At 44.6% G+C, this 115,343-nt stretch carries 111 protein-coding genes and 6 pseudogenes (2 of these 117 cut by a window edge); 65 read left to right on the forward strand and 52 right to left on the reverse strand.

All coding sequences use genetic code 11. From position 1 onward, the window contains the following. The 3 genes in view from FH974_RS25445 to FH974_RS25455 are tightly spaced (at most 13 nt apart) and all read left to right on the forward strand, a layout consistent with a single transcriptional unit that may run on beyond the window. Positions 1-974: the 3' portion of an Lcl domain-containing protein gene (locus FH974_RS25445; protein ID WP_207104410.1), read on the forward strand. Its footprint begins 634 nt before the window's first position; 974 of the gene's 1,608 nt are visible here — the last part of the coding sequence; the start codon falls outside the window, past its left edge; it ends in the stop codon at positions 972-974. Then, positions 971-1,501, forward strand: a complete 531-nt coding sequence (locus FH974_RS25450) for an Lcl C-terminal domain-containing protein (protein WP_207104411.1) — start codon at positions 971-973, stop codon at positions 1,499-1,501. Before FH974_RS25445 ends, FH974_RS25450 begins: the two co-directional genes overlap by 4 nt. 13 nt (positions 1,502-1,514) lie before the next feature. Continuing rightward, a complete protein-coding gene (locus FH974_RS25455) occupies positions 1,515-2,048 on the forward strand; it encodes a hypothetical protein (protein ID WP_207104412.1) in 534 nt (177 codons plus the stop codon). 55 nt (positions 2,049-2,103) lie between these two features. Here FH974_RS25455 and FH974_RS25460 read toward each other — a convergent pair whose 3' ends face one another. Genes FH974_RS25460 through FH974_RS25470 form a run of 3 tightly spaced genes read right to left on the reverse strand, consistent with a single transcriptional unit; the run spans position 2,104 to position 4,845 of the window. Beyond that, positions 2,104-2,625 (reverse strand): hypothetical protein, encoded by a 522-nt coding sequence (locus FH974_RS25460; protein ID WP_207104413.1) that lies wholly within the window; start codon positions 2,623-2,625, stop codon positions 2,104-2,106. Between the two features lie 17 nt (positions 2,626-2,642). After that, the gene (locus FH974_RS25465; RefSeq protein WP_207104414.1) at positions 2,643-3,704 is read right to left on the reverse strand and encodes a tyrosine-type recombinase/integrase; all 1,062 of its coding nucleotides are present in this window, start codon (positions 3,702-3,704) and stop codon (positions 2,643-2,645) included. A 19-nt stretch (positions 3,705-3,723) separates the two neighbouring features. Beyond that, positions 3,724-4,845: a DNA-binding protein gene (locus tag FH974_RS25470; protein ID WP_207104415.1), complete on the reverse strand. Its 1,122-nt coding sequence runs from the start codon at positions 4,843-4,845 to the stop codon at positions 3,724-3,726. Positions 4,846-5,238: 393 nt separating this feature from the next. Between FH974_RS25470 and FH974_RS25475 the strand changes: the two genes are divergently transcribed. Further along, a complete protein-coding gene (locus FH974_RS25475) occupies positions 5,239-5,511 on the forward strand; it encodes a hypothetical protein (RefSeq protein ID WP_207104416.1) in 273 nt (90 codons plus the stop codon). 332 nt (positions 5,512-5,843) lie between these two features. Here FH974_RS25475 and FH974_RS25480 read toward each other — a convergent pair whose 3' ends face one another. Then, positions 5,844-6,329 (reverse strand): hypothetical protein, encoded by a 486-nt coding sequence (locus FH974_RS25480; protein WP_242551994.1) that lies wholly within the window; start codon positions 6,327-6,329, stop codon positions 5,844-5,846. 117 nt (positions 6,330-6,446) lie between these two features. Between FH974_RS25480 and FH974_RS25485 the strand changes: the two genes are divergently transcribed. Continuing rightward, a complete protein-coding gene (locus FH974_RS25485; protein ID WP_207104417.1) occupies positions 6,447-7,460 on the forward strand; it encodes an IS110 family RNA-guided transposase in 1,014 nt (337 codons plus the stop codon). Positions 7,461-7,746: 286 nt separating this feature from the next. Here the strand turns inward: FH974_RS25485 and FH974_RS25490 are convergent, their stop codons facing one another. The 3 genes from FH974_RS25490 to FH974_RS25500 all read right to left on the reverse strand — a co-directional run bounded on the left by FH974_RS25490 (position 7,747) and on the right by FH974_RS25500 (position 11,586). Further along, on the reverse strand, positions 7,747-8,406 hold the full coding sequence (locus FH974_RS25490) for a hypothetical protein (RefSeq protein ID WP_207104418.1): 660 nt from the start codon (positions 8,404-8,406) through the stop codon (positions 7,747-7,749). Between the two features lie 740 nt (positions 8,407-9,146). Then, positions 9,147-10,276, reverse strand: a protein-coding gene (locus tag FH974_RS25495; RefSeq protein ID WP_242551828.1) for an IS3 family transposase whose coding sequence is annotated in 2 segments (ribosomal slippage) — positions 9,147-10,024 and positions 10,024-10,276 — 1,131 coding nt in all. Because the reading frame shifts where the segments join, the coding sequence is not laid out codon by codon here. A gap of 47 nt (positions 10,277-10,323) precedes the next feature. Then, positions 10,324-11,586 carry a phosphoadenosine phosphosulfate reductase domain-containing protein gene (locus FH974_RS25500; protein WP_207104419.1) on the reverse strand — a complete coding sequence of 421 codons (1,263 nt, stop codon included), beginning with the start codon at positions 11,584-11,586 and terminating at the stop codon, positions 10,324-10,326. Between the two features lie 450 nt (positions 11,587-12,036). Here FH974_RS25500 and FH974_RS25505 point away from each other — a divergent pair, with 450 nt between their 5' ends. Continuing rightward, positions 12,037-12,429: an H-NS family histone-like protein gene (locus FH974_RS25505; protein ID WP_207104420.1), complete on the forward strand. Its 393-nt coding sequence runs from the start codon at positions 12,037-12,039 to the stop codon at positions 12,427-12,429. 199 nt (positions 12,430-12,628) lie between these two features. Here FH974_RS25505 and tnpC read toward each other — a convergent pair. Both tnpC and FH974_RS26500 read right to left on the reverse strand, forming a co-directional pair. Further along, positions 12,629-13,798 (reverse strand): annotated as a pseudogene (tnpC, locus tag FH974_RS25510) (IS66 family transposase); the annotation flags it as partial. A 20-nt stretch (positions 13,799-13,818) separates the two neighbouring features. After that, on the reverse strand, positions 13,819-14,085 hold the full coding sequence (locus FH974_RS26500) for a DUF6444 domain-containing protein (protein WP_422894373.1): 267 nt from the start codon (positions 14,083-14,085) through the stop codon (positions 13,819-13,821). A 187-nt stretch (positions 14,086-14,272) separates the two neighbouring features. Here FH974_RS26500 and FH974_RS26305 point away from each other — a divergent pair, with 187 nt between their 5' ends. From FH974_RS26305 to FH974_RS25535, 4 genes are read left to right on the forward strand one after another with little or no spacing between them, the layout of a single operon-like run. After that, on the forward strand, positions 14,273-15,106 hold the full coding sequence (locus FH974_RS26305) for a phage antirepressor KilAC domain-containing protein (protein ID WP_242551995.1): 834 nt from the start codon (positions 14,273-14,275) through the stop codon (positions 15,104-15,106). Beyond that, positions 15,099-15,290: a hypothetical protein gene (locus tag FH974_RS25525; protein WP_207104421.1), complete on the forward strand. Its 192-nt coding sequence runs from the start codon at positions 15,099-15,101 to the stop codon at positions 15,288-15,290. Before FH974_RS26305 ends, FH974_RS25525 begins: the two co-directional genes overlap by 8 nt. Positions 15,291-15,302: 12 nt before the next feature. Then, positions 15,303-15,563 carry a hypothetical protein gene (locus FH974_RS25530; RefSeq protein WP_207104422.1) on the forward strand — a complete coding sequence of 87 codons (261 nt, stop codon included), beginning with the start codon at positions 15,303-15,305 and terminating at the stop codon, positions 15,561-15,563. Continuing rightward, positions 15,538-15,738: a hypothetical protein gene (locus FH974_RS25535; RefSeq protein ID WP_207104423.1), complete on the forward strand. Its 201-nt coding sequence runs from the start codon at positions 15,538-15,540 to the stop codon at positions 15,736-15,738. The genes FH974_RS25530 and FH974_RS25535 overlap by 26 nt, the downstream gene beginning before the upstream one ends. Before the next feature lie 3 nt (positions 15,739-15,741). Here the strand turns inward: FH974_RS25535 and FH974_RS26505 are convergent, their stop codons facing one another. Continuing rightward, positions 15,742-16,008, reverse strand: coding sequence for an SOS response-associated peptidase family protein (locus FH974_RS26505; RefSeq protein WP_207104424.1), 267 nt, complete (start codon positions 16,006-16,008; stop codon positions 15,742-15,744). On the opposite strand from FH974_RS26505, the gene FH974_RS25545 reads away from it, so the two are divergent. From FH974_RS25545 to FH974_RS25575, 7 genes are all read left to right on the forward strand, one after another. Further along, on the forward strand, positions 15,952-16,203 hold the full coding sequence (locus tag FH974_RS25545) for a hypothetical protein (protein ID WP_207104446.1): 252 nt from the start codon (positions 15,952-15,954) through the stop codon (positions 16,201-16,203). The genes FH974_RS26505 and FH974_RS25545 overlap by 57 nt on opposite strands. Before the next feature lie 271 nt (positions 16,204-16,474). After that, complete coding sequence (locus tag FH974_RS25550; RefSeq protein WP_242551996.1) at positions 16,475-17,230, forward strand: CsgG/HfaB family protein; 756 nt, start codon at positions 16,475-16,477, stop codon at positions 17,228-17,230. After that, entirely contained in the window at positions 17,227-17,958 is a 732-nt protein-coding gene (locus tag FH974_RS25555; RefSeq protein WP_207104426.1) for a hypothetical protein, read from the forward strand. Before FH974_RS25550 ends, FH974_RS25555 begins: the two co-directional genes overlap by 4 nt. Before the next feature lie 65 nt (positions 17,959-18,023). Beyond that, a complete protein-coding gene (locus FH974_RS25560; RefSeq protein ID WP_207104427.1) occupies positions 18,024-18,488 on the forward strand; it encodes a hypothetical protein in 465 nt (154 codons plus the stop codon). Between the two features lie 252 nt (positions 18,489-18,740). Beyond that, positions 18,741-19,007: a DUF6444 domain-containing protein gene (locus FH974_RS25565; RefSeq protein WP_422894373.1), complete on the forward strand. Its 267-nt coding sequence runs from the start codon at positions 18,741-18,743 to the stop codon at positions 19,005-19,007. A gap of 15 nt (positions 19,008-19,022) precedes the next feature. Beyond that, positions 19,023-19,478 carry a hypothetical protein gene (locus FH974_RS25570; protein ID WP_207104428.1) on the forward strand — a complete coding sequence of 152 codons (456 nt, stop codon included), beginning with the start codon at positions 19,023-19,025 and terminating at the stop codon, positions 19,476-19,478. 79 nt (positions 19,479-19,557) lie between these two features. After that, positions 19,558-20,052, forward strand: a complete 495-nt coding sequence (locus tag FH974_RS25575) for a hypothetical protein (protein ID WP_207104429.1) — start codon at positions 19,558-19,560, stop codon at positions 20,050-20,052. Between the two features lie 434 nt (positions 20,053-20,486). Here the strand turns inward: FH974_RS25575 and FH974_RS25580 are convergent, their stop codons facing one another. Together FH974_RS25580 and FH974_RS25585 are read right to left on the reverse strand one after the other, a co-directional pair. Beyond that, a complete protein-coding gene (locus tag FH974_RS25580; RefSeq protein ID WP_207104430.1) occupies positions 20,487-21,551 on the reverse strand; it encodes a hypothetical protein in 1,065 nt (354 codons plus the stop codon). Positions 21,552-22,304: 753 nt separating this feature from the next. Then, entirely contained in the window at positions 22,305-23,183 is an 879-nt protein-coding gene (locus FH974_RS25585) for a hypothetical protein (protein ID WP_207104431.1), read from the reverse strand. Positions 23,184-23,551: 368 nt separating this feature from the next. Here FH974_RS25585 and traA (FH974_RS25590) point away from each other — a divergent pair, with 368 nt between their 5' ends. Continuing rightward, positions 23,552-23,941: a TraA family conjugative transfer protein gene (gene traA / locus FH974_RS25590; protein ID WP_207104432.1), complete on the forward strand. Its 390-nt coding sequence runs from the start codon at positions 23,552-23,554 to the stop codon at positions 23,939-23,941. 73 nt (positions 23,942-24,014) lie between these two features. Beyond that, positions 24,015-24,302, forward strand: a complete 288-nt coding sequence (traA, locus tag FH974_RS25595; RefSeq protein WP_207104433.1) for a TraA family conjugative transfer protein — start codon at positions 24,015-24,017, stop codon at positions 24,300-24,302. A gap of 844 nt (positions 24,303-25,146) precedes the next feature. Here traA (FH974_RS25595) and FH974_RS25600 read toward each other — a convergent pair. After that, a pseudogene (locus FH974_RS25600) lies at positions 25,147-26,132 on the reverse strand (IS3 family transposase); the annotation flags it as partial. A 685-nt stretch (positions 26,133-26,817) separates the two neighbouring features. On the opposite strand from FH974_RS25600, the gene FH974_RS25605 reads away from it, so the two are divergent. After that, positions 26,818-28,491: an amidohydrolase gene (locus tag FH974_RS25605; RefSeq protein ID WP_088729811.1), complete on the forward strand. Its 1,674-nt coding sequence runs from the start codon at positions 26,818-26,820 to the stop codon at positions 28,489-28,491. Between the two features lie 49 nt (positions 28,492-28,540). Further along, the gene (locus FH974_RS25610) at positions 28,541-29,053 is read left to right on the forward strand and encodes a hypothetical protein (RefSeq protein ID WP_207104434.1); all 513 of its coding nucleotides are present in this window, start codon (positions 28,541-28,543) and stop codon (positions 29,051-29,053) included. Here the strand turns inward: FH974_RS25610 and FH974_RS25615 are convergent. Both FH974_RS25615 and FH974_RS25620 read right to left on the reverse strand, forming a co-directional pair. Continuing rightward, positions 29,043-29,948 carry a LysR family transcriptional regulator gene (locus FH974_RS25615; protein ID WP_115339918.1) on the reverse strand — a complete coding sequence of 302 codons (906 nt, stop codon included), beginning with the start codon at positions 29,946-29,948 and terminating at the stop codon, positions 29,043-29,045. The two genes, FH974_RS25610 and FH974_RS25615, sit on opposite strands and share 11 nt — an antisense overlap. 546 nt (positions 29,949-30,494) lie before the next feature. Continuing rightward, positions 30,495-30,992 (reverse strand): annotated as a pseudogene (locus tag FH974_RS25620) (DUF4150 domain-containing protein); the annotation flags it as partial. A gap of 267 nt (positions 30,993-31,259) precedes the next feature. Here FH974_RS25620 and FH974_RS25625 point away from each other — a divergent pair. Together FH974_RS25625 and FH974_RS25630 are read left to right on the forward strand one after the other, a co-directional pair. Then, on the forward strand, positions 31,260-32,423 hold the full coding sequence (locus tag FH974_RS25625) for an AAA family ATPase (protein ID WP_207104435.1): 1,164 nt from the start codon (positions 31,260-31,262) through the stop codon (positions 32,421-32,423). 135 nt (positions 32,424-32,558) lie between these two features. After that, positions 32,559-33,023, forward strand: a complete 465-nt coding sequence (locus FH974_RS25630; RefSeq protein ID WP_242551997.1) for an MBL fold metallo-hydrolase — start codon at positions 32,559-32,561, stop codon at positions 33,021-33,023. A gap of 211 nt (positions 33,024-33,234) precedes the next feature. Here the strand turns inward: FH974_RS25630 and FH974_RS25635 are convergent, their stop codons facing one another. The 3 genes from FH974_RS25635 to FH974_RS25645 all read right to left on the reverse strand — a co-directional run bounded on the left by FH974_RS25635 (position 33,235) and on the right by FH974_RS25645 (position 35,530). After that, the gene (locus FH974_RS25635; RefSeq protein WP_069496657.1) at positions 33,235-33,723 is read right to left on the reverse strand and encodes a hypothetical protein; all 489 of its coding nucleotides are present in this window, start codon (positions 33,721-33,723) and stop codon (positions 33,235-33,237) included. Positions 33,724-33,764: 41 nt separating this feature from the next. Beyond that, complete coding sequence (locus tag FH974_RS25640) at positions 33,765-34,553, reverse strand: hypothetical protein (RefSeq protein WP_207104436.1); 789 nt, start codon at positions 34,551-34,553, stop codon at positions 33,765-33,767. Between the two features lie 425 nt (positions 34,554-34,978). Next, a complete protein-coding gene (locus FH974_RS25645; protein ID WP_207104280.1) occupies positions 34,979-35,530 on the reverse strand; it encodes a DUF4019 domain-containing protein in 552 nt (183 codons plus the stop codon). Positions 35,531-35,837: 307 nt separating this feature from the next. Between FH974_RS25645 and FH974_RS25650 the strand changes: the two genes are divergently transcribed. Both FH974_RS25650 and FH974_RS25655 read left to right on the forward strand, forming a co-directional pair. Next, positions 35,838-36,764 (forward strand): universal stress protein, encoded by a 927-nt coding sequence (locus FH974_RS25650; protein ID WP_207104281.1) that lies wholly within the window; start codon positions 35,838-35,840, stop codon positions 36,762-36,764. A gap of 80 nt (positions 36,765-36,844) precedes the next feature. Continuing rightward, positions 36,845-37,974, forward strand: a protein-coding gene (locus tag FH974_RS25655; protein ID WP_242551828.1) for an IS3 family transposase whose coding sequence is annotated in 2 segments (ribosomal slippage) — positions 36,845-37,097 and positions 37,097-37,974 — 1,131 coding nt in all. Because the reading frame shifts where the segments join, the coding sequence is not laid out codon by codon here. 342 nt (positions 37,975-38,316) lie between these two features. Here FH974_RS25655 and FH974_RS25660 read toward each other — a convergent pair. The 4 genes and pseudogenes from FH974_RS25660 to FH974_RS25675 all read right to left on the reverse strand — a co-directional run bounded on the left by FH974_RS25660 (position 38,317) and on the right by FH974_RS25675 (position 42,628). Then, on the reverse strand, positions 38,317-39,258 hold the full coding sequence (locus FH974_RS25660; RefSeq protein WP_207104437.1) for a zinc-binding dehydrogenase: 942 nt from the start codon (positions 39,256-39,258) through the stop codon (positions 38,317-38,319). A gap of 67 nt (positions 39,259-39,325) precedes the next feature. Next, on the reverse strand, positions 39,326-40,414 hold the full coding sequence (locus FH974_RS25665) for an alkene reductase (RefSeq protein ID WP_207104438.1): 1,089 nt from the start codon (positions 40,412-40,414) through the stop codon (positions 39,326-39,328). 9 nt (positions 40,415-40,423) lie between these two features. Then, positions 40,424-41,521 (reverse strand): annotated as a pseudogene (locus FH974_RS25670) (alkene reductase). A gap of 225 nt (positions 41,522-41,746) precedes the next feature. Further along, positions 41,747-42,628, reverse strand: coding sequence for a LysR substrate-binding domain-containing protein (locus FH974_RS25675; RefSeq protein ID WP_207104439.1), 882 nt, complete (start codon positions 42,626-42,628; stop codon positions 41,747-41,749). Positions 42,629-42,817: 189 nt separating this feature from the next. On the opposite strand from FH974_RS25675, the gene FH974_RS25680 reads away from it, so the two are divergent. Further along, positions 42,818-44,014: an MFS transporter gene (locus FH974_RS25680; RefSeq protein WP_207104440.1), complete on the forward strand. Its 1,197-nt coding sequence runs from the start codon at positions 42,818-42,820 to the stop codon at positions 44,012-44,014. Positions 44,015-44,097: 83 nt separating this feature from the next. Next, positions 44,098-44,790: an SDR family oxidoreductase gene (locus tag FH974_RS25685; RefSeq protein WP_207104279.1), complete on the forward strand. Its 693-nt coding sequence runs from the start codon at positions 44,098-44,100 to the stop codon at positions 44,788-44,790. A 399-nt stretch (positions 44,791-45,189) separates the two neighbouring features. On the opposite strand, the gene FH974_RS25690 is transcribed toward FH974_RS25685, so the two are convergent. Next, positions 45,190-45,741, reverse strand: coding sequence for a DUF4019 domain-containing protein (locus FH974_RS25690; protein WP_207104280.1), 552 nt, complete (start codon positions 45,739-45,741; stop codon positions 45,190-45,192). A 307-nt stretch (positions 45,742-46,048) separates the two neighbouring features. On the opposite strand from FH974_RS25690, the gene FH974_RS25695 reads away from it, so the two are divergent. Both FH974_RS25695 and FH974_RS25700 read left to right on the forward strand, forming a co-directional pair. Beyond that, the gene (locus FH974_RS25695) at positions 46,049-46,975 is read left to right on the forward strand and encodes a universal stress protein (protein WP_207104281.1); all 927 of its coding nucleotides are present in this window, start codon (positions 46,049-46,051) and stop codon (positions 46,973-46,975) included. 420 nt (positions 46,976-47,395) lie between these two features. Continuing rightward, positions 47,396-48,673, forward strand: coding sequence for a hypothetical protein (locus FH974_RS25700; protein ID WP_207104282.1), 1,278 nt, complete (start codon positions 47,396-47,398; stop codon positions 48,671-48,673). 203 nt (positions 48,674-48,876) lie between these two features. Here FH974_RS25700 and FH974_RS25705 read toward each other — a convergent pair whose 3' ends face one another. Continuing rightward, the gene (locus tag FH974_RS25705) at positions 48,877-49,575 is read right to left on the reverse strand and encodes a restriction endonuclease (protein ID WP_207104283.1); all 699 of its coding nucleotides are present in this window, start codon (positions 49,573-49,575) and stop codon (positions 48,877-48,879) included. Between the two features lie 261 nt (positions 49,576-49,836). Continuing rightward, the gene (locus FH974_RS25710; RefSeq protein ID WP_207104284.1) at positions 49,837-50,379 is read right to left on the reverse strand and encodes an SOS response-associated peptidase; all 543 of its coding nucleotides are present in this window, start codon (positions 50,377-50,379) and stop codon (positions 49,837-49,839) included. 236 nt (positions 50,380-50,615) lie between these two features. Between FH974_RS25710 and FH974_RS25715 the strand changes: the two genes are divergently transcribed. After that, complete coding sequence (locus tag FH974_RS25715; protein ID WP_207104285.1) at positions 50,616-56,078, forward strand: Ig-like domain-containing protein; 5,463 nt, start codon at positions 50,616-50,618, stop codon at positions 56,076-56,078. 97 nt (positions 56,079-56,175) lie between these two features. Here FH974_RS25715 and FH974_RS25720 read toward each other — a convergent pair whose 3' ends face one another. The 4 genes from FH974_RS25720 to FH974_RS25735 form a co-directional block, all read right to left on the reverse strand. Next, positions 56,176-56,619, reverse strand: a complete 444-nt coding sequence (locus FH974_RS25720; protein ID WP_207104286.1) for a hypothetical protein — start codon at positions 56,617-56,619, stop codon at positions 56,176-56,178. 4 nt (positions 56,620-56,623) lie between these two features. Then, complete coding sequence (locus FH974_RS25725) at positions 56,624-56,836, reverse strand: hypothetical protein (protein WP_207104287.1); 213 nt, start codon at positions 56,834-56,836, stop codon at positions 56,624-56,626. After that, positions 56,836-57,774 carry a DNA replication terminus site-binding protein gene (locus FH974_RS25730; RefSeq protein ID WP_207104288.1) on the reverse strand — a complete coding sequence of 313 codons (939 nt, stop codon included), beginning with the start codon at positions 57,772-57,774 and terminating at the stop codon, positions 56,836-56,838. Before FH974_RS25730 ends, FH974_RS25725 begins: the two co-directional genes overlap by 1 nt. A 474-nt stretch (positions 57,775-58,248) precedes the next feature. Further along, positions 58,249-58,599, reverse strand: a complete 351-nt coding sequence (locus FH974_RS25735) for a hypothetical protein (protein ID WP_207104289.1) — start codon at positions 58,597-58,599, stop codon at positions 58,249-58,251. A 269-nt stretch (positions 58,600-58,868) separates the two neighbouring features. Between FH974_RS25735 and traF the strand changes: the two genes are divergently transcribed. The 3 genes from traF to FH974_RS25750 are packed head-to-tail and all read left to right on the forward strand — an operon-like array spanning position 58,869 to position 64,851. Next, a complete protein-coding gene (traF, locus tag FH974_RS25740) occupies positions 58,869-59,858 on the forward strand; it encodes a conjugal transfer protein TraF (RefSeq protein WP_207104290.1) in 990 nt (329 codons plus the stop codon). Beyond that, a complete protein-coding gene (locus tag FH974_RS25745; RefSeq protein ID WP_207104291.1) occupies positions 59,855-61,261 on the forward strand; it encodes a conjugal transfer protein TraH in 1,407 nt (468 codons plus the stop codon). Before traF ends, FH974_RS25745 begins: the two co-directional genes overlap by 4 nt. After that, positions 61,261-64,851 carry a conjugal transfer protein TraG N-terminal domain-containing protein gene (locus FH974_RS25750; RefSeq protein WP_207104292.1) on the forward strand — a complete coding sequence of 1,197 codons (3,591 nt, stop codon included), beginning with the start codon at positions 61,261-61,263 and terminating at the stop codon, positions 64,849-64,851. Before FH974_RS25745 ends, FH974_RS25750 begins: the two co-directional genes overlap by 1 nt. Before the next feature lie 76 nt (positions 64,852-64,927). On the opposite strand, the gene FH974_RS25755 is transcribed toward FH974_RS25750, so the two are convergent. The 3 genes from FH974_RS25755 to FH974_RS25765 form a co-directional block, all read right to left on the reverse strand. Next, positions 64,928-65,440, reverse strand: a complete 513-nt coding sequence (locus tag FH974_RS25755) for a hypothetical protein (protein WP_207104293.1) — start codon at positions 65,438-65,440, stop codon at positions 64,928-64,930. Positions 65,441-65,612: 172 nt separating this feature from the next. Further along, entirely contained in the window at positions 65,613-66,716 is a 1,104-nt protein-coding gene (locus tag FH974_RS25760) for a hypothetical protein (protein ID WP_207104294.1), read from the reverse strand. Positions 66,717-66,725: 9 nt separating this feature from the next. Beyond that, the gene (locus tag FH974_RS25765; RefSeq protein ID WP_207104295.1) at positions 66,726-67,637 is read right to left on the reverse strand and encodes a type 1 periplasmic-binding domain-containing protein; all 912 of its coding nucleotides are present in this window, start codon (positions 67,635-67,637) and stop codon (positions 66,726-66,728) included. 529 nt (positions 67,638-68,166) lie between these two features. On the opposite strand from FH974_RS25765, the gene FH974_RS25770 reads away from it, so the two are divergent. Genes FH974_RS25770 through FH974_RS25785 form a run of 4 tightly spaced genes read left to right on the forward strand, consistent with a single transcriptional unit; the run spans position 68,167 to position 70,166 of the window. Beyond that, positions 68,167-68,427, forward strand: coding sequence for a helix-turn-helix domain-containing protein (locus tag FH974_RS25770; protein WP_207104296.1), 261 nt, complete (start codon positions 68,167-68,169; stop codon positions 68,425-68,427). Next, positions 68,424-68,951, forward strand: a complete 528-nt coding sequence (locus FH974_RS25775; protein WP_207104297.1) for a lytic transglycosylase domain-containing protein — start codon at positions 68,424-68,426, stop codon at positions 68,949-68,951. Before FH974_RS25770 ends, FH974_RS25775 begins: the two co-directional genes overlap by 4 nt. Positions 68,952-68,973: 22 nt before the next feature. Then, complete coding sequence (locus tag FH974_RS25780; protein WP_207104298.1) at positions 68,974-69,591, forward strand: hypothetical protein; 618 nt, start codon at positions 68,974-68,976, stop codon at positions 69,589-69,591. After that, positions 69,588-70,166, forward strand: a complete 579-nt coding sequence (locus tag FH974_RS25785; protein ID WP_207104299.1) for a FlhC family transcriptional regulator — start codon at positions 69,588-69,590, stop codon at positions 70,164-70,166. The genes FH974_RS25780 and FH974_RS25785 overlap by 4 nt, the downstream gene beginning before the upstream one ends. Before the next feature lie 150 nt (positions 70,167-70,316). Here the strand turns inward: FH974_RS25785 and FH974_RS25790 are convergent, their stop codons facing one another. The 3 genes from FH974_RS25790 to FH974_RS25800 are packed head-to-tail and all read right to left on the reverse strand — an operon-like array spanning position 70,317 to position 72,133. Beyond that, on the reverse strand, positions 70,317-70,736 hold the full coding sequence (locus tag FH974_RS25790; protein ID WP_207104300.1) for an H-NS family histone-like protein: 420 nt from the start codon (positions 70,734-70,736) through the stop codon (positions 70,317-70,319). Positions 70,737-70,781: 45 nt separating this feature from the next. Continuing rightward, entirely contained in the window at positions 70,782-71,060 is a 279-nt protein-coding gene (locus FH974_RS25795; RefSeq protein WP_207104301.1) for a hypothetical protein, read from the reverse strand. Beyond that, a complete protein-coding gene (locus tag FH974_RS25800; protein WP_207104302.1) occupies positions 71,057-72,133 on the reverse strand; it encodes a ParM/StbA family protein in 1,077 nt (358 codons plus the stop codon). The genes FH974_RS25795 and FH974_RS25800 overlap by 4 nt, the downstream gene beginning before the upstream one ends. Before the next feature lie 871 nt (positions 72,134-73,004). Here FH974_RS25800 and mobI point away from each other — a divergent pair. From mobI to FH974_RS25820, 4 genes are all read left to right on the forward strand, one after another. Further along, a complete protein-coding gene (mobI, locus tag FH974_RS25805; RefSeq protein WP_207104303.1) occupies positions 73,005-73,556 on the forward strand; it encodes a conjugative transfer protein MobI(A/C) in 552 nt (183 codons plus the stop codon). Positions 73,557-73,862: 306 nt separating this feature from the next. Then, on the forward strand, positions 73,863-74,159 hold the full coding sequence (locus FH974_RS25810; protein ID WP_207104304.1) for a hypothetical protein: 297 nt from the start codon (positions 73,863-73,865) through the stop codon (positions 74,157-74,159). 785 nt (positions 74,160-74,944) lie between these two features. Continuing rightward, a complete protein-coding gene (locus tag FH974_RS25815) occupies positions 74,945-76,438 on the forward strand; it encodes a hypothetical protein (RefSeq protein WP_207104305.1) in 1,494 nt (497 codons plus the stop codon). A gap of 18 nt (positions 76,439-76,456) precedes the next feature. Continuing rightward, complete coding sequence (locus tag FH974_RS25820; RefSeq protein WP_207104306.1) at positions 76,457-77,869, forward strand: hypothetical protein; 1,413 nt, start codon at positions 76,457-76,459, stop codon at positions 77,867-77,869. A 104-nt stretch (positions 77,870-77,973) separates the two neighbouring features. Here the strand turns inward: FH974_RS25820 and FH974_RS25825 are convergent, their stop codons facing one another. The 5 genes from FH974_RS25825 to FH974_RS25845 form a co-directional block, all read right to left on the reverse strand. Then, positions 77,974-78,690, reverse strand: a complete 717-nt coding sequence (locus FH974_RS25825) for an RES domain-containing protein (RefSeq protein ID WP_207104307.1) — start codon at positions 78,688-78,690, stop codon at positions 77,974-77,976. Next, the gene (locus FH974_RS25830; protein ID WP_207104308.1) at positions 78,680-79,669 is read right to left on the reverse strand and encodes a hypothetical protein; all 990 of its coding nucleotides are present in this window, start codon (positions 79,667-79,669) and stop codon (positions 78,680-78,682) included. Before FH974_RS25830 ends, FH974_RS25825 begins: the two co-directional genes overlap by 11 nt. Positions 79,670-79,904: 235 nt before the next feature. After that, complete coding sequence (locus FH974_RS25835; RefSeq protein WP_207104309.1) at positions 79,905-81,785, reverse strand: DUF4942 domain-containing protein; 1,881 nt, start codon at positions 81,783-81,785, stop codon at positions 79,905-79,907. Between the two features lie 120 nt (positions 81,786-81,905). Further along, complete coding sequence (locus tag FH974_RS25840; protein WP_207104310.1) at positions 81,906-82,337, reverse strand: hypothetical protein; 432 nt, start codon at positions 82,335-82,337, stop codon at positions 81,906-81,908. 17 nt (positions 82,338-82,354) lie between these two features. Continuing rightward, positions 82,355-82,831, reverse strand: a complete 477-nt coding sequence (locus FH974_RS25845; protein WP_207104311.1) for a hypothetical protein — start codon at positions 82,829-82,831, stop codon at positions 82,355-82,357. A gap of 361 nt (positions 82,832-83,192) precedes the next feature. On the opposite strand from FH974_RS25845, the gene FH974_RS26545 reads away from it, so the two are divergent. From FH974_RS26545 to FH974_RS25900, 12 genes are all read left to right on the forward strand, one after another. Then, complete coding sequence (locus FH974_RS26545) at positions 83,193-83,627, forward strand: hypothetical protein (protein WP_479724825.1); 435 nt, start codon at positions 83,193-83,195, stop codon at positions 83,625-83,627. Positions 83,628-84,108: 481 nt separating this feature from the next. Then, complete coding sequence (locus FH974_RS25850; protein WP_207104312.1) at positions 84,109-85,806, forward strand: ParB/RepB/Spo0J family partition protein; 1,698 nt, start codon at positions 84,109-84,111, stop codon at positions 85,804-85,806. 62 nt (positions 85,807-85,868) lie between these two features. Then, a complete protein-coding gene (locus FH974_RS25855) occupies positions 85,869-86,237 on the forward strand; it encodes a hypothetical protein (protein ID WP_207104313.1) in 369 nt (122 codons plus the stop codon). Positions 86,238-86,518: 281 nt separating this feature from the next. Continuing rightward, complete coding sequence (locus tag FH974_RS25860; protein WP_207104314.1) at positions 86,519-87,751, forward strand: hypothetical protein; 1,233 nt, start codon at positions 86,519-86,521, stop codon at positions 87,749-87,751. Next, positions 87,744-88,415, forward strand: coding sequence for a hypothetical protein (locus FH974_RS25865; RefSeq protein ID WP_207104315.1), 672 nt, complete (start codon positions 87,744-87,746; stop codon positions 88,413-88,415). Before FH974_RS25860 ends, FH974_RS25865 begins: the two co-directional genes overlap by 8 nt. After that, a complete protein-coding gene (locus tag FH974_RS25870; protein ID WP_207104316.1) occupies positions 88,415-89,173 on the forward strand; it encodes a PRTRC system ThiF family protein in 759 nt (252 codons plus the stop codon). Before FH974_RS25865 ends, FH974_RS25870 begins: the two co-directional genes overlap by 1 nt. Before the next feature lie 44 nt (positions 89,174-89,217). Then, entirely contained in the window at positions 89,218-89,643 is a 426-nt protein-coding gene (locus tag FH974_RS25875; protein ID WP_207104317.1) for a hypothetical protein, read from the forward strand. 21 nt (positions 89,644-89,664) lie between these two features. Continuing rightward, positions 89,665-89,832, forward strand: a complete 168-nt coding sequence (locus tag FH974_RS25880) for a hypothetical protein (RefSeq protein ID WP_207104318.1) — start codon at positions 89,665-89,667, stop codon at positions 89,830-89,832. A 577-nt stretch (positions 89,833-90,409) separates the two neighbouring features. Beyond that, complete coding sequence (locus FH974_RS25885) at positions 90,410-90,706, forward strand: hypothetical protein (RefSeq protein ID WP_207104319.1); 297 nt, start codon at positions 90,410-90,412, stop codon at positions 90,704-90,706. Between the two features lie 41 nt (positions 90,707-90,747). After that, a complete protein-coding gene (locus tag FH974_RS25890) occupies positions 90,748-90,963 on the forward strand; it encodes a hypothetical protein (RefSeq protein WP_207104320.1) in 216 nt (71 codons plus the stop codon). A gap of 57 nt (positions 90,964-91,020) precedes the next feature. Beyond that, on the forward strand, positions 91,021-91,503 hold the full coding sequence (locus FH974_RS25895) for a hypothetical protein (protein WP_207104321.1): 483 nt from the start codon (positions 91,021-91,023) through the stop codon (positions 91,501-91,503). A 103-nt stretch (positions 91,504-91,606) separates the two neighbouring features. Then, a complete protein-coding gene (locus tag FH974_RS25900) occupies positions 91,607-93,241 on the forward strand; it encodes a DNA cytosine methyltransferase (RefSeq protein WP_207104322.1) in 1,635 nt (544 codons plus the stop codon). Between the two features lie 164 nt (positions 93,242-93,405). On the opposite strand, the gene FH974_RS25905 is transcribed toward FH974_RS25900, so the two are convergent. The 3 genes from FH974_RS25905 to FH974_RS25915 form a co-directional block, all read right to left on the reverse strand. Then, a complete protein-coding gene (locus FH974_RS25905) occupies positions 93,406-94,743 on the reverse strand; it encodes an IS4 family transposase (RefSeq protein ID WP_207104444.1) in 1,338 nt (445 codons plus the stop codon). Positions 94,744-95,193: 450 nt separating this feature from the next. Continuing rightward, a complete protein-coding gene (locus tag FH974_RS25910; protein ID WP_207104323.1) occupies positions 95,194-96,246 on the reverse strand; it encodes an IS91 family transposase in 1,053 nt (350 codons plus the stop codon). Next, a complete protein-coding gene (locus tag FH974_RS25915; protein ID WP_207104324.1) occupies positions 96,243-97,133 on the reverse strand; it encodes a tyrosine-type recombinase/integrase in 891 nt (296 codons plus the stop codon). Before FH974_RS25915 ends, FH974_RS25910 begins: the two co-directional genes overlap by 4 nt. A gap of 576 nt (positions 97,134-97,709) precedes the next feature. On the opposite strand from FH974_RS25915, the gene FH974_RS25920 reads away from it, so the two are divergent. Continuing rightward, entirely contained in the window at positions 97,710-97,919 is a 210-nt protein-coding gene (locus FH974_RS25920) for a hypothetical protein (RefSeq protein ID WP_005378991.1), read from the forward strand. A 225-nt stretch (positions 97,920-98,144) separates the two neighbouring features. Here FH974_RS25920 and FH974_RS25925 read toward each other — a convergent pair whose 3' ends face one another. Then, positions 98,145-98,309: a hypothetical protein gene (locus FH974_RS25925; RefSeq protein ID WP_207104325.1), complete on the reverse strand. Its 165-nt coding sequence runs from the start codon at positions 98,307-98,309 to the stop codon at positions 98,145-98,147. Between the two features lie 459 nt (positions 98,310-98,768). Between FH974_RS25925 and FH974_RS25930 the strand changes: the two genes are divergently transcribed. Next, positions 98,769-98,981, forward strand: coding sequence for a cold-shock protein (locus FH974_RS25930; RefSeq protein WP_005378997.1), 213 nt, complete (start codon positions 98,769-98,771; stop codon positions 98,979-98,981). Between the two features lie 244 nt (positions 98,982-99,225). Further along, complete coding sequence (gene acnA / locus FH974_RS25935) at positions 99,226-101,949, forward strand: aconitate hydratase AcnA (protein ID WP_207104326.1); 2,724 nt, start codon at positions 99,226-99,228, stop codon at positions 101,947-101,949. A gap of 88 nt (positions 101,950-102,037) precedes the next feature. On the opposite strand, the pseudogene FH974_RS25940 reads toward acnA, so the two are convergent. The 5 genes and pseudogenes from FH974_RS25940 to hflK all read right to left on the reverse strand — a co-directional run. Beyond that, positions 102,038-102,343: pseudogene (locus FH974_RS25940) on the reverse strand (Na+/H+ antiporter NhaA); the annotation flags it as partial. A 15-nt stretch (positions 102,344-102,358) separates the two neighbouring features. Next, positions 102,359-103,470 (reverse strand): IS3 family transposase gene (locus tag FH974_RS25945; RefSeq protein WP_207104327.1). Its coding sequence is split into 2 segments (ribosomal slippage): positions 102,359-103,209 and positions 103,209-103,470, totalling 1,113 coding nucleotides; the frame shifts between segments, so codons are not numbered across the junction. 76 nt (positions 103,471-103,546) lie between these two features. Beyond that, positions 103,547-104,591: pseudogene (gene nhaA / locus FH974_RS25950) on the reverse strand (Na+/H+ antiporter NhaA); the annotation flags it as partial. Next, entirely contained in the window at positions 104,584-105,576 is a 993-nt protein-coding gene (gene hflC / locus FH974_RS25955; RefSeq protein ID WP_207104328.1) for a protease modulator HflC, read from the reverse strand. The pseudogene nhaA and the gene hflC, both read right to left, overlap by 8 nt. Further along, on the reverse strand, positions 105,573-106,631 hold the full coding sequence (gene hflK, locus FH974_RS25960) for an FtsH protease activity modulator HflK (protein ID WP_005379004.1): 1,059 nt from the start codon (positions 106,629-106,631) through the stop codon (positions 105,573-105,575). Before hflK ends, hflC begins: the two co-directional genes overlap by 4 nt. A gap of 1,509 nt (positions 106,632-108,140) precedes the next feature. On the opposite strand from hflK, the gene FH974_RS25965 reads away from it, so the two are divergent. The 4 genes from FH974_RS25965 to FH974_RS25980 are packed head-to-tail and all read left to right on the forward strand — an operon-like array spanning position 108,141 to position 109,573. Next, on the forward strand, positions 108,141-108,356 hold the full coding sequence (locus FH974_RS25965) for a hypothetical protein (RefSeq protein ID WP_207104329.1): 216 nt from the start codon (positions 108,141-108,143) through the stop codon (positions 108,354-108,356). Beyond that, positions 108,356-108,853, forward strand: coding sequence for an MmcB family DNA repair protein (locus tag FH974_RS25970; protein ID WP_207104330.1), 498 nt, complete (start codon positions 108,356-108,358; stop codon positions 108,851-108,853). The genes FH974_RS25965 and FH974_RS25970 overlap by 1 nt, the downstream gene beginning before the upstream one ends. A gap of 2 nt (positions 108,854-108,855) precedes the next feature. Beyond that, positions 108,856-109,227, forward strand: a complete 372-nt coding sequence (locus FH974_RS25975; RefSeq protein ID WP_207104331.1) for a hypothetical protein — start codon at positions 108,856-108,858, stop codon at positions 109,225-109,227. A gap of 34 nt (positions 109,228-109,261) precedes the next feature. Next, positions 109,262-109,573 (forward strand): hypothetical protein, encoded by a 312-nt coding sequence (locus tag FH974_RS25980; RefSeq protein ID WP_207104332.1) that lies wholly within the window; start codon positions 109,262-109,264, stop codon positions 109,571-109,573. Between the two features lie 81 nt (positions 109,574-109,654). On the opposite strand, the gene FH974_RS25985 is transcribed toward FH974_RS25980, so the two are convergent. The 3 genes from FH974_RS25985 to FH974_RS25995 form a co-directional block, all read right to left on the reverse strand. Continuing rightward, positions 109,655-109,909, reverse strand: coding sequence for a DUF6471 domain-containing protein (locus FH974_RS25985; protein WP_207104333.1), 255 nt, complete (start codon positions 109,907-109,909; stop codon positions 109,655-109,657). 352 nt (positions 109,910-110,261) lie between these two features. Next, positions 110,262-110,717 carry a hypothetical protein gene (locus tag FH974_RS25990; RefSeq protein WP_207104334.1) on the reverse strand — a complete coding sequence of 152 codons (456 nt, stop codon included), beginning with the start codon at positions 110,715-110,717 and terminating at the stop codon, positions 110,262-110,264. A 23-nt stretch (positions 110,718-110,740) separates the two neighbouring features. Beyond that, positions 110,741-110,956, reverse strand: a complete 216-nt coding sequence (locus FH974_RS25995; protein ID WP_207104335.1) for a hypothetical protein — start codon at positions 110,954-110,956, stop codon at positions 110,741-110,743. A gap of 368 nt (positions 110,957-111,324) precedes the next feature. Here FH974_RS25995 and FH974_RS26000 point away from each other — a divergent pair, with 368 nt between their 5' ends. The 5 genes from FH974_RS26000 to FH974_RS26020 all read left to right on the forward strand — a co-directional run. Beyond that, positions 111,325-111,711 carry a hypothetical protein gene (locus FH974_RS26000; RefSeq protein WP_207104336.1) on the forward strand — a complete coding sequence of 129 codons (387 nt, stop codon included), beginning with the start codon at positions 111,325-111,327 and terminating at the stop codon, positions 111,709-111,711. Positions 111,712-112,262: 551 nt separating this feature from the next. Then, positions 112,263-112,559 carry a hypothetical protein gene (locus tag FH974_RS26005; protein ID WP_207104337.1) on the forward strand — a complete coding sequence of 99 codons (297 nt, stop codon included), beginning with the start codon at positions 112,263-112,265 and terminating at the stop codon, positions 112,557-112,559. Further along, a complete protein-coding gene (gene sppA / locus FH974_RS26010) occupies positions 112,556-113,512 on the forward strand; it encodes a signal peptide peptidase SppA (RefSeq protein ID WP_207104338.1) in 957 nt (318 codons plus the stop codon). Before FH974_RS26005 ends, sppA begins: the two co-directional genes overlap by 4 nt. 13 nt (positions 113,513-113,525) lie before the next feature. Beyond that, positions 113,526-114,386: a DsbA family protein gene (locus tag FH974_RS26015; RefSeq protein WP_207104339.1), complete on the forward strand. Its 861-nt coding sequence runs from the start codon at positions 113,526-113,528 to the stop codon at positions 114,384-114,386. Then, positions 114,379-115,343, forward strand: partial view of a hypothetical protein gene (locus FH974_RS26020; RefSeq protein ID WP_207104340.1) — the 5' portion only. Its footprint extends 655 nt past the window's final position; only the first 965 of its 1,620 coding nucleotides appear in the window; its start codon is at positions 114,379-114,381; its stop codon lies beyond the right edge, outside the window. Before FH974_RS26015 ends, FH974_RS26020 begins: the two co-directional genes overlap by 8 nt.

The raw sequence follows: 115,343 nt of genomic DNA on the forward strand, positions 1-115,343 counted from the left end.
CCCTGGCTTTTTCCCCATCGACAACAGTTGCAACGATTGACTTAGACATTTTGCCATCACTTGTTCCAGAAGGTGGCGAAAATATCCTAGTCTCTCTTCAGCAAGGTACTTTGACTGAATTTGGTCAATACAAGAAGTTCAACTTGACCATACCAGGTGACATTACCCTCAATGATACGGGCATGACCACCCACTATGATGGTAACCAGTTCTATAATGTCGCTCTGTCAGAGTTCCCTGGCCAGGATGCACTTTATGGCCGTGATGTCAGTGCGACCGAACATCATGATGGCCATGCAGGCTTTAGCCGCACTAAACTGGATGAAAGTGGAAATGGCCTACCTGATAATGCCACAAACTTCGAGTGTATCAGGGACAACGTTACAGGTCTTGTTTGGGAAAAGAAAGGCCCTGCCATGCCACTTCCTCAATTAGATCGGGATGCTCTGAAAAATCTGATAACGGAATCTGTGAGGGATGACTATTACCCATTTGAAGCAGAGAACGCTAACTGGCGAGGGGCAAATTATCAATACTACTGGTATTCCTCGAATGACAAAGAAAATGGTGGTAGCCGCGGAGCTCAGGGGCTTTCATTTGTAAACACCGCATACCCGATTTCAGAACACTGTGCGTTTCAAAACAAAGATCTCCCTGGATATATCAACTCATCCAGATTCTGTAATACCGAAACGTATGTCATGGTGGCAAATAAGCTAAATCTGTGCGGTTATGACGATTGGCGTTTACCGACGGTGACTGAGCTACGTTCAAAATTCAATTATCAGATAGATCAAGATTTATCTGCCACAGAATTTTTCCCTAACGACCAGCCAACCATGTACATGACCAGCACGCCTGTAGCAGATGCGCAAGGTGCAGTGTGGTGCATGGAGGGGGCAACTGGGGAACTGAAGCAGTGCAATAAATCGCTACCTAATTCGTTACGTCTTGTGCGGGGAGAGAAATTATGAAGTACCAGAATGTCTTGATCGGGCTAGTTGCATGTTTTGCGCCTTTGTCGCTATCCATGGCACAAACTTGTAATGACGCTATTACTCCCACGACAACCCCTGAGCAATTCGTCCTGAATACCGATGGTACAATTACCGGTGTGAAGTATGGCCTGCAATGGCAAATATGTTCTGTAGGGCAAAGCTTTGACCCAGCCTTAAATAAATGCCAAGGATCACCAACATCTTTTACGACTTGGAAAGATGCTCTTGCAGCTGCTCAAGAACAGTCTGAATTCGCGGGGAAAGATGACTGGCGCTTACCTAATATCAAAGAACTCAGCACAATCGTAGAGTACAGCTGTTATGACCCAGCGATAGACTTAGCGTCTTTTCCGGACACACCATCAGCTGTTTTTTGGTCAAATACCCCGGATAACAAGGTGAACGCAGGGATCAATGGGCGGATCATTAACTTTAAAAATGGTTCTGAATTTCTCACTGTCGCCGACCAATATCGCTTTGTGCGGCTGGTAAGGAAATTGTAATTAGGGGATCTTTATGACTGAACGGAAAGTCATTATCCTGGAAACCGCGGACGACCTTGGAATTGAACTGCCTCCCCGTGCTGCACTAATACGTGTTAAGCCCCCGGGGGGGCCAGATGGTGGCCCCGAATGGAAAAACCTGCTGGATGTTACAATTACTGACGGGACTTACAGTGAGGACACGGTTAAATCATTCAAGGCTGATTTTCGTAACCGTCATGCCACTTTCATCACGCGTGAAAAAGCTGAAACATTGATAACGTTTATCAGTGACAAGCTATTCGAAGGTGTATCTACGTTCTATGTGCTTGGCGACACCGGGCCTGGAGTGAGTGCTGCAATCTCGCGATATTTAGTGGAGTATCATCGTTGCGAATGCGAGCAGGATACATCAATCTATAACCCAACAGTTTTTAGGCTGCTAATCGAACCTGATGCGTTTGAGCCAATGATTCAACAATATGATAATGAGTCAGAACCCACTACGGTTACGGCAAGCGACAAACTCATTGATCTTTTGCTTGTCTTCTTTGGTATCCGAAAATGAAGAAAGGCCAACTGGCCTTTCTTTTTATAGGATAACTACCGGCTGAGAGCCCACATCAGTAATAGATAACCAAAATACTGAGTACCATTGATGCAGCTGCGATGAGGATAAAAATTGCCCATAACAAGCGATAGATAGCTTTTAGCTTCGCTTCTACGTTAACTAATGACTGAGTTTCGTTTTTTGTTATGGTTCTATCGGAAGAATGATCCGCCGCAACATTAGCAATAACACTTCCGCCGGCGCCTAAGAAAGTTGAACCCGCCATCATCACAAGAGCCACTAAGGCAATTCTGGTCTGTTCAGGTACTGCAAACAGTGCTCCATTACTACCTTCAAGCCCTGCCACGGTGCTTGTGAACAAGACAAAAACCACACCATTACATAGGAGCAATAGCCCCTTGTCCAGCTGTTCAATTTCGTAATGAACAAGCCATAAAAATATGATCATGTAACTAAAAAGCAATCCTACAGGTACAACTTGTACGTAATTCAAAATACCGAGAAGGAGCGTAGCGAAGTACACCCCCCAACCAACTACTCCATATCTTTTTTTCTTTGTTGTTAATTTTTTCATTACTTTATTATCACCAACTAAAATGACATCAATTCATCAAACGGGTTATCACTTGAAACGTGGCCACGTGAGTAGCGATACACGATCTCGCCTTTTTGCCAGCGACCAAGCTTCATGATTGTCTCTATTTGCACATTGTTATTCCACAAGTCCTGGGCACCACCAACACGGCAACTATGCGTGCTGAATGCCGGTTCGGATCCATTACCATCGGGATAGCACAGACTGTATGCTCGTTTATAAACATTGGCCAGGGTAGAGGATGCCATTTTACGGCGGGTACGCTGTATCCGGTTTTGATTAGATATACCAGTGAAAATGAAGCCATCACCGAACCGGCGCAGGCCAGCCCGCTCAATGTATACATCCAGCATGTCGGCGGCAAATCGGGTTAACTTTGTGCGATCCGGCACCCCGCTGTGATTGGTTTTGGTTACCGGTATAGTCAAAACCAAATCGTCGAGATGGGATAGCTTTATGTTACGCACTTCTGATGAACGTAATAAGCCTGAGTAGCTAACGGCAATCAATGTCGCGTCCCGACATTGAATAAGACTCTCTGAATCGCCCCAGTGTTTAATGATGGTTTCCAGATGATGACGCCTTAACGGAGTGGCCTGCTTAATGAATTCTTCATTTGCAGCTTTCTGATCGCCAATGCGTTTCAACAAGTTTGTTACTGCTGAATCTGTAGCGGGGTTAGGTAAACCTGCAGCGTTATGGAATGTCGAGATTGCCCATACATCACCAGCCAAGGTGTTTCGGTGCAGTGTAACGGCACGACACTGCAGATAATCCAACACCGTGGTGTAAGCAGCCGGTAGCGAATCCTTCCCATGCTGCAGACAATAGCTGACAAACTGTCCCCATAGTGAAGCCAATCTAGCCCGAGACGTTTCGCGCAAACCGGTGGTGCGGCCAAATTCTTCGAGGTGTTTGGCTACAAGTCCATCGATGAGTGCTCGCTCCATCTGAACGCGGGGATCCGACAATACCGCTTGCAACTGTTCAGGACGTAACTGGTTGCCAGCGTTACCAAAACTACCTATTTGGAGGCTATGGTGTTGATTGCTATCCATAGAGGTACATCACCTTAAATCATTTAACAATTGGGGGCTGGTTGTTGGTGATAACCGCGGTTAGGCTGCGGACTTGCTCATTGAGTTGAACAATTTGATTTTCCAGTAACGAGTTCTGTTTTCCATAAGAGCTGACGGTAGCCTCATGGATACGGATTGATTGTTTTAGTTCATCAACCTGGGCAGCCAACTCTAAGGCCCGTTCTTTCTCATTGGAACATGTATTAAGGGCATGTTCTAGTTCAGACTCCAAGTTCTCCAAATCACTGTCCGCCCGAGCCAAGGCTTGCTCGTGGATTTCAACCTGTTGTTTGTGGTCAGCAGCTAGGGATTCAAGCTCACCGCATTTTGCCGCCGAACGCTGCAGCTGAGAGTGCATGTCCTGGATAGTGGCATCTTGGTTCGATCTAATTTCATTGGCCATCGCCAATTCGGACTCGTATTTGGCGTTCTGAACTTTCAGCCGGTCAATCAAGTCGTTCATGTTGTGTTTCTGCGCTTCAAGCTGAGAAATGGTTTCGTCTTTCTTCTCCAAATCAGCGGTCAGTCGTTCACTTTGCCGATTCAGGAGGTCAATGTTGTTGGCCTGACCAGCATTTCTCTCCGTCAATAGCGAAACCTTATGCTGGAGTTCACTGACCAACGATTTCGCTGCATTAAGCTCTTGCTCCAGATTTCCACGCAAATCAGCAAATTCAATTGCCTGAGAATTGAGCTCTGCCAACTTAAGTTGGTTGTTCTCCTGATCCAGTGACAGTTCATCGATCAGGACTTCATGCTGGCGCATTTCTTCTCTTAGCCGGTCATTTTCACGCAGTAGGGCATCGTTTTCTAACTGAGCCTCTGCTTTTATAGCGGCAATGCGCTCATTGGCCTGGTTATAGATGGTGCGCCATAACTGGTTCCACCATGGAGCAAGGTAGGTGGCCAGTTCTTCCGTCGGCATCGGGGGAATATCCACATTTGACGAAGGCAACGTGCTTGATTTTTGTAACGACTTCCATTTTTTCACTATAGGCGCAATGGACGACATGCTACCACCACCCAGCAGGGTGCGAACAGCCACTACCGTTACGGACTGACCATCCTTTGCCAATGCATGGCAGGTTTCAAACACTTTTTCTTCTGACACTAATGACATTTTTTCGCCTCTGCCTTCGATGTGTAATATTGCGTAATAATGTAATTATTACACAATATTATTACAAGTAATAGCGAATTTGGCCGCTGGTGGAACAATTAACTCAACTCATTCAAATGACATTGATTCGTAATTGGCATTAAGCCCCATTCATTACAATAGAGCGCGACACTGTAACACTTTAAATTTATTAAAATAGAAGGGTCAGAGTTGTGGAAAATGAAAATTATGAGAACGGAAAAAACGATAAAAATCTTATGTATAAACCGTATGACGTACTGAGTTGTGATGCGCTGCATTTCAGTGATGAAGAATAGTGATGGCTATCGGATGAAATCAACTAAGTCACTTGATACCATTGAATAACTGAAGCAAAAAATGAAAGGATACGAAATGCCGTATATTTTGAAGGTTGTTGTTAAGAAGAAGGAGCCAGTGTATATAACACTAGTAGGTAGCCCCGATGGACCCATTTATAGTCTGAGCCCATTGCCAGAAGCTGCTAAAGTGTATGATGCTTTACCGGATATTGGTTCTTATGACTTAACAGTGGGCTCTGAAGTTTTGGCCCAAGAAGTAGAAGTCGATTCAGAAGGGAAAATAACGAAACTAGCAAACAAATTTCATTCATTACCATTACCTGGTATGCAGAAAAATTTTGATTAAAGTGGTAGTTAGCATCTTATCAATTATGGTCACGACAGCATATGTGACAGGTTTTCTATATGATGCTGCCTTTCTAGAGAAGCTTGGTATTGCTCATTATGAGATGGTAGGTGACATCAATCGAACGGCATCAAGTAGGGAGTACGCATTTTCAATATCATTCTGTGTAACCGGTATCATTGACATAATGTATTTCCTCAAACATAGAAAATAAAAAAGGCGAGCCAGAGGCTCACCTTTATTGTTTTTAATCATACATTTATTGGAAGCACCTTATCGTATCGTTATGAAGACAAGATAACCTCCAACCATCATTCGTAAGTTCACAAAAATTAAAGTAAACCTGCGATAAAGCCCATCACGCCAAGTGCAGCACCAGCGAGACCCAGCCTAATAGATAACTGAATACCAAGATCCTGGTGATTCCAGAAGTAACGGTACTTCTCAAACTCCGTAGCTCGACGTATGGTTATCCTCGCTGGATCGGAAGTGAAGAATGGCAATCCCAAACTATCGATTGCATCGTAATCCAATGCTATCGAATTAGTGCCCATACGGATTTGCATCTGTCCGTCAGCAACTCCCATCACGTAGCGAAGTACTGATGCTCCGGTACTTTGGTAGGTCACAATGACAGGCTCACGACGAAACAGTTTCGTGCGGTCCAGTTTTTTGCGATCAATCCACGTATTCGGCACCCTAACAATCTGGTTGTTTATTCCAGAATCTGTTTTGGGTAATGGTAGTACTTTCAGTTCGGTTGGGATTATTGACTTCGTAAGATCAAACGTACTTGTATTAAATAATGTTTCAAACATGGTGTATCTCCTAATTGAAGAAACGCAAACCGTCAGGAATAACGAATGACATGGACTCCCCCTCACCAGACTTTGCCACACTTGGTATGTCTGATAACGAAATCGCCGGAGGCCACCATGTCACCATCTGTCTATGGCATTGATTTAGCCAAACATAGTTTCAGTATCCACGGTGAGGATCACCAAGGCAAGGTGCTGACCCACAAAACAATATCACGCTCGAAAGTTCTCTCGACTTTTGCCAATATCCCGCCGGCCATCATCGGGATGGAAGCCTGCGGTGCCTCCCATTATTGGGCCCGAGAGCTGGCTAAGCTTGGCCATACGCCAAAAATCATGGCTTCAAAATATGTGGCGCCTTTCAGAACGGGTGCCAAAAACGATCTCAACGACGCCGTCGCGATTTGCGTGGCTGTCACCCGTCCTTCAACGCGCTTCGTCCGGATCAAGTCGGCTGAGCAGCAGGCGATTTTGCTCCTGCACCGTGCACGTGATCATTGGGTCCATGAACGGACGGCATTGCTGAATCAGATCCGGGCCATGCTGGCCGAATTCGGGATTATCGCGCCAAAAGGTCGCCATGCTCTCCAACGCGCAATCTCTGATGCTCTTGAAGATGCCGAAAACCAACTTCCGGATCTGGCTAGAGCGATCATTTCTGATTGTTTTGAACATTTACTTCATCTGAATCAGCGGATTGCAGATCAGGAGCAGTGTTTCGATATGTTGGTTTCTCGGAGCCGCCAAGCGAAGAAAATCATGAAAGTGGCAGGCATCGGTCCAATCACCGCCACCGCCGTCATCGCCAGTATTGGTAAAGGTGAGCAGTTCGATAAAGGCCGGGATTTTGCCGCCTGGCTTGGGCTGGTTCCCAGCCAGTATTCAACCGGCGGTAAGCCAAGGCTCGGGCGGATTACCAAGAAAGGCGACCGGTATTTGCGGACACTCTTCGTTCATGGTGCACGGGCTGTGATCGCCAGCCTCGGCGATAAAACTGATAGGCTCAGTTTATGGTGCAAAAATCTGGTCGAGCGCCGGGGCTTTAAACGGGCCATTGTTGCTCTTGCGGCAAAAAATGCCCGAATTATCTGGTCGCTGTTAAGAAACGATACGGAATATCAACTGATATAAAAACTGAGTGTTTTTCGTCAACGGAGTGACTTGCTTCACCGGGTCATTGCAATAGCCAATGATGATGTAAGGTTCAGACCTTTTGCGGGAAAACCTGATAATGCGGCGGGCACATTTGATGCCTTCTAACGAATGAGGAACCGCAACCGCGTAATGTCATCAGGGTCATGGCATCAAAAGCCAATAAACAGACCGAATGTAGAGCGGCAGTCCCAAACCTTCCATCACCTGACGCTGTTGTTGACAACCGGGGGAGTCCATGTAGCTTCGTTGGTTTAATAAAAATCTAACAAACAAGCTGATTGTTAATATCAGGCTGTACTAATGACTCCGTAGTATAAAAAAAGCCTTGGTATGGGCATTCTTCTGTGGGAGGTAAATCGTCGTAATATGCTTCAGCGTTAAAGCTGAATTTCAATGGCCACTTTAGTTGTGGCAGAATGAGTTTATGGAAAATTCCATCAACTACAAACTTATTTAGTGTATTAACAGTACCTTTGTAATTAACTGTGTCCCGGCCTTCAGCAGCAATCAAACCGCATGGGGCTTGCCTTTGGACCGTCAACTGGTCAGTGTCATCATGCAGTAAAATAACATCAGGTAAATAACCCAATGCCGCCGCAGCTATAAGGTGATACTTAGGTCCAATATAAGCATCACATGGAGTCGCATAGAGTCGGAGACCACGAAAGAGGGAAATACCCACATTTCGAAGAACCTCTTCCTGCCCCGAGAACATTGCAAGTGTTGATTTCGGCATATTATTTTTAGCCAGAACCATAAATGCATCACATCCCCCGAATACCCCATAACCACTATATGAAGGTTCACAAATCGAGGCTTGGCCATTTGGTTGAACTAAGTAGACAGGACGACCGGAATGATGGCTTGAGCGCACATTTGCTATACTGGTATCACCGTCAGCGATAAAACTGATAAATCCCATAATGCTGTTCCTTTCGTTAAAGAGACAGCCCCCACCGGGAGGTTGTCCCTTGTGGGTTAATAAATATTGAAAATTGCTGATTATGTTCAGCTAACGATAGTTACCCTAAGGGCAAGCTGACAATAAGACTGAGCTTTACTTGGCAATCGACTTGCCAGCGTGTCCTGGTAGGTATAATAAGGGATTGTAAATGGGATAGAAGAATGCTGTTTGATGGCCAGCTACCTTGATCCATCATATGCACATCTTTTGCTATTGTAAAGGTGTCTGCTTGAGGGACATCGTTCAGTGGAATAATTCCGAATGGCGGAGAGCCACCAGACTATCTAATTGACGAGCTTTGATGGTGATATAAAACCCTTGGTTGATTAAAATCAACCAAGGGTTTGTTAGATCATAAGGAGCAGGCTAAGCATGCCATACCCGTATGAGCCTTTGCTTCATCGTCGTCTTTTTTCCTTATTTCAGCCAATTTAGATGGAAGTTCGGACTCATCAGGAGCATCAAATAAACCCGACCAAGTTACTTGACCTTTCACATCCTGATACTTTGATAACTGCATCTTTAACGACTCAACCCGTTCATATTGCCAAGTTAGTTCGAAATCCAGGTAATGCTCGTACTTACGAAGTTCCTCGACCTCTTGCTCTAAAGCAGCAACATGCAAAACTGCCGAAACTAACTTTGTATGGTGTTCTACTTGCCGGTAACTTTCACTACTCGTGACCTGCCCCCAATAACTAATCCAACATTTCTTTAGTAATGTCAGTTACGTTACTGTTTAGCCCTGAACGTGTTAGTACTGCAAATTCAGAGGGGGTTAGGTATCCAATTGATGAGTGGGGACGATTTTCATTGTAGTCAATGCGCCAGTCACTGATCAGTTTACGAGCATGGCTCAAGTCTCTGAACAGGTGCTCGTTTAAGCACTCGTCTCTGAACTTGCCGTTAAAGCTTTCAATATAAGCATTCTGGGTTGGCTGACCAGCCTGTATCAGCTTCAGAATGACACCATGATCATAAGCCCACTGGTCGAGAGCTTTACCCGTAAACTCAGGCCCCTGATCTGTTCGAACAGCCTCAGGATAACCTCGGAAAGCTGCAATAGCCTCAAGTATGGCAACCACTTCATCCCCAGAAATTCCTGATGCAACAGTAATATCCAGGCACTCCTTCGTGAAGTCGTCAACGATAGTGAGGCACTTTATCCTACGGCCAGAACTGAGTGCATCCATGACGAAGTCCATTGACCAGGTATGGTTGGACTGTGAGGGAAGTAACAGTTGCTCTCGCCCGACACATAATGATTTCCTTCGCTTCCGTTTGCGAACGGCCAGTCCAGCCTCTCGGTAAAGCCGATAAACGCGCTTATGGTTAACCTCTGTCCCTTCCCGTCGGAGAAGACGGTGAATACGGCGATATCCGAACCGTTTTCTCTCGAGTGCCAGTTCTTGTATGCGAGCCAATAACTCCACATCACTCTTTTTAGCTTGAGGTTTGTATCTCATTGATGCGCGATTTATACCGACGAGCAGACAGGCTTTGCGTTCCGAAATCGTGGTGACTTCCTGCATTACATGCACAGCCTTGCGCTTGTCTCCGACGGTCAATACTTTTGGTTAAGAGCCGCTTTCAAAGCATCAACATCAAGCATGGATTCCGCCAATAGCTTCTTGAGCTTGGCATTCTCATCTTCCAATGCTTTCAAGCGACGGGTATCGGAAACATCCATACCCGCGTACTTTTTACGCCAGAGGTAGAATGTGGCATCGGAAATGTTGTGCTTGCGGCATAATTCTTTAACGGGCAATCCCGCTTCTGCTTCCTTGATAATGGCAATGATCTGCTGTTCGTTGAATCGCTTCTTCATATTCACCTTCCTTCTTATAAGATGAACATTACTAAGTTTTGGCTGGATTAGAAAGCGGGGGGCAGGTCACTCGACCAGCAGTACGATCCATCCTTGAGGGCTTTCATCATGGTTGAGCCAACTGGCAACTTTATTTGAAAGAGGCCAATTTTCAAGCGTTCTTTCAACTCACTTTTCGATATGCCGTAAAGTTCAGATGTGCCAAGCTTATGCTCGAAATAATACAGTAACGATTGCTTCAGCCCTTGGAGCGTCGGTGAATAACAAGCCAATTCCTGCCACCAAACCCCTGTACCATCAACCTTACCAAATAAATTTAGCAGGGGATGGACAAAAAATGACACAGCTGCATAAATTTCTTCAACCTCTTCTCCTTCGGTAATCACATCATCAAACAAATCAAGTGTATGTCGGTCCTTCTTGTGACGAACAGGCTTAAGAGGCATTGAATGTCGCAAATGTGCCGACCGTACATCAACAGCTTTTGGTACGAAATAGTGATGATGTTTCAGTGAAACTTTTTCAATTGAATCTCGAATATGAGTAAATTCAAGTTGAGCCTGGGCATCATCAGTAAGCTTTTCATAGCTCGCGGCTTGATTAAATTCTTCTGGTGAGTGTATAAGCAAGCCAATTTTCTCGCTACGTCTTTTAAAGAAGCAACAAAAACAACTTGACCTTGAATTCCACCGGTAGCTACTGCTAATACCTATCGTCTGCGATAAAATTCCGTATACAGCTTCCCGGCCAATTTTCATATCAACGTACGGTAGGACTTGTTGAATTGAATCTGTTTGACCTAGATCTCCCCACCGGTCTTCGTCATGTCGAATACCAACGTGTTGATAGACAACTGTAGTCGTTAGGTCGAACGATTTATTAAACCAATCTTTAATCGGTTTGATCTTCAAATATGGCGTACAGTAACGATTTCTCTGACTTGGGAGGTAACCGTTATGTTTGTCTATATATTGGAACAAACCTAGTGGTGCTTGCGTGCGGTGTATTTCTATCCCAAGGTAGCTCTCCAGGGTGGCCAAGTTAGCATAGACTTCCTTACCATCTGCTAAAGTATCTGCAAATATGTAAATGAAGGGGATGTCAGGAAATAGAACCCTCAAGACCAAAGCCAGACAAGAGCTATCTGAACCTCCACTGATTGGAACAACGTATTTCACGTCTTTATTAGCATCGGGTTTACGAAGCTGATAATTGTTAAGAACCTCTGCATCGACATATTGCTCGATAACAGAACGTGCTTGCAAAAGATTGTTTCTAACATCTGGTTCAATAGTTTGAATTAGCATCATTTTTCTCCAATATAAGCACAAATAGCCCCGCGGGGTTATTTGCGTTAAAAATGCTGAATGTGCTCAGCTGACGGGTGCTTTGATAAACAAAGCAGATAGCCATTTGACAATGGCTATCTGCTCTGGACTTGAATCAGATATGATGCGAATTGCTGTTTTGGGCCAGCTACCATGATAATAGTATATGCACATTGATGACCAGATTGCAAAGCGGTGATAATGGCTCTGTCCGTCATCAAGAGAGGTCAATTTAAATGCTAGCGGCATTTGAACAAAGGAGACAGCCAGCCCTTTGTATGTAATGAAGGTAGTGAAAAAAAGATACTCGGTATTTCATTAATGATTCATGTCAATTAATCATGAATAGGATTCTTCATTATAGACTTACTAGAATTTTGTTTATACTATTAAGATTGTTGACTCTCACCATAAATAACGTAAAAGGTTACTATGTTAGATATTATTAAATCACTTACCAATTTGCGCTCTCTTAGAGCATTAGCAAGAGAGTACACCCTTGAGCAATTGAAAGAAGCTTTAGAAAAGCTAACTCAAGTCGTACAAGAACGTGAATCTGACGAATCAGAACAACGTCAGAAAGAAGAAGAAAAAAATGCCAAGCTCGCTCACTATCGTGAGCTTCTTCTTAAAGATGGCATTGACCCTGAAGAACTTTTAAAAGCGGCTGGAAACCGTCCTAAAGCCCGCGCCCCTCGACCAGCAAAATATCGCTTCACTGATGAAAACGGCGAAGAAAAAACATGGACAGGCCAAGGTAGAACACCTAGTGCCCTTAAAGCGTTAATTGATAACGGAAATAAGCTCGAAGATTTTGAAATCTAAATAAATAAACCGCCGAGTAGTAAAATTACGCATTCGGGTTGACTGCGCTAGTTAAAACTCTTTAACGTTAGGAATTGTAAAGCAAAAGGCTCAGACATATTTGTCTGAGCCTTTTTGTTAAGGCAATGAAACCCAAAGTGTAATATTTAAGGTGCCTTCATAGTCTTTATACTGTAAGCGTTCACCAGCAAGTTATTGACTAAGCGTTTGCGTAAAAACTGGTTTCGTTGAGGCCGAAGACATTGGGGTACGGTTGCTGTGAGATCACAGCAGTTACAATACGAGTTAGAGTCTCGAGCGAAGATATCTGCCTCTTCTTGCAGGTTTCTATGAGCGAGTGCAACCTATCTCGGAACTTATCGCCTGCATCTGAGGTTGTACCGTAGCTGATTTTTCTTTGAATAACGAACCCGCGTAATCGTCGTTCTGCTTCGTTATTAGTAAGAGGTATTTTGGGGTTGGTTAAGAACAGCCATAAGCTTTCGCTGTGCTCTTTGAGTTTTCGACATCGCCCTTGATAACGCTGAATTGGGATTTGGCTTGCGCCCTTATCCAGCCAATGATTAAAGCGACATCGTATGCGATTCAGTCGGTCGAGGTAGAGTGCTTCATCAATATGGTCAGACTCCCAACGGTGACGAGTACGAAAAACTAATTTGCTTAGAAGTACCAGTCGTTGACCAATATTTGCAGTATGACCTCTACCTGCATAATCGGCAATTTGTTGTAGATTTCGAATAACATGCGACCAGCACAGCTGATGTCGGTCTGATGAAAGCCAGTTGTAACCGCTATATTGATCACTAACCACGATTCCACTGTAGTCTGAGTCGAGAACCGTTTTTGCTGAGTGCGTTGAACGAGAGTAGAGGATTTTCTCATACACTAAGTCATCACTCGAAACTAACCAGCACCAACGTAGGCGCTCTTCGTCATTTCTCGAGTGTGACGTTTCATCAACATGCACTAGAGGCGCAGATTGTATGCTGGTTTTGATAGCTTGATGAAGTGGCGTCAGCATGGAAGCAATACGGCTTTGCGCTTCACTTATGGCACCCACTGAGAAGGTCGTACCAAACTGCTCTTGCAGTAATGAGCGTATTTTTCGAACACTAAGGTGATATTGACCAGCCAGTATAGCGATATGACTCATTAGGTTGGGTCCCATAACCCCTTGAGGAGTGTCGCTTGGCTTTTGTGCTTTTACTGCCTCTCCACACTGCGAGCATTTGCCCGAGTAGAGCCGATATTCGGTAATATCTATGCGTGGCGGTGGGATTTCATGAACTTGATGGCGATAAAACGGCTTGTCACTCATTTCGAGGTCGGTGTCACCACAGCAAGAGCATGTGCTTTCAGGGTAACAATCAACAACTGTATCGGATTCTTTTAGTTCTGAGAGTTGTCGTTTATGCCCTTCGTGACCCTGTTTAGCTCCTCTCGGATTGCGACCACTAGGGCTTTGAGCTTTTTTCGTTCAGCCCGCTCTTTCGGCCCATCGGAAGATGGGGATTTCGAAGAATTAGCGCTGCTGGCTTTTAGCCTATCTTCATAGTGGCGTAATTGCTCCCATAGCTCGGATATTAACGCATTAGCTTCGTTGATGTCCGATGCAATGGGTGGTGTTGATGAGAATTTGGATTTTTTCTTAGTCATGCAGTCAGCATGAACGCTAGGAATGATCACTCAATAGGCAAAGTGGGATCCAGTGCGAATGGTCACGTTTTTTGTGTCAATACGCTGCTGGTGAACGGTTACGTTCGTTAAACAAAGAGTTAGTGAAGGTGCTCGAAGAGCGGATGAACAGATCTAAAGGCGCTAGAAGAAATGAATAGAATCAGAAATGAAAAACCCCAGTGTTGCAGCACCGGGGCAGATACCTACAAACCGCAAAGAATGGAGATATACAGTCATGAATTTAGCACACAGTGGATATAATCACCAAGCACCTGTGGTTGCAGGTGAGGAAATTACCTCAGATGAAGAAGGGCGTTTCAATCTGAATGCTTTACACAAGGCAAGTGGAGAAGGTAGCACAAAGCGCCCTTCAATTTGGCTCGCGACTAAATCCGCTCAAGAACTGATTTTAGAGCTAAGCCAGAATTCTGGCTTAGGTCAAAATGTAATCAAGTCAGTTAAGGGTGGTATTAATCCGGGTACCTTTGCCCACGAATTGATCGCAGTTTCATATGCAGGCTGGATTAGCCCGGCTTTCCAGTTGCAGGTAAACCAAACATTCATTGACTATCGTACCGGGAAGTTGCAGGTTTCTGCTATGCCGTCTTGGTACAGCCGACTTTCACCCGAAACTCGGATGGTGATTGAGGATATGGATAGACAGTTGGCTGAGAAAGAGCGTCAACTTCAACTTGTTCAGCCAAAAGTTGATTTTGCCGAGCAAGTATCAATAGCTCCAGATGCAATTACAGTGGGTGAAGCTGCTAAGCTTTGTGGTACTGGACGTACCCGGTTGTTTGCTTTTCTGCGGCAGTTGAAATGGCTTACTCGTCATAATGAACCATATCAGGCCATCATTGAAAGTGGATACATGGACGTGAAGATTAGTCAGTTTGAGCATCCCACGCAGGGGTTGAAAAATTCCATCACACCCTTAGTAACAGGAAAAGGATTGCTGAAGCTTCAAACTAAGTTGAAGGAGGGACGATTGAATGGCTAATCAATCTTTATTTCGTCAGGAGCTTCCCAATCGCCTGAAACTACTGAAGGAAAAATTTGAAGCTGCAGATCCTACAAGAGAACTTAGCCATCAAGAGCAACGTGAGTTAGGGTTCTTGCTGCTCGAATCTTCTCGAAGCAATGCAGCACTGTACTTTTTCAATCAACTTATTGAAGAGTATTGAAGCAATCACCTTATGGTCGGGGGTGCAAAAATAGAAATTACTCCCTGTGTTTTAGAAGTATTTTTCCAAAACCATATTGAAGCAACCCTCTTTCTGGAGTGCGGTGCATCGAATCAACAGTTATATGACATGTATGGTTTTTATCAACGCTTTCTTGATGGTGAACGAGCTATAACCTCAGTGTTTAAAGATGGGTTGGAACTGGCCTTGACTTATGGCTTAGAGAATATTGAAAAAGGATCAGGCAATGATACTGCACGCAGTTTCCAATAACCCTGATTGGGCTGATCTGGAAGATGCAGCTTTGGCCTTCCGGGGAATCTCAGCGCTGATCATCTCCGTGCTCAACGACCTTGAACCTAACACCAACGAGTACCAGGCTCTAGAAGGTATTGCCATTCTTGCCGACTTGAAGGAACGGGAGTTGAGAAGGTTGGTGCAGGTTTAGTTATTATTGCCTCGCAATTGCGAGGCTTATTTGTTTGTTTATAGGGAGGTTACCAGTTCGAAACCAATCAGAAATGTGCACCTTACTTATCACTACAGGCATGCGATGATGATAAGGAGTGCAAACCTCATTCGCTTTCGTGGTCAGCGTGACAAGTAACGGCTGTTCACTTTCAAACCAAATCCCCGCCATGTAGAGTGGCCGTCCTTCTGGATGGTGGCTTCTCGCACCACCTTCATCACGCCATTCGTACCAACCGGAGCAGGGCACAATGCAGTTGACCAGCTTGAAAAGATGGTCGTGTTACTTGAACCAACGAAAGCCATTTTGCACATTATTAACTATGGAAGAAGAGATGAAAATAAGTTTATTTCAGGTAGGCGATTCATTGATAAAACTCAACTCTATATTAATGTTTTGGTGGATGGTAGAGTGAAAAATAAATTTTACATGTGTCATTTTTGAGAAATAATAAATCCCAAAATGCATCGTAAAATGCGTCCAAATATAAGAGCAAACCGAATGGGTTATGGCGTAAAGCACGGGTTGTAATATTTTGTTTTTTGGCATGGTTTTTGGTTATGAAAAATAATTACAAAAAAAATTTAACTTTAAATTTTATGCTTATAATAAAGATTATAAATTTATTGTATTGACGAATTGTAGGGAGGGTTGAATGCGGGTATTGTTAGGTCTGGTTATAACTTGCTCTATATTGATGGGGTGCTCAAATAACATGAGTTATGAAGGTGAAGCTATAGTTCCTTACTTTGGAAGCCCAGTTCTTACGAATGAAACACCCTACTCTCAATGTTTATCTAATTTATCTGAGGTGGAAGCAGATAGATTGCCTGTTTTTACAGTAGGCCAAGTGGCTGATAAAACAGGTCAATTGTCTTATTCAACCTTTAACGATAGTACAGCACTAACTCAAGGGGTATCTGAGATGATTATTAGTGCACTGTACAAAACGAAAAAGGTTATATTAACGGAACGGCTTGATATTCGGGTTCCAATTGCAGAGCAACAATTGTTTGAAAGTGGTGCTCTAGCTTTAAAACCAAGAAAATTTACTGCAATACCTGCAAACTTCGTTGTACTGGGTGCGTTAACAGAACTGAATTATAATATTATGTCAGATGGCGCTAGATTATTTGTTGGATTAATAGGAGGTGGAGTTAGAAGAGCAGTGATAAATGTTGGTATTGATTTACGTTTAGTTGATGTCAGAACTCTTAGAACCATATATGTTAGCAGCTTACAAAAACAGGTCATAGGTTTTGAAGTGGAAGCAGGCGTATATCGATTTTTTGGAAGTCAACTTGTAGAGTTTGATGCAGGTAAAGTGAAGAATGAACCTCTTCAACTTGGTGTTCGGTCAGTAATCGAAATGGCTATATATAACATGCTAGTTGAAGGGCTAAAATTTCCATCACCTGAATCAAATGAAAAATGTAAAGTAATTAATCAATCTACTAAGGAATTAGCATGAAAAACTTAAATATTAAAAAATTGGCGGTATTGATTACTTTCTCTGGTGTTACTAGCTTCAGTGCTCATGCATTTGATAGCGTATACTGGGAGTGGAATGCAAATGTTGATACATCAGTTACACAAACTGTTACAGCTAATACGGACCTTATTCCTACTGGTTTAACAATGGTCGAAAATGAACAATTGATGTTAGGAACAGTGACATCAATCAGTTCAGTGACTGGTGTTGAAAATATCTCACTTGATCCACTTCTTTCTTACTCTCTCGACGACCTGGCAAAAATTGAAAGCACAGCGACAGCGGTTGGAAATAATGCCAGTATCGAGTCTGATGTTAAAACAGATGTGGACTCTTCTCAAACCTTTGGTGGAGTTGATGCAACCCTCGCTACTGGTTTAACTGGTACTCTGGCAGATATCACATTACCTGGAATCGTAAGTGCGACATCGACAGTAATTGGTACAATCAATGCGTCAGTTGATAGCTCTGCAACAGCTGTAGCAAACAACTTGGCAATTGATCTTACAACAACTTCTGGCCAAGATGCATTCCTTGTGGCAAACAACACCCAAACATCAGTTGCCAATGTGAATTCATTGTCCACAGTTGATGTTGCGGTAGTTACTGGTTACTCTGACCTGGGAACATTGGCTGACCCGTTTGTTAGCTCTGTTGCAACATCTGTAGGTAATAACCTGGATGTTAAGGTTGACGGTATCAATTAATAAGTAACAATATACAAATGAGGGAGGGAGGTTTCTCCCTTCCCATTTGATTAAGGAGAACTGTCATGGTGAAGTTGATTCTTATGTTTTTTTCAATAGTTTACTCCCTAATGTTACAAGCTGGTCAATTTGACCCAGTTCGAGGGCCACACCCGTATAGTTTTCCTGCAAGGAATGCTCAATCGTCCCTAGTATTGTACGAAAACAAAAAAAAGCAAGAAAGTGCAAAGTCACAGTTGTCATCTATCTTAGGTGGATCAGGAACAGGTATTTTTATAAATAACACAACCATATCTGCTGGAAATTGGCAACAAATTGAAATGACATTGAGTGAAGGTTCTGAAGGTATGATTATGTCTGAATCCCATCAGGATAGTAATGGTAATGCTCAGTCTAACTCTCAGATTAACAATGATTCTGAATCAACTAAAAACTCTCAATCTGCTGTCGGAGATAAAGATTCGAGTCATAGTCATAATAAAACAAAGGATAAAGAAAAGAATAAAGGAAATGGTGGTAAGCATTATTAAATTTATCCATGATTGTAATAATGAATATTTTGAAATTTTCTATTCATGACAAATATATCCTTTGTGAACTTTTTATGTGTTTCAATTCCCCGACAATATGGCGGGTATTTTTATGAAAGGTGTTGACTGTTCATCTTAAATGAAGCAAAAGTAACCGTTCACCAGCAGCGTATTGACACAAAAAACGTGACCATTCGCACTGGATCCCACTTTGCCTATTGAGTGATCATTCCTAGCGTTCATGCTGACTGCATGACTAAGAAAAAATCCAAATTCTCATCAACACCACCCATTGCATCGGACATCAACGAAGCTAATGCGTTAATATCCGAGCTATGGGAGCAATTACGCCACTATGAAGATAGGCTAAAAGCCAGCAGCGCTAATTCTTCGAAATCCCCATCTTCCGATGGGCCGAAAGAGCGGGCTGAACGAAAAAAGCTCAAAGCCCTAGTGGTCGCAATCCGAGAGGAGCTAAACAGGGTCACGAAGGGCATAAACGACAACTCTCAGAACTAAAAGAATCCGATACAGTTGTTGATTGTTACCCTGAAAGCACTTGAATATCTGTCTATTGGTGGATCATACTTGTTTTTCAATTTTGCTTCTGGCCTTACGGTGTTTATGATTTTAGGTGCAATAATTGGATGTGGCTATGTACCACTTAAGCGCCTCATTACAAGCAAAGCAAACTGGGTCAATTATTATATCGACTTACAAAGTATGCCTTATGTTTTGTTTGGTTTACTTCCAGTATTATTTGTTGCAATCGTACCAGTTATCAATGATGCAAATGAACTTGCAGATCAGAATTTTAATAGTGGACCTAATGCCCGGGTGTGTAAGCTATCAAATCAGCAATGTTTAGAAGGTGTCATTGTAAAGTATAGGGCGGGGAAGCTCATAATTTTATCCAAAGAAAAATCAACATATAATAAAGTCGTTGTAATACCGGAGAAAAACATCTCTAGTGTTGAGCAATTAAGCTAACAAACGACTATGGCGTCAATAGCTAATTTCTGGCTATGTTTTCGTTCCACATGAGGCCATCTCGAACGATTATGAGTACTTGCAAGACCTTTCCTTATCATCGATACCAGATGATGGTCAATATTCTCACTCCCCCGATATTGACGACTACGATGACAGCGTTGCCGGTGATTGGCTTTGCCTTAACTCAGCCAGTTACCGAACTTACCAATGTCAGCCAAGCCCACTAGCCAAACTTTCAACGAGTCAGGTGGTTAATTTTCAACTTAAGCTAGGGGGGGCGGGATTCGAAGCTGTCAGCACTAACTTTGATAATTGGGCAAATCTCGCTTTTGAGGACGCAGCAGGCAAAATTGCCAAGAAGCTTATGAAATTTGAGTCGGTGAAATATTGCCGTGTTCACTACACCCTGGAGCTGCGTTGCAATTTTATCTTTGCGGAGCGGCTGGCTAGATACATAACGAGAATTTACCGCTACGAAAGTGCCATTCTCACTGCACCGTTATGGATAGACCCATTTGTCTTCCGGCAAGGCGCTCAAACCATCCCGCCACAAAGTTACTGTCAGAAATAACTGAAAACTGGGCTGCTCAAAACGTTTGAACCCTGCTAATGCATAGAAAATGTCTGCACCGGCTGCAGAGGGTAAAAACCAGATAATCGGTAGGTGAGCGTTGATTCTTTCATCTGCAGTGCCTGGCCAGCGCTAAGTCAATCTCCATGGTGTCTTACCTTCTAACCGGTCCTGCAGAGCTCGGTTCAATTTAGTCGCGAACCAAATTTGGTCTTCTAAGGATGCAACTATGCGCAAGGCCCGATCCGAATTGAATGAATTCACACATATCGCGATTGACTGTTCATCTCCTTTGAAATGAAAGTCTTTTGTGAGTTTTGGTGTGTTGGGTAAATGATGCATTGTGACAAAAGCGCGTAAAAAGGCGGGTTCAATAAATCCGATTAAGTTCACGTCATAGCCTTCGACCGTCACCGACTTTTCACGCACAACCTTCATTGACAAGCTCTCGGAATTTCAAGCAATTCAGAGGTATGGGACTGGTAATTAACAGCACCCACATAAAAGTAACCCGGGTCACCATGAGGCTCGACAGGGTACACTTCAGAAAATGCATCCCTTAGATACTGAACGGACATATTAACGCCGCCATTAAAGACAAGGAAATGACTGCATATCGAATAAATTGGGTCATCGTCATCGCCGTACAATCCATCTGTAACCTGATCCCTGATGACAACCGCAGAATCCTGAGTAAGAAGTACACTGGCAATGAACGGGATAAGGCTGCGTTTAGCACGTGCCGGGTAATGAACATTCTCATTGATGATCATCAAGCCAGTTTCCATACTGTCATGGAGGTGTACACTGCCTGCCAATGATGCCAATGCAATAAAGATGTGGGTTAATGATGCAGGCAAATCGTCGACGATGAATAGCAGCCCTGTGGTGTCAAAATTGAACTGGCCCTGTCCGAGTAGGGACTCAATGCCGATGTCAGCCTTCGCAGTTGGCACATTGATGTCGAGTGCCGACAATACATCAGAGAAAGAGGAAGGGTTGCTCTCAAGGATGGAGACCAATGATTCACGAGAATAAAGGACACTTGAAGGATCATATTCATCAAGAAGCCAGCATACTGTTTGTCGCAATGTGATGATGGCCAACTCTTTGAGACTATGATCCGAACTGTTAAAAGCCAGCTGAATAACAGGCCAAAAACTTAATTGGTTCTTTCGAATTGATTCGAGGGTAACAGTGGTCATTTCAGGCAGATTGCTAACATGTGTGCTTGAGTTGGCATCTGTAATGATCACCTGGTTGCCGGACGAATTACGCACAAAGTTGGCCACGAGAACTGCCATATCATTGCGGCTGGTACCAGCACAGCAAAATCGTTTGTTGTAATCAGTGAAAAAGAGTTCGCTAAGCGTAGGCTCATCGTCATGCATCCCTCTAACCGCTTTGGCTTCCATTCTGCTTACCGGCAACGGAGCGTTATCAGATGCAACAACCGGCTGTCGGTTTGTGCTTAACGCTTTGATAATCAGTTTCAACATCCTCATTGTTCAGCCCTGCATTGTTCGATGTTAGATTTCATGCGGGTAGTATTGCAAAGTGAATTGACACTGAATTGAATAGGGTTGACGAAATTGGGTAAAAATAGCCACATACGATATTTAAATGAGAAGGCTGGTGGTTAATGATGGGGGCCGAGTATGAGCCTGCGAACTGGTTACTTAGGCTGGTTAATCGATGGTCTGTCATGCTATGAGTTAGTCATTTTATGGAATATTTCGCAAGCGAAACCATTACTGACATTGCCCCAAATCATACCTAATTTGGTTAAGTTCAGTACGTTGGTACAACCCAATTTAAGGTATGTTTTACACACCATAATTAAACTAACAGGCAACCACTGATGCATGAAGATGAGAAGGTAGACCTTGAATTAGACGGCATGCTGAGAGAATACAGAGACCGGAGAAAAAATTGGTTCAAGGGTCCGTACAAAGTAATAGTCTTTATCAGTATTACGATATTGATCATAACCCAAAATGTACTGTTACCCGCTGAAATGCAACTTACACTTTGGCTCGAAGTTCTTGTCACATTGAGCTGTTTTATTATTCCACTCCCGTTTGTCTACCTTACCACCCCAAAACCCCAAAGAAAGGATGCACAACATCGGGTTGAATCGGGTCAGGCAAAACACCTTCCGAAAGCATTCTTCATCGACTAAGCACCAAAACTAAGAAAAAAAAGCACAACACTACCTGGCAGTGTTGTGCTTTTTTCCTTGTACATAAACCTTAACTCTTCTCCACTACGAAAAACATAGGCTTGCCTTTGTGAGAAAGGTAACTCATTGGAATGCTGTTGTTATTCGCATTTTTCCCAGAACGTTTTAAGTTTCCTGTTGTGTAGATGAAATTCCAATCAGGTAAGTTTTCTGACACTTTATTTATAATTACATCATTTGGAGGGGTGGACTTGTCACCACTGGATATGTACAAATAACTTTGTTGACTGTTACCAGTAACAAGCCATACCGGATCCAATGGATTCAATTCACTTAGATTGGCAATGATGGGACTGGTTCGGAAGGATTGAACCCGATTAACTTCGAAATAAACACCACAAAAATCACCTTTTTGAAGTGCCGGTAATGCATTCAGTGGTTTGCAATTCATCTCCGGATCATCAGACCAAAAGAGGTAATACACTGCGTTAGGTGCACCGTTTACTGTGTGCTCAGAGTACTCAAAACCGAGTTCGTTAAGCGAACGAGATATCGACTTCTTGTAAATCTCTAGCAGCTTTTGGCGTGCTTGTTCCTCGTTGGCAGCCATGTGTTTGGGCATCCACGAAAGTACAGAGTTTCGGGCAGCTGGCTTGTCGGGTTCAAACATTGAGAGTACAAGCCCAGCAAGTAGTGCGTTAGACAAGTCCATCGAGAAGAACGGCCCTGAAGCCATTTCCAATCCCCAGTAGGCTGTATTGTATCCATACTCGAATCGGTTAATTCGATTGAAATCTTCAGCTGATAATTCTCTATCCTGAATATCATAGATAGCACCTTCTCTAGCTACGTTCCAAGCCACACTGTGTGATTCATCAAACTCACGTGGTTGGACTGCGCAGCCCGTCAGCGTGGCACAAGCCACAACAGCAAAAATAAAGTTTTTCATCATTAATTCCTAAGATAAATAAAAAAACTGAACTGGAATGCTATTTGTAGGCTAGCTACCTTGCATATCCACTTATTTACAACTTACGTAATAAAGTGGTCAGGCAATACTGTTAAATACTAATAGAATTATCAAACAAGCAAACGCCAATTGTTCCAATTTTGGTTCAAAAACAATACCCGATATTACTTAAGTTGCCAATTTTGGTTAATCAAAAAAAAAGCTTAAAGAACCAAAATAGGCAAATGCACAAAATTATTTTTGGTTCAACTGTTTTTAAATGAATGCATGGTTAGACAACGCATTAAAACATCTGGCCTAACTCAACCTCTTTCATTGTAATAACGCCAATTTGGAGACAGTAGAACATGCAAAATCTTGTCAACGACATTAAAAACGCAGCCAAAAACAAAGATACGCTGAGAAACCTATCTTTCATGTTCGTACTTGCGCTACTAATGTTAGCGAGCCGCGATGCTATGGCTGGTAACGCCGGTACTGAGTTTGATGATGTGTGGACCACACTAAAAGACTGGACCCAAGGTTCACTTGGCCGTATCGTCGCTGGTTCGATGATTCTGGTTGGTCTGGTAGGCGGGATCGCTCGTCAGAACATCATGGCTTTCGCAACTGGTATCGGTGGCGGTATGGGTCTATACAACTCACCAAAAATTGTCGAAACAGTAATGGGTGCGACCCTGGAAACTGCTGAAAAAGTTCTGCCTGTAGTGACTCAAATTACTAACGGCTTGAACTAAGTATCGCTTCAACCCTTTAAACCTCATTATGTGAATATGCCCATTTGAATTTTCATTTGGGCATTTATCAATTATGAAAAAACCTTTTTTTTCTATCCTAATTCTAATATTTGTTTTTTCAGCGAATGCAGCGACGTCCACACGGGCTTTGGATTTTGACCCCATTTGGTCGTATATCATGCCTTTAATGCAAGGTAGCTTAGGAAAAACCATCAGTATATCATTTGGTATCATTGGATTAATGGCCGCTGTTTGTCGGCTAAATATACTGGCCATAGCCCTCATTTTCGCAGTAGCCATGGGTCTCTATGTTTCTCCAATTATCATTGAAAATGTTTTTTCCGCCACACTTCCTCGTTAACGCAAAAATCTAATGAAAAAATTCCATTCTATGACAATGAGCCTTTTTCTTGCGTTGCCTTGGGCTGAGTTGGTGGCCTCATAGCTGAGAATGCGACATTTGAAAAATCAAAATTCTGGAAGGCAAAGCCCTGATCCCAATATAGGACAGGCTGCCCACCGAAGTGATGGCACCGAGGTGAACACATCGGTGCTAAATGAGTTCGGTCCAACAACCGTCGTTGCTACTTTTACAATCACCACGGCCCCGGAGGTGCTGGTGGTCAACGTCCAACCCAGAAAACGGGCTATTGAGGTGGCCACCGACAGCGACCAGATCCGGCAGGGGTAGATCTGGTGACCGCTAGATGTTATGCAGCGCGCAAGGTTCACCCGTCAGGGGCTATCCTTCATTGCAAGCATGTGTAACTAAGGCTAAGGGGTAGGGCAGTTGGTCTTGACGTTGCCGCCGAACGTGTTATCGGACACATCACAGTTGCCGGTTTTCTTGAATATTCAACATTACATCTTCGACTGATCATAAACATCCTGGCTCACAAGGACGCTGTTGTAGCGTGTAGAATAACCACCGTAATCAATCAGGACATCCAAGAGGTTGAGATCGCCAGTCTGAGCCACTGTCACGTAGTTGTGAACCGCATAGCTTCCCAGAATGCTGATGGTTGATTCGTTATAATCTCCGTACTAGCTGACATTGAATATGGTTTCAGATAGAACTCTTCACATTCATAACGCAATGCCGCGTCGACAGTGCGGCCCACCGAGTGACAGGTAGCTGTAGGAGCATTTGTGGACTCTCTTTCCCTTTTCATGGCGAGGCGCGTTATCGGTCGCTTGACCCTCGATTCTCTTACTTCGGTCAGTGATTTGAATACATACATGTTCAGGATTTCATCGCGGTAGGTTCGATTGAAGCGCTCAACATATGAGTTCTGTGTCGGTTTTCCGGGCTGTATAAATTCAAGCTGGATATGGTGTGCTTCAGCCCATTCAGCGAGTACGGTAGAAATAAACTCAGGACCATTGTCCATACGAAGTTTTTTGGGGTAACCCCGCCAGGCGACCACTCGTTCCAATACACGAATAACTCGTTTTGCCGGTAAGCTGAGGTCAATTTCAATCGCTAATGCTTCACGATTAAAGTCATCAAGGAGATTGAATGTCCTGAAGCGTCGGCCGCAGAGCAGGCTATCGCTCATAAAATCCATAGACCAACAGTCATTGGCTGTTGTAGGAACCGCTAACGGTTCTGGACAGCGTGTTGGCAAACGTTTCTTGCCTCGCCGCCGTTTGTTCAAACTCAGCTCGCAATATAGCCGATAAACACGCTTGTGATTCCAGTTGTGTCCCCAACGACGCAGGATTTTGAACAGCTTGTTGAAGCCATAAGCGGGGTATTGTTCAACGGCTTCCTGCAGCGTCAGGATAACGTGATCATCCCTACGGGTATCCGGTTGATACCGATAGACTGAGTCACTGATGCCAACGGCGCGACAGGCTACGCGAAGGCTTGCCCCATGCTCCTTTCGGGCATAATTGACAAGCTCTCGCCTGATCGCTGGCTTCACAGCTTTTTTTCAATGATGTCTTTCAGAATACGATGTTCAAGGCTGAGATCAGCGAACATGGATTTCAGCCGACGATTTTCTTCTTCAAGCTCTTTCATACGTTTGATATCAGAAGATTCCATACCACCGTACTTGGCTTTCCAGTTGTAATAGGTGGCATCCGCGATGCCATACTCGCGACAGACTTCCTTGACAAGTCTGCCAGCTTCTACTTCTTTCAAAATCTTAACGATTTGAGTTTCCGTGTAACGTGATTTTTTCATTGTTAGCTCTCCGTATTGCCCTAGTATAGGCAGGAGAACTCTAATTGCGTATGCCCCTATTTTAGGGGAGGTTTACAAACGCACCAAAGCATTACTGGACGATGTTTCTCAGGGGATTTCAGATGCAGATGCTCAAAGGTTTAGAGAAAAATACCCCTACATTGGGCGAGATATTGCCCAAGATGAGGTTTTCTTATCTTTAGAAGCGAGAGACAAAGCGTGTGCTTGGCTTTTTGAGCAAGGTTACTATCAAGTGAGAACAAGCATTCTTTACGACGGCAGTACTGCAGTATTAAGCAAGTTGTTATTTGATGGCAAGATTCTTTACCAAGGCAGCGCTCGGTGAGATGAAGAAACTATTGGGAGTTTTTCAATCTGATATAGACAAAAGCATTGTCCCTTCGTCATAGTAAAAGTTCATCACCAAGCGGTCATGTAACACGTCTTTGGACAAAAGAGCGTTAGGTAAAAAGATTTACCACATAAGGCTCTGATTAGAAAAATTATCCTTTAATTGTTCATCCATCACCAAGTTAGTTGAGTTGAGACTAAGTATCTAACCTATCCCTGTATTCTTATACTCACTATTTTTCTTTTGTTCTTACTATTCTTTAATCTCTATCCGACGAAATCAAAGCACTCCCTGCATTGAGGATAAATGTGGGGTACGCAAGGAGTATAAATGATGAACCGAACCTCCCCTTTAACACTAATAGCGAGTTTAATCATGAGTTCGAATGCATCGGCTGTTGAAAAAGCCGATATGATCTTAACAAACGCAAAAATCCACGGTCATGAAAATGCCGATGCAATTGCAGTTCATGATGGAAATATTTTGTTCGTTGGCAAAATGTCGGATACCAAGAAATATCGTAGTGAAAACACTGAAGTCATCGATCTCGAACATGGATATGTAATGCCAGGTTTTATTGATAACCACAACCATGTTTTTGAAGCAGCCTCTGAAGCTGGAGGTAACTGTGAACTCAGTATGGATGCATCACTTGAAGCCCAAATACCTTATCTAAAAGCTTGCAGTCGAAATAGTAAGTCCAAAGGGTGGCTGATGGGGTATGGTTTTTCGTTAGATGCCATTCTAAATGAAGATAATATTCAAACACCTCTTGAGGTTATAGATGGAATTTTTCCTGATCGGCCTGTCGTATTCATGGAGCAGACCTCACACTCTATGTGGGTAAATTCTGCTGCACTGGAACTTGCTGGTATTACTAAAGATTCACCTGAGCCTCAAGGAGGAAAGATTCTCAAAGATCCAGTTAGTGGTGAACTTAACGGTATCTTATTTGATAATGCTGGAGATATCGTTATGGAAATGGCATGGAACAGCTTAGAAGGTCAATTTGATCAAAGTTATGATGGATTGATGGTTGGCCTAGAAGAGTCAGCATCATACGGCATTACGACTATTGGTGATGGTCGACTCTATTGGAAACGCGGATGGTATGAAGTGTGGAAACAGGCAGAAAAAGACGGTAATCTGACCGCACGAGTGTCGTTGCGCCCTTGGATTTATCCTGCTGATTCTATGGAACCGCAACTAGCTTTTCTAAAGAAAATCCAATCAAGTGATACATCGAGTTTGCTATTAGTTGATCAAGTAAAAATGTATAGCGATGGTATTACAATAAACGGTACAGCAAAAACGCTGGCACCATATTTAGATACTTACATTCCAGACGAACCTTACGGAATTAATTATATTCCACCCAGCCAAATGAAAACTTGGTTAGATGCTCTGGATAAGGTTGGTTACAGCGCGCATATTCATGCTATTGGTGATGGAGCGGTTCGCGAATCACTTAATGCAGTTGAACATGCACGTAATAATGGCTCAACTAAGCCGTACACACTCACCCACGTTGAACTTGTCGATCCAGAAGATGTAGGTCGGTTCACTAAATTGAATGTTACAGCTGACTTTCAAGTAGGCTCTGAATACGTTGTTGAGCATGACCATTCATGGGCTAAACTCTTCCTAGGAGCAAAGAGAGCACACTCTTTGATGAACCTGAAAGCTATCTTTGATACAGGGGCTAATCTTACACTCAGTAGTGACTGGAATGTCCATGAGTTAAATCCGCTCGTAGGCATAGCTAACAGTATAAGAATGGGGAATACAGGGCTACCCAATGTTGAGGCTGCTATTGATGCATACACCATCAACGCTGCGGTTAGCTTAGGGATACAAGATATTACAGGCTCTGTTGAGGTAGGGAAATCAGCAGATTTTGCTATCTTAGATAGAGATATTACCCGCTTGTCTCCCGACGACATAGCAGATACTGAAATCTTAATGACTGTCTTGCAAGGTGATATCGTATTCGACGCCGAAGAATAGATAACTAGGTACAGGGTTCGCCCTGTACTATTTTTAAGGGGGGTTAACAGTGCAGAAAAAGCGCTTTTATATTGAAGTCGCCGTAAGACAGTTTGCACTTCTGCTATTTATCGTACCATTTTTGTTTCGTTGTACATTTGATAGCATGCGGCAGATGGAGCAGGGAAACCAAAGCGCGATATTGACGGCCATCGGGCTTTTAATGGCCGCTGGTATCATTGGTGTATTTGAAGCGACCTATCAGAAAACTCTACTCTCTAACGTACTGCAGCGTTCACTTGCTCATTTAACCAAGTTGTTATTATTTATTGGTATTTCTGAGATAATCATTTTAGCCATTGCCGCAATTGGAATTACCTCAACAGTATGGGACGACCCATTGCTATGGGCTGTTCTCCCGATTTATGTGTCTCTATATATCTATGATTGGTGGGATACTTCAATTGCCGCTTCGAGGCTTGAACGAGAGTGTAGCTCTCTGGACGAAACAGAAGTCTCATCTGGCTCTGAGCCTCAAGTTCAAGAGTATACGAAACCAGATGATTGTCATTCTAAGCAGTAGGCTTGCTTTGCAATTGGTGACTGGTTTTGAATGCCTCTACAATTTGATTACCGTATCGAGATAACGTTAAACCGTTACGCCAACACAATTCAATTCTTCGGTCGATACCTGTGGGTTCAAAATCGCTGATGAGGGCTATTAATTGACCGTTTTTAATATAGGATTCAACACTTTCAGCGGGTAAAAAGGCAAAGCCTGTGTTGCGTTGTAATACCGCGATAAGTAACTGAATGTCCGAAAAAAGACTATAACTAGGACTAAAACTATCATCGTTTTGATTGTTGAATTTCTCACCACTATCTGTTTCGCCCCAAATTAGCTCGCGATATTGACTTAAGTCACTACTTGCTACTGTTGGCAATTTACCAAGAGGATGCTCTGAGCTGCAGGCTAATACCTCTTTGTAATGGCCTAAACGGCAATATTCAAAATTCTGATGGTGGAGCGTATCGGACTCATGGACAATAATAATATCGGCATCGCCTTCCGTAAGATCCTGCATCAGTTGGTGCCTTTCTTCTCGATAAACTTCGATGCACAAGTGGGACAATTCTAGTGTTAAAGTGAGAGGGGCTGCGAAGGCTAAATCTGGAATGTAGTTTTCAATTCCGATTCTCACAACTGTAGATTCGCCTTGCGAAATGACATCAGCACTTTGCATCAACTTTGTAAATTGGCTCATGCTGTGGGATAGATAAGGCAGTAATCGCTCACCATCTTTACTAAGTGACATTTTATTACCTGTCCTATCAAAAAAAGACACTCCGAGATCAATTTCCAAGTCAGAGATCCATTGGCTGACTTGAGGCTGTTTTTTTCCGAGTTTACGGGCGGCAGCCGATATTGAGCCTGTTTCAACCGCTAGCAAGAGCGCTTTTAAGTGCAGTAAGTTCATATACTTAAACTCTCTCCATGACGTAATGATGATCAAACTTGAATCTTTAAGAGGCACTATACTTGCTTAGTTTAAAATGATCACATAGATAACTGCATCACAACCAATTATCACAGCATTAGATTAGCTCAGGTATGGGAAATGAATACAAGTAAATATCAGTACTAACACGGAAAGGGGCAGAAACGTGCTAGAGCGGTTCGGCCTAGCACGAGTATGGACAATTATTTGCCAGTGCTTTTTCTAAATTAGCAAACCATCAATAACTACAGGTATGGCAGATTTACTTGTGAAGAGCTAGTGCGATGAGTAAGATCGCTCTAGCTAAAGTATTGGTTTAGGTGCGTATTAAAGTGCCGTTATGGTAAATCGACCACCTACGCACAACCAATTAATTTCTTTAAGCCTTTGAATTCATGTTGACATAAAAGATTAAACGGGCATAGATCAACGTATAGAAAGCGCTATATTTAAAGGTGGAAATCAACATGGACGAGCAAGATAGGGTCTCGACAAGCAGGGTTTTATCCGAAATGTCTACTCAACAAATGGTGTATTTGCGTAAGGCTGTCCATTAGGGTATTTGCAATTGAGTTCGAGTGTGTAGGTGCCTTCCTGATCCTCAGTGACAGAAACGGAAGGGTTTTGTACACCACCAAGGCACATGGTGTTGGCCATATTCATGGTCATCTGGTCCGTCAGGCGACAAACACCAATTCCTTCCATTGTGACGGTTGGAGAAGCAGAGATAAATTCAGCTTCAGACTCAATCGTGCCAGATGACACGCCTTTTTTATCACCACCGGCGTCACCAGTACTTGCTGCAAATTTGCTGCCTTTGATGGCAATACTATTACCACCATCCATAGATACCGTTGTGGTCCCGCCGACAAGATCTGCCGACTTCGCATTGTTACCATATGGAATTGGTACAACGGAATTACCTACTGTCGTCAAACAAACGTCGGGGAGAGTCGCATTTGCTTCCCCTCCCGATCCCTTGTGGACCACGCTCAGCCCATTTGCGCAAACTGTGACACCCATGATGTAACCTGAATCAACAAAAAAGATAAGCAATGATATAAAACAAAGCGCACATCAATCTAACCGAAAGGTTAGTTAAAATGAACGGTTTACCGTTCTAAATGACTAAATTGAAAGGTTTTGGCTGAATGTCTCACAAAAAGGTAGGGGCCACACTGTGGAGCTCGTCAATACTGGGGGCCGCATGACATGAAGACGATCGAATGTTAACGTTCGATTAATAGTTTTTTCAATATGTGTTTTATTTAATTTAAACGAGATGTGAATATGATTACAGCGTTGGCGATCAATAATTATCGTTCGATTCTAAATCTGGTTATTCCACTAGGCAGATTGAATGTGATAACGGGAGCCAATGGCACCGGTAAATCCAACTTGTATAAAGCACTTCGTTTGTTGGCGGATACAGCGCAAGGTGGGGTGGTGTCTGCGCTCGCGACTGAAGGTGGCCTAGATTCAACTTTCTGGGCGGGGCCGGAAAAGATAACCAACTCGATGAAGCGAGGTGAACATGCCATTGAGGCCACAGTAAGGCAGAAGGTCAAACGTCTCAAGCTTGGCTTTGCAACTGAAGAGTTCAGCTACGCGATTTCCTTAGGTTTACCAGCGCCGACTATGTCAATGTTTGGGTTTGACCCAGAGATTAAACGTGAATGTATTTGGAATGGTCCTTTATATCGACCTGCCAGTGCACTGATAGACCGAAATGGGCACGCGATTAAAGCGCGTGAAGGACGAAAATGGCAAGTCATTTCAAACCACATCGCCACTTATCATAGCCTGTTTGATCAAATTGCCGACCCAATGGCAACGCCAGAGGCGTTTATGCTGCGGGAAACGATTCGCGGCTGGCGCTTTTACGATCATTTCAGAACTGACAAAGATGCCCCCGCCAGACAACCTCAACTTGGGACTCGTACTCCAGTTTTGCACCATGACGGCCGCGATCTGGCCGCTGCCTTACAGACCATTATCGAAATTGGTGACAAAGAGGTGCTTTATAAAGCAATCGACTATGCGTTTCCCGGCGCCAGCATCCGTATTGTGAATCAGGCTGATGGTCGATTTTCGTTGGAGTTTTCCCAGAACGGCCTTTTAAGGCCATTAAGTGGTGCTGAGTTGTCAGATGGGACTTTACGTTACTTGCTGTGGGTGGCCGCTCTTCTTACGCCTCGACCACCAAGCTTGATGATTCTTAATGAGCCAGAAACCAGTCTTCATCCAGATTTGTTGCCTGCTTTAGCGCGTCTAATTTCTCACGTGGCCGAGAATACTCAGGTCTGGGTGGTGTCTCATGCTCCTCGTTTGATTGCGGCGTTAGCCGAGCATCCAGAATGCAATGCTATTCAGCTAGACAAGGAGTTTGGTCAGACGATTATTCCGGGTTTGGACCCTCTTTCATCTCCAAATTGGTACTGGCCTGATTCTTAAACAGAAAAAATCTCAGTGTATTTTTTCTCCCTAAAAAGGAGATTAAATTATGGTCTATGCACCTCTCGTTAAACGCCAATCGCGACTAAACTCAAAGTTACGTTCAATGAAAAGCGGTCTTTGCGGGAGGACATAATGACAACCCAGAACATTCAGCACTTTTTTCATCCTGAATCCGGTAGCTTGAGTTATGTAGTGGCAGATTCGGACACCAATGAGGCAATAGTTATTGATCCTGTTGCTGATTATGATGAGGAAAACTGTAAGATCGGTTTTGAATCCGCGCAGCAATTCATTGACCACGTTGAACAAAATCAACTTCATGTCACCGCGATTCTTGAAACACATATTCATGCTGATCATTTGTCGGGTTCGTTCTATCTCAGTAAAGTACTACAAGCGCCGATCTACATTTATGATCATGTCAAAGAGGTATACGCTAGCTGCAAGGATGATTTGTCACTTACCGATCTTTATCATTTTGAGCATTTCCTGTTGGAAAATGAACAAAATGTACATAGCTTTATCGCCAGTAGAGCAGTTTTTACGCAATCTTCCATGAATTTATACTTTCACCCCGTATTACATCTCGGGGATTAACAGCCAACAGCACGGGAAGAATTGATAACTTTTAGTATTGCAAAAAACCGTGAACAGGGTGTGAATGAGTAAAAAGTCTAGCCAATAATGGGGCAGAAACGTGCTAGCTGTAGTTTTGCTAGCACGGCTTTGGACAGAAACAATTTAGAATTACGGCACTAAAACATATCTGTCAGATTAGGGAAAGTAAGTTGAAACCTTAGACATTTTGTTATGTTCGTTTTGGCAGTTCACGCTTTGCTGATTTAATTAATTTAGGCAGATATTCTTGAACAGTGTCACGGACTGCCAATGCATGTCTAAATAGGTAAGCTGATTGAGGATTGTCAAAAGCCTCTTGTGCGGCTTCATGCACACTAAAGTTTTCTTTTTGAAGTGCGCTATTGACTGTCACTAGTAGACCATAAAACTCATCATTCATTACCAGTCTACCTGTTACTGCCAACTTCTGAATCTCTCTCATTGACTGTTCTATATTAGAACCAGAGCTACTTGTATATTCACCACAGTGTTCTGACCGAACTTGCTCAGCCCAATACGAGATATCTTCGAGGGCAACAATGACTTTGCTGTAAAGCTCTCTTTTTTCATCCCAGATTTTTTCTTTTTTTGTTCGGGACAAAGCTAAATGAGTCCCCAATACTGCACCGACAAAACCACCCAAAAGCGGTACTACAAGTTTATATACTTCGATATCCATTTAGTCCTCTAAGAACATAACGTTTTATTTGACCACTACAGTTAGGCATCATTGGTATTCATCCCCACCTGCGCAAGATCCCAATCAGACGCCTGATTGCTTTTAGCCTGTTCAAACTTAGCTTTGCACAATGTTAAAAAATCAGGATATATCTTCTGTAATTCTTCTTTTTCAAAAGTCTCTAGGCAGATATGAAATACATATAGAACTGGCCCTATTGTTATCGTTGAGCGGTATGCGTTAAGTTCCTTCGTATTTTTATCATCGTTTACAATCAAGCCACCATGAGCAGCATACTGATCGACCCCAAAATTTGATGATGCATGACTAAAAAATGGATCGACTTTTATCTCTAACCAAATACGGTTGAGAGAATTCCTACTAATAGCAAACTCCGCAAGTGTAGTGGGAATAGGGCCATCCACTTCAGCGATATGGCAGCACAACAACTTGGCAAAATAACGGAATATATTCAGATAAGAATCTCCCCCCTCCAAGTAAAGTTCAGGCGAAAAGACACTCAAAGGATCTTGATTATTCTTGACCCGCTCAGCTACTAACCCATGAAAGCGATCAAACTCTCTATCCGCCTGTTGAGTGCGTGATGTATTGCAGGTTTCACAAATTCTTACTTTGAACTTAAGATGCTTTGATTTAACGCTTTGAGCTAATTTCATAGCCCTATTTGACTCACCAGAAACTCCAACCATCAATGGCTCTTTCCCGAATTCCTTGCGCAGAGCCGCAGCCTTGATTTTATGTTCACCCGTCAAATTTTCGGAGTTACCGCACAAGCAGCACTTTGTGACGGGAAATTGCTGAAAATACACCTCGTGGCCTCCTGATGCCTAACAGTTACTGGACAGATAATCTCTACTAGAAATTGTCCATCAAAAATACTCTGCTTAGTTCTTTCAATCTTTCATACATAACGGATCAAGCCTGACGTAACCTAACGTTAGACAAGTAAGTCTTTTTCAATCGAACCCACAAAATTCAGACATCTTCTATCTAACACACCATAATAAACTGAGTACATATTTAATCATTAGTCTAAGTAGGTCAACTAATGACAAAAGAAACTAGTTAAGCATTTAAGCTAGACAAACTTTGGGGCATAAACGTGCCAGAACAGATCGGCCTAGCACGAGTATGGACAATTACGTTTTAGCAACCTTGCTAATTTAGCAAAGCATGAATTACTAAAAGTATGGAAAAAGTCGCTTACGTGAACATTCAATATCACTTGAGCAGTTCATTTAATGAAATACCCCGCAACTCGCCATTTGTTCGCTACTTTCTGCAATGTCACAGTTTCTATAGCTGAGCTTTTTTGACCAAAACTAGCTGTGAAATGGATAACAAGATACTGACCATCAGCAACGCCAGGAAGAGAACCGTGTTCAGATGTTTTTTTAACTGAGCGGGAGATATTTTGGCCTAACGGAGCACGTACTTGAGTAAGTATTCTTTTCCATTTGGTACTTGAAATTCTTTCTTGAAACACAGGAGCAGCTTCATCCCAACTTAAACTATATTCGCCTAAATCCACGCTCTCTAGCCATGATATAGCAACTTCGTTTCTAATATCATTTATATCTAAAACTATTGATTTTGATTCAACACTTAACTCAGCGACATCGACTTCAAAAGCAGCCGCAATCGCTTTCTTTGATTCTAACGAACACTTACCTTCACTTTCTACTCTTTGAATTGTTCGAAGACTGATTCCAGCTATGATTGCCAATTGCTCCTGAGACCAGAATTTTCCTGAACGAAGTTTTTTGATTAGTTCTTGATTTACCATAGGTTCCAACTTCCCTCAGAAAAAATACGAAAAACAATTATTGCAGGAACGATATAGGTTTTCCACGCCAGTTACCTGACACATACGCAAGAAATCCCACTACACTCTATTCTTAGCAGAAAAATGCCGATTGGTTTTGGCACTACCAAGAATAGGCCAATTTATGACAAAACAAATGAGTCCGAATTCTTGGACTAAAAAGGTTTGGGGCAAACATTGATTTAGTAAACAGTGCAATTCATATACTCTTTTCTATAGTTACTTTATACAAGTTAATACCGTATGAGTAACATAAAGGGAGTGTAAAATGACTTTCGAAAAAATTTTGGTCCCTATAGCTCCAGAGCAGGAGTTAAACGATTCTCTTCAATATGCACTGAGTTTGTCTAACGAGTGCTCATCTCAGGTTACTTTAATATCCGTCATCAATACCTTAGATGAATTCAAAGAAATACATCAATTCTCAGGTTCCGCGCTAGACATCTTGGACGCAGCAACACAGTTTTATCACGATTCACTGAAACAGCACATTCAAACGCTTGCAGAACACTACCCCAAAATAAGCTTTGGTAGCAAAATACGTATAGGAATTCCTTTTATTGAAATTATTAAAGAAGCCAAAGAGAGTAACTCTTCTTTGATTATGATTGATTCTTATCGCGAAAATAAAATTGAACCCTGTCAAAGGGGTAGTAATACACTGAATTTAATGCGTAAATCTGAAATTCCCATTTGGTCCCTAAGCAAAAAGCCCAAAGCTATAACCAATGTAATTGCCGCATTGGATTTGACGAACCCAAGCTATCAAGACTTCAACTCAAAGATAATCTCTTTAGCTGTAGAACTTTGTAATAAGCTTGGTGCTAGCCTGACTTGTTGCCATGTTTGGAAGCTTGAATCTGAGGGTTTTCTCAAAAACTGGAGTGGTTATGCAGATATCGATATTGCTCTACTCTCTCAAAAAATGCGTAACGAAAGAGTAGAAAGACTTAACTCTCTATTAACGCCGTTTGTTAATACTCTTCCAATAAAAGTTATGTTGATTGAAGGAGAACCAAGGGAAGTATTGCCTGAATATGTTATCAGTAATGAAATAGATTTAGTAATTCTAGGCTCAATGTCTAGAACTGGGATATCTGGTTTTGTAATGGGAAATACCGCAGAGTCGATGATTAACCAATTAGAATGTTCAGTAATGACTCTGAAACCAGATTCGTTTAAATCCCCTGTATAAAGTATCACTACTGACCTGCCCCCCGCTTTCTAATCCAGCCAAAACTTAGTAATGTTCATCTTATAAGAAGGAAGGTGAATATGAAGAAGCGATTCAACGAACAGCAGATCATTGCCATTATCAAGGAAGCAGAAGCGGGATTGCCCGTTAAAGAATTATGCCGCAAGCACAACATTTCCGATGCCACATTCTACCTCTGGCGTAAAAAGTACGCGGGTATGGATGTTTCCGATACCCGTCGCTTGAAAGCATTGGAAGATGAGAATGCCAAGCTCAAGAAGCTATTGGCGGAATCCATGCTTGATGTTGATGCTTTGAAAGCGGCTCTTAACCAAAAGTATTGACCGTCGGAGACAAGCGCAAGGCTGTGCATGTAATGCAGGAAGTCACCACGATTTCGGAACGCAAAGCCTGTCTGCTCGTCGGTATAAATCGCGCATCAATGAGATACAAACCTCAAGCTAAAAAGAGTGATGTGGAGTTATTGGCTCGCATACAAGAACTGGCACTCGAGAGAAAACGGTTCGGATATCGCCGTATTCACCGTCTTCTCCGACGGGAAGGGACAGAGGTTAACCATAAGCGCGTTTATCGGCTTTACCGAGAGGCTGGACTGGCCGTTCGCAAACGGAAGCGAAGGAAATCATTATGTGTCGGGCGAGAGCAACTGTTACTTCCCTCACAGTCCAACCATACCTGGTCAATGGACTTCGTCATGGATGCACTCAGTTCTGGCCGTAGGATAAAGTGCCTCACTATCGTTGACGACTTCACGAAGGAGTGCCTGGATATTACTGTTGCATCAGGAATTTCTGGGGATGAAGTGGTTGCCATACTTGAGGCTATTGCAGCTTTCCGAGGTTATCCTGAGGCTGTTCGAACAGATCAGGGGCCTGAGTTTACGGGTAAAGCTCTCGACCAGTGGGCTTATGATCATGGTGTCATTCTGAAGCTGATACAGGCTGGTCAGCCAACCCAGAATGCTTATATTGAAAGCTTTAACGGCAAGTTCAGAGACGAGTGCTTAAACGAGCACCTGTTCAGAGACTTGAGCCATGCTCGTAAACTGATCAGTGACTGGCGCATTGACTACAATGAAAATCGTCCCCACTCATCAATTGGATACCTAACCCCCTCTGAATTTGCAGTACTAACACGTTCAGGGCTAAACAGTAACGTAACTGACATTACTAAAGAAATGTTGGATTAGTTATTGGGGGCAGGTCAACTACCTCCTAATCTTAGATGGACACAATTTGGGGAACGGGCTTTTCAACGGTAGAGGGAAAGCCTGTATAAATAGCATTAGATATTATAAGTCAGAGTGTAGCTTGGTGACGTTAACCATTGAAAATTTGAAACTCATAACGGGGCATAAACGTGCCAGAACAGATCGGCCTAGCACGAGTATGGACAAAAATCATTTAGAGCATGATTTTTGTCCATGTCCTAGAGATAAGTTTTGCTCATCATCTACGATGAGCAAAACTAGCCAAGCCAAGTGTAGGGTGTCAGCTATGGTGGCTCACAGTAAAAATATAAATTGCGCAGTCTAACTCAATGTAATCACGGTTTTTCGTTTTGTGGTTTCACTGTGTTTCAATGCATCAAGCATCTGCTCGAATTTAAAAGTGACAGGAATACTAACTTCAACACTCCCATTTTCAATACGCTCAAGCAGCGCTTCACCATTTTGCATTAATGCATGCCAATCGTCTTTATCACCAAAATCATGTAACGCTCCAAGTGCTATTTCGTGGTAAGAAATAGTGCGAGTAAATGGAGGGTCAATGGGTTTAGGTATACGGTCTTGAATGCAGACAATATGTCCATTCGCTCTTAAAAGAGGCACTAAATGAGCTGCATTTACCCCACTCACCGCATCAAAAATGGCGAAGTATTTCATGTCAATTAGAGATTGTTCTCGATAAACTCGACGAATACCTAGTGATTTTGCACGTTCTTCACTAAGACTAACTGAAACAACATCAACGGTATAACCAGCATTGACAAGTAACTGGGATAGTAGATTATTAACCGCTCCAAAACCAACGATAAGCGCTTCTTTTTGCAGGGTTAATGGGATTTTTTCAAATGCTTGCCATGCGGTAAGCATCGGGCAAGGTAGTGCTGCTGCAAGTTCAAATGATAGGCTCTCAGGCAGCACCATCACTCGCTCAGCATTCAAAACTGTATACTCAGCAAAGCTACCATTGCGTTTTAATGAGGCATGGTACGACACTCGGCGTCCAATTAGACCTGTATCAACATTAGCTCCTACTTGTACTATAAGACCTGCACCATCAACACCTGGAACATGACCATTAGGCCAGTTCAAAGGGTTGGCTTTGATAAATTTCCAATCGACAGGATTAATACCAATGGCTTTGTTTTGAACTAGAATTTGATCGTCAGCTAATTGTGGCGTCTTTGCCTTATCCAAAACAAGACTGTTTGTTTCTGGGTGATATTTCCAAATTTGATATTGTTCCATCTCATTCTCGTTCGCTTAATGAAAAGGTAAGGCACCAAGGAGTGGTTAGCCCTTGATGCCTTATTTACTATGCCTGATAAGTAGGATAATCGATGTAGCCTTCGGCCCCGCCACCATATAGTGTTAGTCGTGCATCAGCATCAAACTCAGCTAGCGGTAGGTCTTGATTAAATCGCTCAACTAGATCTGGGTTCGTTACAAAAGGTGTACCGAAAGCCACAAAATCAGCATATTGTTTATCTAGTAGCTCTTGAGCAGATTGCTTGGTCATTTTTCCCGCAATCATGATAGGGTTTGGATACACTTCTCGAACTTGCTTTCGAAATTCTTCAGGCACTTCAACATAACGAGAAATTCGCTCAGAAAAATGAACATAAGCTAAGTTCATCGGTGCCATTTTCTCAAGTGCTTTTAGCGTAACCTCAATGACTTCAGGATCCTCATCAGCAAAACCTTCAATCACGTGTGGAGATACACGTACGGCTACTTTATCGCTACCGATTTCGTTTACGACCGCTTGTAAGGTTTCGAGCAGAAACCGCATACGGTTTTCTTGACTGCCACCATACTGATCTTGACGCTGATTACTCTCTAAACGCATAAATGTATCAAACAGATAACCGTGCGCAGCGTGGATTTCAACCCCGTCAAAGCCAGCTTCAATCGAATTTTTAGCGGTTTGAACAAAATCAGCAATCGTACTCTCGATGTCTTGAATCGTCATTTCTCGTGGCGTTTCTGTTTCGATCATTCCAAACCCACCCTCTGGTAATGGGCCAAATACTTGATCAGGCACTTTAATTGCTGAAGGTGCAAAAGGCTGCTCACCTGAAATCTCAGAATGACTTCGACGCCCAACATGCCAAAGTTGGATAAAGATCTTCCCACCTTCCTCATGGACAGCCTGAGTCACTTTCTTCCATCCTTCGATGTGTTCTTTGGTATAAATGCCAGGTGTCATAGAATAGCCTCGACCAACGGCAGAAATCGGCGCTCCTTCAGTGACAATCAAACCAGCGCTGGCACGCTGACGGTAGTAGGTTGCCATCATCTTGTTTGGTACATCACCAGGTTGAGACGTGCGTGAACGAGTCATCGGCGCCATAGCGATACGGTTTCTAGTCTCAAGTCTGTGACCTTTAAATGCCTTGAACATACTTCCCCCTTAAGCTTTATACGTTGGATAATCAATCAACCCTTTTTCACCACCACCAAACAAGGTGTTAGGATCGTGCTCTGCAAACGGGTAGCCGTGAAGTAGTCGTTCAGGCAGATCGGGATTCGCCACAAAAGGCCGTCCAAAGCCGATCATATCAGCCAGTCCGTCATCAATAGCTTGTTCCGCTTTTTCCGCATTATAACGACCTGCGTAAATCAAAATGCCTTGATAAGCCTCACGTAAGGCGCGTTTGAAAGAGATTGGCGTATCAGGGGCATCATCCCAATCAACTTCCGCGATATGCAGATAAACGATACCGTGCTTATTCAGTAACGCAGCAGCAGCGGTATAGGTCTCAATAGGGTTCGCATCCACGGTGCCATTTAAGGTAGTCAAGGGCGCAAGACGCACGCCTACGCGATTAGCGCCAATCGCTTCAACTAATGCTGCAACAACTTCATCAAGAAAACGAAGACGATTTTCCAGGCTACCACCGTATTCATCGGTACGACTGTTAGCTTCGGAGTCTATGAATTGGTTGATCAAATAACCATTCGCCGCATGCAGTTCAATACCATCAAAGCCTGCCTCAACGGCATTCAACGCCGCTTGACGATAATCTGCGATGACTTGTTGAATATCCGCTTTTGTCATTGCTCTAGGCTGGACGACGTCAACAAAACCAGGTTCATCACTCCCATTATCAACGAATACTTTTACGTTTTCCGCTTTTAACGCTGATGAAGAAATCGGTTGCTCACCACCAATGTTATCTGAGTGAGTGACTCTACCTACATGCCACAGCTGCGCAAAAATTGTGCAACTTTCTGCATGCACTGCTTGAGTTACTTTACACCAGCCTTCAATCTGTTCAGGCGTGTAAATACCTGGCGTCTACGCATAGCCTTTTGCATTCGGTGAAATTTGTGTGCCTTCGGAGACAATTAAACCTGCACTGGCTCTCTGAGCGTAATACGTCGCCATCATGTCATTAGCGACATCCCCAGGTTGAGTCGCTCTGGAGCGTGTCATCGGTGGCATGACGATGCGGTTTTTGAGAGTCAACGATCCCAATTGGATAGGTTGAAAAAGTGATTTAGACATAATAAGCCCTCTTATTTTTTGAGAGGGATACTAACAAACTCAACGCATTACATTGATAGCAACAAAGACAAATGATATTTGTTAAAATTGCAATAGTCTAAGCATATTCCAGCAATGATCTTGTTGGGTGTCGATGTCTCATCGGCTTTTATTGGTATCTGTTTTGTCCAAGATGCCAGAAGAAATAGCCTAAGCGAGGTTCGGAGTTACCTCGCGTTGAACGATTTACAGATCCAGTTTTGACTGAATAAAATCGATAAAAGCAGAAATCCTCTTGGCAACCGAAGAAGACTTATAGTAGACAGCATTGATTTGCTCTCTGCCAGAGTGACTGATTTTTTCACCTTCTAACAACGTAATTAATCTTCCTTCGGCTATATCCTTTTTCACCATAAAGCCCGATAGACAGGCGATTCCATTTCCCATCAACGCGAGTTGTCTCACCGTTTCACCGTTACTTGAGGTCAGCGTGGGTGTCAGCCCTGAAAATCCTTTCAGAGGCCATTCATTGAGTGTTTTTGGTGTTGAAAATCCGATGATATCGTGATGTTCCAAATCACTACTCTTACTCGGAAAGCCGCGCTTTGATAAATAATCAGGTGAAGCAACAATGTAAAGTAAACTTCGGCCAAGAGGCCTAGCATGTAAGGTTGAATCATTTAATGCACCGATACGAATAGCAATATCGGTTTTCTTTTCTAGTAAATCAACATAACCTTCATTGGAGGTTAACTCCAACTCAATATCAGGATAGGCTTGATTAAATGGCTGAACGAGTGGGACTAACTGGTGAAACACAAACGGACTGGCGGCATCAACACGCAGTCGTCCTTTGGGTAATTCCCCACGGGATATGATCTCGTCTTCCGCTTGCTGCAACTGCATCAGCCCTATTCTTACCGACTCAACGAATTGCCGCCCCTCATCCGTTAATTCAATCCGTCTTGTGGTTCGGTTTAATATCGTCACGCCAAGCTGGCTTTCTACCTTACTCACCGCTCGTGATACGCGTGCCACCTGTATATCGAGACTTTCTGCTGCCGCAGTAAATCCGCCAGCATCAACGACAGTAAGTAGAATTTCTAAATCGTCCGATTTCGTCCGCATGCTTGCCTACCATTTACTCTACAGTTTCGTTTTAATTATTGCATTTATAACAAATATTATTTGTTTAATAACCTATTTTTTGCAACAACATTTCCACGCAAAATCCCTCCATCAAATCAGGGCAGCGCGAAACGTTGATAAGCACATTCGCTGCTGTGTACTAGAACCTAACAAAAGAGAGTAAATGATATGCCATTAGCACTTCTCGCATTGACGCTCAGCGCCTTTGCTATCGGAACGACGGAGTTTGTGATCGTGGGATTGATCCCGACTATGGCTTCTGACTTAAATGTCTCACTACCATCCGCAGGACTGCTGGTGAGCCTTTATGCACTCGGTGTTGCGATTGGCGCACCTGTTTTAACCGCGCTGACGGGAAAGTGGAACCGTAAGCACGTACTCATTACTGTTATGTCACTGTTTGTGATTGGCAACTTATTGGCATGGCAAGCACCTGGTTACAACACCCTTATCGTTGCTCGTATTTTGACTGGTTTAGCCCATGGTGTGTTCTTCTCAATCGGCTCCACAATTGCGACTGGCCTAGTACCTAAAGAAAAAGCAGCCAGCGCGATTGCGATTATGTTCACGGGATTAACCGTGGCATTAGTAACGGGCGTGCCGCTTGGTACTTACATCGGCCAAACCTTTGGTTGGCAATCGACGTTTTTGATTGTAGCGCTATTAGGACTTATTGCCTTGATTGGTAGTGCTTTCTTGGTGCCAAGCAACCTAAAACAGCCTGCTGCCGCTAAACTGTCATCACAACTAAAAGTGTTAACGCAACCAAGACTACTACTGGTTTATGCCATCACAGCACTCGGTTACGGTGGTACCTTTACCGCTTTCACTTTTCTTGCGCCGATTTTGCAACAGGAAACAGGATTCAGCGCCAATGCAATCAGCCTAATTATGTTGGTATACGGCGTATCAGTAGCGATTGGTAATATTTGGGGCGGAAAAATGGCCGATAAGATGGGGCCAATTAAAGCACTGACGATTATTTTTGCAGGACTCGCCACCGTATTAGTTGTATTTAACTTTACGGCCATTAACCCTATCGCAGCGGTAGCGACCATTTTAGTTTGGGGGGCCTTTGCATTCGGTAATGTTCCTGGTTTACAAGTCTATGTGGTTAAACTGGCTGAAAAATACACTCCTGATGCGGTAGACGTCGCTTCTGGTCTCAACATTGCGGCGTTTAACGTGGGTATTGCGCTTGGCTCTTGGGGAGGCGGTATGATTGTGTCAGAAATGGGCTTAATGCATACCCCATGGATTGGAGCCGTGATAGTGATCGTTGCTCTCGCTCTTACTCGAATGAGTGGACGTCTTGATAAACGTACAGAAGTTCATTTGTCGGAAGCAAACGTACTTGTGAAGTAAGTATCACGACAATGGTTACAAGCTGGTCAAGGCTCGGCATTGACCAGCTAATTCTTACTTATAATCAACTTAGGTAGCTCACAATGAAAACGGTTTTTATCACTGGCGCCAATCGAGGTTTAGGCTTAGAGCTTGTTAAACAATACGCTCAGCGTGGATGGCGTGTGATTGCATGCTGCCGTGACATCAACACAGCTCAGGCTTTGTGTCTCTTGGTACAAACTTATCCAACGATTGATATTCATACGCTGGACGTAAGTAATGAATCCCATATTCTCACTTTGACAGAGAAATTTGCGGGCATCGCCATTGATGTACTCATTCACAACGCAGGAGTGAGCGGAGATGAATGTGAAAGCCTAGGTAACATGGGGCAAAAGGAGTGGATAAATGTATTAAACGTCAACACCATTGCGCCCATGTTAATCACGCAGGCTTTGCTTAATAACATTCTTGCTGGTGAAGATAAAACCATCATTGGGATGACTTCAATACTCGCTAGCATCGATGACAACCGCTCTGGTGGTCGATACAGCTATCGCGCATCAAAAGCCGCCCTCAACCAAATAATTAAATCTTTGGCTTGTGAACTAACCGAAGTGGGTGTGAAGACTATGGCAATTCATCCAGGTTGGGTACAAACCGATATGGGCGGAAAGGATGGCAAGGTAACAGTAGAAGAGAGTGTTAAGGGCATGCTTAATGTTATCGACAATTTAAAACTTAAGCATTCAGGTTCATTTTTTGTCTACGATGGAACTCAATTGCCGTGGTAAGCCCTATAGTTAGGTCACATGCAAGCTCTAAGGGTATGATATGCTTTTATTTATAGTTTTAATCCTTTCTATTGTCGGTTTGATCTGGTGGTATTTACACAAAGTCTCCCGTGATATTTCCCAAATTGACTGGGATTGGGATGACGATGAGATCCTATAAATTGATATTGCCTGAATCTATGGCAGGTCACATTACATATTCTAAGGAACAACTACGAGCCTGCTCTGGACTGAGTAAATACTTTAACGTGAAATGGGGCATAAACGTGCCAGAACAGATCGGCCTAGCACGAGTATGGACAAATTACGTTTTAGCAACCTTGCTAATTTAGCAAAGCATGAATTACTAAAAGTATGGAAAAAGTCGCTTACGTGAACATTCAATATCACTTGAGCAGTTCATTTAATGAAATACCCCGCAACTCGCCATTTGTTCGCTACTTTCTGCAATGTCACAGTTTCTATAGCTGAGCTTTTTTGACCAAAACTAGCTGTGAAATGGATAACAAGATACTGACCATCAGCAACGCCAGGAAGAGAACCGTGTTCAGATGTTTTTTTAACTGAGCGGGAGATATTTTGGCCTAACGGAGCACGTACTTGAGTAAGAATTCTTTTCCATTTGGTACTTGAAATTCTTTCTTGAAACACAGGAGCAGCTTCATCCCAACTTAAACTATATTCGCCTAAATCCACGCTCTCTAGCCATGATATAGCAACTTCGTTTCTAATATCATTTATATCTAAAACTATTGATTTTGATTCAACACTTAACTCAGCGACATCGACTTCAAAAGCAGCCGCAATCGCTTTCTTTGATTCTAACGAACACTTACCTTCACTTTCTACTCTTTGAATTGTTCGAAGACTGATTCCAGCTATGATTGCCAATTGCTCCTGAGACCAGAATTTTCCTGAACGAAGTTTTTTGATTAGTTCTTGATTTACCATAGGTTCCAACTTCCCTCAGAAAAAATACGAAAAACAATTATTGCAGGAACGATATAGGTTTTCCACGCCAGTTACCTGACACATACGCAAGAAATCCCACTACACTCTATTCTTAGCAGAAAAATGCCGATTGGTTTTGGCACTACCAAGAATAGGCCAATTTATGACAAAACAAATGAGTCCGAATTCTTGGACTAAAAAGGTTTGGGGCAAACATTGATTTAGTAAACAGTGCAATTCATATACTCTTTTCTATAGTTACTTTATACAAGTTAATACCGTATGAGTAACATAAAGGGAGTGTAAAATGACTTTCGAAAAAATTTTGGTCCCTATAGCTCCAGAGCAGGAGTTAAACGATTCTCTTCAATATGCACTGAGTTTGTCTAACGAGTGCTCATCTCAGGTTACTTTAATATCCGTCATCAATACCTTAGATGAATTCAAAGAAATACATCAATTCTCAGGTTCCGCGCTAGACATCTTGGACGCAGCAACACAGTTTTATCACGATTCACTGAAACAGCACATTCAAACGCTTGCAGAACACTACCCCAAAATAAGCTTTGGTAGCAAAATACGTATAGGAATTCCTTTTATTGAAATTATTAAAGAAGCCAAAGAGAGTAACTCTTCTTTGATTATGATTGATTCTTATCGCGAAAATAAAATTGAACCCTGTCAAAGGGGTAGTAATACACTGAATTTAATGCGTAAATCTGAAATTCCCATTTGGTCCCTAAGCAAAAAGCCCAAAGCTATAACCAATGTAATTGCCGCATTGGATTTGACGAACCCAAGCTATCAAGACTTCAACTCAAAGATAATCTCTTTAGCTGTAGAACTTTGTAATAAGCTTGGTGCTAGCCTGACTTGTTGCCATGTTTGGAAGCTTGAATCTGAGGGTTTTCTCAAAAACTGGAGTGGTTATGCAGATATCGATATTGCTCTACTCTCTCAAAAAATGCGTAACGAAAGAGTAGAAAGACTTAACTCTCTATTAACGCCGTTTGTTAATACTCTTCCAATAAAAGTTATGTTGATTGAAGGAGAACCAAGGGAAGTATTGCCTGAATATGTTATCAGTAATGAAATAGATTTAGTAATTCTAGGCTCAATGTCTAGAACTGGGATATCTGGTTTTGTAATGGGAAATACCGCAGAGTCGATGATTAACCAATTAGAATGTTCAGTAATGACTCTGAAACCAGATTCGTTTAAATCCCCTGTATAAAGTATCACTACCTCCTAATCTTAGATGGACACAATTTGGGGAACGGGCTTTTCAACGGTAGAGGGAAAGCCTGTATAAATAGCATTAGATATTATAAGTCAGAGTGTAGCTTGGTGACGTTAACCATTGAAAATTTGAAACTCATAACGGGGCATAACTGTTTTAGCTGGTAGTTTTGCTCTCTATCTGAACTTTGTGACTAAATCAGTAGTTGCACCTAACGACTAAGTGAATATTCATTCATGAGGAGGGGCTAGATGAAGACGTCAGATTGAACGGATAACATAGCTACTTTCTCGACTAAATAGAAAAAATGACCTACCGTTCCGCTAGCATCTGAAGCGATGCGCTCCACTAACTCGGACAACACTCAAAGCCTCAAATTGACAACATTTATTACTCAAACTTGATATTAGGAAAATGCAAAGAATTAAAGGTGGTGTCGGAACTCCAGCAAATGTAAGGGTTCATGAGATTTTTTCTCAGTGCCCCAAGGTCGGAGTCTGGGGCGATGCTGCGATGGACCAAGAGCAACTAGTCTTTGTTACCAAGGTCGACAATGTTGATCTTGCAAATAGGACAATGAGGAACGTACCGCAAAAGCACATAGGGATCTTTGCAGATGGTTTTGTCTACCACTACTCGAACTTACAAGATCAGGTGGTCAAATGGACGCACCAGAAGTTCCTTAAAGAGTTCGAGAAGATTTATCACGGGAAACTGGGGCTTTTTTTCGGTACTTTCCCTGGTGCAGACCTTGAACTGGCAGTTAAACCGGAAGCTGATTCGGTTCCTCGGGGACTCGGGTTCGATCTGAAGAAAGAAGGTCGTCGGTGGTACGCCTCCACCGGAGGCCGCCCTTCTGAACGCTTTTATGTTGGTCGTGAAACGAAAAACGGCAGCTATGTCGGACTATTCATGAGTCCCAATGAATACTATGGCCCTACCTATCGTGCTGAGGATTATATTGATCGGTATGACCATTGGGCCCAACTAATGGAGCTAACTGGTTATTGCGAAAGCAAAAACCACTTCAACCTGATTAACACTTACGATAGTGCAAAATTCACTTTTGGCTTTTATCAGCTTGCGGCTCATACAGCGCACGACAATCTGATCCTTTTGTTCCGTAAGCTGATGAGTCTTCCGAGCTCTTCAGAGTACTTTCCCGAGCTGGTACTGAGCAACGGGCACCTCCACCGTGTAAACGAAGATGGCGGGATGACAGATCTGGAAGTGGAATCCAACTCTGGGCCCGGGGGGCGGCGGCAGTTGCAGCGGTTTATGGACTTTCTCAACGCAAAACGTCTGGAACATGATATGCAGGAGGTTTTGCAATCGGCCCGTGTTATCCACTGGGCAAATGAAGATAAGCTGATGCATGAGCTACAAGTTGAAGTAGCCTGCGATATCCTTCAGGCCAAAATGGAGCGCTATGCCCGTTGGTACGACCTGGATGGGCAAACCGACACTATTTGTGCTCTGATCGCTGATATACATCACCAGGGCCGTGCTAGCAAGAACAAAGTAAAGGCAGCCTTGCATTCTGCCACCCCCGAAGAGAAGCTAATTACTATTAATCCGGGATATGCAGGGAGGATATCTGATCTTAGGTTTAAGCTTGAGGCCATGAAATCCAAGAAGCAGCTGGGTAAGATGATTTACGATGCTGGATTAAACGAGTTCAGAGCGATTTAGTTCGTTACGTGCGTCTTAACGATAGCGTTCTTTGTTTGGCTGGCGTGAGTGCTGTTGCGGCTTGGCTAGCTACCTCTTAACTGCGTGGTAGCTAGCTAGTCAACGCATCCTTTAGGTAGTGAAGTATATCAGAACGCGAAGGCTATTCATGTTTTTCCATTGAGGTCAAACTCTTAACCGGCAACAACACCAAACTTCAGACTTTATTCATTCTTAAAATGGAATGAGTCGAAAAGTATGCCTTCATCACTTAAATCTCGACGAAAGTCAATCGCGCAATATTTGCACGTGATTAGGTTCTTCATTGCAAAGTTTTTAGACTCGTAAATAAATTGAACGAAGCGAGCATCTTCATAGCCATTACAGTCAGAGTACTCACATACAATTTTTCTTCTTTTAGGGATCAACGCGTTGTAGCATTTAGGGAAGTAGCGGCGCATCAATCTATAATACTTGGGCGTTTCCAGCATTGTTTCTTCAATGACTGCCCCAGTAAAAAGTATTATGGACGCTTCACAGTCTTCATCTATGCTATCAATGTACTCTCTCATATCCTGCGTCACGTCGTTTGAATAGAACAAAATAAAGCTGTCGCACTTATGTCTGTCGAGTTGACCCAGGTAAAACTTATCATCTCTACATGAGATTCGCCTGCTGTAATTTTTGCAGCTAACCAGGAAACGAAGTGGTTTCTTCCTCCTACCCTTATTAGGGTCTTCCACTATCATATCGCAGCCACCGTCTGGGCCAACTGCGGGTCTTCTGACTATGTCAAAACCTTCTAATCTCAGATACTCCGCCGCGAATTTTTCGAACCGGTCGCCAGCTTTTTCGCTTATGTCTGTGTCAATCGGGTTTAGCTCTGCAAAGTCCAAAAGGCTTGTGCCGTATTTTGTCATCATTTCTAACCAAATGTTTCGTTAAGTAAAGCATGATTATCACAACGAGCGTCTGAATAGACAAATAGACTGATGAACAATAGAGGACGAGGCCTTCACAACTGAATGGATCGCATTTTCAGCAGCCCAATTTGTTGCAAAAAAAAGCTAGAATTTCTGAACTAAGGCGGTGAGAGGGGATATTAAAGAGCCATTTCTAACTGCCATATCATTGATAATATATGATTTTTTGCACCTGCAAAGTAATGGCACTCATCTGTTTCATCAGCATGCAGTAATTGCAAACGGTATTGATGCCCTGGGAACTTGCCCAGATAACCACTCAATCGCCTGCGCACGGCCAATCAGCAATGGCATTCGATGGTGATAGGGAAGGCATTGATCATCAGCCTCTGTCGTCAGCATGACAAGTTTCGGTTCGTCAGCAGGAAACCATATGCCAGCAATATACAGTGGCCGCTGTTCTTCGTGGGCAAACAGGTACTTTTGTTTTCTGGGATTGCCTTCATCACGCCATTCATACCATCCCGAACACGGAACCAGACAACGATGGTTCGCCATCGCATCCCGAAAAGATTTCTTCTGAGCCGCCGTTTCTGATTGAGCATTGATGATCAGCTGTTTTGCCCAATCAGGTTGAATCCCCCAACGTGTCAATAGTGGTTGGTAGCATGCCTGCTGGTGGAGCAGTACCGTGACCTCATTGGTCGGCCTTAAATCCATGTTTTCCTGCGGAGAATACTCGCACTTCATTTCGTCCCTAACCATTTCTGACAGCCAGCTGTCGATGCTGATTCGTCCGCACATAACGCTTACCTTTTCATCTGTTAATCCATTGAAGTAATGGAGCGTTTGCCCAAGGCCTTCACAATATTTTCACCTGCTTTCTTTTTATTTTTGATGATTGTCGTAGGCCTTGGCAAATCGGGCGTGTTTCGGGTACGCGATTTACTGCTGGTAACCAAAATCGGCAGCATTAGAAGAACTCTCTGTGGATTGTATTGATACGTTTAACGATGGTTAAACCATGGAGACCTACATCAATGAGACTACACGCGATAGCGATTACGTTATGTGGTTGTGTGGTACTTCCCGTACAAGCTGAACTCTTGTCGACAGAGTTTCTTGATACCAATGGGAAACAACGTACCATCAGCCCTAATCAACGTTATGCCAACCCTACAGGACAAATGAGTTTTGCTTTGAGCGCTGGGATAGACCGAAGAGTACGAGTGACATTACTGGATCATGCCGGTCAACTCGTTGAACAATCTACCAGTGACTTGCTCGGCTCATCAAACCGTATTTCGGTGAACGGCAAATCATTTTACGGCGCTTATCTAAGCCTGGGCTCACCTAGCGATGGTGAGTATCAAATTAAAGCCGAAATCCTTTCAGCCGCAGGCACATCGGTACAAACCGATGTGTACCCATTAATTATCGATACCCAAAAACCTGGCTACAACAGCGTCAGAAACAACGCATCAGGATACCGGATGACCACAACGGGTGATGTCTGGAAACTGGGGAACGGTGGCAGTGGCGATTCCGTTTTCATTGTTGACGGCATACACTCAGCCACACCAATCAAGTCGGTTAAAATTCACAGCTATCGTGAAGACGGCACCTTGTATACGACCCGTGAAGCCAGTTTTGACGCAACAATATTCGAGGCGCAGGTATCATTCGAACGCTTCATCTTTCCCGATTCAGATCTGGATGAGGCATTCACCTTCACATTTGAAATTGAAGATGAAGCCGGAAACCGGATTATCACGGCCCCACAAAAGGTTTTTTACGACAATATAACGAATGCACCCAAAACGCCATTTGCGGTATTCAACCCTGATGCAACAACGGCGATTTTGCCGGGTCTGACCGGATTCGTACCATACAAAGCTGGAATGGAAGTCAGGAGCAACCCAATAGAGCTAATTTGGCAGGTGCCCCGTACCAACTGGCACCGCTACCGGGAGGGTGGTTTAACGATCACCAATGCCTTAGGCAAAAATGAAGTCGTGTATGAAGATGCTGACTACGTTTACATCTTAAACACAGCGCCATATGGCAATCTGAATGGCAACTATTGGCGGTTTAATAACTTTGGCCAGTGGGGTGGCTCATATATCAGTTACAACCTAAAACTGTCTGATAGCGCACCAGTCACGCCAAGACTAATGTCGGTCGAATACAATTTCAGCGATGTGGGATGGCGGGACTTCTACCGTTATGAAGTCGATAACAGTGTGCTTCCTGTGACAATCAATGGGGTCAAAGTTGTGGTTGAACCTCGGCCATATCCACAAGTCGCGGTACACAACGGTGAATGTACAATTCCTGTTGGAAAATCTGAATGTTTCATCGACTGGCAGTACACAATGAAAACTGGAGAAAATGGCTATTTACATGACAACGCCTCAGTTTTCGATGCGAATAGAACGCTCAGGTCCCCGCCAATGTGGGCAGAAACCCACTTTAACGATGCTTTCTATCCGGAAATAACAACAAAGTTTGAGGAATCGACCAACAAGCTAAGCGCTTTCATTCGTCAAAAAGGGAGGGGGGCATACTTCGACCGTTTGCGGTTAAAAGAATCTTGGCTTGAAGATGGCAACGGTAGAGTACTCGATGTGGCGAAGGCTAAAACAGCTGAAAATGGTGAGTACTACACCTATGAATTCGACTTGAACACTTTGCCTGAAGGGCAATTCAACCTACACGTTGTTGCACAGGAACGGCATGGTCCAAAAACACGTCAGCCGTTGTTTGAATTTACCAGTGATAACACCCCGCCGTCACTAACAGTGCATGCCCCGAGTACGATCAGTTCACTCGATGATATCACCATCACCCTGAGTGACGGGGTTGACCCAGCCCCACAACTTACGGCGATCCGTCTTGCTGGTGGCCCCTCACTGGATGATGTCCAGTTGTCCTGGCGTAGTACCGGTACCAACACTTACATGCTGGAGTATCCGGTACTTTTCCCCAGCCTCAAAACGGGCCAGGAATATCAGCTGACGGCACTGGCCAGTGATGCCCAGGGGAACATCGCCGAGCAGAAGGTGACGTTCGATTATTCCCCGCCACGGGTTGAGCTGAGTTACGGGGTCGATGGCAAAGTCCTGATCCCTGCTGTAGCGCAGGCGGTCCGGCGGAATGACGGCACCAAGGTGATCACGTCGGAGCCATACCAAATCGGGTCAACCACCATCGGTGGTACCTACCCGATCACCGCGACCCTCTCCAGCGACACGGAAATCCCGCTGACCATCAACGGTGTCACTCTCTATCCGGGCGATACCCACACGGTTGACCCGGCCTACAACTTCGGCCGCAATGCTGGACGGCTGTCATTGGATGTCGCCCCGGTTGAGGGCGAACAGATGCTGGGACAAGCCAATATATTGTTCACCACCACGGCCCCGAACGCGCCGGTACTGGTGGCTAACGTCCAGACTTGGAAACCGGCCATTGAGGTGGCCACCAACAGCGACCAGATCCGGCAGGGAATAGATCCGGTGACCCTCACAGCTCGCGCCCTGCCAGCCAGCCAGTGTCGGGTGACCGGTGATCCGGCGGTGGCCATGAAGAGTGATGTCCTGCTCAGGCCTGTGTGTCTGGTGAAGTGGGTGAACCTGCCGCACGGCATGGCAGCCGACGCCAGCAAGGCCGAAGCCCACGGCAAGCTGGTACGTGCCGACGCCCATGACCTGATGCACGAGGTGTACCTGCTGTCGGGCAACGGCGATGAAATCCTGCTGGACAGCCAGCTGCACACTCTGCAGGCGCAGCCTGCCGACAACAGCGTAGTGATGGCTCCGGCCAGCCCCGAGCAGCTGGAGAAAGTGAACATGGTGATTCAGGATATTCTGTTTACCAACAAGGTCACCAGCGACGGGGCACGCTGCCGGATCACCTTCGATCAAACTGAAGCGGTCAGTGCGGCCCCGAACAGCCACACCGACAACCGCATCTGCCTGTTTGAATGGACCGCGATCCCCGATGGGCTGACCCAGGTTGATGACGTGCCGAGGCCTGAGCTGGAAGGCCGGATTACCGAGGCCGGCGTGTATCCGGTGTCGTGGCAGCTGACCCTGTTTGCCGACGCGCAGACCCCGGTGATGGTTGCCAAGCAGACGTTTGACCTGACGGTGGTCGAGCCGCCACTACCCAACATCGGCGTTAAAGGGGTTTTTCCGCCGGTAAACGAGGAAGAAGGGATATACCTGATGGAGATGGCCGGCGGCAAGTTTGCTGATGTGCTGATCGACATTGTGGGCAGTGCTTTTGACCTGTCCGTGCAGGTTGGCAACGAGCCGGCAGTGGTCGAGTCGTTCCCGCCGTCAACGGGTACCCGGGCCGTGTCCCGCCGGATAGACCTGCCGGAAGGCAAGCTGTGGCAGGCAGTGCCGGTGACGGTGACGGTGAACTACAGTGAGATCCCGTCGTTGAAGAATACCCGTGTCCTTCACGCCTATTACCAGTCGCCGGGCAACATTAAGCCGGTGATCATGACGGAGACCGACACGGCGGTGGACAACGCGCCGCTGACACTGCAGGTGGGTATCCGTGACAACTACCGCCAGCAAGACCCGTACAATCCCGACACCATGGGGGTATGGGACGTCAAACTGGTGCGTGAAATGAACTACAACCAGACCGAGGATGTCACGGACTGGACACCAGCGCCGAGCGGTGATGTCAGTTTTGATGTTGATACCTCCCGTTTCGGGGACTCCGCCAGTGTCCGCCTGGTGGCGATGGCCAAGCTACGTTCACCTCTGGAAGATGAAGGGTTCGAGCGTATCGAGCGAGGTCACCGTACTGCGTTTTTCAGTGTGCTCAAAGGCACCGCGGTAAACGGCGAGGTACAGGTAGTGCGTGAGTCCGGGGTGGCCCCGTTTACCGGAATTTTCAAGATCAAGCTGGAAAACTACAGCGATAACCGCGCCGCCGGTACGGTGGTCTGGGAGGTGTCGTCAGACGGCGGCAACCGCTGGGAGACATACGAGCCGGCCGACCGCTATAAGATGCAGTACCGGCGGGTCTTCGAGCGGGGCAGTTATCTGGTCAGGGCGAAAATCGTCAACGCCAACAGCGGCATCGAGCAGTACACGAACACCGTCAACGTGGTGGCGTATAACGGGTACGAGCTGGATGTTGAGGGGCCGCGTTCGTTGTTTGCCACCGCCACGGGCAAGTTCACGGCAGTCGCCAAGCTGGACGGGGTGGCAGTGGAGCCGTCCGAAGTGAAGATCGAATGGTCGCACGACGGCGGGAAGACCTACACATACAGCGGCCCGACCCATAGCATCACGAGCAATGAGCTTGGGCGCCTGAAATTGTGGGCGCGGGTGAGGGACATCAACGCGCCGGACGATGACCGGGGGGCCTGGCAGGAGTGGCGCAGCTCGGTGGAGTTCAACAAGTTCAAGTCACCACGGGTGCGCCTGAGCGGCGAGCGGGTGGTTGAGGTCGGCAAGACGTATACGTTCACGGCCCAGACCAGCCTGCCATACAACTACATGAGCGAAACGCTAGTCGGGCGGTTCACCCTGCCGGATGGGCGGACTGTTGTTGGGGAAAGTGTGGAGTACACGGTGCGGGAAGAAGACCTGCAAGACCGGTACCTGCAAATTGGGTATGAGGCGGAAATCGTCGGGTACGAGGCGCAAACCGCCACCACCGTGACGCACCGAGCCCGAGCCTGGCAATACGTCTGGCCCAACTTCAGCCTGAGCCTGCGCAGCAGCGCCGCGGTGTACCCGGCCACGGTGACCGCGAGCATCCGGCCGATCGGCTTCAGCGGCAAACTGGAAGATCCGAGCTATCGCTGGCAGTTGCCGGAAGGGGTGAAGATCATCGACCAGCGTCGTCCGGAAACGGTGGTGTTTGAGGTGAGCGAGGCGGTAGACGGAGAAATCAGCGTCCAAGTGGGGGATAGCCGCCTGCATGAGACGGTGAAGACCGAGCCGCTGGTAATCGGTGAGCCGGAGCCGTATCAGGTTGCCCTGAGCCTGCATGCTGACAACCCGTACATGCGAGCCCCGCTGGGGATCCGGCTGCGTAGCCAGATTGACGGTGGCCATCCGCGGGACCGCATCGCGCAGTATGTGTTTGCGGTGAACGGGGAGGAAGAAGTGGGCAACAGTGGCTGGAAGAGCCTGACGCTGCCCGCCGGTACGCACGACATCAGCCTGACGGTGCATAGTCAGATGGGCAAGGCCGTGACAGAAACGGTTCGGGTCGAGGTGGTGCCGAACCAGCCACCGGAGTGCCGTTTGGAAAGCCGGGAGTCGTTTGGCTCGGTGATCTCCACGGCGGTATGTGATGATCCGGATGGACGGGTCCGAAACTACGCATGGGAGGTCGATGGGATACCATCGGTGGTTAAGTCGAGCCGGCTGTCGGTGTCGCTGCGTAACCACGGCGGGGTAGTGCCGCCAATCTGTGTGGTGGCCACGGACGACGGCGGGGCCGCATCAGCAACCACCTGCCTGTAAGAGAAGCAAAGAATGGAAAAGGGGCCGAAATGGCTCCTTTTTTATTAAAGGAGTACCCTGTTCGGGCAAGGACATTCAACAGTACACAAAACGGTTATCAGTAGGATTTAACGAGCAAAATGGTATCACCAATAGATTGGCCGAGCTTGATTGCTAACGTGCTGACAAAAATATCAACCACTTCTACACGTTGGAATTCAGGGACAGTTAAATAGCGGTAGTTTTGTTTGCCCAAGGAGATAGCAAAACCAATTCCACCATTATCAGCATTCGCGACACGTAAACTTTTATTTTTCTTAGTACCGTGATAACGGAAATCTATGGACTGCGTCTGTTTCACGAGAACCCGAGTGATCTCTGCTAACTCTTCCGGTTTGCATTGGAAACTCATCTTGTTTGAAAAATCAGTTTTACCGTCGACCATTGGGGCAAGTTCCAAGCCGATAGTTAGCGTACCGCGTTCGTTGAACTGCTGATTCATCTGCAGGCAGTAGGCACTATTGAAAAAGCGCAGCAACTTAAAGTTCGATTGAGTCACCACAAACTCAGTCCTTATGATGGAACGTTTTCAGCAACGCGTCGGCCTGAGACTCGCTGCATTCCTGACAGTAGGTAATATGCCCGAATAGCTCAATGAATTTCGTCGATGAACCACTAACTACCTGGCCAACGCCGTAATTGAGTGTGAACACCTGCTCTCCGACCTGAATAGGGCGTTTGCATTTGGTGCAGCAACAATAGTGCGTTTTTGAATTCATTAAGCACTCCTTACTTCACGTTGGTAGATTGAATAGTGGGGCAGGATAGGGTGGTACACGGTACGACGTTTCTTGTTTTGGCGCTGTTCGACCGGCCTCCCGCCAAAAACAAAATCGGAAGGGGGGCGGCAGACAAACTTTGGATTGTTGGTGATAACCAAAGGGCTGTGGCACTTCACTGGCCGGACTCGGCGTGCCCCTTCCTCATCACGGTATACGATACCTTGTACCGGATGTACCCGTATATCAGCAATCTGCACCAAGGAAAACCGGCCCGGATCACTCAAACGCCGTGCAAGCTGATTACAAGCGCCCTCGTAATCGAAATCTGGATCGTGCTTATGCTGGCTATCCAATAGGTCCTTTACGTACTCGACATTAATTGGGGTTGCCCGATATTGGGCGCTGGTCCAGGCAAAGTGGCAGCGGTAATCCATCTCGTTAGTCAGTTCGATGCGGCGGTGCACGGAACGCATGATGATTCCGGGATACTGCCGGCGTAAATAGCGCGTGCGCACCGCCGTGTCACTCAATAGTGTCCGGTTATAAAGGGCAAACTTCTCTTTGTAATGGTTCACTTGCGTGACAGAGTCGCGTAGCGCGGCAATGGCTGCTTCGTCCCCCACCAGGTTTAACCAGCCCAACAGTCTATCGGCACTTTTGCCAGCGGTTTCACGCTGCTGAGGCAGCCAATGGTCACGCACTAACCGGCGAAGCGCCGTTGCATTCCGCCAATGTTGTCTAACAACGGGAATATGGCAGATGGAGGTTTTGCCATCTGTCGCCAAAGCAGGTACATGCCATAACGCACTGTTAGTGGTATCGACCTCAGCGAGCAGACGGTACAAATGGTGAACTTCCTCCGTGATTAACTGATACATCTCGGCGGCATCATCTTCACGAATAAGGGTGCCATCAGGTAATTCGGCGACCAGCATCCCTTCCCCCTAAAAAGTATATATACATACTATATTGGTGATCATATAAACAGTATATGCCCGGGGACATAATCAACACAAGCGAATGACGTAACTCCCCTAAATTAAACATTAACCTTTGTGCTAAACCCCGAAAACACGAGAAAAAAGAAGAAAAAAAGAAAAAGAAAAAATAAAAAGAAGAAAAGGCGGCCTGGGTACGGGCACTGCGGCCAATGGCGGAGTGAGGTCGTAATAGCCTGACAAGGCTGGTATGTATATATACTGTTTGGGGTGTTTCCATCCTCAGGAAAAACAGGGGAAGTGTTGGCTTCCTATACAAGATTCAATTTGAGAACGTCTGGACTCTGCAGCTTATCGCTTGGCATGTAGGGGATTGGAAAGTGCCAAAACTCAATTGCTTTTTCCTTTTTTGTTCAGGTAATGGCCAAGGTAGAAATCACGCGAATTCCACCTAAAGCCAAACACTGAATATTACTGGCCAAACACTTTTGCTGCTTCCTTAGCCCATGCGTTGAGGTCATCACATACCGGTTGCTGCGCGGCGGAGCTCAGAAACCTATCATACGCACCGGGCTCACTTTCATAAGCGGTATAACCCAGAAAGAATAAATGCGAGGCCAGCAATGTCTTGTACCCGGCGACTGAAGGTGACACTGAACACTGCCTCTGCTGGATAGCCATAATGTCCCGACCTACCAGAACGCAGTTTTCACACTGTTTACTAAGTGCCGCAAGAAATCTTTCTGAAGATTGATCAGACGCAGCCGCAACCGGTATCGAGACCACAACAAACAACAAACAACTAACAACTTGATTCTTCATGAACACACTTCCTGATCATACTTACAAACGGCTTCCCAAGCCCCAGAACAGGATCGGGTTTACCGGACTACCGCAAGCTTATTGAATTCGAGCCACTGCCAGGCTGCCCGCTTTACCAAAAGTGGGCATGTTGGATTAAATTGCAACAGCATGAAGTTTCCTTTCGGTGGCCAGGATCACTGCCTTTAACCACTTTCGTCATGACTAGCGACCTGCAGCATTTTTCTACTGGGTATATTCCACTGTAATAACCGAAGAAGGATGCAGAAATGGGCATAAAATGGACTTTATTGGCAACGTCGCTGCTTACACTCATGCCTATCACAGTTGCGGTTGCCAATAATGACTTTTATCAAAATAAAGCTGAAGGCTGGTTCTGGTATGAAGTAGAACCCGAAGAAGTTGAAGAAAAAGAGCCGGAACTAACGGCCCCCCCAGCGCCTGCCCCTCAACCACTAAAAATGCCTGAGCCGAGTGAAATGAAGGCGCCACCTCCTGCTGCATTCTCTGCAGCCTGGATTCGAGAAAACTTGCCCAAGTATCTTGATTTAGCCCAGACGTCACCAACTCGTGAAAATGTGGAGCTATATCTCTACATGCAAAAGCTGGCCATCGATAACGCGACCAATTTCCAAGAAATGGCTTCTTTGCTGACCGCCGGCGACCCTTATCTTGATGAGAATACACGCTCAGCACAGTCAGAAGGGTTAATCGGTCTCCAGAAGAAAAAAGCTGAAGCCAATGCCCAACAAGTCATCACAGAACTGGCCAACCGTGTTGGTTTCTTTTTCTTTTTTTCCGGACAGAACTGTGATTTTTGCGAAGACCAAGCGCAAATCCTTGAATACCTCGAAGGCCTGCATGGCATTACCGTAATTCCAATTTCCATTGACCACCAACCTCTTGCCAACGGTTTGTATCCGTCATACCGGCTGGATGACGGACATGCGGAGAAAATGGCGGTGATGGCCCTGCCTGCTGTTTTTATGGTGACCCCGCAAGGGCAATACTATCCCGTTTCACAGGGTCCAATTTCAGTTAACCAAGCGCATCAGCGCATTATCCAGGTTGCCTACCGTGAACGTTTGATCACGGACACAGAATACTATTCGACCCAACCAGCAATAAACCACCAGTTCAACGTCAGCTCAAAGCTGCGTGAAGCTAACCTTGAACACCTCATGGATACGGAAGGTTTCATTGCACCAGACAAATTAATGCCTGCGTTACGCGATGCACTCTATGGAGACAACCAATGATAAAGAAAACACGCCTTGCAACCATCGTCTCCGCGGCAATTTGCCTGGGAGGTATGGGAACAGCCCAGGCCGGCCTACAAGAAGAAATGAACAGCGTGTTCGGTGCGATGACCAACTATACCGAGCCTGGCGTATATGAGACCCAACGGAGGGGGGTACTGGCAGGGGGCAACTTCACGATGAAGACCAAGATAGCCCGTACCAACCTGATGAATATACAGATGCCCAACTTTGAAGCTGGCTGTGGCGGCATTGAGCTTAACGGTGGTAGCTTTTCATTCATTAACCTCAGTGAAATTGTCGACACCCTTCGCCGGGTAGGTTCGAACTCAGCCGGTGTTTTCTTTCAGGTGGCCATGCATAACATTGCCCCCAACTTGGCGTCTAACATTGAAGCGTTCCAAAAGAAACTGCAGGCGCTTAACCAAATGTTTCTTGATAGCTGCCAGCTCTCCCAAGGTATTGTCAACGATACAGCAGAGGCATTTAACTTTAACACTATCAATGACACCCGCTTATCGACAGTCGCGGCAGGTATCTTCTCCGATTCCTATGAAGCTTTGAAAAGTATCGGGCAGGATCATGAAGATGCCGCGACAACCGCAGCTCCATCAAACCCCCGCGCAGCGGAAAGCCTTAAGCTACTGGTTGGTAACATGCTGTGGGATGCCTTACAAAGTACGCAAGTCCAGTCTTGGTATTCCTCGGGCAATACCGCACTTTTAGAAACCATTATGAGTATCACAGGATCCATCATCCACCATGAAAAAGACTCAGCTGGCGAAAAGGAAGAAACTTATTTGTCATCGAAGCTGGAACTTCAGGATCTCATTTTCGGGGGGGTTAAAGAAATTTTTGACTGTTCAGCCTCAACAAAGGCCGGAAAATGCCTCATCAACGACACCGACACCAAACCACACACAATCAAGGGCTACGATACCATGCTGCGCGAGGCACTTATGGGCAGTGCGCATTCAATAGGGATCATCCGCAAGTTCCAATTGAATGATGATTCACTGACACCAGAAGAAAAGAATTTATTGGTGGCGTTGCCACATGGATTGGGGGGCCTGATTCAACGGATTAGCATACTCAGTCCTGACGCCGCGTACACCCTGGTCGGTACGGCTAGCAAAGCAATTGCGCTGGATATGAGTCACATGATGTTGACCGATATGGTCAGGTCAGCCAAAACCGCGATCTATACCAGTAAAAATCCTAAAAAAACTGTGCTCATAGAGCGAATTCAGGACGTAGAGACTGGAATCAATAACCAGTTCAATGCTCTCTCCCAGGCGTATGGCACTACGTTTGACTTTATCGAACGCTACCAAATCGTCCTGAATTCCACCAGCAAAAAGCAATACACCAATGCACTCCTGACAACTGGAGGGGTGGAATAATGGCTGAATTTACTATTCACACCATAGGGAATGGAGAATTTCTGGCTGAGATCTTTAATACGGTAGCGATGATCACCGGCACCAACAGCTTTTCACGCGCAGCAGGTATTGGCCTGTTATTTGGTGTCCTGGTCGTATCGTTCCAATCGATCATTCAAGGGGCAAAGCAGTTTAATATCCACATTGCATTAGTATGCTTCCTGATGTTCTCAATGTTTTTTGGCGCACCTGCCACCGTCAAGATTGAAGACCCATTGAGTGGACGGGTGATCCCAGTCGATAACGTCCCCATTGGTGTCGCCGCGGCCGGAGGCATAATCTCATCGATCGGTTATGGCATCACAGAATTATTCGAAACCGGTTATACACTGATTGACGCATCGACAACCAAGCAACCATATAACGATGCGCTTAAGAAGTTGAATGCAGTCCGCAATCTTGGTGAAGACACTCGAGTGTTTGAGCGCATTGACGCGTTTATCGGGGGAAAGAGCTACTTCAAGAAAACCTTATATAACCATGTGCGCGAATGTACCCTTACCCGCGTCGATCTCGGTGATCTCAAAGTCAACGAGATATACACCATGAAAGCGAAAGATGTCTTAGAATTCAACAGCTCGCTCTACTACACTGAAATCCACACCGCTGCCGGCCCAATGACGGTACCTTGTAGTAACGCATCGGTATTCATCTCCAATGTGCTCACGAATGGCATTGAGTCCCCTCAGCTGGATCAGCATTTGCGGGCCTTGTTAGGGGTACCGGCATTTAATTTAGACAGTGGCCTGCAAAATATACATCAGGCAATGCAGTTGCTTGGTAAGAGCTCGACATCCGCACAGGACTATGTTGCCACCTCTATCATTGAGCCAATCTACCATCAGGCGGCACAAGGAAAATACGCCGATATGATGGACATCAGCAGCGCAATGATGGTGAACCAGGCGATTCAGCAACGTAATACCCAGTGGGCCGCTCAACAAAGCGTATTTATGAGTGTGGCACATCCCCTTATGACCTTCTTCGAGGGATTCGTTTATGCCATCACCCCGATGATGGGGATCATCATGTGCATGGGCATGCTTGGCATTCAGCTGGTCGGGAAATATTTCACAATGCTGTTGTGGATACAGCTCTGGGCTCCAGTTCTGTCTGTTACCAACTTGTATATCCACATGGCGGCCTCTGGTCGTCTCTCACAGTTTGTACCCCATGAGTTAGATAGTTTCTATGCCTTGAAATCAACAACAGAGATCATGCAGAACTATATAGCGACTGGCGGCATGCTGGCAGCGGCGACCCCAGTAATCAGCCTATTTATCATTACGGGATCCACTTATGCCTTCGCCAGTCTAGCTGGTCGTCTGGGAGGATCTGAATTCATCAAACCGACAACCACAACACCAAACACTGTTGATAACGGGCCACTCATGCAAACCGATGCCCAGCGCACCAACAATGCGATGACCGGCACCATGATGAACGGTGCAGCCGGGTTACTAGGCTCTATAAATGCTTCCAGTGCAATGAGCAGTATGGTTTCCTCAACCCAGCAGCAAAGCCGGCAAGCGACCCAACAGTTTCAGGAGCAATTCAGTAACGCTTGGAACAATGCGAAAAATAGCTCCAACAGTTTTGCCAAAATGGAATCATTGGGTAGTCAACTGTCGACAATGAATAACGAAACTGCGAGTCACATTTCATCCGCGGCTAAAGATATACAAAAGCGGTTTGGCTTGTCCGACAGACAAACTAACGCCCTTGCAGGAACATGGGCCGCCGGTGTGGCGGCAAAAGCAGATGCCGGTGATGTGCTATCAGCAATTTCTAATTTTATCCCAATAGGACGATTGGCCAACATTGCCGGCAAAGCACAAGCAAAAGTTCCTGCGCTATTGGGCTCGACTGGACTGCCTAACGTTCCAAATTTCGATCAAGCAGACAACATCAAAACAGGTTTAGAGTTGCAAGGTTCAGCCAAAGCATCTGATACTCAGAACCAGACTAAGGACAGTGCTTATACATTAGCTGACGCATTCACTAAGGGTTACCAGTATACCTCCAATCAGTCAGCCAATATGGCTAATGGCATAGCCTACACTGCGGGAACCAATAAAAATTCAGCGTGGACGGAAAATTGGGGCTTCACTGAAGGTTCACAGCTCATGAAATCAGCCTCTGATGTAAAAACCTCAACGGACAGTTATACGGATGCTAAGCAACTGGCTACGCAGGTGGGAAGCGGTGTCAGCTTCCAGGGTAAAGATCTACTTGGTTCGTTCCAAAACTCACCGCAATCTATGGAGCAAATGAATGCCGCGTTTAAAGCACATTCAACAGCGAGCATGCGGGAAGAAGCAAATACCCTCACCAATAAATTTATGCACTCCTACGGAATTCAAGAACCTCAGGCGAAAGCTCTGGCTCAAGCACATAGCCTATTGAACGCCAGAAATTATGAAGGAAAAGATCCTACAGATGGTGCTGAAGCAGCAATGAGAGCCATCAGTACCGCGACTGGTTTCAACTTAAATACCAATTCTGGTAATGAAACGGGCCCTGTATCTCCATTTGCCAACAGCGCCATTGCTGGTAATGGCCATGGTGATGTTCAAGGGAAAGTAGAGAATGGCATGTCGCATGTCGATAGAGCTGAAGTAAAAAGTCAGACCGCACCTGCAGCCAACGTCGCATCAACCCCAGTATCACTTCCAAGCAAAGTCGAAACAGCTGCGGGTGAGCAAATAGTTAAAACTGCATTTAACGACAATAAGGATCAATTGAATAGGGATGCCAGCACAGGGTATAGACAATTTAGCAATGAACGAGAATCAGAGCTGTTGGAGACGATTGCGCGTAAGCCTGCCGAAGTGAATACCGCTGCAGGTTTATTCGGCGCTGTAGACCAAACAGCCGGATACCTTTCAAATGCTGCGGAAGGGTTCATTAAACCAGTTCAAGATCTTATTGAAAATCCCAAAGCAGCTTTAAGCTCAGTGACATCAAATGCCATGGAAGCTGGTTATCGCGCCATTGAAAAAATGAATCCCGTAGCGCAAGCAAAAAATGTAGCTTCGGCAGCTATGGAATTTGTATCTAATGGTTTCGGTTCTAACGGTAGTGGTCCTACGCAGCCGCCACAGGATCTGCAACAGATGAGCTTAAATAATCAAATTGGCTTTTGGGCTGTCGCCAGTCAAACGGCAGCTGAACTAGGTGTTACTGATCAATTTATGGCTCAAAACAGGGACAATATTCGAGAGACCATGACGCGGCAAGGACTTGACCAAAACCTGACTCCGGGGCAGGCTGCTGTCTTTGCCTCAGGCTTCGTTATAGGTGGAGGCCGAGATACTGACAACAAGAACGAAGCTGCTCTTGAAATGTACCGCCAAGAGCTGGCAGCCAATGATCCACATTCCCTGATCCTAAACGGTAAAGCACATCTGTCAAAAGAAGCCCAAAATGAATTCGACACAATTGTGCCTCACCTGCAAGCAGCGTCAGGTGCAGGCAAATATGCTTCAACCTACCTAAATGAAATAAAAGCCCTGAATAATCATCGTGAGGGATTGGATGTAAAAAATTGATTTGCTAAAAATGAACAAAAAAAAGCCACCCGAGAGGTGGCTTTCTATTTTCCAAAGTCACAGAAAAACCCGATATCTAATCTGGAAAATCAGGACTGTATTCAGCTGAAGCCCCGGTTTTTCTTGGCATATAGCAATCATCCTCAAACACATCTGTATTGAGGTCATCTTCGCTAGACCGTGTTCCGGTTGTGGCAAGCCCACTAAACGGTCTGACTTGAATACACCGGATAATCAAGAGGGCTGCAGCAAGCAGTGGGTGCACAAAATAGCCGGCCAAACCCACCAGCAAAATCATACCCGTCGCACTACCTGCGGATAAATTCAAAAGGCCAGCTAAAAACGCATACAAAGCAATCAAGCCACATAAATGAACAAACAAGTATGGAATCACATAAATAATGATACCTGATGTTTTAAGATCAATAAGGCCATGCCAGTATGCTGTAATGACAATATCCGCAATTACACACAATACCAAAGCAAACAATGCTAGATACATGACGCCGCGCATCACACGCTTAAAAACCATTTTAGGGGTTACATCGAAGCCGAAAATGTATACAAAAAGTGAGTATTGACCGTTCATAACCTTTCCCTCGTGTCTTTAATAGTATTTTAACACGGACTTTTATTATGCAACCCCTTTAGCATAGTAGAACTATCCATATTTGAAGTTAATGCAGGATGAAAAATCAAAAAAATAGCCAATAGCGATATAAACCGTAATGACTATTTTTAATCAACAATCAACGATGTGCTTACAAAGCAACCTTACCTTGGTCAACCGCCTGATCTTGGCGCTCAAGTAAGTCACTTATAGTGCCCGGCAACCGAATAGGTAACTGTTCGTTTAATTCTTCTGACTTATGCTTAACTGTGACATTCAGCATCAATGTCTTTTTATCTTCCTGGGTCAGCTGGTGGTTATGAGCATGATTACGAATTGCTTCGAAGTTAATTAATGAGGTCCGATTAGCCTTTTGAAGCAAATCTGGCCAAAATGATTCAGCGACTTGCATCAATGACACCCGGTTGATAATCACGGATTCGTTCTTAAACACCATTCGCACAGACCGCGTGCTACTGTTTCCTTTCTTTATCGAGACAAAAAGCAACTCACCACTTTTATACGGATTAAAATGCCGATTGTGCTTCAAGATCTCATCAATATTCGCCAGCCTGCGTTTCAATGATTCAATGACCGTATTCAGAGAATCAACAACCAGTGTATCCTGCCTTTCCATTTGAAGTGAGTCAGTCGTTACGGATTCGGGATTATCACTACGAGCGATGTAATTACGTTGGTTAAGGAAGTAGGATATGACCACAAAAATGAACAATTCAACAATGACCAGTCCACCGAAAGTGTAGTCTTTGATATCTTGATTATCAGTACCCACCGACTGCCACGAGACACGACCGTAATTCACACCATCAATAAAGATTTGTTTGCTCCCTTCATTAGTGATATTGGCGGTTGTCTTAGTCAGCAATTTAACGGCAGTACTGTCTTGGCCACATGAAGAGAAAGTCTCAATTGTGTCATTCTGGCCAATTAACTTAATGTCCATATTCAGGCAGATAGCAAAGTTCGGAAACTGCTTCTCTACCGAAGTCAAAATGTAGTCGCTGGTGTTTCGGATTTTATCGATATCTGACAGGTAGAGGGCATCATTAAATGAGTCTGAGGCCATCCAGAGCCCAAGCACAAACTCAATGTAGTCTGAATGAGTAGAATGGTTATTCAGCGCACTAATCCGTTGAGATACAAACCATGTTATTTGCACCACCAATAGCAGGAGAACTAACAACCAGATATACGTTAATAACGAAAACTGAATTTCCCATCGTTTATTAATCATGGTCATTCCTTACAATCTGGCACGATTAGCCGGTAAGACATTGCTCACCCTGCGAATGATGATATTCCTGTCAGCAAACCCCCTCTCGTTAAACCGAAGGTGCTCAGAATCAATCAACGATTGATACTCAAGTGGTTTACCTTTCAAGTGGGCGACATTTACGCCAGTTCCGGCCAGTGAGCTTGCTAAATGAATCGCTGAGATAACGGCATCCAGCCGATATACAAAGCGCTCATCAATGGCGACTCTTTTGCAATGAGTTTTGATAAGTGCTTTAAGTCGTGGGTTAGCGATCTGCGCATCATTGAGATAACTGATTTCATAAAGCGGTTGGGAAAGAGTGACCGATCGAGGCAAATCGTTATCACTTGGGTACACCAGAACACGTCCTTTATGGTTTTTGCCCAACGCATTTACAACCCGCGTCTGCAAACTGGATTTTGTGAAGACAAAAACGGCTGTCTCTGGGTTTAGTGCTCGCTCTAAATCCTCACTGGCGTGAACATTGAAACGGTGTATTTCGGCATCCAATCCCGCTTCAAGCATCGTCTGCTTTAGTTTGGTAACCAGAGTCTTGTCATATTGGTCATAAACAATGACTACATGTTTTGCGACGGAGGGAAGGGTGAAATATTGCTGAACGATTTGGCGTGAAATACTGATTTCCGAATTAAATAAGGAGAATCCGTACTCTTTATCAACAACCTTGTACTCGTTCGCCAGGCTCAAGTAGGGTACTTTGCGTTCTGCCAGCACGCCCCCGGCTTCAATTGCCTCTTGGGTGTTAACCATTAACACAACAAAATCAACATTCTTCGCCATCAAACGCTGAACGGCTTTCTTGGTACCCAATACCGAGCCGCCCGTGGATTCAAAGGCGAATTGAACATTTGCATAGTTTTCGTCATCAATCGCGTCCAAAAAACATGAACGTACATCTTCAGATGTAACGCGACTATGTTTCGACGGAGTGAGTATTCCTATCCGGATCAAGTCATTCGACCAACAATCTGTACTGAGTAAGAGAGCACAGAGAATGACTATTAATGACCCTGTTTTTTCTATTTTAGTAGTCATAATTTTATATTAACCAGCCAACGGATTACTTATAGTTTTTTGCGCCCTGCGCACAAAGTATACAAACATAAACCCCAATGTGCACCAAATTTCAGATGCTTTGATAAATTTTCATGCACAAAATGGGATACACACCTGCATTATTAAACCCTTAATAAACAGTGGTTTAAATATAAAATAGCGAAATTACATAAACAAAATAAGACTGTTATGCCCAAATAGCACGACTAGGCATTGAGTAATATTTGAATCCGGCTTTTACTATTGACAACAGTTGTCATGTCCTGACAAGACAACAAAAAATTTCACTATTATGACAGGCATAATTCGCCATTAGATCCACAAAAGATCTCCATTACAAGGAAGACCGGGAATGACAGAGGAAAATAAGAAGATAGAAGCTGTCCCGCAGCAGGAAGAAGAGCGAAAAGCCTGGATTCTGTATCAACTCAAGATTAGACAGCTAACGCTGGCCGAACTTGCCCGACGCAACAAAGTAAGCCGACAAGTGTTATCTAAAGCTCTCACCGCCCATTCACCTCGTTGGGAAAAGATCATCGCAGAGGCAATAGATTACAAACCTGAAGATGTTTGGCCGGAAAGATTTAAACGTTATGGAGTAGCGGCAGCATGAATAAAACAGTGTTATCAATACTTGCAACGGTTTTAATCGGCACAAAATGCCATGCTTTTGACCTTACAGGTACCTATTTCTACGCCTCTGGCCAAAAACACGATGTAGACCCTACATTGCTGTTTGCTATGGCTTTAGCTGAGTCAGGTAAACGTGACGGTGGTAACGTTTCTCCTTACCCATATGCATTACGTACCCATGAGCCATTTTATCCCGGTTCCAAAATAGAGGCGGTTAAAAAACTGACTGAAATTTTCGATTCAGGCACAACAAAAGTTGATGTCGGAGTTATGCAAGTCAATGTCTACTGGCAGCGCCATCTCATCGACGACCCATTTCGTCTCCTTGACCCTGAATACAACATCGATACAGGGGCTCAGGTACTTGCAGAGAACATCCAATTAAGTAACGGCGATATTGCACTGGCCGTCAGTCGCTACAACTCTTGGACTGATCCGAGAGCTTATGCGTACAGCCAAAGGGTCATGTCCATCTACGCCAATCTCAAACAATTAGAACGCTAGGCTAGGCAAAGGAAGAGTCATTATGAGCAAGGGAATCATCCAACATGAAGAAGACAACGCATTACTTCTTAACGATGCAAGTGGTGATATCAATGTGAAGGCTATCGACATCAGCTTATGGCAATGTGCCGTACAGGCAGCACTACACAATCCGGAGCTTGCAGCGGCGCATTACCGCCTCCCGCTGGAAACGATTGCCGTATTGTCAAAAGCGACACCGCTACAGATTAACAAGCTGGCCAGCTCAACAACTTGCTCATTCGTTGTCAGAAACGATGAAAGAGAAATGATTCACAAACTGAACAAATTTTCGAAGCAGGACATTCACCATAGCACAAAGCCCATCTGGTCCTTTCAGCTGCAGTACTGGCTAACTGTTCAGCACTGCCTGTTGCGAGACCGTTTGAGTGCCAAAGTTGCTTTTGGTCTGTCCGATAATTTTCTCGATAGGCTAGAGAGTGCGACTTCGGTGGCATTGTCATATTTCATTATGGACAACGACACTATCTTCAATTTGCGATTTAGCGGCAGAACATTAAGTACCATTCTTTGCCAGGAACCCACTGAAGCCGATCACTTGAAACGTGTTCTTCAATCACTCAATGTCAATTCCCGCGACCTGGGGGGGCTTTACTCATGACAGTCAGAACTTCACATCAAGCAGAAAACGAGTTGCTTGCCCGAAAAATGCTTAAGGCAGGATTCACCACACGTACTGTTGTGATAGAAACTGGGCTACCGGACAAACGTATCCGCACGATCAACAAGCTGTTCGATGAGGCTACACTGGCAAGGATAAAGCTGAACCGAAAGTCGCATAGCACCCGGACACATGCCACCTTATTGCAGAACAAACGCCTGAGAATGCATTTGTCAGCAGGAATCCGCTTTTACCTAAGACTATTGAGCGATGACTTGGACACCGCAATGAGGATGACCAAACGCCGACGTGACATTGACTGCCTGATGAAAGCCTACTCAGCCTATAGAAGCTGCATCAAAGACATTGATGGTCAGTCACCGGAATTGGCTACCAGCAGTAACATCGTCAAAATCGATATCAATGATTTTTGGTCTATCGTCCGTGATATGTCCGAAGAAATAGTCACGATGAAAAAATGCAGCGACTGTGGATGTTCCCACTTAGTATCGGAAAGGCACATTCAAACAGACTGCCCGTTTTGTTCAAATACCCGTGAGACGGATGCCGCCTAAAGAAACTTCGCCGGCAAACAGATACACTCCAGGGATCGGAGCTGGAGTATGCTTTCCAGAGAACTCATACAAACTCTCAAAGTTACTTTCCCGCATGATTAACTCCAAAAAAATGAGGGCATGAAACATGCCCCCATGCTGAAAGTCGTACTACTTATGTTTGATGCGGAACTGCTCTAATTCGGCTGGTGATAGCCCCTGGAATACCTTTGGCCGCCGACCTCGGCCTGACCAACCAACACCATCCTTTTCATAGATAGTCTGGCTTTCGTCGTTAGTTGAGTTGTCCTTCTTTTCCGCAATCATTTGCTCTATAAAGTCGAGTTCAATGCCTTCATCAAGAAGCTCACTAAGTTTGCCCATAGTCAGACGGGATTGCTCGTTTCTGAGTTCGGCATTCTTTGACTCTTCTTCTTCGCGTTCGTCATAGAGCTCCTGCAAACGAGAGATGACATTCTTCAACTCTATAAGCGTCAGATCTTGGCAAACATACTTGATCTTGTTTTTCCTTTTCAAGACAGCAAGCACTTCGTGCTTCACCAACGCTAAATCTTTACGACTTTCAGCCATAGTTTTACATACCTATAAATACAATCCCCCAACGCTTACACAAAGTCAGATACCAAAACCAGACAAGAAATTGTCTGATAGGCTATCTCGTTTCGATCGATCTGCTGTGACGGCTGTTGAGTTGTCATTCCTGCCATCGGTGGATGAAACCACGACTGGCCTACTTTGACTTTTTAATAATAATAAACCCATGGTCGCCAAATGCCTTAGCCGTTCAGCCCTAGACTTCGAGTTTTGAATAGCATTAATTTCTTCAAACAACTCAGGTGAAGCCTCGTGGTTAATTTGCAGATTTCTAATAGTCAGCAATGATTCATCTGTCATGCGGACACCTCGTTATAATGACTGCTATTAACCATCTTTCGACAATAAGATTGGCCGGCAAACCAGAAACCACTTGAGTTAGCAGTAATAGCATTCTTGAGCGTTACAGTTTTACAAGAAAATGTTTCAGACATAACAGCCTCAAAAAATTTACCGCCGCCACCAGTTAGAATACAAATATCTGGTTTAATACCATGGCGTAAGTTTTCCCTTATTTCAGTTATTGCAGCTGACGCTACTTTAAAGCTTGCTTTATCTAAATATTCTTTTAATTGAACTTCTTCGCCACATACGAAAATAGATTCTTCGTTATTCTGAAATGCAGATTCAATATGGTCGATACTTGGTGCTGTTGCATATTCATCCCTAATTAAGAAAGACATCGTCTCTAATATTTTAGAAACGGCGTTAGTACTCGTTCCTTTAGTACTTTTTTGCATGTTCTCATTTTTTACAATGATCCAATCTGTGGAGTAGAAACCTGGATCATTAATTAAAACCGTACCGTTTTTAAATAAGCGAAGTGTTTTTTCATCTTCCATAGTACGGATTGCATGAAGATAAGTGCCAGCTGGTTGTGGAACAACCAAGACCTTTTTCACCGTTACTTCTTTTTTTCCAGAAATGCAGTGAATCCCTTCTAAAGCTGCTACGAGTTTCTCACGACGCGTAATGTCATGAAATTGATCGACAGGTAAGCCCGTAACCAGAACATCAATAACCTTTCGTTCTGATAGAGCTAGTGATGCGTAGAAAAGGGCCAAATAAGCTTTTGACGAAGGGTAGTCTTCATGCAGCTCACGCTGCCAGTTATGGAGTTTGGATGGTTCGACACCGGCAACCCAAGTTTCATCCCCAACTAAAACTTTGATAGCTTCAAGGTCTTCACCAGTGATGGTTTGCGGCATCATGGTCGCGGGAGCTGCGCCGATTGGCAGTACCAGGCTTTTTTCAGCAGAAACATCAAACGAACCATCTTTTGATACTGCCCCCATGCTCAATTTCAGGCCCGAATAGCCAATATCCATGCCCAATACAAAAGGTTCTGACTGATTTGTGCGGTCTAATGACATGACATTTTCCTTATTAGGTCAATAAATACCACTACAAAATATCCGTTTTGCAATCGGTGGATACCGCCACTTCTTGCGATTTTGGGTCAAATGACGCAAAAACACAAAAATATGACATTTTACGACACGCACCGAACGAATAAGTAACCAATTGGGTTTACGTGTACGCAAAAAGGCAAAAAAATGACACTTCCCGTCAATCTTATTTGCAGTTATACATTAAACTATCAATGTGTACGCAAAACTACAAAAAAATGCTCCGACCCAGCATTTTCTTCAATTTCAGGAACTTCCTGAACTAGAAGCATACTTTGAGAGCACTATTGGCATACCACTTGCCAGAGGCTTTTATCAGCCATTAAATTGACACCTTACAGCCTGAGCACTGAGCGTTGGTGTCGACAGTCACCCATTCAAACGATAACAACAGCCGGAAAAGAGTCAAACTTCCCCATCAAAGAAAAGCAGGTTAAACACTGCTCTTTTACCCCATTTTGGTCAAAACCAGCCCAGATTTTTGATAGGTATCAATTTAGACTTTACCCCACCCAATGTCCAGATAGATAAGGGTAGGCATATGCATTTGTCGGATAGCGTCACAATCTTTGAAGTTTCTTACAATTAATCCGACATTTGCCTTCAAATGTCCAGATAGATAGGGCTAGGGGTTCTTTGTGCCCTCAAAAATGCTATTATGAAACCATATGATAGTTCTACCCTTATCTATCTGGACATTTACCCCTTAAAGTCCCGCAGCCAATTGGGACTTTTGCATGGGATAGACCCCGGCTATGTCCAGATAGATATAAAGCTGGGGTTTGCGTACCCATTTGGTATTTGCTGTCTCCCCTAAAATTAGGAATAAATTTTGATGAATGATCTCAAGGAACTTAAGGATCTCATGCTTCCAGGCGTTGATGGCGAAGACGCGCGGGCAAAGGTCAGTTTCGAAGACATCCGAAAGAAGCAAGCGGATCTGATTCAGCAGTCACTTGTGCTAGCCGATCAGCTCAGGGATACAGTAGAGATCGCAGGCCGAAAAACTTCCGACCAATTCTGGTTCGCCAACCGACAAGCGCGAGAGCTGGGCAGCGAAGATGACCAGGGCCGTTTCGGTACCAGGGTCAGGAGACGATCACCAAGAACGCTTTCCTTCGAGTGGTATGTCAACCGGTTCTGGAATGACAGCAACAAAGACGCCTCGAAAAAAAGGATCGCGTCAAAGTACATTCCTAAATCCTACCGGTATCACCATGACATGCGACAATTCATGACGGCCCCGGAGTGGGAACGCTTCGCCATACAAGTCGCGGAGTCACGGTTCAAACAGCTACGAGAAATCAACGACACACTAACAGTGCTCGTGGATGTGCTGCTAAAAGTACAAAGGTTGCAAGATAAATTTGCCAAGACTATTGACTAGGAGGGCATATGATAAGTGCCAAAGGATCTGTCGCAGCAAGTGAACTGGCTAAGCTAGGAAAATGCGACCTCTTGATCAAGCCCACGATCAAACGATCGCAAAATTCAGATGACACAAGGAAGTCGCAGGAGAACAATAACACTCGGTCAGGAAAAGTGTTACACGATGAATTTGAAGCTGACGCTAAGTACTATATGGACAAAGGCTTTGAATCAAAGTCCCGTAAGGGTCTATTACTTTGGATAGTAATTATCGTCATAATCGGCACCGCCGTTATCGATATTATCCGGTCTTAATGGAGCGAGCATGATTACTACTTATTTGGGTAAAACGGCTTCACAAGCGTCATTTCAAATTGTTAAACAAACAGACACTATAATTTTACTCCAAGACATTGGTAATAATTCTAGAACCATCACAAATGATGCTGATAGAGTCATTAATGTCCTCTCACAACATTTCAACCTCAAGAATAAGCGGGTATTTTATAAAGATTCAGATGGCAGGTTCGATGAGTTAGTCCATGAATCTAATCAATTCTCTGGTTTCTCGCCTTGTAGTTCAACCCAGCAAGATTTTTTTAAATCTCTACTCTCTATTTAATGTCTCTCAAAGACATTAAATAGAGTTTATCAAATACCTCTTAATATAATCTCGTGACATTGAATAGGTTTAGTCCTTAATCTGATTACAGATTGATTTGGTCACCACACCTATTAATGTGAATTCATCAGTTACCCGCCCACTACGTTCATGGTTATTTGCCCACCAGCACTGTTTATGCCAAAACAACTGAACTAAATGATTATCTCCTTGGAAGTTAACTAAGGCATGGCATGCATTATGAGGGTTTCTTCCTTTCTCAATAATCAACAAATCTCCCGCTGACAGATTGAGAGCAGGATATTCAGACTGAACTGGATATAACAGTGTCGAAGATGGTTTAGGTACAAGGTAATCATTTAGCGTATCAGAGAGGTTGGGATCTTCGTACCCATCTGTAGGTCTCGGGAACGGCATAGTGAGTATTCAATATTTCTGTACATACATACAGTGTATAGGTAAATGTCGCACCAGGACAATAATTACCGAAAGGTCGCCAAGCTAAAATCACCTAAGCACATGCATTCACAATGATTAATCACACTTTGCCCAATTGATCACACTTTCACATCTGATCGTTCTATTGACCCAAATTAGGAAAGAACAGCCAATTACTTCCCTTTGGTGCCTTCTTATAGTGGTCCCTGATGCCGCTCTCATCGTTGGCGCTGCAACCGCCTAATCCCAAGAGCTTCCATTACTAGGAATGAAGATCTGTATTCACTGACAAAGCTCGGCGGATACATGTAAGCAGCAATCATGTACAAGGCCGAGTGAGTTAAGAAATGAATGCAGAAACCATCATTGTCGCACCCGAACATTTAGCGGCCACAAAAACCCAGGCTTACCTTGTGAAAGAAACACTAAGTGAAGAAAGCTTGGCAATCAGCGATATGCGTCCGGCAATGTGGCTGAATATGTGGGCTCAAGTTCTGGGTTATAAGGACTGGGGGCACTTTCAGTCAAAGACTCAAAATGGGCACAGTCATTGTTCCAATAGCCTCATCATCACCGAAAGCAACATGGAACTGCTTTGCTCCCGTCTCCAAAATCAGTTTTTCAACGTGTTTGGAGACAGTTACCTCCGGAATGCGTTGTACTGTTGTGCAACCCCTGATGAGCAAGCCACGTTTGGCGAGACTCCCTGTTATACACCTCCACAGACTATCCACCTGGCGCTGATGCCGAATGTACATCAGCGTTTTGTAACTGATCACATGTTCGACAACCTTCGCTTCCGCCCTAATCACATGTTCCGGAAGAAAGATCTTCAAACCCACGTATTGAAGACAGCGAAGGAATTGCGGCAGCAGATTAAAGCCAAAGGTGGCACCACAGACGACATCAAAAAGGCCAGTGCCGATATTTACCTTAAAAGCGGCACAACGTTCGAGACAATTTTCGAATCATGCCTTAAGGCTGGCTACATCGAACGAGTACCACCTTGCTTAGTGGATTTTAATACTTTCCGCTTAACCTCTCATGCCATTAGTACCTACATGCTTCAACTAACCCAAGACTTTGGCTTGGAATACGTTCTATGGCGAACGGCAGCCACAAAGCTTATAGAAGAGAGTGGGAGCGAAGTCGGTCGGTTAGGCAACATTGATTTTGCCCAAGCATTTGGCAGTGGAGTAACACCGGAAAGTTTTGTTCAACAGACCATCGTGTCCCATGAGGACAATGCTGAGCATATAGCCGTCATCGATGCCAGATTGAAAAAAGAAACAGGGAAATCTTTTATCGGGACGAACCATAGGTTCATTCACCTTAGTCCCCGAATCGTTTCTCAGTTTAAAGTAGACACCAAAAAAGTAGCTTTATCAATCAATGTCACAGCAGGTCAACACCAACTCACGGTGCCTTCATACACGATAAACAAGCCTTTTATAAATAAGTGCATAACTTCAGCCATCTCTGAGCAAGGGGTCGGGATGTTTATCGCATTACCTGAAGATTGCCAAGACCTTGTCATTGAATACCACTGGGATGTTGACCAAAAACAGGTCAGACACACTTTGTCAATTACATTGGAAAAACTGGCTGGCAACCGTATCTATGATGCCTACGCCGACATTGCGTGTCCCGCCTTGAACACAGTATTAACAACGATGGAGCTCATTGATTACTGTGCGTCAGCAGAAGATTTCTACACGTACCACCCACGCGGACTTACTTTACTGAAAGCCGTAAACAAAGACGGTGTTTTACATATGTGTGATGAAGTTGTGTTGCATCCGTCCGACTCAACAAGTTGTTACTACAACCTTCGATACTAAACAAAGGAACGATTAGCTATGAAAGCAAATTTATTAGTTGGTTCAATTGCACTTGCTTTATCATCTGGGGCATTCGCCGTTATCCCGGGCAAATTTGCCACCAGCAACCTTGCTGGCTTCGATAATATTCACCTTAAGCAGTCATCATCTCTTACCAGCATGGCCTGTTCATTACCAGAACAGATGACCGATGCTGACTTAGACGCATTGATTGCGGCCGACAAGAAAGTCATGATTCAACTTAATTCCTCAAACGGCTGTTCTCTAATCGGCTTCTATGACACCAACGGCCAGTTAATTCCTTACGAGACATTTGATCTGGTATCTTCCAGCAGTTGGGGTGGTTTAGGGGCGAAAATTGTTATCGATACTCAAACAAAGCAAAGTGATCGCCGGGCCTTGTTTTCCGCAGCCCAAAATGGTGACCTGACTTTGATCGATAAGACTCATGTATCACCAGGCCAACTGAACATCTATGCCAAATATCAGGAAAACAGCGATGTCTATGCCATTTCGAACTGGCCCCAAAAGAATGCTGTTTCAATCGTCGATGGCGGACAAATCACTGCACAGATTAAGAACACAAGCATTTACCATAGCTCAGAATTCGTTGCCCTGGATACATTCATGGCAATGAAGCCAACCGAAACCAACCCAGACCGCACTATCCTTCTCGATAAGACAGGTCAGCGCGTAGCAGTAAATGTGGGTAATGACATCAACTTCTTCGGTGTGTCTTCATACCTGAATCTCTATGATGTGACCAACGGCGAACTGACGGGGGTATTTTCAGGTAAACGAATTACCGATCCTGAAGCCGAATGGCAACAAGTGGAAATCACCAAGTTAGTACCAGAACTTGCGAACCCGGCTCAAGTCTCGATGGGAACCTTGGATTACTACCGCGGAATGAAGCCATCGTTTGAATACTACAATTCCATCAATGCTTCCTTCTCACAAGAATGTCATGTGATTACAGCGAATGATGCTTATAACCTGTTCGGCACCGACTTCACCACGATTAACTTCATGGAGAACGGTCCTGTATGTACGCCTATCTCTGGCGGGGCCGCGAACTGGAAAAACGTGATTGTGTATGGCACATTCTACGATGCTCCAATCGACCCGAATACTGGGAAGTTCCTCACTCCACTAACACCATTTATTGCCATTCAGACACCTGATGCTGCGCATAAGCTATCGCTGGCTGGTACAGAGCTGGAGAAATACTATGATCAGGTGATTAATCACCTGCAGCGCGAAATTAACTACATGGACCTTGACCAGATGGCCACCAGCGGCGTGGCGGTTGAAATGGCTGTTGAAGACTTTGAATCAACACCTCGCCGCTCACTTACCGCCAAGTTCGATATGAAGATCAATGGTAGCAACCAGTTTGAGTTCTCTAACATCAAATTCACTGATTTATAATCGATCGTAAGGTAAGACACAGCCAGCCTTTGTGCTGGCTGTTTTCATTTTGGTGGGCAGGAATAGGAATCAAAAGCCCCGCTAGGGGGAAAAGGCTAAAAAGGTTACAGAAGAGCAGCTATATCAGTCGAGACAACAACCGTTTTATCTGCGATGCAGTTCAACAAGTAAGGTTTCCACACCGCAATATCGCTTAAAGCATTGGCGGTGGCTTCAATCATCCCATCCCGCCGCTCTCCAAAAATCATGTAGACAGGAACCAAGTTTCCATGCTGAACAGAATCCCACACTAAACCATCAATATCTGGATAGCTGTCATGTATGAACTTTGCCAGCGACCGAGCATTGTCCAAACACTTCATCTGAGCGGCTTCAAAGAGCTGGTCAAAGGTATAATCCCAAAATGGCTGACTCCCATCTTGTAAATAGCACTTGCGGCAATCAGCCAGTTTCAGTGGCTTTTTAAAACTCACCCTAGCGATTTCTAACTTGGCGACTTCGCTTTTTTGTAAAGCAATCACCCCCTTGGCACGGGGACGCAAGATCACTTCGAAGTAAGCCGTTTCTGGTATCGGCGCGAGATACAATGCCGGAACAGGAACACTATCACTCCCAAGAAAAGGAGAAAAACGACCGGAAACCGCAGTACCGTCGCTGTAGAGCGCCCTCACATCAGACAGCCATTCGAGATTCCTGAATGGGTTTGGGTCAAGCGCATCGTACTTACGGTTTCCTTGATCATCTTCCTCACGTTTAATTACTCGGTGAAACTGCTGTCCGGCAGCAATGGTTATAGATGGCGGGATAGCATCACTCGGCATGGTTATCACTAACCTCTTTGTCTCGCATCTTATCAACGTACTGATCAGACTCGAAACTCAATGACCGGAATGTACTGTCATTCTTGAATAAGCCAGCGAGGTACAGCAAATCACCTTCTAAATCGGGTTTAGCCAAAGCATCAGCTGGCGTACAACCAAGATCTTCTGCCTCTGAAGTAAACCAGTGGTACACCCCCCAATCATTCAGCCCTGACAATATACGACAGAGTTTAGGCACGGCAGCGTAGACGCCCAGCTGCGGCTTAAACTGAAACGCCGGTACCTGAACGTTTTTGCTATTGCCGAAGTTAAACGCAAAGATCTCGTTTGCCTGCTTAGCATTGCTCACAACCCGCGAAGGATTGGTGCTTCGAAAGTCCCCGTACAGCTTGGCAGCATCCTTCGCAGATAGTAACGGATAATTTTCTGTCCGCGTTTCAATCTCATTTAGCTGCTGAGCGATAGCAAGTTGCGCTAGTGAGGCACGTTGAGTCTTTAATTGCCCTTTTAGGTCAATGAACTTCTCTTCGGCAGCCTGGACGACATTACCCAATAACTCGGCTAAGTCACCTTTGCTAGCGACCAACTGGAAAGCTTGTAAGGCTATTTCCGCCTTTTGTCTATCCTGCCCAAGAGTCAGGTCGATTGACGAACCTGATTTTCTTAAACGATGAATACGTTCCTTCGCCTCTTTAGTTGCCAAAGAAAGCATTACTAACGTGTTTGCGTTATCACTAAAACGGTAATAAGTCGTGATATCCGGCGGCTGTACTCCCCCGGTAACAGAGGGAAGGCATCCCGGAACTGTAAGCGATGCCTGTTGTGAAAGATTGTGCCAAATCGGCTTCGACATCTCGCCAGAGAAGCTTTCTTCAAACAGCTCAAATAGCTCTTCGTAGATGCTACTTGGAGAGCTTTCTCCCTGAGTAAGCATCACCTGCATATGAACGGTGTCTTTACCCATAGTCAATGAACTCATGTTGTTCCCTGTGTGTATAATTGTAGCTAAACATTACTTAACTACAATAATACACCGTGCTCATTTTTTGTTCTAGACATTGTTTTACGACGTGCTGGTGGATGGGTCTGGTATGCAGACATGATTGAAATGTCATGGACTGACATTAGATTAGGTTCAGGTGGTAACTTGTTAACCAGGAAGGGCGTAACTGGCGAATAAGGGAAGCCAAACGGCTCCCCTGTGTGTAGCAGACCTAAGCAGCTTGCCGGTGGGTCAAAACAAGCATCGTTGAAGGCTTGATTTTGAGCCCGTCCCCGATATGCCATATGTCATCTTCAACTGGCTTGACGCTATCCGTTTCGAATTCGAATTCTGCCTTACTGCGCACCCAACCCAATATCCGAGAAACCGTGCAGTTAAAGCGAAGCATAGCTTCCTGATTAAACTGGATATGGCGATTGCCATTTTTATAGAAACGCACATGAAGCAGATCTATTAGGTTTCCGTACGGATCGGTACCCTTAACAATCAACTTGTCACCGGCAGACAATGACTTATACCCAGAGCTATAAGTAAAATTGTCATATCCGAGCAACTTAAGTGCCACCAGCAGATCATCGCAGTAGCGCCGGGCATCTTCTGTTAAGCCTGAATCCCAAGAATTCGTGCCAAAGTTGGTCCAGTGCGAACTAACGAACCGGTAATCGAGGACATATTTTGCGTTGTCGTTTGGTGACGTTGTTGAGTGACGCCAACTATCCCGGTAATAGTGCTCGTTGGACTTGTAATGCCGGGAAATCGACTTTTCACAAGTCAACTCTTTGAATACTTCAACCAAGCTCGTTTCAATCAACTCATTTGCCATTTCGACGGCAAAGCTGATGATGTACACGGCATTAGTGTAAGTAAAGTCCAGCGCATTAGCTGATAGGGTGTTCAAGAGCTGTTTTTTGTTTTTGGTCGTCAGTCGGCACGACAAAACCGTCAGCTCATCAAACAGCAGCGACCAGTAGACATTTCTGAACCCCAGCAGCTTTTCTTTCAGGCCCTCAATCAGCGCTTTGTACTCAACACCAAGTTCACTTAGTAACGTGGCATCCAGTTCAGCGATCTTCTTATACTCATTTAGGACATGCGATATATCGCGGTCATAGTTTTCCAGTAATGCCCAGAGCACACCACGAGAAGCTACAATTTCGAATGATTCAGTGCCGTCGGTTTCCAACTCTTTACGAACTCGCTCTTTCTCGGCAAATTCATAGAATTTATTGGTCGTCTCGCTATACGTTTGGTTGAGTCCCAATTCATCTTCGATAAAAATTTGAAACGAATCTGTCGCATCACGTCCCAACGTCGGTTTATAGCGGTATCGGGAGTTGCGATTGTCGGAACCCGACGCATTGTTATAGCGTTCGGCGTCAGCTTCAAAATCGTTAAATGCAAACCGGACAATATGAACTTTTGCTCTTGCCTGGCGTGGGGCAATATAGAAATCTGACTTAGCAATTATCACGGTCGACTTGATTCCCCGCCTTTCAACCGCCTTTTTTATAGCCGGGTCGTCTTGCCACCGTTCGGGCATGATGGCATACATCAGCTTGAAATTTAGCTGGTAGAGCAACGTTTCCATCCAAACGGAAAACTCACTATATGGGCTGTTTACAAAAGCAATATCAGTACTTTTGGAAATAAAGTTGGTTTCATGAAATTCCGTCCCTAAAAGAGTGATGTCCTTAGCGCGGTATGTGTCAGTATGAACTGATGCCTTTTCGATAGCATACATTTCCGTAGAGATTGGATTTTCTTCATCCGCGGACAACATTTGGTTCAGGGCCATTAATACACGTCCATCGCCACACCCCACATCCAGAAGCTTCACGGACCGGGAATGTATATTGGTTACGTCATATGTCTCCAAAATCGACGTAATATCTGCTGCAATGGTTTGAATCTGCTGTTCGGTGGTCGGATAAAACTCATAGTCTTGCCCAGCCTCTTTGAGTGAAGCAATCACGGCCATCGTCGCGGATTGAGACGGTATATCAAGAATATTTCGATCACTGTGCATACTGGAAGCCTTGTACTTGCTAATAGGCCCGCCGCTTAAGGCTAAGGCCTGACTATCTGTGCCCATTGCTAATGGGCACACATTTTTGGAAGCGAAATTTGAGAGAGTTGGATCGGCCTTAATTTCCCATCATCGGCATACTCAAAATTGCGCTCCGATGTGTCCGCCGTTTAGTTTTTGACGTGATCAGGAAGTGACACCCCACACATTGCCAAAAGCCTGATTGTGTTCGACACGATAACCGGCGTCTTCAACAGCAAATATCAAGTTTCCATATTCTGTGCGCAGTTGATCCAGAAGATCGTACAGCTCAAGTGAGCCAACATACGGCGAAATAGACGGTTCTCTGACCTGGCGGGTGCACAAAAACCGGCACAGCCAAGCAAGGGCATTTAATGTCCCCAGCAAACATTCATCCCGTTGATCTAAAGCCGCATTAACCCAAGACAGCGTTTCATTGCTCTGACACAGCATAGCTTTGTCGTCACCCAACCGATTAAGCAAAGAGTGCGCTCGGATTGATAAGAGTTGGTAAACCAGCGTATTATCGACTTGGCCTTTAACATCATTGACTAACATACCAATGCTGGTGGCCTGAACCTCATGAAGAATATGCATTTCGACTCCCTCAGCTATCAACATAAGTCACCCCCAATTAAATCTGCACAACCGCCGACGTGAGGGCTATTGTCAGGCTCTAACTTCGTTAACAGGTAGCGATGCATGATAGTAATTCGTACGTTTAACGCAGCGAAACTGCGCTTAAGGGTCGGGCAAGCGTTCAACTTAGCGGATGAAACGTCCAGGCTAAGCAATTTCTTGTGCACCGCATTTTTTTCAATAACAAGTTGGGCCGGCGTCAAAGACGCATAAACGGCTTTCACAACGTCTTCAAAGCCAAAACCGATAGAGTTACCCGATATATGTTCATGGCGAGATATGATGCAGCGATTGTGACCGGTTTCAGCGTTCAGCGTTTTAAAATATTCTTGAACTATTTTATCACCGTAATCATCATGCCATCCATTTAACTCGGTTCGACCATAAAGTCGAGAGTGTTTATAATTGGCTTGAACGTATGTTTTAACTTCATCGAATGAAACGATATTCATGTTACCTCCAATTAAAATTATCGGTATTAAAACCCTTCTGGGAATTAATACAAAAATAGGAATGGAAACTAATTTATGATGACGTGCTTCATTAATTAACCTAGTGCAAACCAAAAGGCGCGTCAACATAAAAACGAATTAAAAACAACAACTTAATAAAGCAACATCGTGACATGCATTCATTTAAAAAATGAGCAGCAGTAAAAAATCGGATATTTAAAAGCCATATGAAAACAATATTTAAACCTAAAAAAATCGCATGATGACAATGGTTTAAATATAAAATAATAATCGATTTTAATTGACTTATTCACACAGAGGGATAAAGAATATAAATATATTTGCTAAATGGAATTTTGCCATGAAACATACAAGAATAGATTTGTATTTAAACCTCCACAAATCCAGCCAGAACAATAGAGTTTATTCTTTGCGCAGCCGAGAAACAGAAGATAGGGGTAAAGTTTTTGACTACACGAGTTTCTGTCTATTGGGACACAGTACATTTCATGTCAGCCAGCCTGGACGAATAAAAGTCCGCAAATTTCAACGGAAGTTAGTACACGCAGTGATTCGAAGTGACCAGTTGATTTCCGTCAGCCAACCTGAAATTATGGCATTCCTCAAACAGCACCAACAGTCCGCATCTTTCATTGGCTATTGTCCGTACCAGACAGACACATTTTGTCTACTTGATGACGCAATGGTATCGCGGTCTACGACACGCGTTCCTATCACAGAAGCCAGAAACATAATTGTGATGAATGACCGTATTTATGCTATCCCGAACGCGTGACAATGGTCTGCAATGCTTCCCTGACGGACAGTAGCCAAAGGGAAGTACGATCCAATGTCCCCAATGTCCCAGGAGCACGGCACCCGTCGGCCAGCCGGAAATTCCGTCATTTCTGATACCGCACCAAAAGTCCGTTGCGTTCATTGGGTATCGCGCTAACCAGACCACGACTTTCAGCGTTAATGATGCCGCATCAGTAACGCCCTCTGAAACACCTTTCCCCGAAAAAGCTGCCCTTTGCATCAATTGGTTAAGCAACAGACTTTATGTATTCACTACATGACATTTGGTCGTGATAAACACAGACAGCAAACGTCTTTCCCAGACATTTTTTCGGTGGGAATCCACCGTTATAATGCCACAGAAATACACCATACAAATCAACGACTTACGCAAACTTATCGCTTGACTCCGTGAATGTTCACAGTCTAATCTGAATGTGTTCCAGCAATACTGACACTACGAAGCAAGGAGCTTTACGATGACTGTTTCACAAACCGTTGAAAGAAAACCAGACCAACTTAAAGATGTCCCTACCGCGGATTTGGTGGCTTGCCCTTGGGGCAACCCTCGTAGTAGCCGTGACCCCAAAAAATATAATGACCTGCGTGAATCTATCAAAGCCAAAGGTATTCATACGCCTTTACAGGGTCGGCAGCGCGAGGATGGAAAATTTGAAGTGCTGTGTGGGAATGGTCGATGGGGTTTAGCACTCGAATTGGAACTTCCTACTGTTCCTTTTATCGTCAAACAACTCGATGACTTTGAAGCGCGAGCACTGGCGTTGAGTGACAATATTGACCGTGAACAATTAAGCCAAGTAGACGAAGCCCGAGCCGCAAAAGGGCTGATTGGTCAGTATTCCGGTGATATGCAAGCAGTAGCGAATCACATGGGCTGGACTGACCGCAAATTGAAGCAATACCTACAACTGCTCCGGTGTACCGAACGTGTGCTGTCAAAAGTGGGAATCAAGAATGATAACGGGTTCACCCTTACTGTTGGACACGCTGGTGAACTCAGCCGCCTCGAAGACGAACTGCAAGATCAGCTATTGGGTTTAATCATTCAAGAGAAGATGAAGCTGTCAGTACTTCGCGGCAAGATTGAAAAGGCTATCGCTCGTCCTATTTGTCAGGCCATTTTCGATACAGGCGATTGTGCGCATTGCGAGTATAACAGCCAGCAACAAGTGTCCTTATTTGATAACGAAGCCGAGCCGAACACAGCCCTGTGTAACAACCCGACTTGTTATAACCAGAAGACCGATGCCCATTACACCGCCCGTAGAATCGAACTCGAAAAGGAATATGGCACAGTAGTGATGCTTTCCTGTGTTGAAGGGAAGATGGTCGAAGTCAATGAAACATCAGTTGGTAAAAAGTGTTTCGTTGATAATTGCTCCACATGCCCAAAAAACGTGGCTGTTCTGGCAGATAAAGGACTAAACCGCGATGCCGTGCTGGAAAACCAGTGCATTGATTTGGACTGTAACACCAAAATGGTAAAGGCGAAGTCAAAACCAGCCACCAGCGCCAAGCCAGCCAAAGCAGATGCGTCTAAATCAAGCGTAGCCACGAACAAACTAAGCAAGGGTACTACCGATGCGACAGACTCGGAACCAGCACCAACGGCTCCGGCAGCACGTATCACCAAAGCAGTTCAAGATGATGCAAATGACTTCCTGCGCCATGAGGCTGCGCTTTTGTTGGCTAAACACCCTAGTTACACGTTGGCACTGACCTACGCAACCCTGAAAGCTAGCCATACGGCCTCAATCATCAGTCATACTGTCGAGAAGCACCTGAATGACAGTCCAGAAGAACTGCAAAAACTGATTGGCCAAGAGATTCAGCAGATTACGTTTAATTCGCGTGACGGAAACCCGCTTAACGCCCATGAAATGGTACGCAAGCTCGGTAAGCACCTGCCGGATTTGAAATCGAACCTGACAGCCAAGTGGCTTCCGACCGAAGCGGTTTTGAAGAACATGCAGAAAGGCTTGCGGGTTCAGATCATGGAACAAAGCGGGTTTGCCGAAAAGTTCACCCAGCAATTCGGAGAAAAGGGATACAAAAAGCTGCTTGGCCTAGATGGGGACAATCAGATTAAGGCAATCGTTGCTTACGAATTCGACTGGTCAGGCTACGTTCCAGAGTACGTATTGAACAGCAAATAAACATCCATTATCGATGAATGTCCCTGTGGGGATGCTCACCAAACAGTGAATAGGAAAATACCATGTTGCACCTTCTTACGACCTTGCCAAAGGTGACTGTTACCGTCACTGACAACAAGAATGGCACACATAACATTGTGGTCATCGCTAACCAAAACAAGTCGCCATACGTGGCGACATTCAACCCTGAACAATGCGCAACCATCGAGGCCGAAATCGCCGAGTATCTGTCTGCCGCAGCCGCAGTCATTACGCAATCAAACCTGACCGATGCGAAAAAAGGGCTAACACAAGGCCAGGCTAATAGCAGCGAAACGAACAAGCTCAAAGTGCCGAACCATCCACCAGCTGCAGAATCAGCTGATGATGATGCTGATGCTGATGCTGATGCTGATGCTGGTGACATCCTTGCACAATTTAAGAACGCATAAACAGGAGTAGAACAGGATGAAACGAGTATACGTTCTCGGCGCTAGCCGGATTCCAGACCCTTTCAGTACGCTTTCGTTTTCAGATAGCTGGGAGCAATTTTGTAAGCTATACCCGACTGCACGTCACACACAGGTTTTTGAATCGGATGGAATTCCAACAGCAGACGGCGAGGTCATGTATGAGGTTGCCATGCTTCCAAGCAAAACGAACGGCTAAATGAGGGAGGAGCCTCCCTTCGAGGGAGGCTAGACGCGATGGATTTAAAAAAGCGAGTCGAATTATGGATTGTGCAACAGTCAAAATTAAAATTAGAAACCGCTCAGACATCCCCGTTGAGGCCAAGAAAAATGCAACCCAGCCCGAAACACGCATTGGCACTGACCTTGAAAAGAATGGGCTTGTAGCTCTTACCTGTAAACATGCGGTAATGGAATCTTTTCATCCAACAACAAGCCTGACTGTGAATAATTTTGAAACCAATCACCTCATTGAAGTCTTCCTGCTTGCAGAGAGTTTTGGACTAACCCGTACAGTTGAAGGATTGCTAGCTGCCAAGCGTCAAAAAAACCTCTATCCCTTACTAAAGGAAGTGACAAAATGTCTGAAAGAGGAAGGAAAGGGTTACCACACACAGCGAGTGGAGGCACTGTTCAACGAGTTTGTTTCGATGCTCAAAAGCCGCATCAGCACATTCAATGAGGACTATTTTAGACGCTTATTTCGGCTACTATGCAGTACTGAACCAGTATATCAAATCCAGTTCAATAGCACTGCAGATCTGCCGAGTTGCTACCAGTACATAAATGATAAGACCTTCCTGACGGTACGCACTGAGGATTATAACGTGATGACCGTCAGCGAGTTGCCGTATGGTGCTCTCAAAACAAAGCGAGATTATCTTCTTAGCAAGTTAGCCGAGCAAATAATGGTGTTGACGGTGGATGATGCTTTAGAGATGAGTCCCGATTACGCACACATATCAGAGTACATTACCATCGAAGATTTTACGGATGCTAAGTCTGCACTGGAAGCACTAAAAGCGACCGATTTCCCTTCGGATATGGGGTTTGAACCCGACGAGATTGAAGATGCCTACGAAACCATATTGGAGACTTGTTACAACAGAAAAGTAAATCAGAATCAACATACCGGATTTATTTTCCAGTGGTTTAATGATCGGCTTGAACAGCTTGTAGGGTTAGATGGTGTCCTATCTGAACAGGGGTTCCCTCTGTTCTTCCTAATGACCGAGCAGGCATCGCATCATTTCATCGACTCAATAATCGATGACGCAATGCAAACGAATGAGATTAGCTATGTCGAAACTATCTCCCCTGAGTGTGCCCGCTCTTTTCAATGTGCCCTGATTAACAACCAGATCCTAATGACACTCGCTATGACAATTTTTCACTACGGATATAACAGTGAGTGGCTGGAAACAGTCAGTCAGGAATACGGAATTGATGCCTACGACCACGTAGCCCCCATATTGGAGGAATTACTGAATGATTGAAGTTCTTGAACCAATTCAACACGCTTATCAGATGGAAGTTATTACGATTGAGTCGTTTCAAGGCAATGCATATTTCACTCACTATGAGACTGAGAACGGCGAACCAAAAAACCCGAAAGTTATTGACCCAATGGAATTAATCAGTCGATTACGCCAGCAGTCTCAGTTGCAGGTAATAGATTCGAGAATCGTCTACAGCGACAGTGATCTACTGGTATGGCACTTTACACCGCCAGCGGGAACGCCGTTGTACCTAAAATCCAATGGGCAATCCCTTGCATTAAAGATCAAATGGCCTAATTTGCTTTTCGCCCGAAAAGGGAAGGCATTGTTTGTCGCCGTGCTTCAACATAAAACACGCCCAACAAACAAAACTCGACTTTACTTAGCTCCGCTCCCCAATGTTTATGCAAACCATAATATCTGCCTTGGCAGTGTTTCCCTGCCTGACAACAATGACATTGATGAAATTAGCATGGCCTATATCGAGAGTACAAAAACCCACTTGAGCAATAGTGATTTTTGGCGGAAGGGCGGCCTGACAATCGAACGCTACGTCCAGTGGATTAAACAAAAGGCGGATAGCAAGACCCCAATAAGCGTTAGTGAGTTGAAATATTCTGGAACAGTTAGCGAGTTTATCCAGAAGCTGGGAGGTAAATAATGAATCAGAATTACCGCGCTCCGATGAAACTATTGAATGATCAGATTCGCGTGTTACTGATCGGTGCTGGTGGCACAGGTAGTCACCTCAATCGGGAGTTGATCCAGTTGGATACTTGCTTACGACAACTCAATCACAAGGGATTACACGTTACCATCGCTGATGGTGGCGTTGTTACTAACGCCAACTTGTCCAGACAGCACTTTTTGCCCACACAAACGGGGATGAATAAGGCCGAAGCCCAAGTTTTCATCGCCAACAACCTGTACGGTAGGAACTTTACCGCCATACCTCGGCAAATTAATCCAGAAGACATCGGGTATAAAGATTTCGACATTTTGATTACGGCAGTTGATAAACCGTCCGTGCGATTTGGTATTCACCAGCACCGACCAACCACTGGCAATGTATTGTGGCTAGATACAGGGAATGATCATACGAGTGGGAATATCGTCTTAGGCCATTGGTGCAGAACCCCTCAGATACCCTCTATCTGCGACTTATACGATTATTCTTTGCTTAGTGATGGGGATTCTGAAATCAAATCTTGCTCAAGTGCCGAGAGTATTGGTCGCCAAACGCTGGGCGTAAACGCAACATCAGCCCGATTAGCCGCGCAACTTCTTTGGAATCTGGTGAGAAATGGCGAAATAGACGTACATGGTGCGCACTTCGATACCACCACACTGGAAAGTTTCCCCATCCATTGCAGCACCAAGACATGGGGAATGTATGGATGGTCAAAGACAGCCGCTTGAGCGGCTTGTCTTACCTATTCCAACATATAAGGCGAGGACAGACGATGAATAAAGAATTACTGACACATTGTTTGGCATTCAGCGGTTACAACCTCATTCTGAATCAGGATGATACTGACGCTTGGGGGTCTGAGGCCGACATTAACAGCGGTCACAGTGCCTATGTAGCGATATGCCAATTAGTCGGATTCGATATAAACGAAGATGAGGTATGGGGCGGATATTGCAACCAAGCCACCAGCGTGGAAATTCAGCAGTACAACCTAAAGCAGCTTATTGTCCGATACGAACGTTGGTTGCCCAGCCAGCGTTACCTATTTTTGATCCTTCCTGTCATCCCTTCAACAGCTGGGGAAATGGGAAAACATGCCGCAAGCGGCGTGATCATAGGTTCAGACGACAATGATTTCAGCCTTATTGTCCATGAGCACTGCCATCGGCAGGGGAACTCCATTCTGCGGCTACGGTAGGACAACATTAAGGGATTGACTATGGCGACATCATCAACAGTCAGGAAACGACAGCAGCTAGACCGAGACAAGAAATGTGGGATCACAACCTTTGGTATCAGAGCATTTAATGAAGATAAGGTAGCGATTAAAGCCTATGCCAAAAAACTGTTCGACCAGCGAGCTGCGAATAAGGCCAGCGGCGCGTAACAGTCAACCGGCAAATGTCTCAAGGCGACAGAGGAAGCTATCAGTGATGACTGCTCAAGACAACCCAGGGGAGCAGGAGGTATCGGTGCCCGGACAGGATATTGAACCCTGATACTTTTACACAAACCTGAAAACCTCATAACCAAATGAAATTATTGAACTAAGCAGACATTTCAAGAAGAATTTCACGTGTGAAATTACACAGAATGTCATCACTGGAGCGATTACTAGGCAGTGGCCAGCATGCTCCACTATAGCCAGTTCCTATCTGCCAATGTTTGGAAAGGACATTACTAAACAGGACAGCAAGCACTCGACTGGCCACAAATCATATTTGAATAGAGTGACTTGAATATGCAAGTGAGCTTGTATACTCTATGAACAGGTAGCTGGCCTTTAAACAGCCTTTATTTCCTCGGTGTAACTTCCTCGAACCACCTTCAACAATCCTTTCGCTAAGGGTAAATCCGCATCCGGTGATGACGCACTGGTTGCGAATTTGCCTTTTGGCAAATCTCGCGTTAGCTGGACCTTAATCAGCAATTTACCCCACTTATTATTTTTCGAGGAAACAACCATGTACCAACTTCATACCTTTGATGGCTTTTTACATTCATCATACGACGCTGCACTGAAAGAAGATGCCGTGTTCTCCACGACGTCGACTGTCGACATGATTTGCCTTGATGGTCCCAAATCAACTATATGCGACTTGATTGAGGCCATCGATGTGATTCGATTGGCGTCGGGCGGGGATGATCTCGTCTACGGAATCATCCACAAGGATCGTTTTATCGAACTGAAGGATATCGAAGCTGCACTCAATGATGAAACCGAACTGACTGAAGCTTTACTGGACGGCTTAATGTCATAACGTGAAATTAAATGGAAATAGATCTTGTTAGAAGGCTGCGAATGTTGTTAGTCAACATTAAGGATAAAGAGCTCGAATACTCGTCTCTGTCTCAATCCGTACCAGATTACCGCCAGGAGTTTGCCGGAAGATCGACAGGATTGATGATGGCCAGAATTGAACTTGAGTTGATTCTCAACGAAATCGGCCTAGAACATCCAACTATTTTGAATGGGGAACTTTGTTCTTCTCCACTATTAACAGTTCATGAAAAGTAATATTAACCGACGTATTTCCCTGAGGGGGCGTACTTCCGCAGAAAGAAGGAAAACCATATGAAACCGACAAAATATATCATTAATGATGAAAGCTTTAAAAAGTACAACTGCTACTGCACATATGTTTTCCAAAAAGATGATGGCCAAGAATATGCTGCATATTCCTGTTCGTCTGACGGCAGTGGTGAACTGACTTTAGCACAGTACCTCGCCCAGCACGGTAACGAGCTATGTCGGGTTGTATCAAGTGATGAGTTTGACCGGATGATTCTCGAAGCTTGGGAGCACCGAAAACAAGAAATCGAGCAAATCACACCTAATAAATACTCCTGGATGTTGGAATGCTTACCACCTTGTCGCTGGACCAAACACAGCGGAGTGGAGTTGTTCCACGTCAGTGAACGTATCACAGGTAACTTAGTCGATTGGGCAGGGCAGGTAGGCGACATCTACGTTCGCCTCGTTGATGAAGCAGATGCGGAGTTGGGACACATAACCAACCGCATGCTTGAGTTCACAACCAATCTGAAACCTCTCTAAACGCAAAGCGACTGTCAGGTCGCTTTTCTTCCCTCTGAAACACATCCTAAGGGCTTCCTGTACCGGTCGGTGCTGGTGGCCCTCCTATTTATGGAGAAATGTCATGACAACAATTATCAACACCAAGCTAGGTGAAAAAGGAAATGCCAAACGTATCTGGCTGGAAGGAACAAAGCTCGCTCGTGAAGGTTATCAGCCGGGGCAAAAATATGACTTGGAACTCAAAGATTCTGAAGTCGTTATTCGAGTTAACGAGTCCGGAAAGTACATTGTGAGCAAGCGTACTCGGAAAGGTGTCACCAAACCGATTATCGATATAACCTCACAGCAATTGGCTGAGCTTTTTCAAGGTGTAGAAACAGTACGTGTCCTTATCCGCAAGGAAACCATTGTCATATCAGCACATCACCAGCACGCGCAAGTGAAAGAGCGATTAGAACGTTTCATAAATAAGATAGAGACTGGACAGCCGCTTACAGTTTGCAGCCTGTTTCATGGCGGCGGCGTACTGGATAAGGCAATTCACTCTGGATTGAAACGAGCTGGCATCCCAAGCACCATCTCGGTCGCAGTGGAAATGGAACCAAAATATTTAGACGCTTCACTGAGGAATAATCGTGAGTTGTGGAACGACCGCTCTATTGTTATTGAATCAGAGATTCAGGCTATAGATCTTAAGCGAAATCCACCGTTAGTCGAAATTTGCGTTGCCGGTATTCCATGCGAAGGTGCAAGCCCTGCAGGTAGGAGTCGTAACAAAACCTGGGGAGATAACACTGGCGGTTATGCGGAATCTCACGCTTCATCAGGGGCACTTTTCTTTAATTTCCTGCAGTTTATTGATGCTGTCCAACCCATGGTAATAGTCTTAGAAAACGTCGGACAGTACTCTTCCAGCGCTAGCATGGAAGTGTTCCGTTCGGTACTGGCGTCCTGGGGGTACAACGTTCAGGAAACAATACTTGATGGCAACGTCTTTGGCGTTTTGGAGCGCAGAAAGCGGCTCTGCGTCGTGGCCACAACGGATGGCTTCGACATGTTTGATATCAACAACGTGATACCACTTCGGAAAAAGGAGCAGACCATCAGTGAGATCTTGGAGCCGATCCCCCTTGATTCACCGATTTGGCGTGAATTTACATATTTAAAAGAAAAAATGAAAGCTGATATGGAGAAAGGAAATGGATTCAAACGTCAGTTGCTCACGGGTGACGCAGAGTACTTAGGCACAATTGGAAAATCGTACCAAAAGGCGCGGAGTACTGAGCCCTTTATACTCCATCCCGAGAATCCTGAACTTTCACGTCTTCTCACTCCGCTTGAACACTGCCGAGTGAAAGGTGTCCCGCCGAGCATCATAGATAATGAATCAGATACAGTGGCACACGAAATTCTGGGGCAAGGAATAGTTTTCCCTGCCTTTGAAGCAGTTGCCTACGCTCTTGGCAAAAGTTGCTGGGAGTCCGTGAACAAAAAATTGGTACAAATCGAAGTCGTGGATATCGATCAGTGCATTATTGGCGGCGGTAACTTCCATTGGGTACCGGCTATCATCGAGCCTACTGGAATCTTGAAGCTGACACCTACCGCTGAATCATGGGGCATGCCAATCCACGTTGATGATGGTGTTGTACGGATTGCATCAACATCTGGTACAGACTTAAGTTGCAGTCATGAACCTTGCGAAACCTTGCCTGTCACTACGGCTGGCAATCAGATCCGCTTGTTGGCTGCTTAATCAGGCGATCACTTCTGTGTGACTCAATGGGATCCGGAGCATACGTCAATGACATTTTGTGGCATCAACTCGGATATGAGAGTCATTGTCCAAAAAGTCAAAGAACTTCTGGACGCCTAATAAATGAAACACATAAAAAAGGCTGGTTTCGACCACAATGCAGTTCACTTAAGCGGGGCGGCATTGCGATTAACTGGATATCGGGTCTTTAATATTTTAACCGCCCTAGGTCTTGATGACCTGGGGCGTTTTTCTATGAAGAGAACAGACAAATCCCCTCGCAGAGCTTGGAGTCTTTTAGGCGTATTTCCCGGTGATAAGGCGTTTCTCATTATCCTCAGTTGACTCGAGATATACTGGCACGCGTACTTGAAGCTTATTTCGTTCGGTGCACGGCCATGAGCCACCGCGGCTTGGCTTGCTTCTCTCCTCACCAAGTTATATCCAAGCAGCAGCCCCCATAACTCCTGATAAACGAGCTCTACAGTTTTACTTCTTAACGTCAGGGCATTGTGTTGCATTGAGCTTTTGATATCCCGATAGCCCAGCTCTATCTCCCAACGTTCATGATAGAGTGTGGCGACTTGCTCTGCGCTGTACTTCTCCCGTGGCAGCGAGGTAAACACCGTCTTTTCTTTTCCATCAATCTCGTAAGTCACCGACCTCACTTGCCATTTCTCTGGCAGACTTGGGTTCTTTTTTCGTGCCTGAGGGGAGACCTTCATTTCAATCAGATTATCATGGGTTTCTTCTTCATCGAGCAGTGTGTAGACCAAGCCCTTTCTCGCCGGAATAAGCCAATGTCGGTTAACACCGCTCGCGGATAAGCTCAGTAACAAGTCTGCACCATAAAACCCTTTATCCAGCAGCGTGACCGAGTTATCGGGGAGAGCATGAATGAAGGGCTGGGCAAGCGGTATTTCACCTCGACGGAAGGGGCTGATATCTGCATCGATGATGATGTGGGAGCGCACATTCATCATGGTGACAAGACGGAGAACAGGGTATGGCGTCTGTCGTTGAGTCGAGGTGTTTCCCGAGCCGAAGTGTTCGCGAAGCTCTGGAGTATCAGCTGTTCTGAATAACGCGCCATCCACAGCAAAAACCTGAAGGCCATGCCAGTCATCGCCGGGATACCTTTCTTTTCCCCATACATCACTGCACTGTTTAAACAACCACTTAGGGGCCTCCGACCCAAGCCGTTGACGTGCTTGAGTCAGCGCGCTTTTAGCAAGAAGCGCTTCGTCAGCCAGTCCTTCAGCGCAGATGTTCATTCTACGAGCCACCTCCGCAATCGGCTCATTTCTGAAGAATGCCATCCCCACGATTAACCAAAGAACCATATCGCTGGGTAACCTTCGGCGTCTGATGGTCGCTTGAGTCGACAAAGATGCAGCCGCGGCAATCCACTCTGAAGGGATATGCTCAGAGAATGTCGTGAGCTGGGAAATATCGACAGGTGACTCTTCAAGAAAATCACTCAGGTAGGCAGTAATTGGCATAAAAAAATCGGAAATCAATGAATGATTTCCGATTCTGACTTATCAGAAGGATCAGTCAACAGCTCCTTAACTGATCAGCATTGTGGTTTCGACCAGCCTTTTATTTTTAAGATTTTAGCTACCGTTAGATTGCCGAGAGCCGTACTTGAGTTGTACTAACTCATACTGATCGTAAATCTACACTCGGCACCATTACAACAAATAAGAATAGCTGTCGCGCAGCCGACAGCTTTATTCAGAGTTGAACAAGCCCGAGCCTCTTCTTTATATGTAAATTGTGTCTGATGAGTTTAGCGTTTAGATAAAATGTAACTTTTCTTGAAGCGAACGGTGTCATGATGTGAGGCCTGATAGCTTCACACCTTAAGTTGAACAGTCTGTTAAGCTCTATTCATAGGCGACCCTTCTGTCATGACTGTCTCCATTATCCTTATTCTTTCTGCCTTTCGGCTAACTCGGTCGGCTCACTCCAACACAAGCCATTTCATGATGGCAACAAGGGCAACTACGTACCACTTTCGACTGTTCTGTCCTAGATACAGGGCGGTAAAGTTTGCTTGCAGATAAAAACAGTAACTGGATTTGTAGGCAGAGTTGATGGGCGTTTCCGCGAAGAAAACCATAGTCTCTGACTCGCTGAAGACCTTTGGGTAAAACATGTTGAAGTATCAACCATAGGAACTGTGTTATCGGAAGTGTTCGGGATCTTTGTTGTTTCGTTTTGCCATCTACATATTCGAAGGTGACTTCATTCTCTGTGACAGATTTGATGTCTTTGTCTGGCAAGACTCCACGGTAGAGATAGCGCGACAGATATTGCAGAGCAGGTAACCCATACCCAACACACCGACAGTCTACGACCCATTTTGAGGGAACATCTCGGGGTAAAACCGCAGGTATTGTCTGATTGATGGATTCTAGCATTCGAGCACGCCAGACCTTGGCGAGGGCGAACTCATTAAACAGGTAATTCTTTTTCCCTTTAAACCACTGATGCCTCTTTGCATCATATTGCCCTCCCGCAACAATAACGTGCAAGTGAGGATGTAGATCTCGCTTTCGGCTGTGTGTATGAAGGACGATAGTAAACCCCAGTTCACCTTGGGTTTGCCTGTGAGCAAAGTCTTTTAACGTAGATGAAGCTACGCGGAACATGGTTTGATAAAGTGCTCGGGGAGCAGAGCAAGCTAAGCTTCTCAGTTCATAAGGTAATGTGAAGGTTACCATGTAGTAATGAACTGGAAGCAGCTTACTTTTCTGCCTTTCAAGCCAGTCTGATGTTGTACGATGCTGACATTGCGGGCAGTGACGATTTCCACACGAGAGAGTGAGACGGTCATCATAGTGGCAGTGGGAGCAATACCACTGCGAGAGTCCTTGTTTATCTGTTTTACACCGTAACATGGCGGAGATGGCTCGCTTGATATCGCTGTTAAAGTGATGACCATAGTCTTGTTCAAGCTCGTGACGATGTTGGCGCAACAGGTCGATAAAAGTGCTCATACGGTCAACTCCCAGTCGAGATGCAGGCGGTCAGCCAGTTGATTGAGAGCTTGATTAGCATCATGTAACTTGAGTTGTGTGAGTTGAGTATAACGAGCCGTTGTATTTAAACTCGCATGACCAAGAAGGATTTGCAGTGAACGCAGGTCAATCCCTTGCTCTAGGAGATGGGTTGCAAAGCAATGTCGGAGTGAGTGAGGGGTAATTCGCTTATGAATACCACATTCCTGTACAACCTGTTTAAGTGCTTTTTGTGCTCCTTGATCATTAAACGCGACATCACAACACTTACCTTTGCTTGGGAATAACAGTTTGGGATGTCGGTGTGTACACCAGTATCGGCGTAATGCATGAAGCGTTCTGTGAGGGAGTGGTACCAGTCGATCTTTGCCGCCTTTTCCATAGCGAATATGGACTTGCATATTATGACTGTCGATATCGGAGATGGTGAGATTGAGAGCCTCATTAATCCGAAGCCCCATCGTGTATAACGTTAAGAATAACACTCGGTAACGGGGTTCACGGGTGGTGTTAATAATCTGAGCGACTTGCTCAGGAGAAATGATATTCGGGAGACGTTTTACTTTCGGAGGCTTGATGATGCCGATCCATTCCCATTGTTTGTTGAGCGTATGTTTGTAGAAGAATTGAAGCCCACAGCGGTCAAGTTTAATCGTACTCCAGGAGACCTGCCCAATCAGTTGGCTGAAATATCGTCGCAGGTCTTCAATGGTCAGGGTATCAGGGCACCGATCAAAGTACTCGGTGATACGTCGCACAGCAAGAGAGTATGCAGAGATGGTTTTTGCTCGCTTACCTTGAAGCTTTAGTTGGGTAAGGTGTTGTTGATATAAGTCGTTAAAGCGCTCTTTTTCAGACGGGGTCATAGTGTTCTCTCCAGTAACACACCACCGACATGATGGTGTTACTAAAGAGTATGATTGTTGGTGCTTATTCGTTTCTGCCGCGGAGCGGCTTCGTTCAACTCACTTCTGGACAAAAGTTAGTTAGGAAATTTACTTTATTTAGACTATTAGGTATTAGGAAAAGTATGGGTGTTGCACCATGTATTTTGTTTGTTCCCCTTAAGGCATGCTCAATATTTGCCCATTGAAAGACCGTGCTCTTCAATAGATAATCTCTATGCATCATTAGCACCCACGACATGTCAGGGAGGGACATCATAGCGAGAGCGGCGTTAAGTTGCTTAAACAATGGTGAGCGATGACAAATGTCAGTCATAGTGCGCGTTGGTTTGTGGATTTGGAGCGTCCAGCGAGAGTCGAACCCGCATCATCATATTGGAAGGCGGAGAAGTAGGCTTTGCGTTCATATGTCTTGATAATCAGTGAGTTGACTAGTCAATTTTAATCAAGAAGGCTAAGTCAGTTAGAACGCTATAGCATGAAAAGTGCTATATTGAAAGCATCACATCTTCACGCCCCCACAGAAGGAATAATACTATGCCGACCTACCAGGTCACTTACTTCAACGTGAGACACGCCGTGATGGATAGCGAAGCTATCTTCATGAAAAACCTAACGAACGCAAAGCGCTCAGCAGAGCATCATGCGCCAGAGGGTACTGATCAAATTGAAATCAAAGATTTAATGGATCAAGTTCTGACTCGGTTGACGCTTGAGCAAGGCTGGGTTGATAACATCGAAGACTGACATTGCCTAGCAATCACGGTTCGTTTGGAGTGTCATCAATAAATACACAGGCTTGATTAGTTTTTCGTATTAGCCTTTGACACAGTTTAATTTGTTTGTCTGTCAAAGCCTGTTCACAGTAGAGTTGGTCGAGTAAACCTGCAAGCATGTCTCTTTCCAAGTTACTCAGTTTTTCAGAATGCATGAGGAGTGTCGTATTGATAAGTTCAGAGAGGTTTCTTGAACTCACAATCCCCATTCCTTATCCCACTTCTTTTGTTCCTCAATATATTCTATTCGTTTGCGGACATCCTTTCTCTTCAACTCTTCTGGTATCCGCTTAATCCTTTTTCCTTTCGGATTAAGACCAAGTTGTTTCTGCTTTTGTGTCGGTTTAGGTAACTTGCTCACATATAATCCTATTTTGATGATTGACTGAATTTCGCACCGCATCCACGTTGGCTATGAAAGAAACAATGATACTACACAAGTCAGCATAAAATAGACAAAAGTGAGTAACAGCACTAGTTAAATTAGCATTGTAAGTATCGCAAAAACCAGCTATTTGCTCGCAGTCGGCATAAAGTCATTTTTTGTTAGCTAACGCATTAGAAACTTACTAATATTTGTTAAATCATAACATTACAGCCAAATTAAAATATGACCGAAGACTAAACTAACTATTTTCAATTTAAGGCTTATACTTAAAGTAGCTCCGCGAATTTGAGTTATTTTTTTCATTATAAAACAAGTTTCCTTTCACAGTTATTTTCGAAATTTTTCGTTTAACTTCTGCGACAGCCCTCTTGAGTGACTATGAAATAGCTCTAGTTACCAGAGCCTTAACCTATAGGATTAGTCGAGGTATATATGTCTGACAGAGAAACTGGATCAGTAAAATGGTTTAACGAGAATAAAGGCTTTGGATTTATCACCAAAGATAGTGATGGCAAGGATATTTTTGTCCATTTCCGTTCGATTTCGTCTGATGGGTTTAAGACCCTGCTGGAAGGGCAAAAAGTAAGTTTTGAAGTTGAACCAGGTGAGAAAGGACCGCACGCAACAAACGTGGCTCTCATCTAGATACGGCAGAAGGCATAGCAATCAATAGCTTTGCCTTCATTTTTTGTCTAGTTATTGTTTGATGGTAAAAGTCCATTCCAACTTCTTCCTTCTTTTCGAAATTCAACTCTGATCCTTTCAGGTTATAGATTTTCAGCTGATCAAAGCTATTTGGATATGGGAAATATAAAAGTGTCCCAGAAAACAGTCTATGACAAGGAGGTGCCTTTTATAAAGGTCAACCATCATTGAAAGGAAACAAATCATGATACCCACCAACGAGAAAACATGGCGCCAAACATATCTAAGTTCACTGAATTTAAAAGGTACAGAATATAGATACTGGTCATTAAAAAAACTTGCCCAAGATTATCAAGTAAACCTGTCCAAAATTCCCGTAACTAAACGTCTGCTTATTGAAAATGTAATGCGACAAACCTCTGATTTAAAAGAGTCATCTCAAATTATTGAAGCATTGCTCTTTAAAAATAAGGCTCTCGACTCAGAGAGCAACGGTAATTCATCAGAATTGAGTTTCTATCCTAGTAGAGTATTGATGCAGGACTATACTGGGATACCTGCTTTAGTCGATTTAGCCGCAATAAGAGATGCAGTAGCTCAAGAAGGCGGAGATCCGAGTTATGTAACACCTAAATGTCCGGTTGATCTTGTCATTGACCATTCGTTAATTGTTTATCAATCAGGTTCAGAATCTTCGATACAAACAAATCGCGCACATGAAATGGCACGAAATAGAGAGCGTTATACATTTCTAAAATGGGCACAAAAAAACTTCCGTAACTTGACCGTGATCCCTCCCGGTAAGGGGATATGCCATCAAGTTAATCTGGAATATCTATCTCAAGTTGTGCGCGAAGACGAAAAAAGAGTGTTAACACCAGACACGGTAATAGGAACCGATAGCCACACCACTATGATAAACGGGTTAGGCGTGTTGGGTTGGGGAGTGGGAGGCATAGAAGCCGAAGCTGCAATGCTTGGTCAGCCACTAAATATCGCTATCCCACGAGTTGTCGGAGTACGTCTTGATGGGCAATTGCGTCCCGGTGTGACTGCGACCGATTTGGTTTTGACGATTACAGAAAGGTTAAGGTCTCATGGCGTGGTTGGTAAGTTCGTTGAGTACTATGGTGACGGCTTAGCCACTCTATCGGTGGCAGACCGAGCAACGCTTGCCAATATGGCACCAGAGTATGGAGCCACTTGCGGATTTTTCCCAATTGATGAAAATACTATCGCCTATTTAACCCTGACAAACCGCCCTTCTTCACTGATTGATAGAGTGCGGGCGTACGCTCTAGAGCAAGAGCTATGGTGGGATACAAACCGCCCTTCACCAGAGTATGACGAAAATGTTGTAGTCGATTTATCTGCTATCGGTACCTCAATAGCAGGGCCCAAACGACCTCAAGACAGACTTAATATCAGCGCTATTAAGCAAGCGACTCTTGACCAATGTGCTATTGAAGGTGCCGCAAACTCAAGCCAGCCAGGCTCATCCAGACCCTTACATCATGGTGATGTCGTCATTGCAGCTATCACCTCATGCACTAACACGTCAAACCCCGCTGTTATGCTGACTGCGGGTTTGGTGGCTAAGGCAGCAGTTAAAAAAGGGTTAACCGTTCCTAGCTACGTCAAAACTTCTCTCGCCCCCGGTTCATTAGCTGTCGCTCGATATCTCAATGATACGGGTTTGCAAGACTACCTCGACCTATTGGGATTTCATCGAGTTGGATACGGTTGCACAACATGCATTGGTAACTCTGGCCCATTAAAAAACAATCTTGAAACTGAGATCTCGGAAAACAGCCTGAATGTATCGGCGGTATTATCAGGTAATCGCAACTTTGAAGGTAGAGTACACCCCTCTGTTAGCCTAAACTGGCTTGCCTCGCCACCTTTAGTCGTCGCATTTGCGTTAGCGGGTACGACCTGTATTGACTTAGAAAAAGACCCAATTGCGCTCAATAGTAACAACGAGCCCGTCTATCTAAAAGATCTGTGGCCAAGCCAAGCCATGCTGGATGAAATGCTAAATCAAGTCCATGAGAGCCACTTTAGATTGAGCTACAGCGACATTACTGAAGGTGATGAAGAGTGGGAACAATTGTCAATGAAAGATAGCCCCTGCTACCCTTGGGACGAAGGCTCCACTTACATACAACGCCCTCCTTTTTTGGAAATACCACCGCCGACTTTTCCTGTTGAATCAGCGCGTGTATTAGCCATTTTGGGGGATTCAATTACGACCGACCATATTTCACCAGCAGGCCGCATTTCAGAATATAGTCCGGCGGGTCAATATCTACTTTCAAAAAACATCACACCCGACGAGTTTAATAGCTATGGTTCACGCCGAGGAAATCATCACATCATGGTTCGTGGGACTTTTTCAAATGTACGTTTGGAAAACAAAATCGCCTCCCCGACGATAGGCGGTGTCACGCGATGTTACGGCGATACCAAACTGGATGACTGTAACATGTCAACCACTGAGAAAGCGCCTCCCATCATTCCTATTTACGACGCCAGCAGGAGGTCAATCGAACTTAACGTTCCGTTGGTAATATTTGCTGGCAAAGACTATGGTTCAGGCTCTAGTCGTGACTGGGCGGCAAAAGGTTGTTTGTTATTGAATGTGAAAGCGGTCATCGCGGAATCGTTTGAGCGAATTCATCGTAGTAATTTAGTCGGTATGGGCATACTGCCTCTTCAACTGATGCGACCAGATGAATTAAATTCACTGACTTTAGAGGGTAATGAGACTGTTTTTATTGCCCCCCACGAACCTATAAAGCCGTTATTGGAGCTCAATATTATCGTAGTAACAGCGCAAGGTGCTGAGCTCACCATACCTGTTACTGCTCGTATAGATAACCCTAAGGAACTGGAGTATTTTAACTCGGGGGGTATCCTTCAATATGTTCTGAAGCAGCTGACAGCTAATATCCCTAAAATGTCATAGTGAAGTCTCGCGTCTTAGATTACGGTGTAGCAGTCTGCGGTACTTTTTCACCGCAGACTGTCTATACATTTCAGATTCAGATTTAGATTTAGATGTTGTTCTGTTTTTCTCTTACAGAGAAATACCGTAAAAAAGTGAGGCCGAGTAAAGCTGAACAGATGGAAGCTGAGAAAATTCCAAGTTTTGCTGCATTAATTTGATCAGTGCTATAGGCTAACTCTGAGATAAACAATGCCATCGTAAAACCAATGCCAGCTAGCATCCCACCCCCCAAAATCATTCCCCAATTCATATTTTCTGGAAGCATGGCTACCCGGAGTCTTACGGATATCCAACTGAACAGCACAATACCTATAGGCTTGCCAAAAACAAAACCCAAAAAGACAGCAAAAGTGTAAACCTCCCCAAATTAGTTCCACCCATAATTAGAGTTTCCAGCCGAAGAATGCAGCGTCAGATATTCCCATGGCGTCAGATCATTCAGCGAATTATGGGGGCGTTCTGCGTTGTATTCACGTATCCAGTTTTCTGTTAATTCTCTTACTTCGGTCAGTGATTTGAATACATACATGTTCAGGATTTCATCGCGGTAGGTTCGATTGAAGCGCTCAACATATGAGTTCTGTGTCGGTTTTCCGGGCTGTATAAATTCAAGCTGGATATGGTGTGCTTCAGCCCATTCAGCGAGTACGGTAGAAATAAACTCAGGACCATTGTCCATACGAAGTTTTTTGGGGTAACCCCGCCAGGCGACCACTCGTTCCAATACACGAATAACTCGTTTTGCCGGTAAGCTGAGGTCAATTTCAATCGCTAATGCTTCACGATTAAAGTCATCAAGGAGATTGAATGTCCTGAAGCGTCGGCCGCAGAGCAGGCTATCGCTCATAAAATCCATAGACCAACAGTCATTGGCTGTTGTAGGAACCGCTAACGGTTCTGGACAGCGTGTTGGCAAACGTTTCTTGCCTCGCCGCCGTTTGTTCAAACTCAGCTCGCAATATAGCCGATAAACACGCTTGTGATTCCAGTTGTGTCCCCAACGACGCAGGATTTTGAACAGCTTGTTGAAGCCATAAGCGGGGTATTGTTCAACGGCTTCCTGCAGCGTCAGGATAACGTGATCATCCCTACGGGTATCCGGTTGATACCGATAGACTGAGTCACTGATGCCAACGGCGCGACAGGCTACGCGAAGGCTTGCCCCATGCTCCTTTCGGGCATAATTGACAAGCTCTCGCCTGATCGCTGGCTTCACAGCTTTTTTTCAATGATGTCTTTCAGAATACGATGTTTAAGGCTGAGATCAGCGAACATGGATTTCAGCCGACGATTTTCTTCTTCAAGCTCTTTCATGCGTTTGATATCAGAAGATTCCATACCACCGTACTTGGCTTTCCAGTTGTAATAGGTGGCATCCGCGATGCCATACTCGCGACAGACTTCCTTGACAAGTCTGCCAGCTTCTACTTCTTTCAAAATCTTAACGATTTGAGTTTCCGTGTAACGTGATTTTTTCATTGTTAGCTCTCCGTATTGCCCTAGTATAGGCAGGAGAACTCTAATTGCGTATGCCCCTATTTTAGGGGAGGTTTACAAAAGTAATTGGAGAGGTTGCGTTCGTACTGGTTAGTGAAATCCCAGCGTTAGCAAAGGCGAATAGTGGTAAGATGATAAACCCGACCCAAGGATGAAGTAACATTTCTAAGCGCTCGACCGGTGAAAGCGTTTCACGGGCCGCCGCAGCAGCCGTCCTTAAAGTCTCTCCTTCAATCTTATCTCCGCTCCATTGCTTCATAGGAGATGATGCCACTATTGAGTTCACAATAGTGGAGAGGTGTTGCTTGCTGACCCACTTATTTGTGGGGGTTAATAAGCCTAGAATCACACCAGTAATTGTCGGATGTATACCAGACATGTCGACCGACAACCATATCATTCCCTCCAACAAGAGAGAAGAGTACAATACTGCGAACTCCCAAGAAGCTCATACCTCGAACAATAATAAAACCTATCAATGCATAAACGACGGGCCACCATTCAATGTCATTACCATAACCAATAGCCACAACAAAGATTGCGCCAATATCATCGACTACGGCCATTGATAACATGAATATTCGTAAGCTACTCGGAATACTTCGTCCTAAGAGCGCTAGGCATCCGATCACAAATGCGGTATCCGTCGCCATCACAGTCCCCCAACCATGATGCCCTGGTTCACCAAATTGGATAAATAAATAGAAAAGAGGAGGCAACAACATCCCACCAAGAGCGGCAGCAATGGAAAGTACAGCTAATTTAGGATTACGAAGTTCACCTAGCATCAACTCACGCTTAAGCTCTAAGGCAATGAGAAAGAAAAACAAAGTCATTCCTGCATCGTTTATCCATTTGTGCAAAGAACGCTCAAAGACTAAATCACCGAAAGTAATCCCTACCGAAATCTGCCAAAAATGAGCAAACTCTTCACTTAGATTTGAATTGGCAAGTAAAACAGCAAGTACTGCTGAAACAAATAGAACAATGCCTGCTGCGGATTCAATATGTATAAAACGGTTTACTGGTTGAGCAACCCAATCAATGTATTCTTTTGGTAATCGAGTCGGATTAGTTGGTGCTATTGGGATTTTTTTACTCATTGTTTTCAACTGTAGGTATTAAGTTACCTTCAATGCTATTGAGAAACTTGAATATGTCACTGTTAGTAGATAAAACAAGCGTTGTATTTTCTGAAATGATAGTTGAGTAAGACTGCATTGTTCGCGTGAACTCATAAAGGTCTCTCGCTTGAGGGCTTTTATTGTAAGCTAACGAATAAATTTCGGCGGCTTTGGCATCAGCTTGTCCGCGAATCTCTTCGACTTCACGATAGGCTTCAGACTGGATTTTATTCAAATCTCTGATGCGGTCACCACGAATCCTCGCAGCTTCCCCATTCCCTTCGGATAAAAAACGTTCCGCGATTTGCCGACGTTCACTAATCATTCGCTCGTAAATTTTAGGGCGAACACTTTCATTGTAATTAATACGCTTGAAGCGAATATCGAGCAATTCAATACCAAATATCTTTATTTTTTCTGACGCAGCAGAGAATATTTCTTGTTCTACTAGTTGACGCCCTTTTTTAATAGGAACAAGGGTGCCAATTTTTAACTCTCCTTCAGTGTCACTTAATAAGGCATCTCGTAACGGTTTTCTGTTTTTGTTAGTACGAATTATTTCGATTAGTTCATGCTTTGCAACAGCATTTCGCGTCTCACTTCCCAAAATATCGTCAAGACGAGATTGTGCACTACGCTCATCTTTGATTCTTAAAAAGTATTGAAGTGGGTCGGTTATTCGCCACCGAGCGAATAAATCAACTGAAATATACAGCTTATCTTTTGTGGGCATATCGGAAGGGTTGCCATCCCACTCCAACACTCTTTTGTCTATAGTGTTAATCTCATGAATGAATGGCATTTTTATCTTTAACCCGGCATCCACAACAGGTTCTCCTATTGGCTTCCCAAACTGAGTAATAATGACCTGTTGTACTTCACTCACGGTGTAAAGTGCGTTGTATATACCAAGAGAGACACATAGAACTAATGCGGTTATGACTCCTATTTTTTTCGGTTTCATTGTGCATCTCCTTGTGTCTTATTGAGATTAAGTAAAGGTAAGATATTGTTTGCTCGCTCATCAATGATAATTTTGGCCCGAATATTCGGTAATACAGCTTGCATGGTTTCTAAGTAGATTCTTCGTTTGGTCACTTCTGGAGCTTTAACGTACTCAAACAATAGTGCATTAAATCGCGCTGTATCCCCCTCGGCTTCATTCACTCTTTTTAACCGATAACCATCAGCCTCTCTGATCCTTTGATCTTTTTCTCCTAAAGCTAAAGGGATGACTTTGTTGTAATCTCGACGAGCTTCATTAATAAGCTTTTCTTTTTCCTGTTGGGCTTGGTTCACTTCGTTAAATGATGCCTGAACAGGTTGAGGAGGGTTGATGTTTTTCAATTGCACTTGGTCAATGCTTATCCCTAAGGCATATTTCGTTGAGAGCGCCTGCATTTTTGAAAGCGCTTCATATTCAATTTCTTGTCGGCCTATTGTGATCACTTCATCCACAGTTCTATCCCCGACAACTTCACGCATTACGGACTCAGAAACATATCGAAGCGTTTCACTAGGTTCCCGGACTTCGAACAAAAACTTAATAGGTTCAGAAATTCGATATTGAACTACCCACTCCACAAGGGCAGCATTTAAATCACCAGTGACCATTTGTGTCTCTTGGCGACGATCGTTCAGTCTGGGACTTTGGTGAGGATCATTAGCTCCTGGCGTCGTAAAACCAAACTCTTGTTTCAACTGACGTTTAACTGGAACTATTTTTACCGTGTCAATACCAAGTGGAACCTTGATGTGGAGCCCCGAAGGAACATTATTTACATACTTACCAAAGCGTTGTACGACAGCGACAGAATCACTTGGAACGGTATAAAATGTTGACCATAAAATGAGAGCTAAAAATAAAATAATAAATGGAGAAAAAAAGCTCGATGGTCCGCCACCGATAAGAATTTTCTTGAAGTGCTGAAGAATAGTATGAAAAGCTTTTTTCAAATGTGGAGGATCTTGCTGTCCTCCGCCCCAGGGGTTTCCTGAAGAATTGTTACTTGGGAGCATGAGCATGCCCTCCGGCTATAGGTAAGGAATTTGACCTATGCAAAATTGAATGAGGTAGGTAGCGCTTAATCAACTAGAGTAAATTGTGTGCAGTTTACGATTAGTTACTAAGTGTTGCCTTAGGATAGGGGAACTCTACTTAAACTTCTAATATAATTAGAAATTATTAGCTAGAAATCATACTAGCTTTCATATCTCAAGCTCTACAGTAACCCCTAATTACTAGGCTCTTTTTATCGCTAACGTTATGCGACGTGTAGTTATGTGAGAGCATACATCTTTAACTATTATTATAGGTTATTTATGTCCGTATAAGGACAGATTTGGCAACTTTTCTACAACGGAACGAGCCTTGTAGAGAAGTATGACTCGAATAACCTAAAAGAACGGCCGCTCTAGCAAGAATCGGGATAAGATAAATCAGACTAGAGAGCACTGAATCAATACTGGACACAGGCTTTTCAACGGTGGAGAAAGTTCACCCTACGGCAATAGGCCAAGGACTCCTGGCACATGAGTTTCTCAAAGAGATAAAGAATGTCTATGGACCGAATGCTGATCATTTGAAACTCGATTGGGATAAAATATTGCGTAGCGACACATTAAGAAACCAGCCCATCACGCTCATGCAGGAGCTGTATGAGCACGATAAATTCATTGAGCTTATAGCCAACGTGTGCCGAAGTGTTCGTGGCAAAATTTAGGGTTGAGCGACAGGCCCGATAGTTTAATCGCCGTTCAGTGTCACAATCAAACAACGGCAGCGTAAGGCTGCCGTTCTTGTATAAATGACTAAATCTCTTCGCAGGAGCCTATGCCCATTTCGCCATCACCATTCCAATGGTTTCGCCAGGGTCCGAAATGTCGTCAGGACTGATACGACGAATCACGAACGTATATTTAGAAACGTAAAATTCGTCAGCACCCAAATCCCCTCAGAATACGCATAACCGGCGGCACTCCGCATTTTGCATTGGTAAGCCTTCCCTATGTAGTCATAATCCTTCGGACTTGATAAAGGTATCGGTGGCAACTCTGATTTATCTGTAATCTCATCGGCCGTCGCACCTGTACTCAAGGTGATAGCCAACACAATCACTATAACGAATCCATTCAACACCCTACATCTCCTTTTAATCAGTATTGGCTATAGTCTGTTTTGATCTTACCAGCCCACACCCAAGCGCTCTAAATTATAATGATACAGCTTGCATATTAATCAAATATGGTTATTTTATAACTATTGTAGATTACAAACATAGGCTAATCGCCTATGGTAAATGTTGAATTACACATGCTTCGCAGTTCGGTCATGAGCAGCACGCGAAGTATTAAGAAGTGACAGATACGAATCAGCAGAGCTCATGACGAATCAGCAGAGCTCATGACGAAACTGAGGGATACGAGTCAGACAGGCCTGAACAGCCTGGCAGCTGGTGGAAACCCGGCACCCCACTCCTTACCAAGTAACGGCCAAATTTGGTTACACCAACGAAAGGACTATCAATAATGCGTTCTCAGCAGCCAAACGAGATGAGCGAGGGGGAGCATCTTGCTCGCAAACATGCCCGATTAGCCCTGCAAGACCAAGCCCTCTATGAACCTGCAAATCTGCCAAAGTCTGAATTGGCAGCCTATCGTGTGACTCTGTATGCATTAGCTGATGAAATCGTGGGTTACACGCCACCACAGGACGCCGAAGCTCTGGCCAAGGAAGTGCCATAATGCCCTCCCTATTGCATGACGCGCTGAGCGAAAGGGCCAAGCGCTGGCTAAAAAACACAATAAAGTGTCAGTGTGCCTTTAAAGAACTTGATACCCCTGCGGGGGAATATCCCGATGCGTTTGGGATAAAAGACGGCATTACTTTTCTTATTGAAGTCAAAGTATCTGTCCAAGATTTTCGCGCTGACCAAAAGAAAAAATTCCGCCAGCACGGTGGTGGGATCGGGATGGTTCGGTGGTACATGACGCCACCAGCACTATTGGATGCTGATGTCATACCTGAAGGCTGGGGGCTTTTGGAATCGAATGGGCACAGCGTAAAAGTCATCAAAGGGATAACTCCCCAAGATCATCTGTACGCAAAAATGGAACCAAATGAGTTCATTCGGCACGAACGGGATGCTTGTGCGGAGTTGTATATTCTAGCAACACATATTCGCCGCATAGAAAAAGTAACGGGTGATAGTCAAACATTTTTGCAACAGGGAGCAAAATAGCTATGAGTAACAAACAATCAACGATAACACAGTCAACAATGCCTAGTGATTACACCTTCACAGATGCCGAGCGGCAACAGCTACACCTGGCGATTCGCGAGGAAACGGAAGCGCCCTATAGAAAGCTCGAAAAAATACTGAAAAGGGTTAAACCGGCGCTGGCAACCAGTATCCGCGAACACATTGAAGACGTACAACTCATAGCCGCGGAGGTAACAACTACCCCCAACGGTAAGAAGCAAAAAGAACCAGGCTACAGATTCCGCCATATTTTCCATCACGGTACTTACGATAGTAATTTTGACTGTGGCGCTGGTACGGTATCAATAGGCATCGGAAATGGTAATTATCTCACTTACAAATACTGTATCTAACAATGGTCCTTTGGCATAGAGTTTGGAGTTTGATATGCAAGCATCAGAAGGCTACATCACGTTTACAATGACCGACGAACAATACAATTTACACATTGCGCTGGGTGGAGCACGCTTCACGACTCAGCAACACGTTAACGATGCATGGAAGTCAATCCCCCACTTCCCTGGCCAGACAGTATTCTTCGCCGATTTAGTCGACAAAGAGGGAGTGGTAATCGAAAACAAGCCGGTAAGTGCTGAAATCATCGCAAAGAAGCTCGCCATGCCTATTCAGGCCTTGATTCAGCAAGCACGAAAGCAGCAACGAGAAAATGCCAGCTTACGGGGTAATTATGATGCCTGAGTACGCAAAATCTTACGAAAAGAGAATTAAGAATAAGGTAATGATAGTTAACGGCAAAACCAGCACCAAAGGTACTGGTGTTTATTGACCCATCTTGTAGTTCAGCAAAGCAAGCACATGCATAAACCAAGCGGCTGAATATTTCCCTCCGCTTACTTTGTTGCGCAATCCTTGGGTGGTAATTGGGCGGCCTGCAGCTGTCAACAATGCGGCAAGCCCTTGATAATCAGTGTCAGCCTTAATCATCGCCACCCTGATCATCTTCTTCGCCTCTTCTCCGAAATGACAATCCAGTTCTTTTACCGTGTCTGTCTTTGCGTGCCTAACTTGAGTCATTCTAAATCCGTGATAAATGTAACCAAAAATGATTATACACGAAACCTAATTAAGTGCTTGCAAAATGCGTCGAGACTGGCTGAGGCAGGTGAGTATATTTTAATAGTGGAAAAACAACTCAGCAAAATAAGAGAAATTATTATGGTCGAACTATACGACGGAACAAAGAGCATCATAATAGAATTGAAAAACAACTACGCTCGACAATAAACTTTAATTCTCGACGGTTGCGTTCAGAAATAGATAAATTAATTTAATTAACGGGTGAAAATCGCCGTTTTGCATAACTGAAAAAATGAATTTATTCGCCGTACACATTGGAATATTCACCCCCAATCGCTGACAAATGAGTTTAAAGTAGAGACGATAAGTAATGAAAAAAATCGTAAACGAGTACAACGAGCGCCAATAGCATGAATGCTACGACAAGGAATTTCAGAGCAATGCCCAATTCTCTCAAGGTGTAACGAAATGACTGGATCAGCGAGGTTTCTTCACCGGTAAATTTACCAACCAGTAGATGATAAGCAGCAAACGACATAAGGCCTGCCGCACAGGCCAAAATACCAAAAAGAGTCGGGTTATCGACAAAGGATTCTTTCGATACCCAACCGAGGTCTATAAGGTTTGAAATGATCACACCAAAGATTAAGCCCATTACGAGTGCTATCCCAGCGCGAGTGAACGCTATACGGACACCTGTCATATAAGAAATCTTATTATCAGGGTCTCGATCTTTGTTGATTGATCGTTTGACCAGCATGCCGCTAACCAAGATCCCTACGACTAAGAAAATTATCAGGTCCATTATGCTCATCTAGTATTCAGGCATTAATCGTTATCAAGCAAAGTAAGAGCCAATTCTACGGCTTTATCTATTGCTTGCCCCTTGTTAGCCAATGAATACCGGGCCTTAATTAGATTGAGACCTTTATCCGTATCTGCGGTTACATAGGTATCACATCTGCTCAGTTCATTTTGTTTCTGAGTTTGATGGTGCTTACGTCTGGCTTTCGCAACTTGAGCCTTACGTTTCTCTACTGCCACAGTACCTCCCAAACGGCAATTAGATTAACTCAAGTAATAGAGTTTACACGGTAATGTCGGGATAAGACATTTGAACAATGAAATTTCACCGGCCAATCAAAAATTAATAAATTGAACTTTGTGCTTACCGTGTAATCTACAATAGTATAAACTTGATTACACGGTAATCAATTTAGGCTATTTTTTCCATGAACGCGAAAGTACAAATAAGTGTTGATTATCGCTCTACGTTATTAGGTTAACGTAAATTCTATAGCAATATGATGACTTAAAAGGGCATAAAAATGACTGATTGTGGCAAGTATGCTGAGCTCGATTTGATTTTTACACAAGTCGAGGACTGTGCAGTGGACTGTAATGAAATGTCTATGATCATTTCATCATTACTAAAATACATGGGAATAAAACACAATGTCATACTTGGGTTTGTTGAGCACTTACCAAGCAAGTCTGTCATCTCACCCCATGTATGGATTAACTTAAGTAATGGTATCAAAGTAGATTACCGGTTACGACGTTGGCTCGGTGATGTTGATGAAATTCCGCACGGCGTATTTAGATCCGGGCAATACCTGGAGGAAGTCGACTACAAGCCAATAAAGGAATTGAACAATAATTTCACTTCAAGCGAACTCAGTGACATTAGTGAAGGCTATTTAGACAATATCTGTATCGGAGTACTGGACAGTGTTAAACGTCGATATCAAGATTCTGATCTTATTAGTACTGGCACCATTGGCTGTTGTTTACGGTGAAAAGTACTTTCTCAATATCAGGAAAAGTAAGCAAATCTGGCAGGCAAAAGAAAACTTACCCTTTGAACTGCAAAGAGCATCCCTGTTTCTTTCTGAATCAGATCTTCACTGTATAAATCCAGTTCCATTGCACGGTCGGGTCGATCAAGTTTTTGAATTGATAGATAAGCAACTCGTTATAACTGACACTAAATCCAGAGATAGCCATCGTGTTTATTTGTCCGATATCATCCAATTATCGGCATACAGGCCTATGGTAGAGCACCATTTTAAAAATCATTCCGTGAAAAGGTATGGGTACATTAGAACCGTTTTGCGTTCTCCGCAGTCCCGGGTACCGGTAAAGTGGCATTATGTGGAACTGCTTTCAGACAAAGAACTGACAGAACTATATATCGACTACTGGTACAAGCGTAATGGGGTAAGGAAAAGAACATGCCGTTGCGGTGGAAAATTTCATTAATCTAAATCTACCCGTAGTGGGTTTATATATAAGCCAACTAATCATTCCGAACTGATAATTTTACCCGTAGTGTTTAAGGAGACAATCCATGGTTAAGCAAAATGATCCGGCTCAATACCAATACAACGCCGATGCAGTGGAATTTTTTGCCATTACTCTGGGCGCATTAATGCTGGCATTAGCGGCCTTTGTACCTCAAGCCGAATTACTTTTGCAATTTACTGTCGGTACGGTTGCCGTTATTGCTTGGGTATTGAAGTTCAAAGACTTTGCTTTGTTCGCGAGTTGTTTCTTAGTAATGCTGCTGTGTTCGCCTGCACTGTTCTGGTTATTCACAAAGATTTTATCAATTCCTTACTTTATACATGGCTGGGAACCACTATGACTGATGAAAAATCCCCTACCTGGGAACGAGAACTACTTCAAAAATGGGTAACCGAAATTAATAAAGAAGCAAAAAGCGAAAGACGCTGGCGCTACGCTCTAAGGTTAGTACGTAGCCTCAGCGTCCTCGTTTTTTTTAGCGCTTTTTGGTTCATGACAAAAGGTGCTGGCGAAGCCCCCTGGGCCGATGCAGAAAAGCTTGACCCACACGTGGCATACATCCGTATACAAGGTGAAATCACAACAGGAGCTCTCACCGATTCCGACCATTTAATCAAGTCGATTAAAGGAGCCTTCCAGAATCCCAAAGCGAAAGCAATTATATTGCGGATCAACTCCCCTGGTGGCAGCCCGGTTCATAGCGGTCGAATCTATGATGAAATTGAAAAGCTTAAAGCACAGATCAATAAACCTATCTACACAGTTATCGATGAAATGTGTGCATCCGGTGGCTATTACATTGCATCGGCTACCGATGAAATCTATGCCGACAAAGCGAGTATCGTTGGCTCAATTGGCGTGATCACCAGCGGCTTTGGTTTTACTGGACTGATGGAGAAATTAGGCGTTGAACGCCGCGCGATTACTGCCGGTGCCAATAAAGCTCTTCTTGACCCATTTTCCCCTCTGACACCAGAAATAGAAAATTTTTGGCGCAATGTCCTTGCGACAACTCATCAACAGTTCATCGCCAGCGTAAAAAAAGGGCGCGGTGACCGGCTGACAGAAAACACCGATGTATTCAGTGGGCTGATGTGGACCGGCGAGCAGGCCTTAGAGCTCGGCCTTGTGGACGGACTTGGCAGTATGGAATTCGTGGCGCAAGAAAAAGTAGGCATCGAAAACTTGGTCGACTACACACCAACTCAAGACATCATTCGACGCCTGACTCAACGTGCACAAGTTGAAGTTTCGGCATTCCTATCACCAAAACATGAAGTCGCTGTTTACTAATAAGGAGCAGATCATGTCTACCACTCAAGATTCCAGAATTAACAGCGACACGATAATCATTCTAGTCGCGGTTTTATTGGTCGTATTTATCATCGGTTTTGGTATCTTCACTTGGACAATTGTCGACCGATTCGATCAATATGATTCTCGTATAAACAACATCGAGTCGAATGCCGACCAACGATACACATCTTTGAAGTCTGAAGTGTCCGATACGATTCTGGAAGTATTGGAAAGTCAAAAACAGCAAGCAATTCAATCTGTCATTGATTCACGTCTGGCGCCACACAAAGCTGCAGATAACGATGTCCCTGATGGCCGTAAAATATACGGGTCACTAAAAGCTCGTTTCACAATCGTCGAGTTTTCCGATCTTGAATGCCCTTTCTGTAAACAATTCCATTCAACACCGAAAGAAATCGTCGATAGCAGTCGCGGTAATGTGTCCTGGGAATGGAAACACTTGCCTCTGGGCATGCATAATCCAGCGGCTCTGAAACTCGCACATGCCGCGGAATGCGTAAGCGAACAAAAGGGTAATCAAGGGTTCTGGGCATATATAGATTATGTCTTTTCTGCGTCTGGTGGTAATGGTCGAGGTATATCAGATACAACCATTCGCCGTGACTTGGCTGAATTTGGTGTGGATCAAAGTGCATTCAACACTTGTATGACTGAAGGACGTCACATGGCATCAATCCAAGATGACCTTCAGGATGCCCGTAAGCTTCGGGTCACATCAACTCCAACCAGTTACATCGTCGATAACGTCACCGGGCAAAGCCAACCCATGAAAGGCTTAAAAAGCACCGAACAGATTATGCAAGTAATCAAAATGATGATTGATCAAGGGAGTGAAACAAAAAATGGCTAAAACTATCCAAAAGACGATTCTGGCAAGTTTAATAGCGTTACTTACAGCTTGCGGTGGGGGCGGCAGCAGCAGTGAAAGCGCCCCGGTGGGTAATGGTGACAACACAACTAACCCAGGCGGAGAGAGCGGAACGGGTGGCGATAACAGTGGTGGGGACAATGGTGCCGGCGGCGATAATGGCGGAGGCGACAACGGCACTGGTGGTGATAATGGTGGTGACTCAGGAGCTAATCTACAGCCAAGAACCTGGTCTCAACCTATCCAGTTAAGCACTGGCCAGCTGGTGGCCAACAGTCCACTACTGTCATCCAATCCAAATGGTGACTTTCTTGCCACATGGATCGAGAAAAATAATGATCCAAATGGTTTTGACAAGCTATTTAGTGTTACAGGCGATATCAGTGTTCTAGAAGACGTTGCCAACCATCGCAAACTCATTAGCGAGAATACTACAGGTCTGCTCATCACGCCTATGGTGCAGTTAGTACGTGTTACTGACGATGTAAGAGGCCAAGATTGGCAGCACACGGTACGACAAGCCATCAGTGATAACGGTACCGCACTGATTATCTGGCAACAAAGAACTAATGGCAGCAATGACTACAGCCTTGTATACAGCATGCTGAACCCAAATACAGGGAGCTGGTCTGCGCCGGTGGAGATTGATACCACCACCGATGGATCTGCTCGGCCATTCACAAGCATACATATTAATCAATCCCAAGGATCGGGTTTCTTTGTTACTTGGCAAAAAAGACAATCTGATACCGAGGGAGCAAGCCACTATGAGCTGGTGGCCAAGTATCTTAACCAAGAGGGGCAGGCGACTGAGAACTTGGCTTTGAGTCACAACAGCCGATTTGCGGCCGGTACCGTCATATTCAACACTGAGCAACGACACTATACAGTAAGTACGGTGCGATATAATGAGGATGTGAGCAAGCAGCTGATCACTCA

It is taken from the genome of Photobacterium ganghwense, from assembly GCF_017329545.1.
GTDB classification, from domain to species: Bacteria; Pseudomonadota; Gammaproteobacteria; order Enterobacterales; family Vibrionaceae; genus Photobacterium; species Photobacterium ganghwense.

Bases quoted from the DNA above. Each gene is read 5' to 3' on its own strand.
- FH974_RS25755 (WP_207104293.1), bottom strand. From the start codon at position 65,440: ATGAACGGTCAATACTCACTTTTTGTATACATTTTCGGCTTCGATGTA.
- FH974_RS26545 (WP_479724825.1), top strand. From the start codon at position 83,193: ATGAAACATACAAGAATAGATTTGTATTTAAACCTCCACAAATCCAGC.
- FH974_RS25680 (WP_207104440.1), top strand. From the start codon at position 42,818: ATGCCATTAGCACTTCTCGCATTGACGCTCAGCGCCTTTGCTATCGGA.
- FH974_RS25750 (WP_207104292.1), top strand. From the start codon at position 61,261: ATGGCTGAATTTACTATTCACACCATAGGGAATGGAGAATTTCTGGCT.
- FH974_RS26305 (WP_242551995.1), top strand. From the start codon at position 14,273: ATGAAAAACCCCAGTGTTGCAGCACCGGGGCAGATACCTACAAACCGC.
- FH974_RS25455 (WP_207104412.1), top strand. From the start codon at position 1,515: ATGACTGAACGGAAAGTCATTATCCTGGAAACCGCGGACGACCTTGGA.
- FH974_RS25910 (WP_207104323.1), bottom strand. From the start codon at position 96,246: ATGAGCACTTTTATCGACCTGTTGCGCCAACATCGTCACGAGCTTGAA.
- FH974_RS25635 (WP_069496657.1), bottom strand. From the start codon at position 33,723: ATGGATATCGAAGTATATAAACTTGTAGTACCGCTTTTGGGTGGTTTT.
- FH974_RS25525 (WP_207104421.1), top strand. From the start codon at position 15,099: ATGGCTAATCAATCTTTATTTCGTCAGGAGCTTCCCAATCGCCTGAAA.
- FH974_RS25865 (WP_207104315.1), top strand. From the start codon at position 87,744: ATGATTGAAGTTCTTGAACCAATTCAACACGCTTATCAGATGGAAGTT.
- FH974_RS25555 (WP_207104426.1), top strand. From the start codon at position 17,227: ATGAAAAACTTAAATATTAAAAAATTGGCGGTATTGATTACTTTCTCT.
- FH974_RS25630 (WP_242551997.1), top strand. From the start codon at position 32,559: ATGACAACCCAGAACATTCAGCACTTTTTTCATCCTGAATCCGGTAGC.
- FH974_RS25660 (WP_207104437.1), bottom strand. From the start codon at position 39,258: ATGGAACAATATCAAATTTGGAAATATCACCCAGAAACAAACAGTCTT.
- FH974_RS25625 (WP_207104435.1), top strand. From the start codon at position 31,260: ATGATTACAGCGTTGGCGATCAATAATTATCGTTCGATTCTAAATCTG.
- FH974_RS25820 (WP_207104306.1), top strand. From the start codon at position 76,457: ATGAAAGCAAATTTATTAGTTGGTTCAATTGCACTTGCTTTATCATCT.
- FH974_RS25700 (WP_207104282.1), top strand. From the start codon at position 47,396: ATGCAAAGAATTAAAGGTGGTGTCGGAACTCCAGCAAATGTAAGGGTT.
- FH974_RS25490 (WP_207104418.1), bottom strand. From the start codon at position 8,406: ATGGGATTTATCAGTTTTATCGCTGACGGTGATACCAGTATAGCAAAT.
- FH974_RS25710 (WP_207104284.1), bottom strand. From the start codon at position 50,379: ATGTGCGGACGAATCAGCATCGACAGCTGGCTGTCAGAAATGGTTAGG.
- FH974_RS25585 (WP_207104431.1), bottom strand. From the start codon at position 23,183: ATGAAAAACTTTATTTTTGCTGTTGTGGCTTGTGCCACGCTGACGGGC.
- FH974_RS25990 (WP_207104334.1), bottom strand. From the start codon at position 110,717: ATGGACCTGATAATTTTCTTAGTCGTAGGGATCTTGGTTAGCGGCATG.
- FH974_RS25505 (WP_207104420.1), top strand. From the start codon at position 12,037: ATGTTAGATATTATTAAATCACTTACCAATTTGCGCTCTCTTAGAGCA.
- FH974_RS25770 (WP_207104296.1), top strand. From the start codon at position 68,167: ATGACAGAGGAAAATAAGAAGATAGAAGCTGTCCCGCAGCAGGAAGAA.
- FH974_RS25885 (WP_207104319.1), top strand. From the start codon at position 90,410: ATGTACCAACTTCATACCTTTGATGGCTTTTTACATTCATCATACGAC.
- FH974_RS25775 (WP_207104297.1), top strand. From the start codon at position 68,424: ATGAATAAAACAGTGTTATCAATACTTGCAACGGTTTTAATCGGCACA.
- FH974_RS25460 (WP_207104413.1), bottom strand. From the start codon at position 2,625: ATGAAAAAATTAACAACAAAGAAAAAAAGATATGGAGTAGTTGGTTGG.
- FH974_RS25980 (WP_207104332.1), top strand. From the start codon at position 109,262: ATGCAAGCATCAGAAGGCTACATCACGTTTACAATGACCGACGAACAA.
- FH974_RS25605 (WP_088729811.1), top strand. From the start codon at position 26,818: ATGAACCGAACCTCCCCTTTAACACTAATAGCGAGTTTAATCATGAGT.
- FH974_RS25530 (WP_207104422.1), top strand. From the start codon at position 15,303: ATGGTCGGGGGTGCAAAAATAGAAATTACTCCCTGTGTTTTAGAAGTA.
- FH974_RS25920 (WP_005378991.1), top strand. From the start codon at position 97,710: ATGCCGACCTACCAGGTCACTTACTTCAACGTGAGACACGCCGTGATG.
- mobI (WP_207104303.1), top strand. From the start codon at position 73,005: ATGAATGATCTCAAGGAACTTAAGGATCTCATGCTTCCAGGCGTTGAT.
- FH974_RS25545 (WP_207104446.1), top strand. From the start codon at position 15,952: ATGGTGGCTTCTCGCACCACCTTCATCACGCCATTCGTACCAACCGGA.
- FH974_RS25730 (WP_207104288.1), bottom strand. From the start codon at position 57,774: ATGCTGGTCGCCGAATTACCTGATGGCACCCTTATTCGTGAAGATGAT.
- FH974_RS25535 (WP_207104423.1), top strand. From the start codon at position 15,538: ATGATACTGCACGCAGTTTCCAATAACCCTGATTGGGCTGATCTGGAA.
- FH974_RS25785 (WP_207104299.1), top strand. From the start codon at position 69,588: ATGACAGTCAGAACTTCACATCAAGCAGAAAACGAGTTGCTTGCCCGA.
- FH974_RS25830 (WP_207104308.1), bottom strand. From the start codon at position 79,669: ATGAGTTCATTGACTATGGGTAAAGACACCGTTCATATGCAGGTGATG.
- FH974_RS25810 (WP_207104304.1), top strand. From the start codon at position 73,863: ATGATTACTACTTATTTGGGTAAAACGGCTTCACAAGCGTCATTTCAA.
- FH974_RS25780 (WP_207104298.1), top strand. From the start codon at position 68,974: ATGAGCAAGGGAATCATCCAACATGAAGAAGACAACGCATTACTTCTT.
- traA (WP_207104432.1), top strand. From the start codon at position 23,552: ATGCAAAATCTTGTCAACGACATTAAAAACGCAGCCAAAAACAAAGAT.
- FH974_RS25715 (WP_207104285.1), top strand. From the start codon at position 50,616: ATGAGACTACACGCGATAGCGATTACGTTATGTGGTTGTGTGGTACTT.
- FH974_RS25860 (WP_207104314.1), top strand. From the start codon at position 86,519: ATGGATTGTGCAACAGTCAAAATTAAAATTAGAAACCGCTCAGACATC.
- FH974_RS25500 (WP_207104419.1), bottom strand. From the start codon at position 11,586: ATGATGCTAATTCAAACTATTGAACCAGATGTTAGAAACAATCTTTTG.
- FH974_RS25665 (WP_207104438.1), bottom strand. From the start codon at position 40,414: ATGTTCAAGGCATTTAAAGGTCACAGACTTGAGACTAGAAACCGTATC.
- FH974_RS25815 (WP_207104305.1), top strand. From the start codon at position 74,945: ATGAATGCAGAAACCATCATTGTCGCACCCGAACATTTAGCGGCCACA.
- FH974_RS25890 (WP_207104320.1), top strand. From the start codon at position 90,748: ATGTTGTTAGTCAACATTAAGGATAAAGAGCTCGAATACTCGTCTCTG.
- FH974_RS26015 (WP_207104339.1), top strand. From the start codon at position 113,526: ATGTCTACCACTCAAGATTCCAGAATTAACAGCGACACGATAATCATT.
- FH974_RS25705 (WP_207104283.1), bottom strand. From the start codon at position 49,575: ATGATGACAAAATACGGCACAAGCCTTTTGGACTTTGCAGAGCTAAAC.
- FH974_RS25465 (WP_207104414.1), bottom strand. From the start codon at position 3,704: ATGGATAGCAATCAACACCATAGCCTCCAAATAGGTAGTTTTGGTAAC.
- FH974_RS25825 (WP_207104307.1), bottom strand. From the start codon at position 78,690: ATGCCGAGTGATGCTATCCCGCCATCTATAACCATTGCTGCCGGACAG.
- FH974_RS25675 (WP_207104439.1), bottom strand. From the start codon at position 42,628: ATGCGGACGAAATCGGACGATTTAGAAATTCTACTTACTGTCGTTGAT.
- FH974_RS25835 (WP_207104309.1), bottom strand. From the start codon at position 81,785: ATGGGCACAGATAGTCAGGCCTTAGCCTTAAGCGGCGGGCCTATTAGC.
- FH974_RS25975 (WP_207104331.1), top strand. From the start codon at position 108,856: ATGAGTAACAAACAATCAACGATAACACAGTCAACAATGCCTAGTGAT.
- sppA (WP_207104338.1), top strand. From the start codon at position 112,556: ATGACTGATGAAAAATCCCCTACCTGGGAACGAGAACTACTTCAAAAA.
- traA (WP_207104433.1), top strand. From the start codon at position 24,015: ATGAAAAAACCTTTTTTTTCTATCCTAATTCTAATATTTGTTTTTTCA.
- FH974_RS25895 (WP_207104321.1), top strand. From the start codon at position 91,021: ATGAAACCGACAAAATATATCATTAATGATGAAAGCTTTAAAAAGTAC.
- FH974_RS25470 (WP_207104415.1), bottom strand. From the start codon at position 4,845: ATGTCATTAGTGTCAGAAGAAAAAGTGTTTGAAACCTGCCATGCATTG.
- FH974_RS25840 (WP_207104310.1), bottom strand. From the start codon at position 82,337: ATGCATATTCTTCATGAGGTTCAGGCCACCAGCATTGGTATGTTAGTC.
- FH974_RS25480 (WP_242551994.1), bottom strand. From the start codon at position 6,329: ATGTTTGAAACATTATTTAATACAAGTACGTTTGATCTTACGAAGTCA.
- FH974_RS25580 (WP_207104430.1), bottom strand. From the start codon at position 21,551: ATGTTGAAACTGATTATCAAAGCGTTAAGCACAAACCGACAGCCGGTT.
- FH974_RS25450 (WP_207104411.1), top strand. From the start codon at position 971: ATGAAGTACCAGAATGTCTTGATCGGGCTAGTTGCATGTTTTGCGCCT.
- FH974_RS25650 (WP_207104281.1), top strand. From the start codon at position 35,838: ATGACTTTCGAAAAAATTTTGGTCCCTATAGCTCCAGAGCAGGAGTTA.
- acnA (WP_207104326.1), top strand. From the start codon at position 99,226: ATGATACCCACCAACGAGAAAACATGGCGCCAAACATATCTAAGTTCA.
- FH974_RS25930 (WP_005378997.1), top strand. From the start codon at position 98,769: ATGTCTGACAGAGAAACTGGATCAGTAAAATGGTTTAACGAGAATAAA.
- FH974_RS25800 (WP_207104302.1), bottom strand. From the start codon at position 72,133: ATGTCATTAGACCGCACAAATCAGTCAGAACCTTTTGTATTGGGCATG.
- FH974_RS25880 (WP_207104318.1), top strand. From the start codon at position 89,665: ATGGCGACATCATCAACAGTCAGGAAACGACAGCAGCTAGACCGAGAC.
- FH974_RS25985 (WP_207104333.1), bottom strand. From the start codon at position 109,909: ATGACTCAAGTTAGGCACGCAAAGACAGACACGGTAAAAGAACTGGAT.
- FH974_RS25905 (WP_207104444.1), bottom strand. From the start codon at position 94,743: ATGCCAATTACTGCCTACCTGAGTGATTTTCTTGAAGAGTCACCTGTC.
- FH974_RS25695 (WP_207104281.1), top strand. From the start codon at position 46,049: ATGACTTTCGAAAAAATTTTGGTCCCTATAGCTCCAGAGCAGGAGTTA.
- FH974_RS25725 (WP_207104287.1), bottom strand. From the start codon at position 56,836: ATGAATTCAAAAACGCACTATTGTTGCTGCACCAAATGCAAACGCCCT.
- FH974_RS26500 (WP_422894373.1), bottom strand. From the start codon at position 14,085: ATGACTAAGAAAAAATCCAAATTCTCATCAACACCACCCATTGCATCG.
- FH974_RS25915 (WP_207104324.1), bottom strand. From the start codon at position 97,133: ATGACCCCGTCTGAAAAAGAGCGCTTTAACGACTTATATCAACAACAC.
- FH974_RS25900 (WP_207104322.1), top strand. From the start codon at position 91,607: ATGACAACAATTATCAACACCAAGCTAGGTGAAAAAGGAAATGCCAAA.
- FH974_RS25475 (WP_207104416.1), top strand. From the start codon at position 5,239: ATGCCGTATATTTTGAAGGTTGTTGTTAAGAAGAAGGAGCCAGTGTAT.
- FH974_RS25855 (WP_207104313.1), top strand. From the start codon at position 85,869: ATGTTGCACCTTCTTACGACCTTGCCAAAGGTGACTGTTACCGTCACT.
- FH974_RS26000 (WP_207104336.1), top strand. From the start codon at position 111,325: ATGATCATTTCATCATTACTAAAATACATGGGAATAAAACACAATGTC.
- FH974_RS25690 (WP_207104280.1), bottom strand. From the start codon at position 45,741: ATGGTAAATCAAGAACTAATCAAAAAACTTCGTTCAGGAAAATTCTGG.
- traF (WP_207104290.1), top strand. From the start codon at position 58,869: ATGGGCATAAAATGGACTTTATTGGCAACGTCGCTGCTTACACTCATG.
- FH974_RS25795 (WP_207104301.1), bottom strand. From the start codon at position 71,060: ATGACAGATGAATCATTGCTGACTATTAGAAATCTGCAAATTAACCAC.
- FH974_RS25550 (WP_242551996.1), top strand. From the start codon at position 16,475: ATGAGTTATGAAGGTGAAGCTATAGTTCCTTACTTTGGAAGCCCAGTT.
- hflK (WP_005379004.1), bottom strand. From the start codon at position 106,631: ATGCTCCCAAGTAACAATTCTTCAGGAAACCCCTGGGGCGGAGGACAG.
- FH974_RS25870 (WP_207104316.1), top strand. From the start codon at position 88,415: ATGAATCAGAATTACCGCGCTCCGATGAAACTATTGAATGATCAGATT.
- FH974_RS25645 (WP_207104280.1), bottom strand. From the start codon at position 35,530: ATGGTAAATCAAGAACTAATCAAAAAACTTCGTTCAGGAAAATTCTGG.
- FH974_RS25560 (WP_207104427.1), top strand. From the start codon at position 18,024: ATGGTGAAGTTGATTCTTATGTTTTTTTCAATAGTTTACTCCCTAATG.
- FH974_RS25735 (WP_207104289.1), bottom strand. From the start codon at position 58,599: ATGAAGAATCAAGTTGTTAGTTGTTTGTTGTTTGTTGTGGTCTCGATA.
- FH974_RS25760 (WP_207104294.1), bottom strand. From the start codon at position 66,716: ATGATTAATAAACGATGGGAAATTCAGTTTTCGTTATTAACGTATATC.
- hflC (WP_207104328.1), bottom strand. From the start codon at position 105,576: ATGAAACCGAAAAAAATAGGAGTCATAACCGCATTAGTTCTATGTGTC.
- FH974_RS25615 (WP_115339918.1), bottom strand. From the start codon at position 29,948: ATGAACTTACTGCACTTAAAAGCGCTCTTGCTAGCGGTTGAAACAGGC.
- FH974_RS25485 (WP_207104417.1), top strand. From the start codon at position 6,447: ATGTCACCATCTGTCTATGGCATTGATTTAGCCAAACATAGTTTCAGT.
- FH974_RS25875 (WP_207104317.1), top strand. From the start codon at position 89,218: ATGAATAAAGAATTACTGACACATTGTTTGGCATTCAGCGGTTACAAC.
- FH974_RS25965 (WP_207104329.1), top strand. From the start codon at position 108,141: ATGCGTTCTCAGCAGCCAAACGAGATGAGCGAGGGGGAGCATCTTGCT.
- FH974_RS25850 (WP_207104312.1), top strand. From the start codon at position 84,109: ATGACTGTTTCACAAACCGTTGAAAGAAAACCAGACCAACTTAAAGAT.
- FH974_RS25685 (WP_207104279.1), top strand. From the start codon at position 44,098: ATGAAAACGGTTTTTATCACTGGCGCCAATCGAGGTTTAGGCTTAGAG.
- FH974_RS25745 (WP_207104291.1), top strand. From the start codon at position 59,855: ATGATAAAGAAAACACGCCTTGCAACCATCGTCTCCGCGGCAATTTGC.
- FH974_RS25790 (WP_207104300.1), bottom strand. From the start codon at position 70,736: ATGGCTGAAAGTCGTAAAGATTTAGCGTTGGTGAAGCACGAAGTGCTT.
- FH974_RS25845 (WP_207104311.1), bottom strand. From the start codon at position 82,831: ATGAATATCGTTTCATTCGATGAAGTTAAAACATACGTTCAAGCCAAT.
- FH974_RS26005 (WP_207104337.1), top strand. From the start codon at position 112,263: ATGGTTAAGCAAAATGATCCGGCTCAATACCAATACAACGCCGATGCA.
- FH974_RS25970 (WP_207104330.1), top strand. From the start codon at position 108,356: ATGCCCTCCCTATTGCATGACGCGCTGAGCGAAAGGGCCAAGCGCTGG.
- FH974_RS25565 (WP_422894373.1), top strand. From the start codon at position 18,741: ATGACTAAGAAAAAATCCAAATTCTCATCAACACCACCCATTGCATCG.